Source organism: Tardiphaga robiniae (genome assembly GCF_013359755.1).
GTDB classification, from domain to species: Bacteria; Pseudomonadota; Alphaproteobacteria; order Rhizobiales; family Xanthobacteraceae; genus Tardiphaga; species Tardiphaga robiniae.
Genome location: NZ_JABMCJ010000094.1, coordinates 172,688 through 285,651, shown reverse-complemented (window position 1 = coordinate 285,651; position 112,964 = coordinate 172,688). Strand labels below are relative to the sequence as shown.

Annotated in this window: 109 protein-coding genes and 1 pseudogene (2 of these 110 running past the window's edge); 54 read left to right on the top strand and 56 right to left on the bottom strand. The window is 61.4% G+C overall.

The features are described from left to right. The 4 genes from HP556_RS27610 to HP556_RS27595 all read left to right on the top strand — a co-directional run. Positions 1–754 carry the 3' portion of a S41 family peptidase gene (locus tag HP556_RS27610; protein ID WP_120287632.1) on the top strand. 623 nt of this gene lie to the left of the window's left edge, so only the last 754 of its 1,377 coding nucleotides appear in the window; its start codon lies beyond the left edge, outside the window; the stop codon is at positions 752–754. A 145-nt stretch (positions 755–899) separates the two neighbouring features. Beyond that, positions 900–2,105, top strand: a complete 1,206-nt coding sequence (locus HP556_RS27605) for a divergent polysaccharide deacetylase family protein (protein WP_175369297.1) — start codon at positions 900–902, stop codon at positions 2,103–2,105. Positions 2,106–2,210: 105 nt separating this feature from the next. Next, positions 2,211–2,714 carry an RNA pyrophosphohydrolase gene (locus HP556_RS27600; protein ID WP_068730156.1) on the top strand — a complete coding sequence of 168 codons (504 nt, stop codon included), beginning with the start codon at positions 2,211–2,213 and terminating at the stop codon, positions 2,712–2,714. 7 nt (positions 2,715–2,721) lie between these two features. Further along, positions 2,722–3,216, top strand: coding sequence for an RNA pyrophosphohydrolase (locus tag HP556_RS27595; protein ID WP_175369296.1), 495 nt, complete (start codon positions 2,722–2,724; stop codon positions 3,214–3,216). 43 nt (positions 3,217–3,259) lie between these two features. On the opposite strand, the gene HP556_RS27590 is transcribed toward HP556_RS27595, so the two are convergent. The 5 genes from HP556_RS27590 to HP556_RS27570 form a co-directional block, all read right to left on the bottom strand. Then, positions 3,260–3,667, bottom strand: coding sequence for a F0F1 ATP synthase subunit epsilon (locus HP556_RS27590; RefSeq protein ID WP_093757757.1), 408 nt, complete (start codon positions 3,665–3,667; stop codon positions 3,260–3,262). Positions 3,668–3,826: 159 nt separating this feature from the next. Further along, the gene (atpD, locus tag HP556_RS27585; RefSeq protein ID WP_089263243.1) at positions 3,827–5,269 is read right to left on the bottom strand and encodes a F0F1 ATP synthase subunit beta; all 1,443 of its coding nucleotides are present in this window, start codon (positions 5,267–5,269) and stop codon (positions 3,827–3,829) included. A gap of 76 nt (positions 5,270–5,345) precedes the next feature. Continuing rightward, positions 5,346–6,221 (bottom strand): F0F1 ATP synthase subunit gamma, encoded by an 876-nt coding sequence (locus HP556_RS27580; RefSeq protein ID WP_175369295.1) that lies wholly within the window; start codon positions 6,219–6,221, stop codon positions 5,346–5,348. 121 nt (positions 6,222–6,342) lie between these two features. Continuing rightward, entirely contained in the window at positions 6,343–7,878 is a 1,536-nt protein-coding gene (atpA, locus tag HP556_RS27575) for a F0F1 ATP synthase subunit alpha (protein ID WP_175369294.1), read from the bottom strand. Further along, the gene (locus tag HP556_RS27570; protein WP_089263247.1) at positions 7,878–8,438 is read right to left on the bottom strand and encodes a F0F1 ATP synthase subunit delta; all 561 of its coding nucleotides are present in this window, start codon (positions 8,436–8,438) and stop codon (positions 7,878–7,880) included. Before HP556_RS27570 ends, atpA begins: the two co-directional genes overlap by 1 nt. Positions 8,439–9,132: 694 nt before the next feature. Between HP556_RS27570 and HP556_RS27565 the strand changes: the two genes are divergently transcribed. After that, positions 9,133–9,624, top strand: a complete 492-nt coding sequence (locus tag HP556_RS27565) for a septal ring lytic transglycosylase RlpA family protein (protein ID WP_175369293.1) — start codon at positions 9,133–9,135, stop codon at positions 9,622–9,624. A gap of 191 nt (positions 9,625–9,815) precedes the next feature. Here HP556_RS27565 and HP556_RS27560 read toward each other — a convergent pair whose 3' ends face one another. Then, on the bottom strand, positions 9,816–12,014 hold the full coding sequence (locus tag HP556_RS27560; RefSeq protein WP_175369292.1) for a primosomal protein N': 2,199 nt from the start codon (positions 12,012–12,014) through the stop codon (positions 9,816–9,818). 145 nt (positions 12,015–12,159) lie between these two features. Between HP556_RS27560 and HP556_RS27555 the strand changes: the two genes are divergently transcribed. From HP556_RS27555 to HP556_RS27545, 3 genes are all read left to right on the top strand, one after another. Continuing rightward, on the top strand, positions 12,160–12,792 hold the full coding sequence (locus HP556_RS27555; protein WP_246297922.1) for a carboxymuconolactone decarboxylase family protein: 633 nt from the start codon (positions 12,160–12,162) through the stop codon (positions 12,790–12,792). 84 nt (positions 12,793–12,876) lie between these two features. After that, on the top strand, positions 12,877–13,860 hold the full coding sequence (locus HP556_RS27550; protein WP_175369291.1) for a tyrosine recombinase XerC: 984 nt from the start codon (positions 12,877–12,879) through the stop codon (positions 13,858–13,860). A 103-nt stretch (positions 13,861–13,963) separates the two neighbouring features. After that, positions 13,964–14,554 carry a DUF4337 domain-containing protein gene (locus tag HP556_RS27545; protein ID WP_175369290.1) on the top strand — a complete coding sequence of 197 codons (591 nt, stop codon included), beginning with the start codon at positions 13,964–13,966 and terminating at the stop codon, positions 14,552–14,554. A 4-nt stretch (positions 14,555–14,558) separates the two neighbouring features. Here the strand turns inward: HP556_RS27545 and HP556_RS27540 are convergent, their stop codons facing one another. From HP556_RS27540 to HP556_RS27505, 8 genes are all read right to left on the bottom strand, one after another. Beyond that, positions 14,559–15,452: an alpha/beta fold hydrolase gene (locus HP556_RS27540; protein WP_246297945.1), complete on the bottom strand. Its 894-nt coding sequence runs from the start codon at positions 15,450–15,452 to the stop codon at positions 14,559–14,561. A 27-nt stretch (positions 15,453–15,479) separates the two neighbouring features. Next, positions 15,480–16,010 carry a hypothetical protein gene (locus HP556_RS27535; RefSeq protein WP_089263684.1) on the bottom strand — a complete coding sequence of 177 codons (531 nt, stop codon included), beginning with the start codon at positions 16,008–16,010 and terminating at the stop codon, positions 15,480–15,482. Between the two features lie 38 nt (positions 16,011–16,048). Continuing rightward, positions 16,049–17,452: a dihydrolipoyl dehydrogenase gene (gene lpdA / locus HP556_RS27530; RefSeq protein ID WP_175369289.1), complete on the bottom strand. Its 1,404-nt coding sequence runs from the start codon at positions 17,450–17,452 to the stop codon at positions 16,049–16,051. Positions 17,453–17,497: 45 nt separating this feature from the next. After that, complete coding sequence (locus HP556_RS27525; RefSeq protein ID WP_175369288.1) at positions 17,498–18,244, bottom strand: SDR family oxidoreductase; 747 nt, start codon at positions 18,242–18,244, stop codon at positions 17,498–17,500. Beyond that, positions 18,241–18,672, bottom strand: coding sequence for a VOC family protein (locus tag HP556_RS27520; protein WP_120287625.1), 432 nt, complete (start codon positions 18,670–18,672; stop codon positions 18,241–18,243). The genes HP556_RS27525 and HP556_RS27520 overlap by 4 nt, the downstream gene beginning before the upstream one ends. Positions 18,673–18,684: 12 nt before the next feature. Next, positions 18,685–19,923, bottom strand: coding sequence for a 2-oxoglutarate dehydrogenase complex dihydrolipoyllysine-residue succinyltransferase (gene odhB / locus HP556_RS27515; protein WP_175369287.1), 1,239 nt, complete (start codon positions 19,921–19,923; stop codon positions 18,685–18,687). 116 nt (positions 19,924–20,039) lie between these two features. Next, positions 20,040–22,997 (bottom strand): 2-oxoglutarate dehydrogenase E1 component, encoded by a 2,958-nt coding sequence (locus HP556_RS27510; protein ID WP_093757752.1) that lies wholly within the window; start codon positions 22,995–22,997, stop codon positions 20,040–20,042. Between the two features lie 174 nt (positions 22,998–23,171). Further along, positions 23,172–23,855 (bottom strand): TetR/AcrR family transcriptional regulator, encoded by a 684-nt coding sequence (locus HP556_RS27505; protein ID WP_175369286.1) that lies wholly within the window; start codon positions 23,853–23,855, stop codon positions 23,172–23,174. A 237-nt stretch (positions 23,856–24,092) separates the two neighbouring features. Here HP556_RS27505 and HP556_RS27500 point away from each other — a divergent pair, with 237 nt between their 5' ends. The 4 genes from HP556_RS27500 to HP556_RS27485 all read left to right on the top strand — a co-directional run bounded on the left by HP556_RS27500 (position 24,093) and on the right by HP556_RS27485 (position 27,802). Continuing rightward, the gene (locus HP556_RS27500) at positions 24,093–24,635 is read left to right on the top strand and encodes an OsmC family protein (protein ID WP_175369285.1); all 543 of its coding nucleotides are present in this window, start codon (positions 24,093–24,095) and stop codon (positions 24,633–24,635) included. A 67-nt stretch (positions 24,636–24,702) separates the two neighbouring features. After that, positions 24,703–25,842, top strand: a complete 1,140-nt coding sequence (locus tag HP556_RS27495; RefSeq protein WP_175369284.1) for an acyl-CoA dehydrogenase family protein — start codon at positions 24,703–24,705, stop codon at positions 25,840–25,842. Between the two features lie 125 nt (positions 25,843–25,967). Further along, positions 25,968–26,846 carry a sulfurtransferase gene (locus HP556_RS27490; protein ID WP_175369283.1) on the top strand — a complete coding sequence of 293 codons (879 nt, stop codon included), beginning with the start codon at positions 25,968–25,970 and terminating at the stop codon, positions 26,844–26,846. Positions 26,847–27,316: 470 nt separating this feature from the next. Next, positions 27,317–27,802: a hypothetical protein gene (locus HP556_RS27485; protein WP_175369282.1), complete on the top strand. Its 486-nt coding sequence runs from the start codon at positions 27,317–27,319 to the stop codon at positions 27,800–27,802. A gap of 584 nt (positions 27,803–28,386) precedes the next feature. On the opposite strand, the gene sucD is transcribed toward HP556_RS27485, so the two are convergent. From sucD to HP556_RS27455, 6 genes are all read right to left on the bottom strand, one after another. Next, positions 28,387–29,271 carry a succinate--CoA ligase subunit alpha gene (gene sucD, locus HP556_RS27480; protein ID WP_093757749.1) on the bottom strand — a complete coding sequence of 295 codons (885 nt, stop codon included), beginning with the start codon at positions 29,269–29,271 and terminating at the stop codon, positions 28,387–28,389. Positions 29,272–29,275: 4 nt separating this feature from the next. After that, positions 29,276–30,472 carry an ADP-forming succinate--CoA ligase subunit beta gene (gene sucC, locus HP556_RS27475; RefSeq protein WP_089263274.1) on the bottom strand — a complete coding sequence of 399 codons (1,197 nt, stop codon included), beginning with the start codon at positions 30,470–30,472 and terminating at the stop codon, positions 29,276–29,278. A 206-nt stretch (positions 30,473–30,678) separates the two neighbouring features. Beyond that, a complete protein-coding gene (gene mdh, locus HP556_RS27470) occupies positions 30,679–31,644 on the bottom strand; it encodes a malate dehydrogenase (protein WP_175369281.1) in 966 nt (321 codons plus the stop codon). A gap of 207 nt (positions 31,645–31,851) precedes the next feature. After that, the gene (gene zapE, locus HP556_RS27465; protein ID WP_175369280.1) at positions 31,852–33,036 is read right to left on the bottom strand and encodes a cell division protein ZapE; all 1,185 of its coding nucleotides are present in this window, start codon (positions 33,034–33,036) and stop codon (positions 31,852–31,854) included. A gap of 65 nt (positions 33,037–33,101) precedes the next feature. Then, entirely contained in the window at positions 33,102–33,638 is a 537-nt protein-coding gene (gene thpR, locus HP556_RS27460; RefSeq protein WP_089263280.1) for an RNA 2',3'-cyclic phosphodiesterase, read from the bottom strand. A 227-nt stretch (positions 33,639–33,865) separates the two neighbouring features. Continuing rightward, a complete protein-coding gene (locus HP556_RS27455) occupies positions 33,866–34,573 on the bottom strand; it encodes an arylesterase (protein WP_175369279.1) in 708 nt (235 codons plus the stop codon). On the opposite strand from HP556_RS27455, the gene HP556_RS27450 reads away from it, so the two are divergent. From HP556_RS27450 to HP556_RS27435, 4 genes are all read left to right on the top strand, one after another. Further along, positions 34,572–35,312 (top strand): ABC transporter ATP-binding protein, encoded by a 741-nt coding sequence (locus HP556_RS27450; RefSeq protein WP_089263284.1) that lies wholly within the window; start codon positions 34,572–34,574, stop codon positions 35,310–35,312. The two genes, HP556_RS27455 and HP556_RS27450, sit on opposite strands and share 2 nt — an antisense overlap. A 4-nt stretch (positions 35,313–35,316) precedes the next feature. Next, entirely contained in the window at positions 35,317–37,884 is a 2,568-nt protein-coding gene (locus HP556_RS27445; protein ID WP_175369278.1) for an ABC transporter permease, read from the top strand. Between the two features lie 312 nt (positions 37,885–38,196). After that, a complete protein-coding gene (locus tag HP556_RS27440) occupies positions 38,197–38,985 on the top strand; it encodes a Bax inhibitor-1/YccA family protein (RefSeq protein ID WP_089263288.1) in 789 nt (262 codons plus the stop codon). A gap of 82 nt (positions 38,986–39,067) precedes the next feature. Continuing rightward, a complete protein-coding gene (locus tag HP556_RS27435) occupies positions 39,068–39,592 on the top strand; it encodes a GNAT family N-acetyltransferase (protein WP_089263290.1) in 525 nt (174 codons plus the stop codon). A 15-nt stretch (positions 39,593–39,607) separates the two neighbouring features. Here HP556_RS27435 and HP556_RS27430 read toward each other — a convergent pair whose 3' ends face one another. The 3 genes from HP556_RS27430 to acnA form a co-directional block, all read right to left on the bottom strand. Beyond that, entirely contained in the window at positions 39,608–39,982 is a 375-nt protein-coding gene (locus tag HP556_RS27430) for a DUF2794 domain-containing protein (RefSeq protein ID WP_175369277.1), read from the bottom strand. A 436-nt stretch (positions 39,983–40,418) separates the two neighbouring features. Next, positions 40,419–41,171, bottom strand: coding sequence for a DUF1223 domain-containing protein (locus HP556_RS27425; RefSeq protein WP_175369276.1), 753 nt, complete (start codon positions 41,169–41,171; stop codon positions 40,419–40,421). Between the two features lie 167 nt (positions 41,172–41,338). Further along, entirely contained in the window at positions 41,339–44,059 is a 2,721-nt protein-coding gene (acnA, locus tag HP556_RS27420; RefSeq protein ID WP_175369275.1) for an aconitate hydratase AcnA, read from the bottom strand. Between the two features lie 230 nt (positions 44,060–44,289). Here acnA and ccmA point away from each other — a divergent pair, with 230 nt between their 5' ends. The 5 genes from ccmA to HP556_RS27395 all read left to right on the top strand — a co-directional run bounded on the left by ccmA (position 44,290) and on the right by HP556_RS27395 (position 47,172). After that, positions 44,290–44,892, top strand: coding sequence for a heme ABC exporter ATP-binding protein CcmA (ccmA, locus tag HP556_RS27415; RefSeq protein WP_175369274.1), 603 nt, complete (start codon positions 44,290–44,292; stop codon positions 44,890–44,892). After that, positions 44,889–45,557, top strand: coding sequence for a heme exporter protein CcmB (gene ccmB, locus HP556_RS27410; RefSeq protein ID WP_175369273.1), 669 nt, complete (start codon positions 44,889–44,891; stop codon positions 45,555–45,557). The genes ccmA and ccmB overlap by 4 nt, the downstream gene beginning before the upstream one ends. A 123-nt stretch (positions 45,558–45,680) precedes the next feature. After that, positions 45,681–46,418 (top strand): heme ABC transporter permease, encoded by a 738-nt coding sequence (locus tag HP556_RS27405; RefSeq protein ID WP_175369272.1) that lies wholly within the window; start codon positions 45,681–45,683, stop codon positions 46,416–46,418. Continuing rightward, the gene (gene ccmD, locus HP556_RS27400; RefSeq protein ID WP_175369271.1) at positions 46,418–46,597 is read left to right on the top strand and encodes a heme exporter protein CcmD; all 180 of its coding nucleotides are present in this window, start codon (positions 46,418–46,420) and stop codon (positions 46,595–46,597) included. The genes HP556_RS27405 and ccmD overlap by 1 nt, the downstream gene beginning before the upstream one ends. Further along, positions 46,594–47,172: a DsbE family thiol:disulfide interchange protein gene (locus HP556_RS27395; protein WP_175369270.1), complete on the top strand. Its 579-nt coding sequence runs from the start codon at positions 46,594–46,596 to the stop codon at positions 47,170–47,172. Before ccmD ends, HP556_RS27395 begins: the two co-directional genes overlap by 4 nt. Positions 47,173–47,175: 3 nt before the next feature. Here HP556_RS27395 and HP556_RS27390 read toward each other — a convergent pair whose 3' ends face one another. After that, positions 47,176–47,571, bottom strand: coding sequence for a nuclear transport factor 2 family protein (locus tag HP556_RS27390; RefSeq protein ID WP_175369269.1), 396 nt, complete (start codon positions 47,569–47,571; stop codon positions 47,176–47,178). A 136-nt stretch (positions 47,572–47,707) separates the two neighbouring features. On the opposite strand from HP556_RS27390, the gene HP556_RS27385 reads away from it, so the two are divergent. Together HP556_RS27385 and HP556_RS27380 are read left to right on the top strand one after the other, a co-directional pair. Then, positions 47,708–48,205 carry an Lrp/AsnC family transcriptional regulator gene (locus tag HP556_RS27385; protein ID WP_175369610.1) on the top strand — a complete coding sequence of 166 codons (498 nt, stop codon included), beginning with the start codon at positions 47,708–47,710 and terminating at the stop codon, positions 48,203–48,205. Between the two features lie 101 nt (positions 48,206–48,306). Beyond that, positions 48,307–48,678: a ComEA family DNA-binding protein gene (locus HP556_RS27380; RefSeq protein ID WP_089263307.1), complete on the top strand. Its 372-nt coding sequence runs from the start codon at positions 48,307–48,309 to the stop codon at positions 48,676–48,678. A 75-nt stretch (positions 48,679–48,753) separates the two neighbouring features. Here HP556_RS27380 and HP556_RS27375 read toward each other — a convergent pair whose 3' ends face one another. Next, positions 48,754–49,659 (bottom strand): LysR substrate-binding domain-containing protein, encoded by a 906-nt coding sequence (locus HP556_RS27375; RefSeq protein ID WP_093757738.1) that lies wholly within the window; start codon positions 49,657–49,659, stop codon positions 48,754–48,756. 237 nt (positions 49,660–49,896) lie between these two features. Here HP556_RS27375 and katG point away from each other — a divergent pair, with 237 nt between their 5' ends. Further along, positions 49,897–52,101 carry a catalase/peroxidase HPI gene (gene katG / locus HP556_RS27370; protein ID WP_175369268.1) on the top strand — a complete coding sequence of 735 codons (2,205 nt, stop codon included), beginning with the start codon at positions 49,897–49,899 and terminating at the stop codon, positions 52,099–52,101. A 220-nt stretch (positions 52,102–52,321) separates the two neighbouring features. Beyond that, positions 52,322–52,927 carry a glutathione S-transferase family protein gene (locus HP556_RS27365; protein WP_089263313.1) on the top strand — a complete coding sequence of 202 codons (606 nt, stop codon included), beginning with the start codon at positions 52,322–52,324 and terminating at the stop codon, positions 52,925–52,927. Positions 52,928–52,933: 6 nt separating this feature from the next. Here HP556_RS27365 and fabI read toward each other — a convergent pair whose 3' ends face one another. From fabI to fabA, 3 genes are all read right to left on the bottom strand, one after another. Further along, the gene (gene fabI / locus HP556_RS27360; protein ID WP_120287609.1) at positions 52,934–53,740 is read right to left on the bottom strand and encodes an enoyl-ACP reductase FabI; all 807 of its coding nucleotides are present in this window, start codon (positions 53,738–53,740) and stop codon (positions 52,934–52,936) included. Positions 53,741–53,744: 4 nt separating this feature from the next. Next, positions 53,745–54,971, bottom strand: a complete 1,227-nt coding sequence (gene fabB, locus HP556_RS27355; protein WP_068730055.1) for a beta-ketoacyl-ACP synthase I — start codon at positions 54,969–54,971, stop codon at positions 53,745–53,747. A gap of 82 nt (positions 54,972–55,053) precedes the next feature. Beyond that, on the bottom strand, positions 55,054–55,593 hold the full coding sequence (fabA, locus tag HP556_RS27350; protein WP_210269351.1) for a bifunctional 3-hydroxydecanoyl-ACP dehydratase/trans-2-decenoyl-ACP isomerase: 540 nt from the start codon (positions 55,591–55,593) through the stop codon (positions 55,054–55,056). A 308-nt stretch (positions 55,594–55,901) separates the two neighbouring features. Here fabA and irrA point away from each other — a divergent pair, with 308 nt between their 5' ends. Beyond that, positions 55,902–56,390, top strand: a complete 489-nt coding sequence (gene irrA / locus HP556_RS27345) for an iron response transcriptional regulator IrrA (RefSeq protein WP_089263317.1) — start codon at positions 55,902–55,904, stop codon at positions 56,388–56,390. Between the two features lie 22 nt (positions 56,391–56,412). Here the strand turns inward: irrA and HP556_RS27340 are convergent, their stop codons facing one another. After that, positions 56,413–57,159 (bottom strand): SGNH/GDSL hydrolase family protein, encoded by a 747-nt coding sequence (locus HP556_RS27340; RefSeq protein WP_175369267.1) that lies wholly within the window; start codon positions 57,157–57,159, stop codon positions 56,413–56,415. A 47-nt stretch (positions 57,160–57,206) separates the two neighbouring features. Then, complete coding sequence (locus HP556_RS27335; protein WP_068730049.1) at positions 57,207–57,734, bottom strand: SH3 domain-containing protein; 528 nt, start codon at positions 57,732–57,734, stop codon at positions 57,207–57,209. A 224-nt stretch (positions 57,735–57,958) separates the two neighbouring features. Between HP556_RS27335 and HP556_RS27330 the strand changes: the two genes are divergently transcribed. Further along, entirely contained in the window at positions 57,959–58,960 is a 1,002-nt protein-coding gene (locus HP556_RS27330) for a 2-hydroxyacid dehydrogenase (RefSeq protein ID WP_120287607.1), read from the top strand. Between the two features lie 28 nt (positions 58,961–58,988). On the opposite strand, the gene trmB is transcribed toward HP556_RS27330, so the two are convergent. The 11 genes from trmB to tsaB all read right to left on the bottom strand — a co-directional run bounded on the left by trmB (position 58,989) and on the right by tsaB (position 68,791). Further along, the gene (trmB, locus tag HP556_RS27325; RefSeq protein WP_175369609.1) at positions 58,989–59,747 is read right to left on the bottom strand and encodes a tRNA (guanosine(46)-N7)-methyltransferase TrmB; all 759 of its coding nucleotides are present in this window, start codon (positions 59,745–59,747) and stop codon (positions 58,989–58,991) included. Between the two features lie 78 nt (positions 59,748–59,825). Continuing rightward, positions 59,826–60,242: a helix-turn-helix domain-containing protein gene (locus tag HP556_RS27320; protein ID WP_068730045.1), complete on the bottom strand. Its 417-nt coding sequence runs from the start codon at positions 60,240–60,242 to the stop codon at positions 59,826–59,828. A 273-nt stretch (positions 60,243–60,515) separates the two neighbouring features. Then, the gene (gene lnt / locus HP556_RS27315; RefSeq protein WP_175369266.1) at positions 60,516–62,123 is read right to left on the bottom strand and encodes an apolipoprotein N-acyltransferase; all 1,608 of its coding nucleotides are present in this window, start codon (positions 62,121–62,123) and stop codon (positions 60,516–60,518) included. Beyond that, positions 62,120–63,235, bottom strand: a complete 1,116-nt coding sequence (locus tag HP556_RS27310; RefSeq protein WP_175369265.1) for a hemolysin family protein — start codon at positions 63,233–63,235, stop codon at positions 62,120–62,122. Before HP556_RS27310 ends, lnt begins: the two co-directional genes overlap by 4 nt. A 1-nt stretch (position 63,236) precedes the next feature. Further along, on the bottom strand, positions 63,237–63,749 hold the full coding sequence (ybeY, locus tag HP556_RS27305) for an rRNA maturation RNase YbeY (protein ID WP_093757733.1): 513 nt from the start codon (positions 63,747–63,749) through the stop codon (positions 63,237–63,239). A gap of 65 nt (positions 63,750–63,814) precedes the next feature. Next, positions 63,815–64,870 carry a PhoH family protein gene (locus HP556_RS27300; protein WP_068730036.1) on the bottom strand — a complete coding sequence of 352 codons (1,056 nt, stop codon included), beginning with the start codon at positions 64,868–64,870 and terminating at the stop codon, positions 63,815–63,817. 4 nt (positions 64,871–64,874) lie between these two features. Continuing rightward, positions 64,875–66,293, bottom strand: coding sequence for a tRNA (N6-isopentenyl adenosine(37)-C2)-methylthiotransferase MiaB (miaB, locus tag HP556_RS27295; protein ID WP_175369264.1), 1,419 nt, complete (start codon positions 66,291–66,293; stop codon positions 64,875–64,877). A gap of 104 nt (positions 66,294–66,397) precedes the next feature. Further along, positions 66,398–67,102, bottom strand: a complete 705-nt coding sequence (locus HP556_RS27290; RefSeq protein ID WP_175369263.1) for an HAD-IA family hydrolase — start codon at positions 67,100–67,102, stop codon at positions 66,398–66,400. A gap of 13 nt (positions 67,103–67,115) precedes the next feature. Further along, positions 67,116–67,568 carry a Fur family transcriptional regulator gene (locus HP556_RS27285; RefSeq protein WP_068730031.1) on the bottom strand — a complete coding sequence of 151 codons (453 nt, stop codon included), beginning with the start codon at positions 67,566–67,568 and terminating at the stop codon, positions 67,116–67,118. Positions 67,569–67,610: 42 nt separating this feature from the next. Beyond that, positions 67,611–68,096 (bottom strand): ribosomal protein S18-alanine N-acetyltransferase, encoded by a 486-nt coding sequence (rimI, locus tag HP556_RS27280; protein ID WP_175369608.1) that lies wholly within the window; start codon positions 68,094–68,096, stop codon positions 67,611–67,613. Further along, positions 68,096–68,791: a tRNA (adenosine(37)-N6)-threonylcarbamoyltransferase complex dimerization subunit type 1 TsaB gene (gene tsaB / locus HP556_RS27275; RefSeq protein WP_175369262.1), complete on the bottom strand. Its 696-nt coding sequence runs from the start codon at positions 68,789–68,791 to the stop codon at positions 68,096–68,098. The genes rimI and tsaB overlap by 1 nt, the downstream gene beginning before the upstream one ends. A 375-nt stretch (positions 68,792–69,166) precedes the next feature. On the opposite strand from tsaB, the gene HP556_RS27270 reads away from it, so the two are divergent. Continuing rightward, a complete protein-coding gene (locus HP556_RS27270; RefSeq protein WP_175369261.1) occupies positions 69,167–70,846 on the top strand; it encodes a methyl-accepting chemotaxis protein in 1,680 nt (559 codons plus the stop codon). Positions 70,847–70,920: 74 nt separating this feature from the next. On the opposite strand, the gene HP556_RS27265 is transcribed toward HP556_RS27270, so the two are convergent. The 4 genes from HP556_RS27265 to murJ all read right to left on the bottom strand — a co-directional run bounded on the left by HP556_RS27265 (position 70,921) and on the right by murJ (position 74,972). Further along, positions 70,921–71,490, bottom strand: coding sequence for a NifU family protein (locus HP556_RS27265; protein ID WP_175369260.1), 570 nt, complete (start codon positions 71,488–71,490; stop codon positions 70,921–70,923). Between the two features lie 136 nt (positions 71,491–71,626). Then, complete coding sequence (locus tag HP556_RS27260) at positions 71,627–72,121, bottom strand: universal stress protein (protein WP_089263331.1); 495 nt, start codon at positions 72,119–72,121, stop codon at positions 71,627–71,629. 156 nt (positions 72,122–72,277) lie between these two features. Next, entirely contained in the window at positions 72,278–73,330 is a 1,053-nt protein-coding gene (gene trpS / locus HP556_RS27255) for a tryptophan--tRNA ligase (protein ID WP_093757729.1), read from the bottom strand. A gap of 88 nt (positions 73,331–73,418) precedes the next feature. Then, positions 73,419–74,972, bottom strand: coding sequence for a murein biosynthesis integral membrane protein MurJ (gene murJ, locus HP556_RS27250; protein WP_175369259.1), 1,554 nt, complete (start codon positions 74,970–74,972; stop codon positions 73,419–73,421). 155 nt (positions 74,973–75,127) lie between these two features. Between murJ and HP556_RS27245 the strand changes: the two genes are divergently transcribed. Beyond that, complete coding sequence (locus HP556_RS27245) at positions 75,128–76,129, top strand: adenosine kinase (protein ID WP_175369258.1); 1,002 nt, start codon at positions 75,128–75,130, stop codon at positions 76,127–76,129. A gap of 161 nt (positions 76,130–76,290) precedes the next feature. On the opposite strand, the gene HP556_RS27240 is transcribed toward HP556_RS27245, so the two are convergent. Continuing rightward, positions 76,291–77,475 carry a serine hydrolase domain-containing protein gene (locus tag HP556_RS27240; RefSeq protein WP_175369257.1) on the bottom strand — a complete coding sequence of 395 codons (1,185 nt, stop codon included), beginning with the start codon at positions 77,473–77,475 and terminating at the stop codon, positions 76,291–76,293. A gap of 273 nt (positions 77,476–77,748) precedes the next feature. Here HP556_RS27240 and HP556_RS27235 point away from each other — a divergent pair, with 273 nt between their 5' ends. Further along, on the top strand, positions 77,749–78,078 hold the full coding sequence (locus HP556_RS27235) for a hypothetical protein (RefSeq protein ID WP_093757725.1): 330 nt from the start codon (positions 77,749–77,751) through the stop codon (positions 78,076–78,078). 154 nt (positions 78,079–78,232) lie between these two features. After that, on the top strand, positions 78,233–79,723 hold the full coding sequence (locus tag HP556_RS27230) for an NAD-dependent succinate-semialdehyde dehydrogenase (protein WP_175369256.1): 1,491 nt from the start codon (positions 78,233–78,235) through the stop codon (positions 79,721–79,723). A 113-nt stretch (positions 79,724–79,836) separates the two neighbouring features. On the opposite strand, the gene HP556_RS27225 is transcribed toward HP556_RS27230, so the two are convergent. After that, the gene (locus HP556_RS27225; RefSeq protein ID WP_089263345.1) at positions 79,837–80,049 is read right to left on the bottom strand and encodes a hypothetical protein; all 213 of its coding nucleotides are present in this window, start codon (positions 80,047–80,049) and stop codon (positions 79,837–79,839) included. A 277-nt stretch (positions 80,050–80,326) separates the two neighbouring features. Between HP556_RS27225 and HP556_RS27220 the strand changes: the two genes are divergently transcribed. The 4 genes from HP556_RS27220 (at position 80,327) to HP556_RS27205 (ending at position 85,932) form a co-directional block, all read left to right on the top strand. Continuing rightward, positions 80,327–80,683 (top strand): hypothetical protein, encoded by a 357-nt coding sequence (locus tag HP556_RS27220; RefSeq protein WP_089263347.1) that lies wholly within the window; start codon positions 80,327–80,329, stop codon positions 80,681–80,683. A 58-nt stretch (positions 80,684–80,741) separates the two neighbouring features. Further along, complete coding sequence (locus HP556_RS30615; RefSeq protein WP_175369255.1) at positions 80,742–81,092, top strand: hypothetical protein; 351 nt, start codon at positions 80,742–80,744, stop codon at positions 81,090–81,092. Between the two features lie 533 nt (positions 81,093–81,625). Beyond that, the gene (locus HP556_RS27210; RefSeq protein WP_175369254.1) at positions 81,626–82,756 is read left to right on the top strand and encodes an efflux RND transporter periplasmic adaptor subunit; all 1,131 of its coding nucleotides are present in this window, start codon (positions 81,626–81,628) and stop codon (positions 82,754–82,756) included. 8 nt (positions 82,757–82,764) lie between these two features. Further along, positions 82,765–85,932, top strand: a complete 3,168-nt coding sequence (locus HP556_RS27205; RefSeq protein ID WP_175369253.1) for an efflux RND transporter permease subunit — start codon at positions 82,765–82,767, stop codon at positions 85,930–85,932. A 42-nt stretch (positions 85,933–85,974) separates the two neighbouring features. On the opposite strand, the gene HP556_RS27200 is transcribed toward HP556_RS27205, so the two are convergent. The 5 genes from HP556_RS27200 to HP556_RS27180 all read right to left on the bottom strand — a co-directional run bounded on the left by HP556_RS27200 (position 85,975) and on the right by HP556_RS27180 (position 91,937). After that, complete coding sequence (locus tag HP556_RS27200) at positions 85,975–88,167, bottom strand: SLC26A/SulP transporter family protein (protein WP_175369252.1); 2,193 nt, start codon at positions 88,165–88,167, stop codon at positions 85,975–85,977. Positions 88,168–88,342: 175 nt separating this feature from the next. Beyond that, the gene (locus HP556_RS27195) at positions 88,343–89,260 is read right to left on the bottom strand and encodes a phosphoribosylaminoimidazolesuccinocarboxamide synthase (protein WP_175369251.1); all 918 of its coding nucleotides are present in this window, start codon (positions 89,258–89,260) and stop codon (positions 88,343–88,345) included. A 66-nt stretch (positions 89,261–89,326) separates the two neighbouring features. Further along, positions 89,327–90,244 (bottom strand): pirin family protein, encoded by a 918-nt coding sequence (locus tag HP556_RS27190; protein WP_175369250.1) that lies wholly within the window; start codon positions 90,242–90,244, stop codon positions 89,327–89,329. Positions 90,245–90,348: 104 nt separating this feature from the next. Then, complete coding sequence (locus HP556_RS27185; RefSeq protein WP_175369249.1) at positions 90,349–90,951, bottom strand: 3-keto-disaccharide hydrolase; 603 nt, start codon at positions 90,949–90,951, stop codon at positions 90,349–90,351. Between the two features lie 65 nt (positions 90,952–91,016). Further along, a complete protein-coding gene (locus HP556_RS27180; protein ID WP_175369248.1) occupies positions 91,017–91,937 on the bottom strand; it encodes a LysR family transcriptional regulator in 921 nt (306 codons plus the stop codon). Between the two features lie 72 nt (positions 91,938–92,009). Here HP556_RS27180 and HP556_RS30535 point away from each other — a divergent pair. Then, positions 92,010–92,285 (top strand): annotated as a pseudogene (locus tag HP556_RS30535) (YjiS-like domain-containing protein); the annotation flags it as partial. 96 nt (positions 92,286–92,381) lie between these two features. Next, positions 92,382–92,669, top strand: coding sequence for a DUF1330 domain-containing protein (locus HP556_RS30345; protein ID WP_246297943.1), 288 nt, complete (start codon positions 92,382–92,384; stop codon positions 92,667–92,669). Positions 92,670–92,675: 6 nt separating this feature from the next. Here the strand turns inward: HP556_RS30345 and HP556_RS27170 are convergent, their stop codons facing one another. Next, the gene (locus tag HP556_RS27170; protein WP_175369246.1) at positions 92,676–94,040 is read right to left on the bottom strand and encodes an MmgE/PrpD family protein; all 1,365 of its coding nucleotides are present in this window, start codon (positions 94,038–94,040) and stop codon (positions 92,676–92,678) included. A 129-nt stretch (positions 94,041–94,169) separates the two neighbouring features. On the opposite strand from HP556_RS27170, the gene HP556_RS27165 reads away from it, so the two are divergent. After that, entirely contained in the window at positions 94,170–95,309 is a 1,140-nt protein-coding gene (locus HP556_RS27165; protein ID WP_175369245.1) for an FUSC family protein, read from the top strand. Here the strand turns inward: HP556_RS27165 and HP556_RS27160 are convergent. Continuing rightward, positions 95,293–95,835, bottom strand: a complete 543-nt coding sequence (locus HP556_RS27160) for a hypothetical protein (protein ID WP_210269350.1) — start codon at positions 95,833–95,835, stop codon at positions 95,293–95,295. The genes HP556_RS27165 and HP556_RS27160 overlap by 17 nt on opposite strands. 7 nt (positions 95,836–95,842) lie before the next feature. Further along, positions 95,843–96,316 (bottom strand): DUF2867 domain-containing protein, encoded by a 474-nt coding sequence (locus HP556_RS27155; protein WP_175369243.1) that lies wholly within the window; start codon positions 96,314–96,316, stop codon positions 95,843–95,845. 158 nt (positions 96,317–96,474) lie between these two features. Between HP556_RS27155 and HP556_RS27150 the strand changes: the two genes are divergently transcribed. The 10 genes from HP556_RS27150 (at position 96,475) to ccoS (ending at position 105,072) form a co-directional block, all read left to right on the top strand. Next, positions 96,475–97,434, top strand: a complete 960-nt coding sequence (locus HP556_RS27150; RefSeq protein WP_175369242.1) for a tripartite tricarboxylate transporter substrate-binding protein — start codon at positions 96,475–96,477, stop codon at positions 97,432–97,434. A 93-nt stretch (positions 97,435–97,527) separates the two neighbouring features. Continuing rightward, the gene (locus HP556_RS27145; protein ID WP_068729987.1) at positions 97,528–97,902 is read left to right on the top strand and encodes a nuclear transport factor 2 family protein; all 375 of its coding nucleotides are present in this window, start codon (positions 97,528–97,530) and stop codon (positions 97,900–97,902) included. A gap of 241 nt (positions 97,903–98,143) precedes the next feature. Then, positions 98,144–99,802 carry a cytochrome-c oxidase, cbb3-type subunit I gene (gene ccoN, locus HP556_RS27140; protein WP_175369241.1) on the top strand — a complete coding sequence of 553 codons (1,659 nt, stop codon included), beginning with the start codon at positions 98,144–98,146 and terminating at the stop codon, positions 99,800–99,802. 2 nt (positions 99,803–99,804) lie between these two features. After that, entirely contained in the window at positions 99,805–100,545 is a 741-nt protein-coding gene (gene ccoO / locus HP556_RS27135) for a cytochrome-c oxidase, cbb3-type subunit II (protein WP_170849621.1), read from the top strand. A gap of 2 nt (positions 100,546–100,547) precedes the next feature. Then, complete coding sequence (locus HP556_RS27130; RefSeq protein ID WP_210269349.1) at positions 100,548–100,733, top strand: cbb3-type cytochrome oxidase subunit 3; 186 nt, start codon at positions 100,548–100,550, stop codon at positions 100,731–100,733. Then, positions 100,724–101,605, top strand: a complete 882-nt coding sequence (gene ccoP, locus HP556_RS27125) for a cytochrome-c oxidase, cbb3-type subunit III (RefSeq protein WP_175369239.1) — start codon at positions 100,724–100,726, stop codon at positions 101,603–101,605. The genes HP556_RS27130 and ccoP overlap by 10 nt, the downstream gene beginning before the upstream one ends. Then, entirely contained in the window at positions 101,602–101,817 is a 216-nt protein-coding gene (locus HP556_RS27120; protein WP_246297921.1) for a hypothetical protein, read from the top strand. Before ccoP ends, HP556_RS27120 begins: the two co-directional genes overlap by 4 nt. Before the next feature lie 16 nt (positions 101,818–101,833). Beyond that, complete coding sequence (locus HP556_RS27115) at positions 101,834–102,640, top strand: DUF2189 domain-containing protein (protein WP_175369238.1); 807 nt, start codon at positions 101,834–101,836, stop codon at positions 102,638–102,640. Between the two features lie 15 nt (positions 102,641–102,655). Next, the gene (locus HP556_RS27110; protein WP_175369237.1) at positions 102,656–104,920 is read left to right on the top strand and encodes a cation-translocating P-type ATPase; all 2,265 of its coding nucleotides are present in this window, start codon (positions 102,656–102,658) and stop codon (positions 104,918–104,920) included. After that, positions 104,917–105,072: a cbb3-type cytochrome oxidase assembly protein CcoS gene (gene ccoS, locus HP556_RS27105; RefSeq protein ID WP_089263381.1), complete on the top strand. Its 156-nt coding sequence runs from the start codon at positions 104,917–104,919 to the stop codon at positions 105,070–105,072. The genes HP556_RS27110 and ccoS overlap by 4 nt, the downstream gene beginning before the upstream one ends. A gap of 101 nt (positions 105,073–105,173) precedes the next feature. Here ccoS and HP556_RS27100 read toward each other — a convergent pair whose 3' ends face one another. Beyond that, positions 105,174–106,508, bottom strand: coding sequence for an MFS transporter (locus tag HP556_RS27100; RefSeq protein WP_089263383.1), 1,335 nt, complete (start codon positions 106,506–106,508; stop codon positions 105,174–105,176). A 178-nt stretch (positions 106,509–106,686) separates the two neighbouring features. Here HP556_RS27100 and cyoA point away from each other — a divergent pair, with 178 nt between their 5' ends. The 6 genes from cyoA to HP556_RS27070 form a co-directional block, all read left to right on the top strand. Continuing rightward, a complete protein-coding gene (gene cyoA, locus HP556_RS27095; RefSeq protein WP_175369606.1) occupies positions 106,687–107,853 on the top strand; it encodes a ubiquinol oxidase subunit II in 1,167 nt (388 codons plus the stop codon). Between the two features lie 14 nt (positions 107,854–107,867). After that, positions 107,868–109,892, top strand: a complete 2,025-nt coding sequence (gene cyoB / locus HP556_RS27090) for a cytochrome o ubiquinol oxidase subunit I (protein ID WP_175369236.1) — start codon at positions 107,868–107,870, stop codon at positions 109,890–109,892. Then, positions 109,889–110,521, top strand: a complete 633-nt coding sequence (cyoC, locus tag HP556_RS27085; RefSeq protein WP_089263389.1) for a cytochrome o ubiquinol oxidase subunit III — start codon at positions 109,889–109,891, stop codon at positions 110,519–110,521. The genes cyoB and cyoC overlap by 4 nt, the downstream gene beginning before the upstream one ends. Beyond that, a complete protein-coding gene (gene cyoD, locus HP556_RS27080; protein ID WP_093757703.1) occupies positions 110,518–110,907 on the top strand; it encodes a cytochrome o ubiquinol oxidase subunit IV in 390 nt (129 codons plus the stop codon). The genes cyoC and cyoD overlap by 4 nt, the downstream gene beginning before the upstream one ends. Beyond that, the gene (locus tag HP556_RS27075) at positions 110,907–111,728 is read left to right on the top strand and encodes an SURF1 family protein (protein ID WP_175369235.1); all 822 of its coding nucleotides are present in this window, start codon (positions 110,907–110,909) and stop codon (positions 111,726–111,728) included. Before cyoD ends, HP556_RS27075 begins: the two co-directional genes overlap by 1 nt. Positions 111,729–111,812: 84 nt before the next feature. Further along, positions 111,813–112,964, top strand: partial view of an ATP-binding protein gene (locus tag HP556_RS27070; protein ID WP_420878717.1) — the 5' portion only. The gene runs 222 nt beyond the window's last position; 1,152 of the gene's 1,374 nt are visible here — the first part of the coding sequence; the start codon lies at positions 111,813–111,815; its stop codon lies off the right edge, out of view.

The window sequence follows — 112,964 nt, the reverse complement described above, 5'->3', positions numbered from 1 at the left end:
CACGACCTTCAACGAGCAGACCACCGAAGGCCTGAAGCGCGAGATCGCGGCCCAGACCGCGGCGATCGGTGCTGACAAGGTCAAGGGTTACATCATCGACCTCCGCAACAATCCCGGCGGTCTGCTTGAAGAAGCCGTCACCGTTTCCGACGCGTTCCTCGAGCGTGGCGAGATCGTCTCGACCCGCGGTCGTAACGCTGAAGAAACCCAGCGCCGCACGGCGCATGCTGGCGATCTGACCAAGGGCAAGCCGGTGGTCGTGCTGATCAATGGCGGTTCGGCTTCGGCATCGGAAATCGTCGCTGGCGCGCTGCAGGATCACAAGCGTGCGACTACGATCGGTACGCGCTCGTTTGGTAAGGGCTCGGTGCAGACCATCATCCCGCTGGGCTCCGGCAACGGTGCGCTGCGTCTGACCACGGCGCGTTACTTCACGCCGTCGGGTAAGTCGATCCAGGCCAAGGGTATCGTCCCGGACATCGAGATCGTGCAGGATGTGCCGGATGAGCTGAAGTCCCGCGACATCAAGGGCGAGGCTTCGCTCCGTGGCCATCTGAAGAACGATGGCGACGAGAAGACCGGTTCGCAGTCCTATGTGCCGCCGGATGCCAAGAATGACAAGGCGCTGAAGGCCGCTGCCGATTTGCTCCATGGCATCAAGGTGACGTCGAACGCAATCATCACGCCGCCGCCGGGAGCCGCTGCTGCTGCGGACAAGCCAGCAGACGATAAGGCGGCCGCCAAGCCGAACTGATCGGCGAATACGCATCAATTCTGCGGAAAGGGCGGCCTTCGGGTCGCCCTTTTTGTTGCAATCCTTCCAGGTGATCCCGCGCCCTTCCGGCTGCCGTGGCCACGACCGGGCGTGTTATTGTCCGGTCGGCTGATTCGGGAGATTCATGGCAGTGTCGGCGGACGATCTAAGCGCCCCGCTTGGACAGAAATCGAAACGTAAGCGTCAGTTCCGGCTGCCTTTTTCCGGAACGCAGGCGCTTGCCACGATTCTCGCCCTGCTGCTGCTCGGCTTTCTCGGTGTTGCCATCTTCAATAACAACCCGATGGGTGGCGAGCCGGTTGCGCGTGTCGCGATCAAGGCGCCCTCCGCGACCGAGGACAAGGCTGCTGCGAAGCCTCCGGTCGAGGTCAAGCACGGTACGCCCGAGACGGCCAAGGCGCCTGAGGCTCCCGGTCAGAAGACCATCACCATCATCGACGGCTCCAGTGGCGCTCGTAAGGATGTCGTGGTGTCCAGCGAGGGCTCGGACAGCGCTGCGGTCGATGCACCGCCGCCGGTTATGACGGGTATCGATCAGAAACTGTTGGAGAAATCTCGCCACGGTATGGTGCCGATCGCCACCGGCGCGCTGAAGTCCGTGACGGCCTATGCCGCCGGTTCCGAGGCCGAGCGCGCCAGGGCGATGAAGATGCCGAGCATTTCCATCGTCATTGGCGGCCTCGGCGTCGGTGCAGCCAAGACCACCGATGCCATCATGAAGCTGCCGCCGGCCGTGACGCTGGGCTTCACGCCCTATGGCTCGGATCCCGGCAAACTGGTCGAGCGCGCCCGTGCGCAGCGCCACGAGGTGCTGCTGCAGCTGCCGATGGAGCCGTTCGACTATCCTGACAACGATCCCGGCCCGCAGACGCTGTTGTCCTCGGCTACGGCCGAGCAGAACCTCGATCGCATGATGTGGCATATGAGCCGCTTCCAGGGCTATGTCGGCGTGGCCAATTTCATGGGCGCGCGCTTCATCGCCACGGATACGGCCATGCAGCCGATTGCACGCGAGGCCAGCAAGCGCGGGCTTGCATTGTTCGACGATGGCTCGACGCCGCGCAGCGTTGCCGCCGCAGCCGCCGAAGGGCAGGGCATGCCCTTCGCACGCTCCGATGTTGCCATCGACGCGGTGCCGACCTCCGCAGACATCGACAAGGCGCTAGCGCGGCTCGAGGGGCTGGCCAAGGAGCGGGGTGTGGCTGTCGGCGTCGCTTCGGCGCTGCCGATCTCGATCGAACGTATCAGCGCCTGGGCGAAAACCCTTGAAAGCCGCGGGGTCATGCTGGTGCCATTGACAACCGCGATGCTGAAATCAAAATCAAGCTAGCGTCTTTGGGCTAGGGTGAATTCGGCACGGCCGAATCGCTGCGATTCAGCAAGGTCGAATCGCTGCGTAAAGAGTGCTCGAACGGACGCGAGAGGCATTGACGGAATGGCGCGCTACGAAGACCTGCCCTATCGAACTTGCGTCGGAATGATGCTGATCAACCCGCAAGGGCTCGTCTTTATCGGCCGACGTGCCGGCGGTATCGAGCACGTCGATGACATGCATGTCTGGCAGATGCCGCAGGGCGGCGTCGATCCCGGTGAGGACACCTGGGAGGCAGCCAAGCGCGAGCTCTATGAAGAAACCAGTGTCCAATCGGTCGAGAAGCTCGGCGAAGTGCCGGACTGGTTGATCTATGACATTCCCCGCACGGTGGCCGGGCGGGCCTGGAAGGGTCGCTATCGCGGCCAGCGGCAGAAATGGTTCGCCGTACGCTTCACCGGCGATGACAAGGAAATCAACGTCACGCACCCCCCGGGTGGCCACAAGGCCGAGTTCATCAATTGGCGCTGGGAGCCGATGAAGAACCTTCCGGAGCTGATCGTGCCGTTCAAGCGCCCCGTCTATGAGCGGGTGGTGAAGGAATTTGCCGGTCTGGCGGACGGCTAGTACTGGAATGACGGACAACCGGCCCTATCGCCCCAATGTGGGCGTCGCACTGTTCAATGCCGACGGCAAAGTTCTGATCGGCCGCCGCTTCAAGGATGACGGGCCGGAGATCATTCTGCCGGGCCTGGAATGGCAGATGCCTCAGGGTGGTATCGATTCCGATGAAGATCCTCGCGTCGCCGTGATGCGCGAATTATGGGAAGAGACTGGCGTCAGCCATGCCGACTATCTCGGCGAGACCGGCTGGATGACCTACGACTTCATCCCGTTCGAGAATCCCGGCCATCGCTTTGCGCAGTTCCGCGGGCAACGGCAGAAGTGGTTTGCGCTGAAATTCACCGGGGATGATGCCGAAGTCGATCCGCTCACGCCGCGCAACGGTCAACCGCCTGAATTCGACGCCTGGCGCTGGGAGCGGCTGGATCGCGTCGCGGATCTCGTGGTGCCGTTCCGGCGGGAGGTCTATCGCGCCGTGGCCGAGAGTTTTGCGAAATTTGTCTGAGGCGAAGCCCTGACGAAACGAAGCGCTACCCGGGCTATAGCGCTTAGTGCATCGCCGTCGAGGTGATGTGCTGCTGGATGACCTTGAAGTGGTCGAGGCGCTCGATGGCACGGTCCAGAGCGGAGCCTTCCTTCTCGGCCAGCTTCTCTTCCATCTCCGCGATGTCCTTGGCGAAAGCTTCGCGGTCAAGCTCGGCGATCGACGTCGCGACGTCAGCAAGAACCGTCAAGCCCTTGTCCGAGACTTCGGCAAGGCCGCCGAGCACAATGATCTTCTCATGCTTGCCACCGTTGGTGACAGTCATGATGCCCGGACGCAACGCAATCACCACAGGTGCGTGGCCGGCCATCACGCCGACATCACCCTCGGCGCCCGGGATATCGACCTGCTCGACTTCGCCTGTGAAAGCGAGCTTTTCCGGTGAGACGAGATCGAAGTGGAACGTGGCCATGTCGTTATCCGCTGACTGCTCCCTCCCCCCTTGCGGGGGAGGGTTGGGGAGGGGGGTAACCAAGGGCGAAGGCGCTTGTGGCACACCCACCCCGGCGCAAATGCGCCGACCCTCCCCGCCTAGCGAAGCTTTGCTTCGCGCGGGGGGAGGGTAAGAACTTTATGCCGCTTCAGCAGCCAGCTTCTTGCCCTTCTCGACGGCTTCTTCGATCGCGCCGACCATATAGAAGGCGGCTTCCGGCAGATGATCGTACTTGCCTTCGCAGATCGCGCGGAAACCCTTGATGGTGTCGGCGAGCTCGACGAACTTGCCCGGCGAACCCGTGAAGATTTCAGCGACGAAGAACGGCTGCGACAGGAAGCGCTCGATCTTGCGGGCGCGGGCCACGGCCAGCTTGTCCTCTTCCGACAGTTCGTCCATGCCGAGAATGGCGATGATGTCCTGCAGCGACTTGTACTTCTGCAGCACCTGCTGAACCATACGCGCGGTCTCGTAGTGCTCCTGGCCGACGATCAGCGGGGACAGCATGCGCGAGGTGGAGTCGAGCGGATCCACTGCGGGGTAGATGCCCTTTTCCGAAATCGCACGGTTGAGCACGGTCGTCGCGTCCAAATGGGCGAACGAGGTAGCAGGCGCCGGATCGGTCAAGTCGTCGGCCGGAACGTAGATGGCCTGCACCGAGGTGATCGAACCCTTATGCGTGGTGGTGATACGCTCCTGCAGCGCGCCCATGTCAGTCGCGAGCGTTGGCTGATAACCCACCGCCGAAGGAATACGGCCGAGCAGCGCCGACACTTCCGAACCTGCCTGGGTGAAGCGGAAGATGTTGTCGATAAAGAACAGCACGTCCTGGCCCTGATCGCGGAAGTGCTCGGCGACGGTCAGACCGGACAGAGCAACGCGCATGCGGGCGCCCGGAGGCTCGTTCATCTGGCCGAACACGAGAGCGCACTTCGACTTCACGGCCGGATCCGGATTGTGCGGATCGGCGTTCACCTTGGACTCGATGAACTCGTGATAGAGATCGTTACCTTCGCGGGTACGCTCGCCGACGCCGGCGAACACCGAGTTGCCGCCGTGCGCCTTCGCGACGTTGTTGATCAGTTCCTGAATGAGAACCGTCTTGCCGACGCCGGCGCCGCCGAACAGGCCGATCTTGCCGCCCTTGGCGTAAGGCGCGAGCAGATCGACGACCTTGATGCCGGTGACGAGAATTTCAGCCTCGGTGGACTGTTCGGTATACATCGGCGCTTCCTGATGGATGGCGCGGTTGCCTTCAGAAGCGATCGGACCGCCTTCATCGATCGGCTCCCCGATCACGTTCATGATACGGCCAAGGGTGCCGACGCCAACTGGAACCTGGATCGGCGAGCCAGTGTCGGTGACTTCCTGACCACGGACCAGACCTTCGGTGGTGTCCATCGCGATGGTGCGGACCGTCGATTCGCCGAGATGCTGGGCGACTTCGAGAACCAGGCGGTTGCCACCGTTCTTGGTTTCGATCGCGTTCAGAATTGCGGGCAGGTAGCCTTCGAACTGCACGTCGACGACGGCGCCGATGACCTGGGTGATACGTCCGGTCTGGTTGGCGGATGCGGCCATGAAAACTTCTCCATAAACTTCAAGGACTCGGAAGTCCGAAACTTGAACGGCGGCCCATGAGGCCGGAAGGTTGTTGTTAGATCGCCTCGGCGCCGGAGATGATTTCGATCAGCTCCTTCGTAATCATCGCCTGGCGGGTGCGGTTGTAGATCAATGTCTGCTTGCGGATCATGTCGCCGGCGTTGCGCGTAGCGTTGTCCATCGAGCTCATCTGCGCGCCGTAGAACGAAGCGTTGTTCTCGAGCAGAGCGCGGAAGATCTGCACCGCAAGATTGCGCGGCAGCAGGCCGTCGAGGATCTCATCTTCGGCGGGCTCGTAGTCGTAGCTCGGCGTTGGGCCGGCATCGGCTTTAGGCGCCTCGACCACCAGGGGAATGATCTGCTGGGCGGTCGGGATTTGCGCGATCACCGACTTGAAGCGCGAATAGAACAGCGTGCAGACGTCGAATTCGCCAGTGTTGAAGAGTTCGAGAACCTTCTTGGCGATGTCGTTGGCATTGACGAAGCCAAGCTGACGCACCGAACGCAATTCGAGATGACCGACGATCTGCTTGTCGAAGTTACGGCGCAGTTGCTCGTAGCCCTTGCGGCCAACGCAGAAGAATTTGACCGTCTTGCCCTGGTTCATCAGCGCCAGTGCGCGTTCGCGCGCCAGACGGACGATCGAGGAATTGAAAGCGCCGCACAGGCCACGCTCGCCGGTGCAGACCAGCAGCAGATTAACCTGATCCTTGCCGGTGCCGACGAGCAGCGCCGGGCCGGAGCCTGCCGTTGTAGCGCCGGCAATGCTGGCGATCACGGTATCCATCTTCTCGGCGTAAGGACGTGCAGCTTCGGCAGCGGTCTGCGCACGACGCAGCTTCGACGCTGCGACCATCTGCATCGCCTTGGTGATCTTCTGCGTCGCCTTGGTCGAAGCGATGCGGACGCGCATGTCTTTAAGTGAGGCCATTCTCAGTCCACCCCGGCGATCTGGCCGTTTGGCCGATCGCGAACCTCTCGTTCGAAACGCCCGACCTCGTGCCGGACATCAACGCGAATGGCCGGCAGGAGCCGGCCATTCATTGACAGTATTAAGCAGCGTAGGTCTTCGCGAAGCCTTCGACGACGGCCTTGAGCTGGGCGGCGACGTCATCCTTGAGATCGCGGCTGTCGCGGATCGCGTTGAGGATATCGACGTTCTTGCCGCGCAGCAGCGACAGAAGACCGTCTTCGAAGCCCCGAACCTTGGCGATCGGCAGAGTGTCGAGATAGCCGTTGGTGCCGGCCCAGATCACGCAAACCTGCTCTTCCATCTTCAGCGGCGAGAACTGCGGTTGCTTCAGGAGTTCGGTCAGACGTGCGCCGCGGTTCAGCAGGCGCTGGGTCGAAGCGTCGAGGTCCGAGCCGAACTGCGCAAAGGCCGCCATTTCGCGGTACTGCGCGAGCTCACCCTTGATCTTGCCGGCGACCTTCTTCATCGCCTTGGTCTGCGCGGCGGAGCCGACGCGCGACACCGACAGACCGACGTTCACGGCAGGACGGATGCCCTGGAAGAACAGATCGGTTTCAAGGAAGATCTGACCGTCAGTGATCGAAATCACGTTGGTCGGAATGTAGGCGGACACGTCGTTGGCCTGGGTTTCGATGACCGGCAGCGCCGTCAGCGAACCATTGCCCTGGGAATCGTTGAGTTTCGCAGCGCGTTCGAGCAAACGCGAGTGAAGATAGAACACGTCGCCCGGATAAGCTTCGCGGCCCGGCGGACGACGCAGCAGCAGCGACATCTGACGGTAAGCAACAGCCTGCTTCGAGAGATCGTCATAGACGATGACGGCGTGCATGCCGTTGTCGCGGAAGAATTCGCCGATCGTGCAGCCGGTGAACGGCGCGATGTACTGCATCGGAGCCGGATCTGAAGCGGTCGCGGCGACGACGACGGAGTATTCCATCGCGCCCTGCTCTTCGAGCACCTTCACGAATTGGGCGACGGTCGAACGCTTTTGACCAACGGCGACGTACACGCAGTACAGCTTCTGGCTCTCGGGAGCGCCAGCAACGTTCAGCGACTTCTGGTTCAGAATGGTGTCGAGCGCGATTGCGGTCTTGCCGGTCTGACGGTCACCGATGATCAGCTCGCGCTGGCCACGGCCGACCGGGATCAGAGCGTCGACCGACTTCAGGCCGGTTGCCATCGGCTCGTTGACCGACTTGCGCGGAATGATGCCCGGTGCCTTGACGTCGACGCGCATACGCTTGTCGGCCTGGATCGGACCCTTGCCATCGATCGGATTGCCGAGCGCGTCGACCACGCGGCCGAGCAGACCCTTACCAACCGGCGCGTCCACGATCGAACGGGTGCGCTTAACAGTCTGGCCTTCCTTAATTTCGCGGTCAGCGCCGAAAATAACGACACCGACGTTGTCGGTTTCGAGGTTCAGCGCCATACCGCGGGTGCCGTTCTCGAATTCGACCATTTCGCCGGCCTGGACGTTGTCGAGGCCGTAGACGCGGGCAATGCCGTCGCCGACGGACAACACCTGTCCGACTTCGGAAACTTCAGCTTCCTGGCCGAAATTCTTGATCTGGTCTTTGAGGATCGCGGAAATTTCTGCGGCGCGGATGTCCATCAGCCTGCCTCTTTCATCGAGTGCTTGATCGAGTTGAGTTTGGTGCGAAGCGAGCTGTCCACCATGCGGCTGCCGAGCTTGACGACAAGCCCGCCGATGATGGACGGATCGACTTTCACGTTGAGCGCGACGTCCTTGCCCGTCACTGACTTCAGCGCGGTCTTGAGAGCGTCGAGATTCTTGTCACTGAGCGGCTCGGCGACGGTGACGTCAGCCGTAGCTTCGCCCTTAAACTTGGCGACCAGCGCATTGAAGCCGCGCGCCACGTCACCAATGGCGAACAGGCGGCGGTTGGCGGTGAGGACCTTGAGGAAGTTGGCGGTGATGCCGGTAATTCCGGCTTTCTCCAGAACCGAAGCGAGGGCCTTGCCCTGAATCTCGGCAGAGAACACCGGGCTGCGAACCAGTCGCGCCAAGTCGGCGCTGTCGGCCAGCATCGCTGCGAATTTGTCGAGATCGGCCTTCACCGCATCGACGGACTTTTCGTCACGCGCCAGCTCAAACAGAGCCGTTGCATAACGACCGGACATTCCCGAAACCGACGGATCTTGTGTTGCCACGAATTGCGCTCTTCAGGCTGTCAAACTCGCAAGGGAATAACTATCGCCTGAATGTGGCGCCTAGCGATCCAAGTCCTTGGAATTCAAGCGGGACTTCGATTTTGAGGTCACAACAAAATGTCGTGACCCGTTCAAATCGCGGCTTTGCTAACATAGCCCGCGCGCTGGTGCAACGCGACGAAAGCGTTTGATGATGCCTTGTCGCAGGCCCTCGCAAAGAATCATTTCAGGGAGATGTGACGCGCCAATCGGGTCGCTGACGGAGTGTTTCATCGTCCATCTCCGAGGCGGAATTTCTTATTCCGCATGACGGTACACGGTGCCGATTCTTTTGAATCACGCAACGTCGAGTACGGTGAGCCGGCAATTGAAATCGCGGCGGGCAGCGCGGCGTGCGCGTTTCATGTCACCGTTTCGGGCTTCTTAACATTTACTTACCGAATGCTATCCATGCACGGCGATCACTTAGCTATTCAGTATAGTTATGTAATGTGCAGTATACTTAATAGTTAAAAATTCATTAAAGCGGCTCATTAGGCATGTTCTGTTCCATCACAAGATATTTCATCTGGTCATGGAACGATTGCGTTGCCTATTTTACGCCTCATTACGTCGTCAAACGCTCAGCCAGTGAAATTGGGACGGGGGTCCACTTGCCACATTTGTGGCAATACTGTCTGAGGGACAACAACTTATGCTGCGTTACGGAAAATCGACGCTGGGTGCTATCGCCCGGCCGCGTACGGCAATCGCTGTCATGACTGCCGCTCTTGTTCTCGGGGGAACGGTTTCTGAGGCTTCGGCCAAATCCCGGCACCATCGCCATCACCACAAGCACCATCACGTCGCCAAGGCTTCGCCGTCGCTGTTCGATGCCAATGCGTCGATCGCGCCGACCACCGGCGGCCGTAGCTTCTCGGGTGTTGCGTCCTATTACGGCAATGAGTCCGGCAGCCGCACTGCGTCGGGTCAGCGCTTCAATCAGAATGCGATGACCGCCGCGCATCGTTCGCTGCCGTTCGGCACCAAGCTGCGCGTTACCCATGGCGGTCGCAGCGTTGTCGTCACCGTCAACGATCGCGGCCCGTTCATCCGTGGCCGGGTGCTCGACCTGTCCAAGGGCGCAGCGAGCGCGATCGGTCTGACCGGCCGTGGTGTCGGCCGAGTCGTTGCGGAAGTCATGTAAGCAAGACAAGCGCGTCGCGTCCCTGATCTTCCAAGTTCAGTAGCGTTGTGTGTGTATTGAGTAGAGTAAGCGTTGAGTAAAAGAGCCTGCTGTCATCAAAAGACAGCAGGCTTTTTTTTGTTTTTGCGTTGTCAGTTCACACCGTCATTCCAGGTTCGCTCGCAACAGTGAGCCTTCCGGAATGACGAAGCTCAAAGAAAGCTCTGCGGATCGACATCGACTTCGAGCTTTAGGTTGCCTGTAGGCTTTGGGCCGTGCGCCAGCCAGTCGCGGAGATAATGCGACAGGTCGACATTGCGCGCCGACTTCACCAGCAGTCGGAAGCGATAGCGACCTTTGATCACGGCGAGCGGTGCTTCGGCGGGGCCGAGCACCATGATGCGCTCGTCGATCGGTGCTACGGCGGCGAGCTTGCGCGCATAGCCCTCCGTGGTTGGCCGGTCCCCGCCTGAGATGATCAGGCTCGCCAGTCGACCGAAGGGTGGATAGCCCGCGCGCTCGCGGGCCTCGATCTCGCTGGCGTAAAACGCTTCGCGGTCGTTTGCGATCAGCGCCTTCATCACCGGATGTTCCGGCTGATGGGTCTGCAGATAGCCGACGCCGCGGCCCTGTTCACGTCCGGCGCGGCCGATGACCTGATTGAGCATCTGATAGGTGCGTTCCGCGGCGCGCGGATCGCCATTGCCGAGGCCCAGATCGGCGTCGATGACGCCAACCAGATTGAGCCGCGGGAAGTTATGGCCCTTGGCCACGAGTTGCGTGCCGATGATGACATCGACACGGCCCTCTGCGATCTCGGCCAGCTCCGTGCGCATCGCATCGATCGACGTAATAAGATCGCTCGACAGCACCATGGTGCGCGCGTCCGGGAACAGGCTCGCCGCTTCCTCCTGCAAGCGCTCGACGCCTGGGCCAACGGCGACCAGCGATTCTTCGGCCTGGCAATGCGGGCACTGATGCGGGCGATGCATCGAGAAACCGCAGTGGTGGCACACCAACCGCTGCCGAAAGCGATGATCGACCAACCACGCATCGCAGATCGTGCAGGCAAACCGGTGTCCGCAGCCGCGGCACAGCGTCAGCGGCGCATAGCCGCGGCGATTGAGGAACAGCAGCGCCTGTTCCTTGCGCTCGATGGCGATCTGGATCTTTTCGGCGAGGCGCGGCGCAATGAAGCGGCCGCGCATCGGCCCTTCGCGGCGCAGGTCGATGGCCTCGATATGCGGCATGTGCTGACCGCCGAAGCGTGAGGGCAACGCGATGCGCTGATAGCGTCCCTTGCGCGCGTTGACCTCGGACTCGACCGACGGTGTCGCCGAGGCCAGCACGATGGGAATTTTGGCGATCGACGCCCGCACCACTGCCATGTCGCGGGCGTGGTAATGCGCGCCTTCGTCCTGCTTGTAGGCCTGGTCATGCTCTTCATCGACGATGATCAGGCCGAGTTTCGCATAGGGCAGAAACAGTGCCGAGCGCGCGCCGACGATGACATGGGCCTCGCCATTGGCGATCGACGCCCAGTTGCGTGCGCGGGTGCGCGGTGTCAGTTCGGAATGCCACTCCAGCGGTCGCACGCCGAAGCGTTTTGAGAAGCGCTCGAGGAATTGCCCCGTCAGCGCTATTTCGGGCATCAGGATCAGCACCTGTTCGCCGCGCTTGATCACCTCGGCAACCGCCTCGAAATAGACCTCGGTCTTGCCGGAGCCGGTGACGCCGTCGAGCAAAGCGGCGTGAAAATCCCCCTTGGCGGCGAAGGTCCGCATCGCCTCGGCCGCGACGGCCTGATCGTCTGAAAAGTCCGGTTCGGCGAAGGTGGGATCAGGCGCCGGCGGCGGCAGCGCGCGGGGCATGGCTTCAATAGCAAGCGTGCCTTCATCGACGAGGCCGTCGATTACGCCTGCGCTGACGCCGGCCTCCTTGGCTGCCTCAGACTTTGCGTGCAGCAGGCCGTCCGACAGGATCTCGATCAGCCGTGCGCGTGCCGAGGTCATGCGCTTGGGCACTTCGCCGACCAGGCGGACGCCCATGCGCACGCGCTCTGGGCCGAGATGCTCGCCCATCCGCAGCGTCATCTTCATGACCATGCCGCGTGCGGACAGAGTGTAATTCGCCACCCAGTCGACCAGGCTGCGCAATTCCTGCTTCAGCGGGGGGACATCGAATTTCTCGCCAACCTCTTTCAGGCGGTTGTGCAGCCGCGGATCGGGATTGGTATTTTCCGCCCAAACCACGCCGATCACCTCGCGGGCGCCGAGTGGCACGCTGACAACATCGCCGGGCCGCAGATCGAGGCCACGAGGCACGCGATAGGAATAAGCCTGGTTCAGCGCGACCGGCACCAGCACGTCAACGACGCCAGACGATGTTTTGGTGCGCGCAGCTTCGTCCATCGGCGGAATCAGACTCGAAATGGGGTATCCGCTAACCTAAGCTCGCGGTGCGGGCCGGACCAGTGCCGGCTGTGTGGCCCGGTCTTATGACCGATGTGCCGCCACGACAATGAAGCAAGAACAATAAGTCAAAGGGAGAGTTACTATGGGCCACAGGCTCGCTGGGGCAATCGCCTCATTCGTCATGTTTTCTGCCGTCGTGATACCTGCGCTGGCGCAGGACCGGATGCCGCCGATCCCAGCCGACAAATACACCGAATCGCAGAAGAAAGCCGCCGAGGAGTTCGCCGGCGGCCGGGGCTACGAGGTCCGTGGCCCCTTCGTGCCGCTGATTCGCAGCCCGGAAGTCATGCTGCGCGCCAAGGCGATGGGCGATCATCTCAGGTTCAAGAGCGCACTGGCGCCGCGGCTCAGCGAAATGATCATCCTGATCACCGCACGCGAATGGACCCAGCAATATGAGTGGGTTGCGCATCATGACATCGCGATCAAGGCCGGCCTGCGCAACGACATCGCCGATGCGATTGCCGATGGCCGGCGTCCTGTTGGCATGGCCGAGGACGAAGAGGCCGCCTACGACATGTCGATCGAGATCCAGCGCACCAAACGCGTGAGTGATCCGACCTGGAACAAGGCCGTCGCCAAATTCGGCGAGCAGGGCGTCATCGATCTGCTCGGGATCAATGGCTATTACACCTTCCTGGCCATGGCCATGAATGCAGCGCGAACAGGCCTCCCGGCCGGTGTCGCGGAGCCCCTGAAGCGGTTCCCGGATTGACGATGCCGGCGGTTCACCAAAGTGAAACGAGCAGGGTGTGATAATCTCTGCCCGTTCGCGTACCGCGAACTGCAAGGCATTCCGATGGCCAAGCTTTCCGATAAAAAACCAAACGCACCCGCACCTATCGATCTCATTTGCGCCGATGCTGATGTCTCGCTGCAAATGACGCGCTGGCTGTCGCATTTGCGTGCCGAGCGACGGCTGTCGCCGAAGACGCTGGAGGCTTATGCGCGGGACGTCCGGCAGTTTCTGACATTTCTCGCCGAACACTGGGGCGCGCTCGTCTCGCTGCCGCGTTTCGCCAAGCTGGAGACCAGCGATGTCCGTGCCTTCATGGCGGCGCGGCGCGGCGATGATATCGGCGGCCGCTCGCTGATGCGCGCGCTGGCCGGTCTACGGTCATTCGGTCGTTTTCTAGAGCGCGAAGGCAAGGGCAATGTCGGTGCGTTGTCCGCGGTTCGCGCGCCGAAAATCGGCAAGAGCCTGCCGAAACCGTTGCAGATGGTCTCGGCCAAGCGCCTCGCCGATGCGGATGAGCGCGCGGGCGAAAATCGCGATCCGTGGATCTGGGCGCGCGATGCCGCGGTGATGGCGCTACTCTACGGGTCCGGCTTGCGTATCTCCGAAGCACTTGGCCTGAAGCGCCGCGACGTGCCGGCAGCCGGCGCGGGCGATGTGCTGATCGTCAACGGCAAGGGTAACAAGACCCGTATGGTGCCGGTGCTGCATAATGTGCTGGAGCTCATCGCCGACTACGCCGCGCAGTGTCCGCATCCGCTCCCTGCCGATGGCCCGATGTTCGTCGGCGCGCGCGGCGGCCCGCTCAGCCCTCGGATCATCCAGTTGACCATGGAGCGGATGCGTGGCGCGCTCGGCCTGCCCGACAGCGCCACGCCGCACGCGCTGCGCCATTCCTTTGCCACCCATCTGCTGACCCGCGGTGGTGACCTCCGCGCGATCCAGGAATTGCTCGGCCACGCCTCGCTGTCGACCACACAGATCTATACCGGCATCGACACCGAGCGGCTGTTCGAAGTCTACAAGACCGCACACCCGCGAGCGTAGGGCCAGGCAAACCCCAGCTGTAGTAGAAGTGTCATGAGCTGCCCCTTGCGAAGTCGCCGCGGTTCGGTCAAATCGACGCATCGACCAACCGGAGGGGATTACGATGGGTGCGCACGAAAGTATGGAGCACGCGGAGCATGCCGAGCATGCGTCCGGCTCGAACAAGAATATTGCACTGCTGATTGCCGTGATCGCGCTGTTTCTGGCGTTCTCGGAAACCCTCGGCAAGGGTGCGCAAACCGAATCTATCAGCAAGAACGTCGAGGCATCCAATCTCTGGGCGTTCTTCCAGGCCAAAAGCATCCGCCGCACCGTCGTTCAGGCGACGTCGGACCAGGCCAGGCTCAGCCTCGGCCTGATGGGTGACGATGCCGCCAAGGCCGCACTATCCAAGCAGATCGACGACTGGAAGAAGACCGCGGATCGTTATCGCTCCGAGCCGGAGACCGGCGAAGGCTCCGAACAGCTCGCCGCCCGTGCCAAGGAAGCCGAGCATGCGCGCGACCTCGCAATGGCGCGTTATCATCACTATGAAGTGGCCTCCGCCGCATTCCAGATCGGCATCGTGCTGGCGTCGGCCACGATCATCACCGGCATGATCGCGCTGGCCTGGGTATCAGGTGCACTGGCGATTGCCGGCGTCGCCTTTACCGCGGTCGGCCTGTTCGCGCCGCATGCGGTTCATCTCATGTAATGACTTAAGCCGAAGCGGTCCGGCATAGCTGCAGGACCGCTTCGGCAAAGGCCTTGGGCGCTTCCTGCGGTACATTGTGGCCAACGCCCGCGATGACGCGGCGCTCATAAGGGCCCGTAAAATACTGGCCGTGATTCTCGGAATTCTTTACGGGTCCAATGCCGTCGTCAGCGCCGTGCAGAACGATAGTCGGGACATCGATCTTCGGCTGCGCCGCAAGCTGGGTCTCCAGAAAAGCATAATTCGGATCGCCGGCGACGCTGCCGGTACGGTGCATATAAGAGTGCACGACCACATCGACGAAGTCATCGTTGTCGAAGGCCGACGCCGAGCGCTCGAATGTGGCATCATCGAATGCCCAGCTGGGCGACCACATCTTCCAGAGCAGTTTGGCTAGTGCGTCGCGGTTCTGGATCAGGCCGTTGCGGCCACGTTCGGTATGGAAATAATACTGATACCACTGTCGCGCTTCCTGCTCGGGAGCGGATGGTCGCGCCGCATTCGTCAGGTCCTGGATGTTGTAGCCGGTGCAACTGACGAGGCCGTGCACGCGTTCGGGCCATAGCGCAGAGACGACGCAGGCCGCGCGGCCGCCCCAGTCATAGCCGGCAACCAGGGCCTTGCCGATACGCAGCGCGTCCATCAGCTCCAGCAGATCCTGTCCGAGCGCAGCCTGTTGCCCCGAGCGGATGGTCGCGCTGGAAAGAAACCGCGTTGGCCCATAGCCACGCAGATAGGGCACGATGGTGCGGAAGCCAGCGGCGTTGATGATGTCGACCGCGTCGTCATAGCCTCTGATGTCATAGGGAAAACCATGCATCAGCAGAACGGGCAAGCCACCATCCGGTCCGCTATGTTCATAAGCAATATCGAGAAGGGGAGTTTGGATGCGTGCCAGTTCAGCCAAGTTGCTCTCCCGTTCGATCTACCGCGCCGAATGCGCCCGATGACGCAGCCGCTGTACCAGCCGCATCCAACGCGACGATGAATTGGAGCGGAACATCGCCATCGTCGCCTTGATTCTTGCAGTCACAGGCGCGACCAATTCGCCGGCCCGGCGGCGGATGTCGAGAACGAATTCGTAGAGCTTCCGAAACCAGTTCATCTGCAACAGCTTCGGCCGTGTCACATCGAAGATGAACGCAGCGACGCCGACGCCGAGAAACTTGCTGAACACGATGAGCGCGAAAGCGCTGATCCAATACTGATGCATGAGCAGCCAGGCGCCGGCCAATTTCAATGGAAATAGCAGGATCGCCGGAATAACAAACACGGCCAGCGTCAACATCGGCGACAGCCGCGCGATCCGCGCGGCCAGCCATTCCTTGAATGCGCGCAGCGGAATCGCTGCAACGATGCGCGCGACGACCGGTTCGAGATGATCCCACAGCCACGCTTCGATCAGGAAGATCAAAGCGAGGAAGAACCATAGCGGCTGCAGCACGCGTCGCATCATGGCGTTCGTCTCCCAGCCGGCGTCGCGCCGGCCGTGACTCACATATGGATAGCGCGCTTGGCTACTGCAAATGCAGCTTCCTTCACCGCCTCGGAGCGGGTCGGATGGGCATGGCAGGTGCGGGCCAGATCTTCGGCGGAACCGCCAAATTCCATCAGCACGCAGGCCTCGTGGATCATTTCGCCGACTTCGCGGCCGATCATATGTACGCCGAGCACGCGATCGGTCTTCGCATCTGCGAGAATCTTCACGAAACCATCGGTGGTCTGGTTGACCTTGGAGCGGCCATTGGCCGTGAACGGGAACTTGCCGACATTGTAAGCGATACCGGCAGCCTTGAGCTCTTCCTCGGTCTTGCCGACGGCGGCGACTTCCGGCGTGGTGTAGACGACGCCCGGGATCACGTCATAGTTCACATGACCGGCCTGGCCGGCGAGAAGCTCGGCGCAGGCAACGCCTTCGTCTTCCGCTTTGTGCGCCAGCATCGGGCCCGCGACGACGTCGCCGATAGCGTAGACGCCCTTCACATTGCTCGAGAAGTGATGGTCGATCTTGACGCGGCCGCGCTCATCGAGCTCGACACCTGCTTCCTTGAGGCCAAGCGCTTCGGTATAAGCGACGCGGCCGATCGCCACGAGAATCACATCGGCTTCGAGTGCTTCAGCAGCGCCGCCTGCAGCTGGCTCGATCTGCGCCTTCAGTTTCTTACCGGACGTATCGACGCCGGTGACCTTGGCGCCGAGCTTGAAGGTCATGCCCTGCTTCTCGAGCATGCGCTGGAACTGCTTAGCGACTTCGCCATCCATGCCGGGCAGGATACGGTCGAGGAATTCCACGACGGTGACTTCGGCGCCGAGGCGGCGCCACACCGAGCCGAGTTCGAGGCCGATCACGCCGGCGCCGACCACGATCATCTTCTCCGGCACCTTGTCGAGAGACAGCGCGCCGGTCGACGACACGATGCGCTTCTCGTCGATCTCGATGCTCTTCAGTTTGGCGACATCAGAACCAGTAGCGATGACGATGTTCTTCGTCTCCAGCGTCTGGGCCTTGCCGTCAGCGCCGGTGACTTCGACCTTGCCGGTGCCGAGCACACGACCGGTGCCCATCACGACGTCGATCTTGTTCTTCTTCATCAGGAACTCGACACCCTTGACGTTGCCGTCGATGCCCTGCTGCTTGAAGTTCATCAGCGCTGGAAGATCGAGTGTCGGGGCGGACACCTTGATGCCCATCTTGGCGAAGGAGTGGCCGGCTTCCTCAAAAAGCTCTGACGAATAGAGTAAAGCCTTCGAGGGCATGCAGCCGATGTTCAGGCAGGTGCCGCCCAGCGTGCTGTTCTTCTCGACGACGGCGACCTTCATGCCGAGCTGCGCCGCGCGAATCGCGCAGACATAACCGCCGGGTCCGGTGCCGATAACAACGAGGTCGTAAGAAGCCATGATGCAGTCCTGTATTGTCTTCAGATGATATGGGGTGTCAGAGCCTCAGCGGCCACCGGACACGTCGATAATGGTGGATGTGACGTAGGAAGCCTCGTCCGACAGCAACCAGACGATGGCATTGGCAACTTCATCCGCAGTGCCGACGCGCTTCATCGGTACGTTGACGGAAAGACGATGCGCGCGGTCCGGCTCGCCGCCTGACGCGTGGATATCAGTATCGATCAAACCGGGCCGAATGCCGGCGACGCGAATGCCTTCGGCTGCGACTTCGTGTCCCAATCCGATGGTGAAGGAATCGATCGCGCCCTTTGAGGCGGCATAGTCGACATAGGTGTTCGGCGCACCCAGTTTGGCGGCTACCGATGACAGATTGACGATAACGCCACCCTTGCCGCCGTGTTTGGTCGACATGCGCTTCACGGCCTCGCGGGCGCAAAGAATGCTGCCGGTGACATTCACCGTCATCATGTTAGCGATGCGTTCGGCAGTCATCTGATCGACGCGGATGGAAGGGCCGACAATACCAGCATTGTTGACCAGCGCGCCGAGTGGCCCGAACGCGTCAGCCGCCTTGAACAGCGCGAGAATGTCAGCCTCGGAGCCGACATTGCATTTTACGGCGATGGCCTTGCCGTTGGTCGCTTCGATCTTCGAAACGACCTCGTTGGCGGCGGCTTCGTTGCTGGCATAGCCGACGACGACCTTGAAGCCACGTGAGGCCGCCAGCAGCGCGGTGGAACGACCGATGCCGCGGCTTCCGCCGGTAATGATCACGACGTTGTCGCTCATGCGTCGCTCCCGGTGAGTGCGGCGTTGAAGGACCAGATGTGTCCGAACGGATCGCGAATGGTGCCGTAGCGGGCCCCCCAGAAAACATCCTGAGGCGCCATCACGACTTCTGCTCCCGATGTTTCCGCGCGGGCGATCGCGGCGTCGACATCTTCAGGCTTGGGCAGATTGATATTGATCGTCATGCCGGCGCCGCCGCGGGTCTGCGGCGACAGGATGTGGCCACCAAACTCGGGAAATTCGTCATGCAGCATAACTTCGCTGCCGAACATTTCGAGGTTGGCGTGCATAACCCGCTTGCCGTCGTCGGCCATTGCGTGGAACGAGCACTTCGCGCCAAGCGCCTTCTCATAGAAGGCAATGGCTTCAAGCCCACCCTTGACGCAAAGGTGGGCCTGAATTGGCGGAGGGTTCGGTCCGAACGCCATGGCGACCTCGGGTTAGAGATCCAGAACGAGACGGGCCGGATCTTCCAGGCTTTCCTTGACGCGAACGAGGAATGTCACGGCTTCCTTGCCGTCGATCACGCGGTGATCGTAGGACACCGCCAGATACATCATCGGGCGGATCTCGATCTTGCCGCCGACCACGACCGGACGTTCCTGGATCTTGTGCATGCCGAGGATGGCCGACTGCGGCGCATTCAGGATCGGCGTCGACATCAGCGAACCGTAGATGCCGCCATTGGTGATGGTGAATGTGCCACCCTGCATTTCGTCGATCTTGAGCTGGCCGTCACGGGCGCGCTTGCCGAAATCCGCGATGGTTTTTTCGATGTCGGAGATCGACTTGGTATCGCAGTCGCGCACCACGGGAACGACGAGGCCCTTGTCAGTGCCGACGGCAACGCCGACGTGATAATAGTTCTTGTAGATCAGGTCGGAGCCATCGATCTCGGCATTCACGGCCGGAATATCCTTCAACGCCTGCACGCAGGCCTTGGTGAAGAAGCCCATGAAGCCGAGCTTGGTGCCGTGCTTCTTCTCGAACACATCCTTGTACTGCGAGCGCAGCGCCATCACGTTGGTCATGTCGACCTCGTTGAAGGTCGTCAGCATCGCGGCGGTGTTCTGCACGTCCTTGAGGCGACGCGCGATGGTCTGACGCAGGCGCGTCATTTTTACGCGCTCTTCGCGGGCAGCATCGTCAGCGGGTGACGGTGCACGTACCTGCACGGCGGCGGCAGACTGATTGATCGGTGTCGGTGCCGACGCAGCCTTCTCGATCGCGGCGAGCATGTCGCCCTTGGTCACGCGGCCATCCTTGCCCGAGCCGGGGACGGTGGCGGCATCGATGCCGCTCTCGACCGAGATCTTGCGGACTGACGGCGCCAGCGGCGCATCGACGGGGGCGGACTTCTGAGCGGGAGCAGGCGCAGCAGCGGCAGCGGCCGGAGCCGGGGCAGCGGGCTTCGCGGGAGCTGCGGCTGGCTTGGCGCCGCCGGCACCATCGGTGATCTGGCCGAGCAGTGCGCCGACGGCAACGGTCTCGCCGTCCTTGGCAACGATCTCGCCGAGGACTCCGGCGGAGGGCGCCGGGACTTCGATGGTGACCTTGTCGGTCTCGAGTTCGACCAACGGCTCGTCAACGGCGACGGCATCGCCGGCCTTCTTGAACCAGCGGCCGATGGTGGCTTCCGTCACGGATTCGCCGAGCGTGGGAACGCGAATTTCAGTCATTGTCTATTTCCTCTTGTGGCGTGGCGACCCGCTCGGTCATTCCTGCCTGAACTTGAAATCAATGGGGATATGCGAACGCCCCGCGGGTGCGGGGCATTCGCCAACAGAATGGAGGCTTAGCCGAGCGCTTCGTCGAGGAAGGCCTTGAGCTGGGCGAGATGCTTGGACATCAGGCCGGTGGCGGTCGCTGCCGAAGCAGCGCGGCCGGCATAACGCGGACGCTTGTGGGTGGCGTTGATCTGGTTGAGCACCCATTCAAGATACGGTTCGATGAAGTGCCAGCCGCCCATGTTGCGCGGCTCTTCCTGACACCAGACGAATTCCGCACCCTTGAAGCGGGTCAACTCCTGCACCAGCGTCTTCAGCGGCACCGGATAGAGCTGCTCGATGCGCATCAGGTAGACGTCGTCGATGCCGCGCTTCTCGCGCTCCTCGTAGAGGTCATAATAGACCTTGCCGGAGCACAGCACGACGCGACGGATCTTGTTGTCGGCGGTGAGCTTGATCTTCTCGTCCGGCAGCTTCTCCGCATCGTCGAACAACACGCGATGGAACGATGTGTCGGCACCGAGTTCGCTCAGCTTCGACACCGCACGCTTGTGGCGCAGCAGCGACTTCGGCGTCATGACGATCAGCGGCTTGCGAATCTCACGCTTCAACTGACGACGCAGCATGTGGAAGTAGTTGGCCGGAGTAGTCGGATAGACCACCTGCATGTTGTCTTCGGCGCACATCTGGAGGAAACGCTCAAGGCGTGCGGAGGAATGCTCCGGGCCCTGGCCTTCATAGCCATGCGGCAGCAGGCAGACGAGGCCCGACATACGCAGCCACTTGCGTTCACCCGAGGAGATGAACTGGTCGAACAGCACCTGTGCGCCGTTGGCGAAGTCGCCGAACTGCGCTTCCCAGATGGTCAGCGCCTTCGGCTCGGCCAGCGAGTAGCCGTATTCGAATCCGAGCACGGCTTCTTCGGACAGCAGCGAGTTGATGACCTCGTAGTGACCCTGGTCGGGCTTGAGGTGGTTGAACGGCGTGTAGCGGCTTTCGTCTTCCTGGTCGAACAGCACCGAATGGCGCTGCGAGAAGGTGCCGCGCTCCGAGTCCTGGCCGGACAGCCGGACATGGTGGCCTTCTTCCATCAGGGTACAGAATGCCAGCGCCTCGCCGGTCGCCCAGTCGATGCCTTCGCCACTGTCGATCGCCTTGGCGCGGGTGTCGAGGAAACGCTGCACCGTGCGGTGAACGCGGAAACCATCGGGCACCTTGGTGATCTTGGCGCCGATCTCCTTCAGCGTCTTGACGTCGACGCCGGTCACGCCGCGACGGGGATCTTCCTCCTGGTCGGCATATTTGAAGCCGGCCCACTTGCCGTCGAGCCAGTCAGCCTTGTTCGGCTTGTAGCCGGCGCCGGCTTCGAGCTCGGCATCAAGACGGGCGCGCCAGTCGGCCTTCGCCTTGTCGACTTCGCCTTCGGTCATCACGCCATCGGCGATGATGCGCTTGGCATAGATATCCAGCGTCGACTGATGCGCGCCGATCTTCTTGTACATCACCGGCTGGGTGAACGCCGGCTCGTCGCCTTCGTTATGGCCGTGGCGGCGATAGCAGAACATGTCGATGACGACAGGCTTGTGGAACTTCTGCCGGAACTCGATCGCGATCTTGGCGGCGAACACCACCGCTTCCGGATCGTCGCCGTTCACATGGAAGATCGGAGCATCGATCATCTTCGCAACGTCGGACGGATAGGGCGACGAACGGGAGTAACGCGGATAGGTGGTGAAGCCGATCTGGTTGTTGACGATGAAGTGGATCGAACCGCCGGTGCGATAGCCCTTCAGGTCCGACAGCGCAAAGCATTCCGCAACCACACCCTGACCTGCGAAGGCCGCATCGCCATGCATCAGCAGCGGCAGCACTGAAATACGCTGGTCCGGTGGATCACCATTCTGGTCCTGCTTGGCGCGGACCTTTCCGAGCACCACGGGATCGACGATTTCAAGATGCGACGGGTTCGCCGTCAGCGATAGGTGGATATTGTTGTTGTCGAACTCGCGATCCGACGAGGCGCCGAGGTGATACTTGACGTCACCCGAGCCTTCGACCTCGTCCGGATTGGCCGAACCGCCCTTGAATTCATGGAACAGCGCGCGGTGCGGCTTGCCCATCACCTGGGTCAACACGTTGAGGCGACCGCGATGTGGCATGCCGACGACGATGTCACGGACACCCAGGCTGCCGCCGCGCTTGATGATCTGTTCCAGCGCCGGGATCAGTGATTCGCCGCCGTCGAGGCCGAAGCGCTTGGTACCGGTGAACTTGACGTCGCAAAACTTCTCGAAGCCGTCGGCTTCGACCAGCTTCTGGAGGATGGCGCGGCGGCCTTCCGGCGTGAAGCTGATTTCCTTGTCCGGGCCTTCGATACGTTCCTGGATCCACGCCTTCTGCGCGCGGTTGGAAATGTGCATGAACTCGACGCCGAGGGTCTGGCAGTAGGTGCGCTGCAGGATCGCAACGATCTCGCGCAGCGTGCCGTATTCGAGGCCGATGACGTTATCGAGGAAGATCTTGCGGTCGTAGTCGGCATCGGTGAAGCCGTAGGAGCGCGGATCGAGCTCCTCGTGATCCTTCTGGCCTTCGATGCCCAGCGGATCGAGATTGGCGTGGAAATGGCCGCGCATGCGGAAGGCGCGGATCAGCATCAAGGCGCGTACCGAATCGCGGGTCGCCTGATTGATGTCGCCGGTCGGGGCGGCAGCACCGGGCTGCGCGGTCTTGGCGGCGAGCTTGGCACCCATCACCTTCTCGACCTGGGCCCAGTTGCCGTCCATGGCGGAGGTCAGGTCGTCCTTCGGCGTCAGCGGCCAGTTGGCCTTCTCCCAGGACGGGCCTTCGGCGTTCTTCTGAACGTCGGCGGGCGAGTCCTTCAGGCTCTTGAAGAACTCCTGCCACTCGGCATCGACCGAGGAGGGGTCCTTTTCGTAACGGGCATAGAGTTCGTCGATGTAAGTGGCGTTTGCGCCTTGCAGAAATGAGGAGAGTGCAAAGGCGGCGTTCGCATCCTGGCGAGACATGATGGCGTCCTGATTTGGTATCGCGCGGAAATTTTAGCGAGGGCTGATCCGGTTGCCGGACCATCCTAAAGTCGAGCGAGCTTCTACCCTATTTAATCCGAATGTGCGCCCTGAAAAGCACGAAGAACTGAATATATCGTCAATTCTTTGTGCGCGAGATTTTGTCCGCTGATTTCAGTCGACGACACTGAGGTCTTCCTTAGCCAAAGCGGCAGCGCCTCCTTGCAGTCCGGCGCGCCGGGTGCGGCGGATTTTGGGCGGCCCGCAAGCCTCGTCGAGCAGGGCATTGGCGGCCATGCCGGCGGCGTCTGCCACGGTCGGATCGCGGGTCACCATGGCGGCGACGATGGCGCCGTCCATCAAGAGGCCGATCTGGTGCGCGAGAAAGTCCGGCTTCTTGGCGCCGGCGGCCTCGGCCAGTCCGGAGATGTGCTTGAGAATGAATGATTTGTGCCGGATCGTGATGTCGCGCAGCCGGGTCTCGTCCTTGGCGTGCTCGCCGACTGCATTGATGAAAACACAGCCATAATAGGTCTCTTCGGCAAACCAGCCCTTCAGCGCGGGGAAAATCGAATCCAGTTTTTCACGCGGAGTTCTGGCGCGTTCCACGGCGGCAATGAACCAGCCGCGCCAGGTCTCGCTCTCCGCCCTGAGCACGGCGTCGACCAGATCGTCCTTGGATTTGAAGTTCTTGTAGAGCGTGGTTTTGGCCGTTCCGGCCTCGCTGACGATGGCGTCGATGCCGGTGGCATTGATGCCATTTTTGCAGAACAGCCTTGTCGCTGCGACCATCAGCCGCTCGCGCGGCGTCACCTGCGGAATACTGCTGTCGACGGCCTGCGGCATCGCATCGGTCATGCCCTGTCATATGTCATGCGGCGCGCGACGTGCAAGCGATCATCGGTTCCTGACCAATATTCGAGCCGGTAAGCGCCGATTTGGCGCGTTAAACGGCAATCCAGCCGCTGCACGTTTCTTCACCAAACGCCCAACTCGCTGATATCGCGACGTTTTCTCCATTGGCGGTCGCTGGCACGCTTTCTGCAGAGATACAGAACGTTCTGTATCTTTGATCTTTCCAAGGGAGAAAACCATATGACCGCTGTTGCTGCCAAAACCGCCCTGACCGGCTGCCTCGCGCCGATCGACAAAGGCGGACTCGAACAGCTGATCGCCAACGGCAAAGCCAATCCCAATGTCATCAAGACACTGAAGTGCAAGACGGTGGCCGAGGGCAAATTCCGCCACGCCAACTACATCCGCAATCTGCCGCCCTATATCGTCGATGAGCCGCCGGCCCTGCTCGGCGACGACACCGCGCCGAATCCGTCAGAGGCGTCATTGGCGGCGCTTGGCTCCTGCATCGCCGTCGGCCTGCACGCAAATGCCGTGCATCGCGGCTGGACCGTCAACAAACTCGAACTGCAGCTCGAAGGCGATCTCAATATCACAGCTGTCTGGGGCACCGGCGATATCGGCGAGAAGCCGGTCGGTTTTACCGATGTGCGCATCAAGGTCGACATGGAATGCGAAGGCGTTCCCCAGGCCGAGATCGATGCGCTGATCACCCACGTCAAGAAATGGTCGCCCGTCGCCAACACGTTTACGCGCCCGGTCAATCTCGAAGTCTCTGCCTGAATGTGAGTTAGCGCGGCCGCAGCGATGCGGCCGCAGTCTCTCTTCCTTGTGCGTGACGGAGATCGACATGACCACGACGGCAGTGCTGCGGAAATCTGACGATATTGAAGGGGCCGGCGACACACCGTCGCTCGTTGAACGAATAGCTGTCGTCGCGCGCACCGATCTTTCACCAATAGTTTTGGAGATCGATGAAGGCACAATCTATCCAGATCGGGCGCTACGTCATCTCGGCGATGTCGGTGCCTGGTCGGCACACGCGGATCTCGGCGAGACGATCGCGGGCATCACCACCATCGGCGAGACTTGCGGCTCCACGGCCTTCATGGCGTGGTGCCAGAACACGCTGGTCTGGTACATCCTCAACTCCGACAACGCCGCACTGAAGGCGAAGTATCTGAGCGATGCCGCGAGGGGCAAGCTGCTTGGCGGCACCGGCCTATCCAATCCGATGAAGAGCTTCTTTGGCATCGAGAAGCTCAAGCTGAAAGGTCGCCGCACCAACGGCGGTTACATCGTGCGCGGTGCTCTGCCATGGGTATCGAATCTTGGCCCCGACCATATGTTCGGCACCATCTTCGAACTCGATGACGGCTCCGGCGAGAAGGTGATGTTCCTCGCCGACTGCGCCGACGAGAATCTCTCGCTGACGCCGTGCAAGCCGTTCCTCGCGATGGATGGCACCGGCACCTACGCCGTGCAATTTCGCGACGTCTTCATTCCAGACGATCAGGTGCTCGCGGCGCCGGCGATGCCTTTCGTGAAGAGAATTCGCGCCGGGTTCATCCTGATGCAGATGGGCATGGGCCTCGGGCTGGTGCGCGATTGCGTTGCTATCATGGAGAGCGTCAAGCCGTCGCTCGCCCACGTCAATTACTTCCTGCCGCAGCAGCCCGAGGATTTCGCCGGGCTTCTCGCGAAAATGGAGGCCGAGACGATGATGCTCGCCGCCACACCCTTTGACACGAGCAATGCCTATTGGCGCAGCGTCGTCGAACTGCGTCTGCGCGCCGGCGACGCCGCCGTCGCCGCAGCCCATGCAGCGATGCTGCATTGTGGCGCGCGCGGCTATCTCAAATCGCACCGCGCCCAGCGCCGACTGCGCGAAGCCTATTTTGTGGCGATCGTCACCCCCGCCACCAAGCAGCTCAGAAAAATGCTCGCAGACAATGCGCGCGAATATCAGGGAGACCAGGGCGGGGCGTGATCCCGATCATGCAAATGATCCCGATCACGCGAACGGACAGTGAATTGACTTAAGTCACGGCGAAACGACAGGCGATCCAGCACAAACGACTCAACAACGACGGTTCAACACAATGGAGGCTTTCAATGGCTGAAGTTCTCATTTCCGCAGACGACCTCGTCACGTTCATGAAGTCAGAACCTTGTGTCATCATCGACACGCGCAATCCCGACGCCTATGCGGCCGGGCATATCCCCGGCGCCGTCAATCTCCATGAAATCTTTACGTTCCTCGCTACCTCGACGCCCGAAGGCATGGACGAGCTGAAGAAGAAGTTCGCTGCGGCCTTCGGCGGTGCCGGCCTGTCCGGCAGCGAGACTGCGGTGATCTACGAACAGTCGATGAATTCGGGATTCGGCCAGTCCTGCCGCGGCTACTTTCTGCTGGAGTTTCTCGGCTATCCCAAGATCAAGGTTCTGCATGGCGGCTTTGAAGCCTGGACCATGAAGGGCCTGCCGACCACCACGGATGTTCCGACGCCGACAGCAGCGTCCTTCGCCATCAAGCCGGAAGCCGGCTCGATCCTGATCGATGCGGGCACCATGCAGGGCGCGCTCGGCAATCCGTCGATCGCCATTCTCGACGTGCGCGATGTCGACGAGTGGATCGGCGAGAGTTCGTCGCCCTATGGCAAGGACTTCTGCCCGCGCATGGGCCGCATTCCCGGCGCCGTCTGGATCGAGTGGTACCGCATGATGAAACCGACATCAGACGGTCCGCGCTTCAAGTCGAAGAACGAGATCCTTGCCGAATGCGCCACTGTCGGGATCACGCCGTCGACCACTGTCTATCTTTACTGCTTCAAGGGCGCACGCGCGTCGAACACGTTTCTCGCACTAAAGAATGCCGGCGTCGCCGATGTCCGGATGTATTTCGGCTCGTGGAACGAATGGAGCCGCGATACGAAGTATCCAATCGAGGAAGGTTTGCCGCTGGTTGGCGAGAAGCAGGCGCAGGCGGCGTAGAACTCCAGTGTCGTCGCCCGGCCTGGCGCGCAATTGCGCGCTTTGACCGGGCGATCCAGTCAGAGTGTCAAAACAAAAGGCCCGCTCTCACGAGCGGGCCTTTGCTTTTTCGATCCGAGGCAGTCAGGCATCCGCCCTTCACCACGCACTACTCAAGCATGCGAAATATCCCACAACTTAGTCATCGACCGTTGTCACCATAGTAGGCGTGTGATTCGCCGGCCAAGAGGCATGCGCTGAGTCAAATTGACTCATGATGTTGAACGAAGGATCGCAGCATGCGTCGACGACGGCGTGGCGTATCGACAGTTCGGGGTGGGCTACGGGGGAAACCCGGCTGCTGTCCCCATGAGGTGACGCCTCGAAATTGTGACCCTTAAAACTATTCTGGCCGGAGTGACGCCTGATTTCGTTGATTGCTGGCGATCGCGTCACTAATAGTTTGCGAGAGTCCATCTATAAGAATCGCAATGAAAAATCTGAAATACGTCGCAGTTCTATGTCTAATGATGATCAGTGCAGCCTCTGCAAAAGAGGCCGAATGGAGGGCTTATGGATTTCATCCAAATGCTCCGATCAATGAAGCCATTGCGACAATGAAGACGGTTTGCGCCGCTAGCCCGACCGCTCGTAGACAGCCAGGCACGACAATCGATATTCACTCTTGCAAAATGTTCGATCAGGCCTCGCTTGAGGTGTGGTCCATCTGCGGAGAACTTATTCACCTATCCATCCGCAAGACACTTCCTGACGGCAAGGAGGCCATGCGCTCTGTCTTTCGTGACTGTGGCCCACCATTGGCTCTTCAAAATATAAACGAACGAAGTGTCGCGCTGGTCTGCACTCAAGCAGGCGGCTCCGTTGAAATCGGATTTGCTGAGAGCAGCGAAAGGGTCATTCTCACGAGGTCTTATTCGGGTGACATCGGCTCGGCGAATAAGGCCTGCCGCGATTGATAGCGCAATCTGTCGTTGTCCCGGCAATCAGCGCGAGGCGGCGAGGCTTTAAGCTTTCTTCCGGGCAGTCTTGACGAGTGATTTCTTGGCCGGTGCGGGGCGCTTCTTCGCAATGGGCCGTCGGACGTGGTGGTTGCTAAAACCTGTTACAGTTGGAGCAGCGAGACTATCGCTGAGGAAGATGACTTCAGGTCCTTCAGATTTTTCACCGGCACTGTAATTCAAAAGGTAGGTGATAGGGTCGAAGGTGGAATAAGCAGAGCGGATTTCTGGAACGTCATCATAAGAGACTACCCAATTGGTTCGACGCTTCTTCCGAAGGGCGTCAGCGATCTCCTTATGGTCCTCTGGACGCGCGTTCGATCAACTCATCGGGCGCTCGTAAGTCTGCGTAACGTGTCTGGTAAACATCTTGCGGAATGATCTAGAAAAGCTTATATTTTTCAAGTAGTTAAATTCCGCCATCGCAATCCTTTCCTGGACACCAGTCGTTTCCCTACCCAGTTGATATCAAGCGTCCCGAAAGCAAAAGGCCCACTCTCACGAGCGGGCCTTTCTTATTTCTCATCCCTGTCGAGCTAACCTTAGCCCTTCAGCACATCCACCAGCGTGGTGCCGAGGCGTGCCGGCGACGGCGAGACGCGGATGCCGGCGGCTTCCATGGCTGCGATCTTCGACTGGGCGTCGCCCTTGCCGCCCGAGACGATGGCGCCGGCATGGCCCATGCGACGGCCGGGAGGTGCGGTGACGCCGCCGATGAAGCCGACCATCGGCTTCTTGCGGCCGCGCTTGGCTTCGTCCTTGATGAACTGTGCCGCGTCCTCTTCCGCCGAACCGCCGATTTCGCCGATCATGATGATCGAGGTGGTCTTGGGGTCGGCCAGGAACATCTCGAGCACGTCGATGAATTCGGTGCCCTTGACCGGATCGCCGCCGATGCCGACCGCCGAGCTCTGGCCGAGGCCAGCCTGGGTGGTCTGGAACACGGCTTCATAGGTCAGCGTGCCGGAGCGCGACAGGATGCCGACGCTGCCGGGCTTGAAGATGTTGGCCGGCATGATGCCGATCTTCGACTCACCAGCGGTGACGACGCCCGGGCAGTTCGGCCCGATGAGGCGCGACTTGGAGCCGGACAGCGAACGCTTCACGCGCACCATGTCGAGCACCGGAATGCCCTCGGTGATGCAGACGATCAGCGGGATTTCCGCGTCGATGGCTTCGCAGATCGCGTCTGCTGCGCCCGGCGGCGGCACATAGATCACCGACGCATCGGCGCCGGTCTTGTCGCGGGCTTCGGCCACGGTGTCGAACACCGGCAGGCCGATATGCGTCGAGCCACCTTTGCCCGGCGAAGTGCCGCCGACCATCTTGGTGCCGTAGGCAATCGCCTGTTCGGAGTGGAAGGTGCCGTTCTTGCCGGTAAAGCCCTGGCAGATGACCTTGGTATTCTTGTCGATCAGGACGGACATCGGCTTACTTTCCCTTCACGGCGTTGACGATCTTCTGAGCGGCGTCGTCGAGATCGTCGGCGGGCAGAACGTTGAGACCGGATTCACGGATGATCTTCTTGCCTTCCTCGACATTGGTACCTTCGAGGCGGACAACCAGTGGCACCTGGAGGCCGACAGCCTTCACTGCGGCAACCACGCCGGCAGCGATGACATCGCACTTCATGATGCCACCGAAGATGTTGACCAGGATGCCCTTCACGTTCGGATCGGCAGTGATGATCTTGAACGCTGCGGTCACCTTCTCCTCGGAAGCGCCGCCACCGACGTCGAGGAAGTTGGCCGGGCTTTCGCCATAGAGCTTGATGATGTCGAGCGTAGCCATTGCGAGGCCGGCGCCGTTGACCATGCAGCCGATGGTGCCGTCGAGCGCGATGTAAGCGAGGTCATATTTCGACGCCTCGATTTCCTTGGCGTCTTCTTCGGTCGTGTCGCGCAGCGCGACGATTTCCGGGTGACGATACAGCGCGTTCGAGTCGAACGACATCTTGGCATCGAGGCACTTCAGCTCGCCCTGCTTGGAGATAATCAGCGGATTGATCTCCAGCATGTCCATGTCCTTGGCGATGAATGCGGTGTAGAGCTGCGACACCAGCTTCTCGGCCTGCTTGGCGAGATCGCCCTTGAGGCCCAGCGCCTGAGCCACGGTGCGGCCGTGGTGGCCCATCACGCCGGTGGCCGGATCGACCGAGAAGGTCACGATCTTGTCCGGGGTGTTATGCGCGACTTCCTCGATGTTCATGCCGCCTTCGGTCGAGACGACGAAAGCAACGCGCGAGGTTTCACGGTCGACGAGCAGCGAGAGGTAGAATTCCTTTTCGATGTCCGAGCCGTCTTCCAGATAGATCCGGTTGACCTGCTTGCCCGCGGGGCCGGTCTGTTCGGTCACGAGGGTCGCGCCGAGCATTTCCTTGACGAACTGCTTGGTCTCGTCGATCGACTTGGCGAGGCGGACGCCGCCCTTGTCGCCGGCCGATGCTTCCTTGAACTTGCCCTTGCCGCGGCCGCCGGCGTGGATCTGGCTCTTCACCACCCACAACGGACCGCCGAGCTGCTTGGCGGCAGCTTCCGCTTCCTCGGCCTTGAGGATGGGCACGCCTTTGGAAACGGGCACGCCGAATTCCTTCAGCACGGCCTTCGCCTGATATTCATGGATATTCATAAGTTGCTCCCGAACCCCGGATGGTGAACTTGGAATTCACGTCATTTTCTTTGAACTGGCATACCGTATACCAAGCATGCTGCAAGTCAAAGCCGACGATAATTCCGCGTGACGGACGAATTGGCTGAGGGGTTCGTTGCAGTGTTTGCCAACGTCGTCAAATGCAAAACCGGCACCCAGAGGGTGCCGGTGAAGTGAGCTTGATCTTAGCCGAGCAGGTCGGGTGCGATCTTCTTGCAGGCGTCCATCAGGCCGACCACCGAAGCTACCGACTTGTCGAAGCCTTCCTTGTCCTTGCCGAGGAGTTCGATCTCGACGATGCGCTCGACACCCTTGGCGCCGATGACAACGGGAACGCCGACATACATGTCCTTGACGCCGTATTCACCGTTCAGGTGAACGGCGCAGGGCAGAACGCGCTTCTTGTCCTTGAGATAGCTCTCAGCCATCGCGATGGCCGACGCGGCCGGAGCGTAGAAGGCCGAACCGGTCTTGAGCAGGTTGACGATCTCGGCGCCGCCATTGCGGGTGCGGTCGACGATTTCGTCGATGCGGGCCTGCGAGGTCCAGCCCATCTTCACGAGGTCGGGCAGCGGGATGCCGGCAACGGTCGAATACTTGACCAGCGGAACCATGGTGTCGCCGTGGCCACCGAGCACGAAAGCGGTGACGTCTTCAACCGACACATTGAATTCATCGGCCAGGAAGTAGCGAAAGCGCGCCGAGTCCAGCACGCCGGCCATGCCGACGACCTTGTTCGCCGGCAGGCCGCAGGCCTTCTGCAGCGCCCAGACCATCGCGTCGAGCGGGTTGGTGATGCAGATGACGAAGGCGTTCGGGGCGTACTTCTTGATGCCTGCGCCAACCTGCTCCATCACCTTGAGGTTGATCGAGAGCAAGTCGTCGCGGCTCATGCCCGGCTTGCGCGGCACGCCGGCGGTGACGATGATGACGTCCGAACTTTCGATCGCCTCATAGGAGTTGGCGCCGGTCAGCTTGGCGTCGAAGCCGTCAACCGGCGAGGATTGCGCGAGATCGAGCGATTTGCCCTGCGGCACACCTTCCGCAATGTCGAACATCACGACGTCGCCGAGTTCTTTCAGGCCGACGAGGTGAGCAAGTGTTCCGCCGATCTGACCAGAACCAATCAATGCGATTTTGTTACGCGCCATGGGAAATCTATCCTTTAAGCCCGAAGGGGTAGGGAGGGAGCAGGAAATGCTGACAGGCTGGTTATCCCTTTCGCGGACACCGTTCAAGTCGGAGCCTGCCCAATTGTCGAGCGCCGGCCTGCAATGCAAATTATTATGAGTGAACTGGAAATTGGAATCGCTCGTGAAAGTACCGATTCCGCTTTGATATCGATCTGATCGCGCGCGTCAGGTTTCGACCAGGCCCGTGGTGGCGCCTGACGCCGTGGAATCGCTGCGGCCATGGGGCAGGGCCAGATATGTTTCTGAACCCATCTCGAACAGCCGCGACGCGGTCCGCGCGAATTCCATTGCCTCGAAACCTTCGCTGGCCTGATACAGCGCGTGCGGTTCGCCGGCCGCCGAGGCCATCAGCTTCACGGCATTGTCATAGAGCGTGTCGATGAGTGTGATGAAGCGTTTGGCGGCGTTGCGGTCGCCGTAGTCCATCATCGGAATATGTTCGATGAACAGCGTGTGATAGTCGTGCGCCAGTTTCAGATAGTCTGACGCGCCAAGCGGCTTCTCGCAGAGGTCGCCAAATGAAAACCGGGCCACGCCCTGCGCTTCCAGGGGAACACGCAGCGTGCGGCCCTTGATCGAGATATCACGCGACCTTGCCGGTGCGCCGCCCGTGAGCTTTGCCCAGGCCTTGTCGAGCGCGGCCTTTGCTGCATCATCGTCCGGCACCAGCCAGCTCTTTACGCCGGCCAGCTTTTCCAATCGATAGTCTGTGCGCGAATCCAGTTTGCGCACTTCCATATGATCTTCGATCTGTTTGATGAACGGCAAAAACAGCGCGCGGTTGAGGCCGCCTTTGTAAAGATTGACGGGTTCGACATTGGACGTCGCGAAGACGACGGTGCCGAGTTCGAACAGCCGTGCGAATAGTCGGCCGAGGATCATCGCATCGGCGATATCGGTGACGTGAAATTCGTCGAAGCAGAGGAGCCAGGCTTCGTCGAAGATCGAATTCGCCGTCAGCGCGATGACATCGCCGTCGGGGAGCTCGCCGCTCGCGATTTTCTGGCGAAAATTATAGATGCGCTCATGGGTGTCGGCCATGAACTCATGGAAATGAGCGCGACGCTTGTGCGTGACCGCGCTGGCTTCGAAGAACAGGTCCATCAGCATGGTCTTGCCGCGGCCGACCTCGCCATGGACGTAGAGACCGCGCGGCGGTTGCATATCCTTGTCGCCGAACAGGCGTCCAAAGAAGCCCTGCTTGCGCGGTGGCTTATAAGTGGACAGCGCAACGTCGAGCGCCACGATGGCCTCGACGGCGCCGGCCTGCGCCGGGTCAGCCTCGATGGCGCCGGAGGCTACGAGGGCTTGATATTGTTCGCGGAAGGATTGCGGAGGGCTGGACGACATGGGGCCCTAACGGCCCCATACGCCCGGAAAATGCAAGATGCGAATTGGTCGAAGCGGATATGCGCTCATGCGCAGAGCGCGTAGGAATCCTCGACCAGATAAGGGCCGCCGCCCGTGGATGCCCGCGACGAGAACAACACGAAGCGCGAGGCGGTGAAGATCTTCGTCGGGAAGTAGCCCCGCACCGAAAGATAGTCGGCGACGTCGCGGTCGCAGGAATCGCGCAGCCGGGCCAGCGTGACATGCGGCGTGAATTTGCGGCCCTCGGGCTCGAGCCCGCAGCGGCGCACCAGCCGTTCCAGTTCGGATTGCAGTTCAAGCAGCGGACGGCTCGGCTCGACCGCAGCGACGACAGCGCGGGGTTTCTTGCCGCCGAAGCTCGAAAGGCCACGCACCGCGACCTCGAAGGGTCTGCGCTCCACGCGTGACATCAGATCGGCGATTTCGTTGGCGGAAACGCCATCGATATCGCCGATGAAGCGAAGCGTGACATGATAATTTTCGGGATCGATCCAGCGTGCGCCTGGCAGGCCGCCACGCAAATTGGCCAATGTCTGGCCGATCTCGGCTGGTATCTCCAGTCCGGCGAACAAACGCGGCATAGTCAGCTCCTCTTTGCCGGGGCGCGATTTTCGCCGAAAGGTGCTGACTACGGTGTGCTTACGCACGCCCGCACCCCTCGGCGAAAATCATGCCCGAACAAACGAGCCGGTGACGAATCACCGATGTCTTTTTTTACCCGACTTCTGTGACTCTGCGAAGCAGATGCCGCGCTCGGTGCATGAAGGTTCCGTGAAAAACCGTCATTAAGGTTGAGGCTGCCTGTTTCTCAACTGCGTTGCCCAGCGATCGTGCCGACAAATGCCTCGACGCTGGGCAGGATGTTTTTCACGACGATGTCGACGCCATCCGCTGTCGGATGCATCGCGTCGGCCTGGTTGAGTTTACTGTCACCGGCGACGCCTTCGAGAAAGAACGAATAGAGCGGCACGCCAAATTGCTTGGCGAGATCCGGATAGATCGAATTGAACTTTTCCGCATAGTCGGCGCCGTAGTTCGGCGGTGCCACCATGCCGCAGAGAAGCACGGCGATGTTGCGGGCCTTCAGCCGCGTCAGAATCTCGGTGAGCGCCGCACGCGGGACCTTCGGATCGGTGCCGCGCAGCGCGTCGTTGGCGCCGAGTTCGACGATCACGCCCTGCGTCCCCTCGGGCACCGACCAGTCGAGCCGCCCGAGGCCGCCCGAGGCGGTATCCCCGGATACACCCGCATTGATCATCTCGACCTCTATCCCCTTGTCCTTCAGGGCCTTTTGTAGCCGGACCGGAAACGCGGCTGCCGCCGGCAGGCCATAACCTGCGCTCAGGGAGTCCCCCAGCACGACCAGTTTGACGGGCTTGGCCGTGCCGGTGGCGGCCGTCTGCGCCGTAGCGGTGGGGATCGGAAGTGCGACCGTCAGCCCGGCGACGACCAGCCACATAAACGTGCGCAGCAGCCCCTCGACCGCCGCAAACGAAGTGCCATATGAAGCTCGCATGGATACTTTCATTGAAGCCTCATCATCGGCCGGCGTTTCGCCGGACACCATTTCAATCTCTAACATCAACCTCTCGCTCGGCACCGGCGCCGCGCGTGTGCATATCCTCAAGGATATCAGCCTGCGCGTCGGATCGGGTGAAGCGATCGGGCTGATTGGCCCGTCGGGCTCCGGCAAGTCCACGCTGCTGATGGTGATGGCGGGGCTGGAGCGTCCTGACTCCGGTCAGGTGGTGGTCAATGGCACCTCTTTCAATGATCTCGATGAGGACGGATTGGCGCGGTTTCGTGGCCGTCATGTCGGCATCGTCTTCCAGTCCTTTCACCTGATCCCGACCATGACGGCGCTGGAGAATGTCGCGGTACCGCTGGAGCTGGCAGGTCATCCCGACCCAGCCGGCCGTGCGGCGCGCGAGCTGGAAGCGGTCGGTCTCGGCGCCCGTCTGCATCACTATCCGACCCAGCTTTCCGGTGGCGAGCAGCAGCGCGTCGCGCTGGCGCGCGCATTGGCGCCGGATCCTGCGATCCTGGTCGCCGACGAGCCGACCGGCAATCTCGACGAATCCACCGGCGGCCAGATCGTCGATCTCTTGTTCGCGCAGCACGCGCAGCGCGGCATGACGCTGGTGCTGGTGACTCACGACAATACGCTGGCGCATCGCTGCGACCGCGTGGTGCGATTACGTTCCGGCCGGATCGATGGGCCCGCCACCGAGCGCAACTGGGTCGAGACGGCCTGATCCGATGACCATCACCGAGACCATTCCTAACAGCCGAGGCCCGTCGCTGGCGTTGCGTTACGCTTTCCGCGAGATGCGCAGCGGCCTGCGCGGCTTCTACGTTTTCATCGCCTGCATCGCGCTGGGCGTCATGGCCATCGCAGGCGTTGGCTCGGTCGCGGCAAGTTTGGGCGAGGGCGTGGCGCGCGAAGGCCGTACGCTGCTCGGCGGCGACGTGGCATTCTCGCTGATGCAGCGTGAGGCCAAGCCGGAAGAACTCGCCTTCTTGCGCGCACGCGGTGCGGTGTCGGTTGCCGCAACGCTGCGCGGCATGGCGCGCGCGCCGGACGGCAATCTTGCGCTTGTTGAGATCAAGGCCGTCGATGGCAGCTATCCCTTGCTCGGCAAGGCGACCCTGGCGCCGGACATGCCGATGAGCGATCTGCTCGCCGAACGTGACGGGGCCTATGGCGCCGCGACGGATACGACATTGATGGCCCGGCTAGGCCTCAAGGTTGGTGACCGCCTCACGGTCGGTCATGCGACGTTCGAGCTTCGCAGCGAAATTTCAGCGGAGCCCGACAAACTCGCTGGCGGTGTCGGGTTCGCGCCGCGTTTCCTCACCAGTGAGGACGCTCTGCGCGCCACCAAGCTTCTGCAGCCCGGCAGTCTGGTGCGCTGGATCTATCGTGTTCGCCTGCCGGACACCGTTTCCGGCGATCGCGCTGCCAAGGCGCTGGCTGACGATGCGCGTGCCCAATTGCCGCAAGCCGGCTGGGAAATCCGTTCGCGCGACAACGCGTCGCCGCAGCTTGAGCGTACCATCACGCGATTCACCCAGTTCCTGACATTGGTCGGCCTCGCGTCCCTGCTGGTCGGCGGCGTCGGCGTCGCCAATGCCGTGAAGAGCCATATTGATCGCCGCCGCGATGTCATCGCGTCGTTGAAAGCGCTTGGCGCGACTGGCCGCGACGTATTCGCGATCTACCTCACCCAGGTACTGGTGCTGGCGGTGATCGGCTCGCTGATCGGTATGGTGGTCGGTGCGTCCTTGCCGTTTGCCATTGTCGGCCTGTTCGGCAAGCTGCTGCCGCTGCCGGTGGTGCCGGCGCTTCATCTCGGTGAGCTGGCATTGTCGTTGCTGTACGGGCTGCTGACGGCGCTGGCCTTCGGCCTATGGCCCTTGGCGCGCGTACACGACGTGCCGGTTGCGGCGCTGTTTCGTGATGCGGCACTGACGGAATCGCACCGGCCGAAGCTGCGCTATATGCTCTGGATGGCACTCGTGGTCGGGCTACTGATCGCGGTGGTGGTCGGGCTCGCTTACGACAAACGTGTCGCTGCCGTATTTGTGGTGTCGTCGATGGTCGTGTTCGCCTTGCTGCGCGGTATCGCCGGCGCATTGATGGCTTTTGCGCGCAAATTACCGCGGCCGAGCATGACCATGCTGCGGCTGGCTATTGCCAATATCTACCGGCCGGGCGCGCTGACGCCGTCGGTGGTGATGTCGCTCGGGCTCGGCCTGACCGTGCTGGTGACCGTCACCCAGATCGACGGCAATCTGCGCCGGCAGTTCATGGCAGCGCTGCCGGAGAAGGCGCCGTCGTTCTATTTCATCGACATTCCCTCCACCGAGGCCGACCGCTTCAGCGCGTTTCTCAGGGAGAAGCAGCCGCAGTCGACCGTCGAGGATGTGCCGATGCTGCGCGGCCGGATCGTCGCCGCGCGCGGCGTCAAGGCAGAAGACCTCAAGCCGTCATCCGATGCCGAATGGGTACTGCAGAGCGACCGCGGCCTCAGTTACACCAACGAGGTTCCGCGTGGCTCCAAGCTGGTCGAGGGCGAATGGTGGGCGCCCGACTATAGCGGCCCGCCACTGGTGTCGTTCGAGAAGAAGCTGGCCGACGGGCTCGGGCTCAAACTGGGCGACGAGGTCACCGTCAACGTGCTCGGCCGCGATATCACCGCCAGGATAGGCAATATGCGGTCCGTCGACTGGCAGAGCCTCGGCATCAATTTCGTCCTGGTGTTCTCGCCCAATACCTTCCGCGGTGCGCCGCATACCCATATTGCCACGCTGACCGAACCGAAGTCCGATCCGTCCCAGGACGCCGGTCTGGTCAAGGCGGTGGCCGACGCATTCCCGATGATCACCACCGTGCGGGTCCGGGAAGCGCTCGACACTGTGGGATCGGTTGTCACAAATCTCGTGCTGGCGATCCGCGGTACCAGCGCGGTGACGCTGCTCTCGGCCATCCTCGTGCTCGGTGGCGCGCTGGCCGCCGGTCACCGGCATCGCGTCTATGACGCCGTGATTCTCAAGACCCTCGGCGCAACGCGTGCGCGGCTTTTGGGTGCCTATGCCCTCGAATATCTGATGATCGGCTTGGCCACGGCGGTGTTTGGGGTCATCGCCGGCTCGGTGGCGGCGTGGCTGATCGTCACGCGCCTGATGACGCTGAGCTTTGTCTGGCAGGCTGGCAGCGCGGCTGGCGTCGTGCTGGCGGCGCTAATTGTCACAGTGGGTTTGGGCCTGGTGGGTACGTTGGTAGCCTTGAACCAGAAGCCTGCCACCGTGTTACGGAATTTGTGATCTGTTTTGACACGAAGCAGCCTTTGCACGGGCTGATTCGTGCAAAATGACTGAGAAATCGCCAAGCTTGCGTCAGGCTGAAAGTTTACCCGGTTGCCTGAATGCAAATTGGAGCGACATTCCGCCACGCGTGGAAGCTTGCAGCGAATGTGTTAGTTTACCACATACCCTATGGGTCAGGCATCGAGCGCAGATGACATCGATTTTTTATGAAATCGAGTTTAGTGTCAGGAAGCGCAGATATCTGGGATATAATTCGAACCGGCGACGCGAACCCTTTGCGATCAGCCGGACAACATCGAGGTTTCGACCATGTCGGATCTAGACCGTAACTATGCTTCCCCCTTCGGCCGGGCCGGCGCGCGCGATGCCGCTGCCGTGGACGCCGGACTGCGCTCCTACATGCTGCGCATCTACAACTACATGACGATCGGTCTGGCCATCACCGGCCTGGCTGCTCTCGGCGTGTACATGGCCGCCGTTACTACCGACCCGTCGGGCGCCGCTGCCCGGATCGGCAGCTCCTACCTGACGCCGTTCGGCTACGCGATGTTCGTGAGCCCGCTGAAATGGGTGTTCATCCTAGCGCCGCTGGTGATGGTGTTCGCCATCTCGTTCGGCATCAACCGGCTGAAGCCGGCTACTGCGCAGTTGCTGTTCTGGGCCTTCGCGGCTCTGATGGGCATCTCGCTGTCGTCGATCTTCCTGGTGTACACGCACACGTCGATCGTGCGGGTGTTCTTCATCACCGCTGCCTCGTTCGGTGCGCTGAGCCTTTACGGCTACACCACCAAGCGTGACATGACGGGCATGGGCTCGTTCCTGCTGATGGGCCTGTTCGGCATCATCATCGCGAGCGTCGTGAACATCTTCGTCGCTTCGTCGATGCTGCAGTTCATCGTGTCGGTCGTCGGTGTGCTGATCTTCGCGGGCCTCACTGCCTACGATACCCAGCGGTTGAAGAACGACTACATCTACGGTTACGCCTCGCAGGGCGGCGATATCGCCGAGCGTGCGGCGATCACCGGTGCCCTGTCGCTCTACTTGAACTTCATCAACCTGTTCACGCTGCTGCTGCAGCTGCTCGGACAGCGCGAATAAGCTCAGAGCATAGAGAAGATCTTAGCCCCGGCCGAAAGGCCGGGGCTTTTCTTTTGGGCGGAGCAAAAATAGTCTCAGCGCCATGTCCGATATTGAAATCAGGCCCGCCACGGCGGCAGATCTGCCCGCGATCACCGCGATCTATGCCGAGGCGGTGCAGTTCGGCACGGCCACGTTCGAACTGATCCCACCAGATTTGGCCGAGATGACGCGGCGTTTCGAGGGGATGGTGAGCGGGGGCTATCCGTATCTCGCGGCTGTGCTGGAAGGCCGGGTTGTCGGCTATGCCTATGCCAGCGCGCATCGCCCGCGACCGGCCTATCGCTTTACCGTCGAGAATTCGATTTATCTCGATCCGAAAGCCCAACGGCGAGGCGTTGGCGGCAAACTTCTCGCGCGGCTGATCGCCGAATGCGAGAGCCGCGGCTACCGCCAGATGGTCGCCGTGATCGGTGACAGCGCGAATGCCGGCTCCATCGCGGTTCATCGCAATGCCGGATTTCAGATGGTTGGGGTGCATACCGATGTCGGGTTCAAGTTCGATCGCTGGCTTGATACCGTTTCGATGCAGCTCGCACTTGGCGACGGCGCCCGCACGCTTCCCTGACGCTCAGCGAATCGATTACACCACCGCCAGCTTGCGATCGATCACCAGGAGCACGCGGTCGAGTTCCTGGCCGCGGCGCAGAATCATGCCGCTGGCCGAAATCACGCTATACATGCCCTGCTTGCGCGCCAGTCGCGGATCTTTCTCGATGCGATAGAGCGGCACTTCCGACGAGCGGCGGAACACCGAGAACACCGCGCGGTCGCGCAGAAAGTCGATGGCGTAATCGCGCCACTCGCCGTCTGAGACCATACGGCCGTACAGATTGAGGATGCGGCTGAGCTCAAGGCGATTGAAGCTGACGACGGGCGCGGTGGCGGGTGATGCGGCGGCTTGGCCCGTCGCCGCGCGATTCTCGGTGGGCTCAGTATCTCCCGGAATCACATTCATGCAGCGCCTCCTGTCATATCGTCGACATGATCGCGCCGACCGCGGTCCTCTGCAAGGGCCGATCCGCAGGGCTGATGGTAGAAATTTCCCGTCACGGGAACGTCAGGTGAATCTTATTGCCGCCAAATTTTGGCCCATCGGGCGCCCTTCTGGATTGCGACAAGAAGATACTGCGTCGGGTCCGGTTCTTCCGGTCTCGGATTCCTCAGCCCCCAGCCCCCCGCGGTCGTTGGGATCGGACCCTGCGCAGGAAGTTAATCCCCACTGGGCCAACGCAAGTTGGTCCTTTTCTTTTTGGTGGATGCTTTTGCGAGACCATCAAACGTCATTGCGATAGGCGAAGCGACGAAGCAATCCAGTCTTCGCCGAGGGCTCACAATGGTGCGGGCATGCCACGCGTAAGCGCAGCAGCAGCCGAAGTTATCAATCTGAAGACTTACTGCAGCGACGTATAGGCCGCGCCGCGCATCGCGCCGGGCTTGTCGCGTGTGCCGTCTTGCACATAGACGACGGCGGCATCGACACCATCCCTGGAGATGTTCTCCAGCGGCAGCGTCCAGTTGGCGGCGTTGCCGGTCCAGTCACCGACCTTCAGCCAGTTCCGGACGACATTGTAGTAGGTCAGTTGCTTGCCGCGATTCTCGCCGCGCCCGACCGTGATCGGCACTGCCTTCGACACGGAACAGATCCAGACTTCGCCATGCGCCGTATCCGGCGCATTGCTCGATGCGGCAACGGACACGTTGACGTGTTTGCCGGAAACCGACATCGACACCGGCACCGTCATCACGGTGCCTTTCTTGGTTTCGCTGATCGCGCCCTGGATACGATCGGCATCGCTGCCGATCACCTGAGTGGCGCCGTTGACGACGACTTGCGGCGTGTAGACGTCGCGATCGCCGCGCATCTGTGAATAGGCCTTCTGCCGCGCGCTGAAACGCGAGTCGGCCAGCGTGTCCTTCCAGCCCAGGTAGTCCCAGTAGTCGATCGGCATGCTCAATGTGATCACCGACGGGTCTTTGGCGAGGTCGCCGATGATCTTGTCTGCAGGCGGGCAGGACGAGCAACCTTGCGAGGTAAACAGCTCCACCACGGCCCTAGGCTGGGCCAGCGCGCTACCGCTTGCTGCAATGGCGGCGCACACGCTGAGCGCGCCGGTCCACTGCGATATGCCGCCAAAGGATTTCATGAGGTTTTGCCACGCTCGAGGTGAGACACATAACAGACGGTGTCGCACATTGGTGTCGCTAACACGTTCATGCCCTCAAACGCCAGAAGGCGGCCCTTCATAGGCCGCCTTCTGTTCACTAGCCACTCACTTCGCGGTGAGGCACTACGTCACACCACGTATGGGCGTCAGGCTGCAAGCTGACGCAGCACGTAATGCAGGATGCCGCCATTGCGGTAATATTCGAGCTCGTCCAGCGTATCGATGCGGCAGAGCAGCGTCTCCTTGTGGAGTGAGCCATCGGCCGACACGATTTCCGCCACCATCTGCTGGCGCGGCTTGATGTCGCCGGTCAGGCCGCGGATCGTGACCTTCTCGTCGCCCTTGAGGCCGAGTTTCTTCCACGATGAGCCGTTCTCGAAGGTTAGCGGCAGAATGCCCATGCCGACCAGATTGGATCGATGAATACGTTCGAAGCTTTCGGTAATCACGGCGCGAACGCCGAGCAGACGGGTGCCCTTCGCAGCCCAGTCGCGCGACGAACCGTTGCCGTATTCGGCACCGCCGAACACGACCAGCGGCACTTGTTCGGCCTGATACTTCATCGCGGCGTCGTAGATCGACATGGCTTCGCCATCGGGCCAGTGCTTGGTCATGCCGCCTTCCGGCACGTTGCCGTCAGCACCCTGCATCATGAAGTTCTTGATGCGGATATTGGCAAAGGTGCCGCGCATCATCACTTCGTGGTTGCCGCGGCGCGTGCCGTACTGGTTGAAGTCGGCCGGGCGCACCTGGTGCTCCGACAGATACTTGCCCGCGGGTGAGGTGAGCTTGATCGAACCGGCAGGCGAGATGTGGTCGGTAGTGATCTTGTCGCCGAACAGAGCCAGGATGCGCGCATCGATGATGTCGGTGGTCGGCTCCGGTTCCTTCTTCATGCCTTCGAAGTAGGGTGGGTTCTGCACATAGGTCGAACCCATGTTCCACTTGTAGGTCTCGCTCTCGACCGTCTTGATCTTGCGCCAGTTGGCATCGCCGTCGAACACGTTTGCGTACTTCTTCTTGAAGATCGTCGACGTCACGTACTTCTTGATGAAGGCGTTGATATCCTTCGTGGTCGGCCAGATGTCTTTCAGGAACACCGGCTTGCCATCTTTACCTTCGCCGATCGGCTCGATCGCGAGATTCTTGGTCACCGTACCGGCAAGTGCGTGCGCGACGACCAGCGGCGGCGAGGCGAGATAGTTTGCCTGCACGTCCGGCGAGACGCGACCCTCGAAGTTACGGTTGCCCGAAAGAACCGCTGCGGCAACGATGCCGTTGTCGTTGATCGACTTCGAAATCTCCGGCGGCAGCGGGCCGGAATTGCCGATACAGGTGGTGCAGCCGAAGCCGACGAGATTGAAGCCGATCTTGTCGAGATCGAGCTGCAAGCCGGAATTGGCGAGATATTCAGCGACGACCTGCGAGCCCGGCGCCAGCGAGGTCTTCACCCACGGCTTGGTCTTGAGGCCCTTGGCCACGGCGTTACGTGCCAGCAGGCCGGCGGCGATCAGCACGCTCGGATTCGAGGTATTGGTGCAGGAGGTGATGGCAGCGATCACCACGTCGCCATGGCCGACATCGAAATTCTTGCCCTCGACGGGGAAGCGCGCGTTGTGGTTATCCGGCTTCTTGTATTCGGTGGTTAGCGCGGCAGAGAAGCCTTCGGCGATGGCGGGCAGTGCGACGCGGCCTTCCGGACGCTTCGGGCCGGCCATCGAGGGTACGACGTCGCCGAGATCGAGCTTCAGCGTTTCGGTGAACACCGGATCGGGCGACTTGGCGGTGCGGTACAGGCCCTGCGCCTTGGCATAAGCGGCAACCAGTGCGACACGCGCCGATTTGCGGCCCGAAGTTTTCAGATAGTCGATGGTGGCGGCATCGACCGGGAAGAAGCCGCAGGTCGCGCCATATTCCGGCGCCATATTTCCGATTGTCGCCTTGTCAGCGACCGACATGGCGTCGAGGCCGGGGCCGTAGAATTCCACGAACTTGCCGACGACGCCCTGCTTGCGCAGCATCTGGGTGACGGTGAGCACGAGGTCGGTGGCGGTGACGCCTTCCTTGAGTGCGCCCGACAGCTTGAAGCCGACCACGTCGGGCAGCAGCATCGACTGCGGCTGGCCTAGCATCGCGGCTTCCGCCTCGATGCCGCCGACGCCCCAGCCGAGCACGGCGAGGCCGTTGACCATGGTGGTGTGCGAGTCGGTGCCGACCAGCGTGTCCGGATAGGCGACCTCGAAGGTGCCGGTCTTCTTGCCGACCGTCATCTTCTGCTTCTTCGTCCAGACGGTCTGGGCGAGATATTCGAGATTGACCTGGTGGCAGATGCCGGTGCCGGGCGGCACGACGGAGAAATTCGAGAACGCGCTCTGGCCCCACTTCAGGAACTCGTAGCGCTCCTTGTTCTGCTTGTACTCTTCGGCGACGTTCTTGCCGAACGCCTTGTTGTCACCGAAGAAGTTCACGATCACCGAGTGGTCGATGACCAGATCGACCGGGACCAGCGGGTTGATCTTCTTGGGATCGCCCTTCAGCGCCTGCATCGCATTACGCATGGCAGCGAGATCGACCACCGCCGGGACGCCGGTGAAGTCCTGCATCAGCACGCGCGCAGGGCGGAACGAGATTTCGTGCTCAAGCTTGCGCTTCTTCAGCCATTTCGAGAAAGCAACGATGTCTTCCTTCTTGACGCTGCGGCCGTCCTCGTTGCGCAGCAGGTTTTCCAGCAGGACCTTCATCGAATAGGGCAGCTTCGAAATGCCTGTCAGACCATTTTTCTCAGCGAGCGGCAGGCTGTAGTACACGTAAGTTTTAGCGCCCACCTTGAGGGTTTTTTGGCACTTGAAACTGTCGAGCGAGGTCATGTGAAGGGGTCCCAATTCAGTTGACCGATACCCGGAAAAGGGTATCGAGACACCGTCGGCGGAGAAGGCCGGTTTGCTTGCAGGCGCCGATTGTGTGCTGCATCAAGTTCCGACTTATAGAATCTTTCTAGAACCGCTGCCATATCGACAATCGTTTGCAGCCCTGCGAAATGATGCAACAACGCCGCGGCGACCTCTGAGCCAAATCAGATGGTCATGGAAGGGTTAAGATGCGGCTCTCGGGGCGCAATTTACGATGCCTGCGGGGCGGCCGCGAAGTCTTCGCCGGGCTCGATTTCGATGCCACGGCAGGCAAGGCAGTGGCGGTCATTGGCCCTAACGGGGCAGGCAAAACCTCATTGCTGCGGTTGATCGCAGGCCTGCTGGCGCCGGCCGAGGGCTCCATCGCTCTCGAGGGCGGCGACGGCGAAATGACCGTTGCCGAACTGGCCCATTACCTGGGCCACCGCGACGCCATGAAGCCGGCTTTGACGGTGACGGAAAACCTGACCTTCTGGGCCGACTTCCTCGGTGGCACGCCGGCCGATCCAGCCACGTGCATTGCAGCAGTAGGTCTCTCCCATGCCGCAGCATTGCCCGCGGGTTTCTTGTCGGCCGGCCAGCGTCGCCGGCTGTCGATTGCGCGTCTGCTGACCGTCCGCCGGCCGATCTGGCTGCTCGACGAACCGACCGCAGCGCTGGATCTCGCCAGCCAGCGAGTGTTTGCGGGGCTGATGACGGATCATCTCGCATCGGGCGGACTGGTTATTGCCGCGACCCATGGTCCGCTCGGCATTCCCGCCCGGGAGTTGCGCATCGGGGGCGAGGCGTGAGTGCCCTTGGCGCGTTGATTCGCCGTGACATCCGTATTGCCGTCCGGGTCGGCGGCGGGGCGCTGATCGGTGTGCTGTTCTTTCTGACGGTTGTCGTGCTGATGCCTTTCGCGCTGGGGCCGGATCTGGCGCTGCTGGCACGACTGGGGCCGGCGATTCTATGGCTCGGGGCGCTGCTCGCGAGCCTGCTGACGCTGGACCGGTTGTTTACTGCCGATCACGACGATGGCTCGCTGGATCTCATTCTGATGAGCCGGACGCCACTGGAACTCGCCTGCGCTGCCAAGGCTCTCGCACATTGGTTGGCCGCGGGCGTGCCGCTGATCGCCGCGACGCCAGTGCTGGGGCTGCTGCTCAATCTCGACGGGCCGGCGACGCTGGCGGTCGCCCTGACGCTGTTGGCGGGCACGCCGGCGCTGACCTTCACCGGCATGATTGGCGCCGCGCTGGCGGTGACGCTGCAGCGCGGCGGGCTCTTGCTGGCGGTGCTGGTGTTGCCGTTGTCGATCCCGGTGCTGATTTTCGGCGTTGCGGCCTCCAATGCGGCCATCGCCGGACAGTTGTCATTCTCGACGCCATTCTCGATCCTCTGCGCGCTATCGCTGGCGAGCCTCGTGATCGGGCCTTTCGCGGCGGCGGCGAGCCTGCGGCATGGACTGGATTGAGACAGTTGGATGGATCACGACAGGCTGAGACACTGGATTGACCTGGGTCAACTCGTCGCGAGCCGTGTTGAACGAGAATAAGTTGCATTGATCGCGGACAGAGCCGCGACTATTGGAAATGCCATGACGCTGACCGAACTCGCCAATCCAACCCGGTTCCTGTCGCTCGCCACCCGCATCCTGCCGTGGCTGGCGATGGCGACGGGCATTCTGCTTGCGATCGGCTTGTATCAGTCGGCCATGGCCCCCGATGACTATCAGCAGGGCGCCACCGTCAAGATCATGTTCATCCATGTGCCGAACGCCTGGCTATCGATGTTCGTCTGGGGCGTCATGAGTGTGGCATCGCTGGGCACGCTGGTGTGGCGGCATCCGCTCGCCGATGTTGCAGCCAAGGCGGCGGCGCCGATCGGCGCGGCCTTCACCTTTCTCGCATTGGTCACGGGATCGCTGTGGGGCCGGCCGATGTGGGGCACCTATTGGGAATGGGACGCGCGACTGACTTCGGTGCTCATTCTGTTTCTGATGTATCTCGGCCTGATCGCGCTGTGGCGTGCCGTTGAAGACCCGTCGCGGGCGGCGCGCGCCGCGGCGGTGCTGACCTTGGTCGGCGCCATCAATATTCCGATCATCAAGTTCTCGGTCGATTGGTGGAATACGCTGCATCAGCCTGCGTCGGTGATGAAGATGGGCGGCTCGTCGCTCGACAAGTCGTTTCTGATCCCACTGCTGGTGATGGCGGTGGCATTCTCGCTGCTGTTCATCACACTGCATCTCGCGGCCATGCGTAACGAGATCCTGCGGCGCCGCCTGCGTGCGCTGCAGATGCTGCAGGCCTCAAAGCCGGTGGCACTCCCGTGATGGCGCTTGGTCCCTACGCATCTTTCATCGTCACGTCCTACGCGCTGGTCGCAGCGGTGGTGCTGATCCTCATCGTGTGGATCGCCATCGATCATCGTCGCGTCCGCGCGCGGCTGCATGAGTTGGAATCCTCCGGCGCGGCGCGGCGCTCGGGTCGTGGTGCGACGGATCTCACATGACCACGCAAGCCACTCCGAAGCGCCGCTGGATGCTCGCGCTGCCTCTGCTGATCTTTGCCGCGCTCGCGGCGCTGTTCTGGTTTCGGCTCGGAGCCGACCCCGCGAAACTGCCCTCGGCATTGATCGGCCGCGCCGCCCCGCAGACGGCGTTGCCCGCGCTGGATGGCCTCACCGATAGCGGCGCGCCGGTGCCGGGCCTCGATCCCGCGGCCTTTAAGGGCAAGGTCAGTCTCGTCAATGTCTGGGCGTCGTGGTGCGTGCCGTGCCACGAGGAGGCACCGCTGCTGACAGAACTCGGCAAGGACAAACGGCTGCAACTGGTCGGCATCAACTACAAGGACGCACCGGACAACGCGCGCCGCTTTCTCGGTCGTTACGGCAATCCGTTCGGCATCGTCGGCGTCGACGGCAACGGCCGCGCCGCGATCGAATGGGGCGTCTATGGCGTGCCCGAAACCTTCATCGTCGGCCGCGACGGCCGCATCGCCTACAAGATGGTCGGTGGCATCACGCAGGAAAATTACGAGCGCGTGCTGAAAGTCGAGATCGACAAGGCACTGCAGGCAGGGTCCTGACGCCTATTGATCGGTCGCCTCGAGCCGCCGGGCAATATGAAACGACTTCGCGGTCACCAGCCAGGCATCGCCGATGTGATGATAGGACAGGTAGTCGCAATACCAGAGCGTATCGATCCGGACGAGAACCTTGACCAGCGCCTGGGTCGGTGCGGCGAAGTCCACCAGCAACACCGCCTGTTCGCGCGGCGCGCCCTTGCTCTTTGGCGATGGTGTAGAGGCCAGCATCGCCTTGTAGTCTGCGGCCGGCAGCAAACGTAGGCTGCCGTCGCGCAGTCCATGCAGTTGTGCACTTCCGGCAAATACCTGATCGAAATGCGAGACGTCGTTATCGAACATCAGGTCGAAGTAGCATTCGACGGCATCGAGCAGTGATTGCGTTATCAGTCGGTCGGGCATCGGGATGCTCTTTCTTTGGGAGAGTGAGTCCGACGATGACACTTGACCCCTGCGCATGTCCTTGCGAACTTGGCTAATATCGAGCGCACTCGCGCAACGAATGGTCCTTTACTGACCTTAGATTGGTGGATCAGAAATCCAGTTGGACGATATTGATCGCCGAATTATCACGGAGCTTCAGGCCGACGGCCGCCTGAGTAACATCGAACTGGCCGATCGGGTCGGGTTGTCGCCGTCGCCGTGCTTGCGGCGGGTCAAGAACCTGGAGCGAGCGAGATACATCGATGGATACCGTGCGGCGTTGCGGCGTGAGCGCGTTGGATTGGGGTTTACGGCCTTCGTCGGTGTGAAGATCGACGGGCAGGCCAACAAGCGTGCAATCGCTTTCGAGAAGGCCGTCGTGGAGATGCCCGAGGTGGTCGCGTGCCATCTCGTATCGGGTGAGTCCGACTACTTCCTTGAAGTCGTCGTGCCCGAACTGGCCGACTATCAACGTTTTCTTGTCGGCAAGCTTCTCAACCTGTCCATCGTGCGCGAGGTGCGGAGCAATATCGCGATTCAAACGCTGAAGGCGGGCGCGCAGCTCCCGCTCGAACACTTGAAACCAGTCGCTCCCGAAGTAGGCGCGAAATAAACTTCAGCTTTTATCTGCGGTTCATTTTCGCGCCATGGCGGCGCCATGAATCCGCAGCTAGCTTGATGGCGTTACTTAACCGTCCTTGGAGGGACACCACGATGCGCCATTTCAAATTTGCTACTTTGACCGCTGCCGCTCTCACTCTGGGTCTGCTCGCATCCGCGCCGTCGATGGCGCAGTCGCCGCAGCCTGCTGCTCCCGCCGGCAAGATGGCTCCGGCCGCCACATCCAAGATGGCGCCTGCCAGCGAATCGAAGATGGCTCCGGCACCGAAGGCTGAATTGCTTGATCTCAACTCGGCGAGTGTCGAGGCGCTCGAGGCTCTGCCCGGCATCGGCAAGGCCTATTCGGCGGCCATCGTCAAAGGCCGTCCGTATAAGGGCAAGGACGAACTCGTGCAGAAGAAGATCGTGCCCGAGAAGACCTATGACGGCATCAAGGACAAGGTCATCGCCAAGCAGAAGAGCTAGGCGCGATCGCTTCGCTCGTCCGGAAACGCATCGGCGCAGCCGCGCCGGTGCGTTTTCTTTTGCGGTCCATCACGATCAGCCGATAACGCTGTCCTTCACCACATCGCCCAATGCGGCGAAGTCCGCCTTGCGCGGAGACGTCCGGCGAAAGGCGAGGCCGATGGTGCGGCCGGGCTGCGGATTCTCCAACCGCAGGAATTTGACGCGCTGGTCGCGTTGTTCGACATCGGCGGCGATCTGCGGGATCAACGTCACGCCATAGCCGCTGGCGACCATCTGCATCACCGTGGAGAGGCTGGACGCAGCGAAGGCCATGCCGTTGCCGCCAGACTGATGGCCGCGCGCTGCGGTGGCGCAGAAGGCCAGAGCCTGATCGCGCAGGCAGTGGCCGTCCTCCAGCAGGATCAATCGACTCTGGTCGATCTCCATCGCCTTGATGCGTTTGTCGGCCGGGCGGGGATCGTCTGCCGGCACCGCGAGCAGGAACAGATCGTCGAACAATTTGGCCGTATCGATCTCAGGCTCACCAAGCGGCAGCGCCAGCATCGCGGCATCGAGTGCGCCTGACTTGATATCGTCGACCAGTTGCCTGGTTTGCGTCTCGCGCAGCTCCAGCCGCAATTCCGGAAACTGTTTCTGTAGCACCGGCAGGATCCGCGGCAGCAGATACGGCGCCAGCGACGGGATCACGCCGAGCGTCAGCCGCCCGGTTAAGAGTCCGCCGCGATGCCGCGCAAAGTCCACCAAGTCGCGCGAGGCCGCCAGCACGTCCTCGCCGCGCCGCGCCACTTCGCGCCCGACATCGGTCAGCATCACCTCGCCGGGCCGGCGCTCCACCACCTTGACGCCCAGCGTCCGTTCGAGATCGCGTATCTGCATCGACAGCGCAGGCTGGGTGACGTTGCAGGCCTCGGCCGCGCGGCCGAAATGGCCGTGTTTGGCGAGCGCGGCGAGATAGCGGAGCTGGCGGAGCGTAATCATGGACCATCAGATAAACTGATCCAGAGTCGAAGACAATTCGACTGGACCTGATCTAAGAATTCTTCCAATCTCTCGTCACGAAGTCTGACTAGGGTAAGCGCCAAGCTTGCCGAGGAATTCGGCAGATAATTGAAATTAGACAGCTTTTGGGAAATTTGAGCGGGTTTTTGAAGGCGATCCGGCATGTCGGTGTTGCCTGGGACCGCTCATATTCCAAACAGCCAGAAGGAGAGACTGATGGACACGACGAATGAGAATGGCGCCGGCAAGTGCCCCGTTGCGCATACCCCCGCTGCCCGGGCCAATCGTGACTGGTGGCCGAACAAGCTAGACTTGTCGATTCTCCACCAGCACTCGTCGCTGTCCGATCCGATGGGCGATGCGTTCAACTACGCGGAGGAATTCAAGAAGCTCGATTACGAGGCGTTGAAAAACGACCTGCGCAAGCTGATGACCGATTCGCAGGACTGGTGGCCGGCTGATTTCGGACATTACGGTCCGCAGTTCATCCGCATGTCGTGGCACGCCGCTGGTACCTATCGGCTCAGCGATGGCCGTGGCGGTGGCGGTCGCGGTCAGCAGCGTTTTGCTCCGCTCAATTCCTGGCCGGACAACGTCAACATCGACAAGTCACGCCGCCTCCTGTGGCCGATCAAGCAGAAATACGGCAACAAGATCTCGTGGGCCGACCTGCTGATCCTGACCGGCAACGTGGCGCTGGAGACCATGGGTTTTCGCACCTTCGGTTTCGCGGCCGGTCGTGCCGACGTCTGGGAGCCTGATCAGGACGTGAATTGGGGTCCCGAATCCACGTGGCTGTCCCACCGGTCGCTCGACAAGTTCGAAGCTCCGCTCAGTGCCACGGAAATGGGCCTGATCTACGTGAATCCGGAAGGTCCGGGTGCCAGCGGCGATCCGGTAGCGGCCGCCAGCTTCATCCGCGAGACCTTCAAGCGCATGGCGATGAACGACGAGGAAACCGTGGCGCTGATCGCCGGCGGTCACACCTTCGGTAAGACCCATGGCGCTGCGCCTGAGTCCCACAAGGGTCCGGAGCCTGAAGCTGCCGGCCTGGAAGCGCAGGGCCTGGGCTGGAAGAGCAACTACGGTACTGGATCCGGTGCAGACGCCGTTGGTAGCGGCATTGAGGTCACCTGGACGCAGACGCCGGCGCAGTGGAGCAACTTCTTCTTCGAGAACCTGTTCAAGTATGAATGGGTGCAGACCCGCAGCCCCGGTGGGGCCATCCAGTGGGAGGCCAAGGACGCCGAGGAAGTGATCCCCGACGCGCATGATCCATCGAAGAAGCACAAGCCGACCATGCTCACGACGGATCTGTCCCTGCGTCTGGACCCGGCCTATGAGAAAATCTCACGCCGCTTCCTGCAGAATCCGCAGGCCTTCGCTGAAGCTTTTGCTCGGGCCTGGTTCAAGCTGACTCATCGCGACATGGGTCCGCGCGTGCGTTATCTCGGTCCGGAAGTGCCCAAGGAAGAGTTGATCTGGCAGGATCCGATCCCTGCGGTTGACTATCCGGTGATCGACGACACCGACGTCTCTGCGCTCAAGGCCAAGCTGCTGGCATCGGGCCTGACCGTGTCCGAATTGGTCAGCACGGCCTGGGCTTCGGCCTCCACCTTCCGTGGTGGCGACAAGCGTGGCGGTGCCAACGGCGCGCGTATCCGTCTGGCCCCCCAGAAGGACTGGGAGGTCAACCAGCCGGCTCAGCTAGCCAAGGTGTTGCAGGTGCTCGATGGAATCCGGAAGGAGTTCAACGCGGCGCAATCTGGTGACAAGCAGGTTTCGCTTGCCGACCTGATCGTCCTCGGCGGCAGCGCGGCGGTCGAGAAAGCCGCGAAGGATGCTGGCCTGGATGTGACCGTTCCGTTCTCTCCGGGGCGCGGCGACGCCTCGCAGGCGCAAACCGATGTGGAATCCTTCGAGGTGATGGAACCGGTCGCGGACGGCTTCCGTAACTACCTCAAGGCCACGTCGGCCGTACCGGCCGAAGTATCTTTGGTGGATCGCGCGCAATTGCTGACGCTGACTGCTCCGGAAATGACGGTTCTCGTCGGCGGCTTGCGAGTACTTGGTGCGAATTCCGGGCAGTCCGTGCGCGGTGTCTTCACCAAGACACCGGAGACGTTGACCAACGACTTCTTCATCAACCTGCTCGACATGAGCACGGAGTGGAAGGCGGTCGATGGCTCGAACAATGTGTACGAGGGACGTGATCGCAAGAGCGGCGAAGTCAGGTGGACCGGTACACGCGCCGATCTGGTCTTCGGTTCGCACTCGCAGCTGCGTGCCTTCGCGGAGGTCTATGCAAGCGCCGACGCCAAGCAGAAGTTCGTGAAGGACTTCGTCAAGGCTTGGGTGAAGGTGATGAACGCGGATCGTTTCGATCTTGTCGAGAAGCCGATACTGCAGGCGGCTGAGTAACCTCGGCCCGCCATCGTGAATATGAAAGCCCCTGCGACTATGTCGCGGGGGCTTTTTCTTGTCGCGCCGCGTCATACTCAACTGTCATCACTGACACTGCCGGTTACTGGATCCCGCTTTCGCGGCGATGAGAGTTTCGAAGAGTCTGAGCGCTCTGTGTCTTGCAGCTTTCTCCGAATCCCCGCACAAATGGCAAAATGTTTCTCCGGAGGATCTCCAGATGATGAAACTCTACTGGTCGCCGCGCTCGCGCTCATTCACGGCGCTTTGGCTGATGGAGGAAACCGGCGTCGCCTATGAGCGCGTGCTGACCGATATCTCCACCGGTGCGCAGCGCACGCTGGAATTCCTCGCCGTCAATCCGATGGGCAAGGTGCCGGCTCTGCAGGATGGCGACGCCACCATGGCCGAGGCTGCGGCAATCTGCGCTTATGTGGCCGAGCGCTATCCCGAGGCGAAGCTGGCACCTCCACTCGGCGATTCTCATCGCGCGAAATATCTCTATTGGTTGTTCTTTGCGCCGGGCTGTATCGAACCGGCGATCGCACAGATCGCGACCAAGATGGAGCTGAATCCGGTGGCCGCGGGCTGGGGCGATGCGCAGCGCGTGTTCGATGTGCTCGAAGCCGCGCTTGATGAAGGTCCATGGATTCTTGGCGCACAATTCTCTGCCGCCGATATCGCCATCGGTTCAGGACTGAACTTTGCCGTGCGCAATTTCAAGATGGTGCCGTCGCGCCCGGCGTTCGAGCGCTATCTCGATCGTTGCAGCGCCCGTCCGGCCTTCCAGCGTGCGATGGAATTTGCGTCGGGGGAAAAGACGTAAGGCGAATTACTCGCCTGCCTCTGCCTTCAACGCATCCGGATGCGGCATCGAGATGATGTTGTAGCCGGAGTCGACGAAATGCGTTTCGCCGGTCACGCCGCCGGAAAGATCCGACAGCAGATACAGCGCAGTGCCGCCGAGTTCTTCCAGTGTTACGCCACGGCCGAGCGGCGAATGTTTCTGCTGGAATGCGAACATCGCGCGGGAATCGCCGATGCCCGAGCCGGCCAGTGTACGTACCGGGCCAGCCGACACAGCGTTGACGCGAATGCCCTGGCGGCCAAAGTCAGATGCGAGATAACGCACCGAGGCTTCGAGAGCGGCCTTGGCAACGCCCATGACATTGTAGTTCGGCATCACGCGGGTCGATCCGCCAAAAGTTAGCGTGATCATGGCGCTGCCGGGCTTCATGATTTCCGACGCGCGCTTGGCGATTTCGGTGAAGGAGAAGCAGGAGATCACCATGGTGCGCGAGAAGTTCGCACGCGTGGTGTCGGCGTAGCGGCCCTTGAGTTCGTTCTTGTCGGAGAAACCGATGGCGTGGACCAGGAAATCCAGGCTGCCCCATTTCTCCTTGATCGCAGAGAACGTAGCATCGACGCTGGCGATGTCCTCGACGTCGCAGGGCAGGATCAGATCCGCATTGAGCGATTCCGCCAGCGGCTTGACGCGCTTGCCAAGCGCATCGCCTTGATAGGTGAAAGCCAGTTCGGCACCCTGCGCATGCAGGGCCTTGGCGATTCCCCACGCGATCGAATGATCATTGGCGACGCCCATGATCAATCCGCGCTTGCCCTGCATCAGTGATGGCATCGCGTTATGCGTCCATCCGCTTGAAGACCAGCGTGGCGTTGGTGCCGCCGAAGCCGAAGGAGTTCGACAGCACGGTGCCGACCTTCACATTGTCGATGCGCTTGCGCACGATCGGCATGTCGGCGAACACCGGATCGAGTTCGGTGATGTTGCCGCTCTCGCAGATAAACCCGTTCTGCATCATCAGCAGCGAGTAGATTGCTTCCTGCACGCCGGTGGCGCCTAGCGAGTGGCCGGTGAGAGCCTTGGTCGCCGAGATTGGCGGGCATTTCTCGCCAGTGCCGAACACGTTGCGGATCGCCTGCATTTCCGGCGGGTCGCCGGCTGGCGTCGAGGTCGCATGCGGGTTGATGTAGTCGATCTTGATGCCGCCGGTGGTGGCCAGCGCCATCTTCATGCAACGCTCTGCGCCTTCGCCGGACGGGGCGACCATGTCGTAACCGTCCGAGGTGGCGCCGTAGCCGATGATTTCGCCATAGATCTTGGCGCCGCGTGCTTTCGCATGCTCGAGTTCTTCGACCACGACCACGCCGGCGCCGCCGGCGATGACGAAGCCGTCACGGCTGACGTCATAGGGACGCGAGGCCGTCGATGGGGTGTCGTTATACTTCGAGGACATTGCGCCCATGGCGTCGAACAGCACCGAGAGCGACCAGTCGAGCTCTTCGCAGCCGCCGGCGAATACGACGTCCTGCTTGCCCCACTGGATCATCTCATAGGCATTGCCGATGCAGTGGTTCGAGGTCGCGCAGGCCGAAGAGATCGAATAGTTCACGCCCTTGATCTTGAACCAGGTCGCGAGCGTGGCGGATGCCGTCGAGGACATCGCCTTCGGCACCGCGAACGGACCAACGCGCTTCGGACCCTTCGTTCGCGTGATGTCCGCGGCTTCGACGATAGTGCGTGCGGAAGGTCCGCCCGAGCCCATGATGATGCCGGTGCGCTCGTTCGAGATGTCCGACTCTTCGAGACCGGAGTCCTGGATCGCCTGTTCCATGGCGATGTGATTCCATGCGGCGCCTTCGCCGAGGAAGCGCATCGCGCGGCGGTCGATCACATCGGCCGGATTGATGGTCGGTGCGCCTTGCACCTGCGAACGGAAACCGAGCTCTGCGTATTTGTCGGCGCGTGTGATGCCCGACTTTGCCTCATGGAGGCTCGCAAGCACTTCCTGAGTGTTGTTTCCGATAGATGAGACAATGCCCATCCCCGTGACGACAACCCGCCTCATGATCGCCTCGCCCTTTGAATTACGTTGTTGTGGAACTGGCGGTCGCCCCCTCGGAGACCGCCGTTGAATGGCACCCGGTAGATCACGTTCCCGGCTGCAATGCGGCAGGTGCTTCCTGCTTGAACAGGCCGACCTTCAGGTCCTTGGCGCGATAGATAATCTCGCCATCGGCCGAAAGCGAGCCGTCGGCAATCCCCAACCACAATTTTGAACGCATCACGCGCTTGATATCGATGGTGTACACGACCTTTTTGACGTTCGGGAGAACCTGGCCGGAAAACTTCAGCTCGCTGAGCCCGAGCGCGCGACCGGGGCCGATGCCGCCCGACCAGCCCAGAAAGAACCCGACCATCTGCCACATGGCGTCCAGGCCGAGGCAGCCCGGCATGACCGGATCGCCCTTGAAGTGGCAGGCAAAGAACCAGAGGTCCGAATTGACGTCGAGTTCAGCGCGCACGAGACCCTTGCCGAATTCGCCGCCATCAGCCGTGATCTCGGTGATGCGGTCGAACATCAGCATCGGCGGCAGCGGCAATTGAGCATTGCCTGGTCCGAACAGCTCGCCGCGGCCGCAGGCCAGCAGGTCTTCATATGCGTAGCTGTTGCGTTGTTCCTGGATCATGCCGGCTTTCTGGGTCCATCGATGGTGGTAGCTACCCCGGGTGGAGTCGCCACATATAGAATTGTTCCAAATGACACGGGAACTTGCCCCGGTTGGGCGCTCTCTATCATAGGCTTATGGGGCGGCAAAGCGGCGGATCGCCTGCTTTTGGCGGGTTATTGACCATGTTGCGATGCACTGCGGAAGCATCCCTTCTGATGCATGGCTCCTAGTTGCGAAAACCTTGCATCTGAGGCCCCGCCTTTCTATAATAGAAGGCTAATTCAGTGTTCTTTTTGAGCGTGAACGGCAGGATTACTGACGTGGATATGAGCGACAGCGTTTCAGTTCTGGATGACGCAGCTGCGGTTGCGGAAATCAATCACGGCCGCCAGCCGGCTTTGACTGGTTGCCCGTGGCATGACGTCAATGAGATGCTGCAATCAGTCGGCTTGCGCCCCACTCGTCAGCGCATGGCGCTGGGCTGGCTGCTGTTCGGCAAGGGCGCGCGTCATCTCACTGCGGAAATGCTGTACGAGGAAGCGACTCTCGCCAAGGTGCCGGTGTCGCTGGCGACCGTTTACAACACGCTCAATCAGCTCACGGATTCCGGCCTGCTTCGTCAGGTCAGCGTCGATGGTACGAAGACCTATTTCGATACCAATGTGACCTCGCATCACCACTACTATCTCGAGAACAACCACGAGCTGGTCGATATTCCGGACCAGAACCTCGTGCTGACCAAGATGCCGGAAGTCCCCGAGGGCTTCGAGATCAGCCGCATCGACATGGTCGTTCGTCTGCGCAAAAAGCGCTAACGGCTTTATCCAAATTCTGAAGTTATTTGCGCCGCCGAACCGTTTTCGGCGGCGTTTGCTCGCCAGCTGCAGTCGTCGCCACGATCGCGCGGGCAAGGGAGCGGCCGGTGCATTCGTAGCCGGCTGCGGAATTGTGTAGTCCGTCCCAGGCCGTCAGCGCACTTATGGAGAGCCCTGCGTCCACTGCACGGCGCATCAGCTCGAAGCGCGAGAACAGCGGCACGCGTTCCTGCTGGGCGGCGTCAGCTATGCTCGCCTGCATCTTGGAATATTGCGATGCGAGAATGACGGGCGCGTATTGCTGATCCATCAGGATCACGTCGGCGCCGTCAGCCTTCAGCAGGCGGATGCCCTCGACGATCCTGCCGGTCAGGCTGTCAGCGCTTTGCAGCCAGGTCACGTCATTGGTGCCGATCTGCCAGATCACCAGATCCGGGCGATGCGCCAGCACATCGCGGTCGAAGCGGGCGATATTGCCCGGGATCGTGTCGGCGTTCCGCCCACTATTGATGACCTCCAGCCGCAGTCCCGGCTTCAGGTGTTGCAGCTCGCTCTGCAGCATGCCGGGATAGGTTTTGGCGGGGTCGGATTGCCACAGGCCGAGCGTCGAGGACGAGCCCATGGCGACGATCTTGAGCGGGCCACCGGTTTTGAGCGCAGCCACGGTGCGCGGAAGGGTCGCATCACCAGACAGCCGCTGATCCACAGCCAGACACGTCTCAGTGGCGGATTGCGCACGAGCCGGGCCGGACCATGACAGCGCTGCCATGGCGACCACTGCGCCGGCGCAGGTCAAGCTCCCGATGCGGGATGTGCTCAGTTCACCTTCTCGTCGGCGTAGACGCCCCATAGCCGTTGCTGTTCGATCCAGCCATCAAAGCCGTTGCCGATCACCCGGCACCAGCCATTGTTGCAGCGCTTTACCTGCGCCACGACACCCGCCTGTAACCGCGCTGCGACGGCGCTGGTCGCATCCGGATTGTCGTAGATCGAGGCGAGTTCGTCCTTGGATTTCATGGTCACGACCGCGGTGCGGCGGCCGGACAGCAGCGAGTGATAGACCCAGCCCTCGGCGCCCTCGGAATCGCGGACGCGGCGCCAGTTCTCGTATTCGGCGGTGATCTCCACCGGCAGGCCGGAGCGAGTATAGACCCAGGCGACATCGTTGTCCTTGGTGGGGCCGGCGCGGACATTAACGTGATCCGACTTGAGGCTGACGTAGCGCGGCACCGGCAGGCCGCTGGCGCCCAGCGGCGTGTCCTTGGCAGCGAGAGCCGGATCGATTGCTGCCGCGATCAGAGTACCCATCGCCAACATCGCACACGCAAATCGCCGGAACGCCATCAACCCCACCTCAACCCAATCCAAAGAACGCAAGTGCCGCCGCGCCGCACGCGCCTGTTGGGTTCTTGTTTTGGCTTGGTCTTCTGCTAGAGAGGACCGAAGGCCAAGGCACCAAAAAGGGTGTCGGGGAACCCGAGGAAACGGTGAATTCGCGGCTGCGGCAGTTTCGAACAACCGGGTTAATGCGGACTGAACGGATTAGCCAAAGCGCGAGTGAGCAGGACATGTCGGTCAAGAAAAAGCCTCTCGTCATCGTCACGCGCAAGCTGCCGGACTCGATCGAGACCCGCATGCGCGAACTGTTCGATGCGCACATCAATCTCGACGACACGCCTCTGACGCCCGAGCAACTCGCTGAAGCGACCCGCACCGCCGACGTGCTGGTGCCGACGGTCACCGACGAAATCACCAAAGAGCTGCTCGAGCACCCCGACTGCAAGCTCCGGCTGATCGCCAATTTTGGTAACGGCGTCGACAATATTGACGTCACCGCGGCCCACGCCCGCGGCATCACCGTCACCAATACGCCGAAGGTGCTCACTGAAGACACCGCCGATATGACCATGTCGATGATCCTCGCAGTGCCGCGCCGGCTGATCGAGGGTGCCTCGATCCTGACCGAAGGCAAGGACTGGCAGGGCTGGTCGCCGACCTGGATGCTGGGCAAGCGGCTTGGCGGCAAGCGGCTCGGTATCATCGGCATGGGCCGCATCGGCCAGGCCGTCGCGCGCCGCGCCCGCGCTTTCGGGCTACAGATCCACTATCACAACCGCAAACCCGTCGCGCCGAAGATCGCCGAAGAACTCGGTGCGACTTATTGGGACTCGCTCGACCAGATGCTGGCGCGCATGGACATCATCTCGGTGAACTGTCCGCATACGCCGGCAACGTTCCACCTGTTGTCAGCACGTCGTCTCAAGCTGATCCGCAAGGACGCCTATATCGTCAATACCGCGCGGGGCGAGGTGATCGACGAAGAGACGATGATCAAGCTGATCGAGTCGGGCGACATTGCCGGTGCCGCGCTCGACGTGTTCGAACATGAGCCCGCGGTGAGTCCGAAACTGGTGCGGCTCGCGCGCGCCGGCAAAGTGGTATTGTTGCCGCATATGGGCTCGGCGACGATCGAAGGCCGTGTCGAGATGGGCGAGAAAGTCATCATCAACATCCGTGCCTTCCTCGACAATCATAAGCCGCCGGATCGTGTGCTTCCGAACATGCTGTGAGGCGAAGCGCTTACGCTCGCCGCTTATCTTACGAGATCAGCTTGAAGATGAGATAGGCCGCGATGCGGCCCTCGCGGGTGGCTTTGCGTCCGTAGCGCGTCATGGTGTAGTTCGGCCATGGCAGGCGCCAGTCATCGGCGCGCTCTGCGGTCCAGATGAAATCCGGCGATCGCGACACATGCCAGAGTGTCCACGCGACGTAATCCGGAATGTCATGCACGAAACGAAATTCGCCTGACGGCTTCAGCACGCGCGCCATCGCAGCCAGTGTTGCGTCCTGTACGAAGCGGCGCTTCCAGTGACGCTTCTTCGGCCACGGATCCGGATGGATCAGGTCGATGCGTGACAGCGATTGCGCCGGTGCCCATGTGAGAAGTTCAGCGGCGTCGCCGGCGACGAGGCGGATATTGCCGATATTCTGCGCCTCGATCTGCGTCAGAATCTTCGCCATGCCGTTGATGTAGGGCTCGCAGCCGATGAAGCCGATGTCAGGATGCGCCAGCGCTTCCGCGACCAGATGCTCGCCGCCGCCGAAGCCGATCTCCAGACGCACGGTCTCGACCTCAGTGCCGAACAGCGTGCGGATATCGTCAGGTGCCGCGTGTGCGATGTCGACGGTGAGCGCCGGCAGCAGCGTCGCCATCAGGTCGGCTTGATGGTCGCGCAGCTTGTGGCCCTTGCGGCGTCCGAAGAACGAGCCGGTGTAATGGCCGCTCTCGGCAGGCGTGGACGCACCCGCATCAGCGGGGGCATCGTGATCGTTATGATTGGAATTGGCTGTGGTCATCGCGCGCGAGTGATACAGCCGAAACGCCATCGGCGCCATCAGGCGCGATGACGAATTTCCGTTGAAACTACCGTGATTTTAGCGCTGATCCGGGGCTTCGCGCGAAGCGATCTGTTCGACCAGGTCGACGATGCTGCGGCGGAGCTTGGCATCGGTGATGCGCGTGAAGGCGCGGGTCAGAGCGAGGCCTTCGGAGGTGGCGAGGAAGTCGGAGACATAGGCAGGCGAGGACGCTTCAGCGAAGCCTTCGCCGTTATGGATCGCGCCGGGGCCGCCTTCGAACAGGAACGAGACGGGGACCTGCAGAATTTCCGAAATCTGCTGCAGCCGGCTGGCGCCGACGCGGTTGGTGCCCTTCTCGTATTTCTGAACTTGCTGAAACGTCAGACCGAGGGCTTCGCCCAGCTTTTCCTGACTCATGCCGAGCATAATGCGCCGCATGCGCACACGGCTGCCGACATATTTGTCAACAGGATTGGGCGCTTTCGTCGACATCTCAATTACTCCTGGATCACATCAAGGGAGACGGATCATGCGTGGCAATCCGTCATTTAGGGCGGCTTCGGTTGTAACCAAAGGTATCCTAGTGGATTATAACAACCGCGCAAATTTTCCTAAGCGGAAAATTTAAGCCACTGCACCTTTATTTCTCAATAGGTGAGAAATAAAGCTTACAAAGCTAGCTTAAAAAGCAATCACATCGAGAGGGTTGTTCGGTAGGCGGCGAAAGCTAGCTTGCAAGCTATATCAAATGCTTCAAGTATCAAGCTAGTGGTGTACCGGCGTACGCCGCCGAACGGCGAAAATGATCGCGAGCGCGACAAACATCGCGGCGGGAATATCGCCGATTTTCGAGTAGACCGTCGGCGAAATGGCCGCTGGTAATCCCGAATCCAGCACGCCTTCGACACCGAGATCGAGCCGCGCGATCAGGCGGCCGACGGGGTCGACCACGACGGAAATGCCGGTGTTCGCAGCGCGAACCAGCGGCAGGCCTTCCTCGATGGCGCGGACGCGGCTTTGCTGCAGGTGCTGATAGGGGCCCGTGGAAATCCCGAACCAGCCATCATTGGTGAGATTGACGATCCAGCCCGGCCGATCGTTGCGCGTGGTGATATCGTCCGGGAAAACCGCCTCGTAGCAGATCAGCGGCAGCATGCGCGGCGCGCCGGGAATGTCCATTGGCTTCCGGCGCGTGCCGGGAATGAAGCCGCCATGGACTTTGGTCAATTGCTGGAAGCCGATCTTCTCCATGAAGCTCTGGAACGGCAGATACTCGCCGAACGGCACCAGATGAAGTTTGTCGTAGGTCGACAGGATGCTGCCGTCATGGTCGATCACGTAAATGGAATTATAGGCCTGCGTGATGCGCGCGCCGAGTGGCGCATCCGGCGGGCGCACGGCTCCGGTGACCAGCACGGTGCCTTTCGGCAGCAGATTGGCGATCTGCGCCATCGCATCGGGTTCGCGCGACAGGAAGAACGGGAATGCGGATTCCGGCCAGATCAGGATATTGGCTGCACCGACGCCTGAATTCTGCGGACCGGTCGCGCGGTCCGATAGCGCAAGATATCTGCTCATGACATCCGCCTTGGCGGAATAGTTGAAGCGCGTGTCTTGCGACAGGTTCGGCTGCATGATGCGCAGCTTCACATTGGCGACGAGCTGCGTCGGGGTGCGCGATAGCCGGGCCATGCCATAGGTGCCCATCACGACGAGCAGCACCAGCGCAAGCGCCGGCGCTAGCCACGGCCGCTGCGTGCGCGAGCGTCCGTCGATCAGAACCGCAGGCGATGCAAAGATCGCTACGGTGATAAATGTCAGTCCCCAGAGGCCGACCAGCGATGCGCTCTGCGCCAGCGCGAGCGGTTCGGTGAGTGCATAGCCGAACGCATTCCAGGGAAAGCCCGTCAGCACATGGCCGCGCAGCCATTCGCCGATCGTCAGGCTGGCGGCGAGCGCGAAGATGCGGCTGGCATCCTTGGTCCAGAGCAGACGCGCCAGTGCGAAACCGATCGCGGTGAACAGCGCGAGATAGGCGGGCAGGCCGCAGATCGCGGCGGGCAACAGCCATGCGAAGGTCTGCGCGTCGACGAGAAAAGCGTAGCCGATCCAGTATAGGCCCGGCACGAAATAGCCGAAGCCGAACCACCAGCCGGCCATGGCGGCGGCGGGAATGCCGCGCATCTTGCTGGCGGCGGCGCCATCGATCAGCCAGACGACGACGGGGAACGTGATGAACAGCACCGGCCAGGCGTTGAACGGCGCCATTGCCAGCGACGATACCGCGCCGGCCAGTAGCGCGATGCCTGCGCGCTTCCAACCCCATGCGAGAATGATGCTGAGTGCGATCGAGCGCAGGCTACGTGATGTCACGGCGTTCCCGCGCTGTCGCCTGATGGAGGCGTATTCACATTGTCATTGGACGGTGCTGCGCCGGTGTCCGACGTCGTATCGCGGCGGCGCGGCTCGCGGGCGCGCGGCGCAGGCCGCTCCTTGCGGGGGCCGACGCGCAATCGCTTGACGCGGCGCGGATCGGCATCGAGCACTTCGATCTCGAAATTACCAGGGCCGGAAATCACTTCGCCGCGCACGGGCAGCCGTCCGACATGGGTGACGAGATAGCCGCCGAGTGTCTCGACTTCCTCGCCGTCTTCGCCGGTCTCGAATTCTTCGCCGATCATGGCGCGCACGTCATCTAGGCTGGCGCGTGCATCGGCGATGAAGCTGTCGCCCTGCCTGACAATGGATGGCGGCTCGTCGCTGTCGTGTTCGTCATCGATCTCGCCGACGATCTGCTCGACGATGTCCTCGATAGAGACGAGGCCGTCGGTGCCGCCATATTCGTCGACAACGAGTGCGAGATGGATGCGTGCTGCCTGCATCTGCGCGAGCAGATCGATGGCGCGCATCGATGGCGGCACGTAGAGCAGCTTGCGTATGATGCCGGTGTCAACGACGGTCTGCGCCAGATCGACCGAACGCAGGTCGAGGCCCGCGGGAAACACTTTCTTCTTCTTGGCTGTCGACGGCACGACGTTGCGCGCCTTCACGGTCATGTATGCCAGCAGGTCGCGGATATGAACGATGCCGACGGGATCGTCGAGGGTTTCGTTGAATACGACCAGGCGCGAATGCGCCGCGCTCTCGAACAGGCCCATCAATTCGCCGAGCGAGATATCCTGCTTCACCGCGATAATATCGGCGCGATGCACCATGACGTCGGCGATGCGGCGCTCGTTGAGCCCCAAAATATTGCGCAACATCGTGCGCTCGATGGTGGAGAAGCCGGTCTCGTCCGGCGCGGAGGCGTCGAGCACGACTTGCAGGTCGGCACGCACCGAGCCCGGCTTCCAGCCGAACAGCGAGCGGATCGCGCGGGTCAGCCAGGTCTCCGACGTCGGGCGCATGACCTCGCCGTCGTGAACCACCGCAGGCAGATTGCTTGAGGTCTTCGAATGATCGCTTCTAGTGTCGCCGTCCGGCATCTCAGGTCACCCGATCCTGATCTGCATAGGGGTCCGGGATCCCGAGCGTTGCCAGGATCTCGCGCTCCAGCGCTTCCATCTCTTCGGCTTCGTCGTCCTTCTCATGATCGTAACCGACCAGATGCAGAAAACCGTGAATGGCGAGATGGCTGAGATGGTTGGCGAAGCTCTTCTCTTCTTCGTCAGCCTCGCGGCGCGTGGTCTCGTAGGCAATAGCGATGTCGCCGAGCATGCGCGGCATGTCATCGGGCTCGTCTGCGCCTTCGGGCGGCTGCAGCGCCGGGAATGACAGGACGTTGGTCGGCTTGTCGATGCCACGCCAGTTCTGGTTCAGCGTGCGGATGCCGGCGTCGTCGGTGAGCATGATGGCGAGTTCGGCGTCGGCCGTATCGGTATCGACCATGGCGGCGGCAGCTTCGATGGCGCGGTGAATCACGGCGTCGGCATCGGCCTCCGCAGACCAGCAATCGGCGACAACAAGAACCTCTGTCGCGGGAGATGAATAGGTCGGCATCGGTATCGAACTTCTTTCGCGAACGGACCCGATTCCGGGTCCGCCGTCAGCGTATGAGTGTGTCATCAGGTCTTTGTAGCGACCGCCTTCTGCGGCGTTCCTTCGTAGGCGGCGACGATGCGGGCCACGAGTTCGTGGCGGACCACGTCTTCGCCGGTGAATTTCACCTGCGAGATGCCTTGCACGCCGTCGAGCAGACGCGCGGCCTCGGCGAGACCCGAGGTCTGGCCGTTGGGCAAGTCGACCTGCGAGGGGTCTCCGGTGATGATCATGCGGCTGTTCTCGCCCAGACGCGTCAGAAACATCTTCATCTGCATTGAGGTGGTGTTCTGCGCTTCGTCGAGAATGATTGCGGCATTGGTCAGCGTGCGACCGCGCATGAAGGCAAGCGGCGCGATTTCGATTTCGCCGGTCTGCAGTGCGCGCTCGACAATGCGCCCGTCCATCAGGTCATAGAGTGCGTCATAGATCGGGCGCAGATACGGATCGACCTTCTCGCGCATGTCACCGGGTAGAAAGCCGAGCCTTTCGCCTGCTTCCACCGCGGGACGCGACAGGATGATGCGATCGACCTCCTTGCGCTCGAACAGCATCGCTGCCTGGGCGACTGCGAGCCAGGTCTTGCCGGTACCGGCGGGGCCGATGCCAAATACCAGCTCGTTGCTTCTCAGCGCGCGGATATAGGCGTCTTGCGTCGCGGTGCGGGCACGCACCGGGCGCTTGCGCAGATTGATGGTGTCGAAATTCGAGGCGGCTGCTTTCGACCCCTTGGGATCGAACGGAAACAGCGTGCCTTGCGCCAGCGTCGCGCGGATCGTGCCTTCGACATCGCCAGGGGCAAGGTCATGGCCCTGCACTGCCTGCGCATAGAGCGTTTCGAGCACACGGCGGGCGGCGTCGCAGGCGTCGCGGGTGCCGGTGAGGGTGATGTGGTTGCCGCGGGAATCGACGACGACATTCAGCCGGCGTTCGATGATCGCGAGGTTCTGGCCATAAGGCCCGACCAGCGAAGAGGCCGCCCGGTTGTCATCAAAGTCGATGACGACCTGCGTCTCGGCCTGCGGTGGAGTATCGAGTTTGCGAACAGCGAGCGTAGACGAATCCGATGCGCTTTTGGCCAAGAATTCAGGCTCCCGTGACGGTGTGAGAACGGACTGGCTGCAACACTGGTGGTACTGGAGAACTAGCAACTGGAGGTGATGTGAGGCTGCCGAGCAGGCTGTAGCGCTCGAGGCTCTCAATGGTGACCGGAAGCACCTGGCCGATGATGTCGTCAGAAGCCATCACATGGGCCGGCTGCAGGTAAGCGGTGCGACCGACGATCTGGCCGGGATTGCGCGCGGGGCGTTCGAACAGCACATCCACAGTGCGTCCAATCGTGGCCGCGTTGAAGGCCGATTGCTGGCTGTCGATCAGGTTCTGAAGCCTCACCAATCGCTCGTCCATGTCAGCCTGTGACACCGTCTCCTGCAAATCCGCGGCCGGCGTTCCCGGACGCGGTGAATACTTGAACGAATAAGCGCCAGCGTATCCGATTTGTGTGACGAGCGCGAGCGTGGCTGCAAAATCTTCCTCGGTCTCGCCGGGGAAGCCCACGATGAAATCAGAAGTAAAAGCAATGTCTTGCCGCGCGTCGCGAAAACGGTCGATGACGCGGCGATAATCTTCGGCTGTATGTTTCCGGTTCATGGCCGCCAGAATCCGGTCGGAACCGGATTGGACGGGCAGATGCACGAAGGGCATCAGCTCCGGCAAATCGCGATGCGCCGCGATCAGCGTGTCCTCGACATCGCGGGGATGGCTGGTCGAATAGCGCAGCCGGGCGATACCGGGAATCTCGGCGAGGCGATAGAGCAGCGTGCCCAGCGCCCACGGGCGGCCGTCGGGGCCCTCGCCGTGATAGCCGTTGACGTTCTGGCCGATCAGGGTGATCTCGCGCACGCCGTTGTCGGCGAGCCGCTGCACGTCGTCGATGATCTTTGCCACGGGGCGGGAGACTTCGGAGCCGCGGGTATAGGGCACCACACAGAAGGTGCAGAACTTGTCGCAGCCTTCCTGCACGGTCACGAAAGAGGAAATGCCGCGGGCGCGAATCGCTGCCGGTTTCGGCGGCGGCAGGAAGCCGAACTTGTCCTCGACCGGAAATTCGGTGTCGAGCGCGCGGCCGCCGGCTTTCGCCTGTTTCAGCAGCGCCGGCAGGTTGTGATAGCTCTGCGGCCCGACCACGACATCGACAACGGGGGCGCGGCGAATGATTTCGTTGCCTTCGGCCTGCGCGACGCAGCCGGCGACGACCACGTTCATCTTGCGTCCGGCCTGCGCGGCTTCTGCCTTGGCCACGCGCAGCTTGCCGAGCTCCGAATAGACCTTCTCGGACGCCTTCTCGCGGATGTGGCAGGTGTTGAGGATCACCAGATCCGCGTCGTCGACATTGGCCGTCTCGACGAAGCCTTCCGGCGCCAGCGTGTCCACCATGCGCTGGGCATCGTAGACGTTCATCTGGCAGCCGTAGGATTTAATATGCAGCTTACGCGGCGCGGTCATGGAACCTGTAATGGGCTGGAAATGCGCTTGCTGCGCAGCACTCAATTATAGGCTAACGTCCGGAAAATCCAGCATTTCTGCAAAATATAAGTGCTCGCAATGGCTTAGGCGAGGCCGACGGGCTCGCCAGCCAGTGCGCCCCTGGCCACCAGGCCAGGGAGCTGCCGCATATCGTCGAATACGAGATGGGCTCCAGCGGCCGTCAGGGCTGCGGCGGTGGTCGGGCTGCAGTGGCCGCCGCCGTGATAGCCGAATACGGTCATGCCGGCTGCGATGCCCGCCGTAACGCCGGGAATGCTGTCCTCGATCACCACGCAGCGCTCCGGCACGGCATTCATCTGCGCGGCGGCGAACAAAAACAGATCGGGCTGCGGCTTGCCGCGCTCGACCTGCAGAGCGGAAAACAGATGCGGATCGAAACGGTCGAGCAGCCCGGTCGTAGTGAGGCTGCTGCGAATGCGTGTCGGTGTGCCCGAGGACGCCACGCAAACCGGGTGTGACAATATTGCCAGCGTCTCTGCGATATGCGGGATCGGCTGCAATTTTGCGCCGAATACCTCGTCGATCGTGGCTCTCAGCGTCGCGGTGTAGTCATCGGGTAGCACGCGGCCGAGCTCGGTCTCGACTTCCAGGCGCGCCTCGCGCGCGGACCGGCCGAGGAAACGCTCATGCACCTGATCGGCGGTGATGGGATAACCGAACTGCGTCAGGACATCTGCGTGGACGACGCAGGCGAGGGACTCACTGTCGACGAGCACGCCGTCACAATCGAAGATGACGAGATCGAAGCGCGAAGAAACTGAACTCACTTGGTTGATTCGCTCACTTGGTGGTTTTGTCCTCGTCGAGCGGTACGCAGTACAGCTCCAGCCGGTGATCGACCAGCTTGTAACCGAGCTTCGCGGCGACTTCAGCCTGCAATTTCTCGATTTCTTCAGACGTGAATTCGATAACGGTGCCGTCACGCAAGTTGATCAGATGATCGTGATGGCTGTCACGCATCGTCTCGTAGCGCGCGCGGCCTTCGCGAAAATCATGACGCTCGATGATGCCGGCGTCTTCGAACAGCTTCACAGTGCGATACACCGTCGAGATCGAGATCTTGTCATCCACCGCAACGCAGCGGCGATACAGTTCCTCGACATCGGGATGATCGTCGGCTTCCGCCAGAACGCGCGCAATCACGCGGCGCTGCTCCGTCATGCGCATGCCGGTCGCGGCGCAGCGCGCCTCGATACCAGCAGACTTCATCGCAGATGATTTCAGTGCAGTCATGATCCGGATCCCATCGTGGCTTCTTTTGCCACTCCGCAGGCGTCAGGACAAGTCGCGCCGCATCACCAGAGCATTCAATTCCGCTCCATCCGCTTCCTTGTAATAGCGTTCGCGGCGTCCCGCGACTGCGAAGCCGGTTCTGTCATAAAGCCGCCGCGCCGGTTGATTGTTTTCCTCAACTTCGAGGAACACGGTACGCACGCCGCGACCGGCCAGATGGCCGAGATGGGTGAGGAACAGGTCGCGCGACAGGCCGCGGCCGCGATGAGCGGGCGACACCGCAATGGAGAGAATCTCGGCTTCGTCGGCGGCGATTCGTGAGACGGCGAAGCCGATGAGGCGGCCGCGCAGTTTCAGCCGATGCACGAGGGTGTTTTGTTCGCGCAGCATCTGCTCGAATTCCCCGGCACCCCAGCCGCGATGGAAGGACGCGGCATGCAACTGCGCGAGTTGTCGCGCGTCGCGCAACGTCGCGGGCTCGACCACAGCATTGCCGCGGCCGAACAGGCGCAGCCACCAGGCCGGCATCATGATGCGGCTAGTGCAGCCTGCTGCATCAGGCTGCTTTGCGGCTTGGCATCGGGTGCGCGCAGATAATAGGGACGCGCCAGCGCGGTCTCCGGATTCACGGCGGCACCGAGCCATGCCACCCATGAGATTTCGGGAGCAGGTTGCATATCGACGCGCAGCGGCGCCGGTGCATCGGACGGCCAGCGCGCGGCCAGGATCTCTGCGGCATTGCCGACCAGATACGGTGCGCCGAACTGCGCGGCCTCAAGGGCCTCGTGGATGGGGATGACGCCCGGCCGCACCAACGAGGTGCCGTTGCCGCTGACGACCTGGAAATAGACATGGTCATGCCGCGCATCGATGGCGGCGATGACAGGCGCATCCATGTTCTCACTGACGACGGGTGCCGCATAGGCCGTCAGTGTGGTGATGCCGACCACGGGCTTGCTGGCCGCGAGGCCGATGCCGCGTGCCGCCGACAGGCCAACGCGCAGCCCGGTAAAGCTGCCGGGGCCGGTGGTGACGGCAATGCGGTCGAGGTCGGCGAAGGCGATGCCAGAGCCTGCCATGACGCGCCCGAGCAAGGGCATCAGTGCCTCGGCATGACCGCGCTTCATCGGCATGGACTCATGCGCAATGAGCTTGCTGGTGCGGGTGTCGAGGATGGCTGCGGCGCAGGCATCGAGGGCGGTATCAATGGCAAGGATCAACATAAAAGAGACGCTACCACGGCTTGCGAGGGTTTGCGCCTGCCACTCGCAGAATATCGCTCCACGCGCAATGGTGCTGTGATTCGCTTTGCTGCCGGAGAGGGCGGCAGCTTTGGCGTGCATCCACTACTCGCTTTCTCATAAAGATATTTCACAAGATACGATAGCGAGACCACGAAAGTTCCCGTGAGCGAAATGGGCTCGTGGAACAGCTTCAGTTTCACTCTGGTTAAAAGCTTCACTTAATAAATTCTTCGGAGATCGATGAGATAAGCATACCGTTTGGAAGCGACATTTCGCGGATGCGTGTGGCTTTCATGCGGGCTGAAATTATTCGTCTAATTTTTGGATACGATTATATTTATGGGAGGCGATCCGATGCTGCATTGGTTGAGCAGTTCAGAGGCGCGCGAGGGGCGGGCCCTGGCGGCAGCGATCAAAAAATCGCAAGCCGTGATCGAGTTCAGCGCTGACGGCACGATCCTCGGAGCCAATCCAAACTTTCTGTCCGCCCTTGGATATACGCTGGAAGAAATCGTCGGCAAGAACCACAGCATGTTCGTGACGCCGGAAATGAAGAGCAGCGCGGAATATCGCGCGTTCTGGAATAACCTCAATCGCGGCGAGTACCAGGCCGGCGAGTTCAAGCGTCTCGGCAAAGGTGGCAAGGAGGTCTGGATCCAGGGTTCCTACAACCCGATCCTGGGGAATGATGGCAAGCCCCTGAAAATCGTCAAGTTTGCCATGGATACAACTGCAGTGAAAATCCGCAGCATGGACGATGCCGGCAAGATCGCAGCCATCGGTCGTTCGCAGGCTGTCATCGAGTTCAAGCTCGATGGGACGATTGTCACGGCCAATGACTTATTCTTGAATGTCATGGGTTACAATCTCGCGGAAATCGAAGGCAAACATCACAGCATGTTTGTCGATCCTGCAACTCGCGACGGCGCGGCCTATCGCGAATTCTGGGCCAGCCTCAATCGTGGTGAATATCAGGCCGCCGAATACAAGCGGATCGGCAAGAACGGCAAAGAGGTCTGGATTCTCGCGACCTACAATCCAATCCTTGATGAGACAGGCCGGCCAATCAAGGTAGTCAAGTTCGCGTCAGACGTTACCGAACAGAAGCTGCGCACGGCGAATTTCTCAGGTCAGATCGAGGCCATCGGCAAGTCGCAGGCCGTGATCGAATTTAGCATGGATGGCATCGTTCTCAGCGCCAACGAGAATTTTCTGGGCGTGCTCGGCTACGCGCTCTCGGAAATACAGGGCAAGCACCACAGTATGTTCGTTGTGCCGAATGAGCGCGACGGTGCGGACTATCGCGAATTCTGGGCGGCGCTCAAGCGGGGTAACTATCAGGCGGCGGAGTACCAGCGGATCGGTAAGGGCGGCAAACAAGTCTGGATACAGGCTTCGTACAATCCGATCCTCGACCTCAATGGCAAGCCCTACAAGGTCGTGAAGTATGCCACCGACACCACGGCGCAGGTGATCGCGCGCATGAAGAGCGAACGCGTGCGGGCGATGATGGAATCGGTCGCCGCCGGCGCCGAGGAACTGAACGCGTCGGTGCGCGAAATCTCTGAAGCGATGATGAAATCAAAGACCACGGCGATGTCTGCCGTGGGCAAGGTCGAGTTGGCGGACGATCAAGCGCAGCGTCTCAGCACGGCAGCGCAGGCGATGAGCGGGATCGTCGAGCTGATTGGCAACATCACCGGACAAATCAACTTGTTGGCGCTGAATGCCACCATCGAATCGGCGCGTGCCGGCGAAGCCGGTCGTGGCTTTGCGGTCGTTGCATCGGAGGTAAAAAATCTGGCCAACCAGGCCAAGCAGGCGACCGATAAGATCGCCAGCGAGATCGGCAGCCTCAATGGCATTTCGAGCGATGTGGTCGATGCGCTGAACGCGATCAAGCAGGAGATCCAGAACGTCAGCGAATATGTCACCGCAACGGCGGCCGCCGTCGAAGAGCAGAGCACGGTGACGAACGAAATGTCATCGAGCATGCAGCGGGCCGCAGAAGAAGCCGCAAGTATCGGCCGCTAAACGAAGGCTGGTTCCAGAAACGAAAATGCCCGGGATTGTCCCGGGCATTTTTATGTGTCGCGGTGCGACCGAACTTACATCGGGCGGACTTCGACAACGTCCGGCACGAAGTGCTTCAGCAGGTTCTGGATGCCGTGCTGCAGGGTCGCTGTCGATGACGGGCAGCCGGCGCACGACCCCTTCATGTTCAGATAGACGATGCCGTCCTTGAAGCCGCGGAAAGTAATGTCGCCGCCGTCATTGGCCACGGCGGGGCGCACGCGGGTCTCGATCAGGTCCTTGATCGTATCGACCGTCTCGGCGTCTTCCTCATTGAAGAATTCTGCCTCGTCGTCGGAGATCACGTCGCCCTTCACGCTGCCGTCGGCCATCAGCGGCGTGCCGGACATGTAGTGCTCCATGATGGCGCCGAGGATCGCCGGCTTGAGGTGCTGCCAGTCGCTGTCGTCCTTGGTCACGGTGACGAAGTCGGAGCCGTAGAACACGCTGGTGACGCCCTTCACGGCGAACAGCTTTTCGGCCAGCGGCGAACGCGTTGCGGCTTCCGGTGAGGTGAATTCCATGGTGCCGCTGTCGAGCACGTCGCGGCCGGGAATGAACTTCAGCGTGGCGGGATTGGGGGTAGCTTCGGTCTGGATGAACATCGGTCTCTCCTGCGTCGCCGGTTCAAGGCCGGCGCGTGAGTATCCCCTAGCAGATGGCGACGAAAAACGCACGATCAAGGCGCGAAATCGCCGAATTTGGCCTATTTCGCAGTCCCTTAGCCGTCCGAAAGGGTGGTTACGACAGGGCGTCGATGTCGAGGTCGCTCAGGGCGCCCGACACGATGACGACCGGCACCGGAAACGAGCCGACCAGCTTGGCCATCATGGTGACGATCGGGCCGGGGCCTTCCGCGCCGGCTGAGGCAGCCAGCACCAGCATGGAAATGTCGACGTCCTTGTCGATTACGTCGAGGATTTGCTCGGTGGGATCACCCTCGCGGATCACGCGTTCAGGGGTGATGGCGGCGATGCCATTGGCGCGGCCCGAGGCGCGGTCCAGCGCGGCATTGGCGCCTTCTTCGGCTTCGGCCTTCATGACGTCGGCAACGCCGAGCCATTGCTGGTTGCGATCTTCAGTGTCGATAATGCGCAGCATTACCACGCCGCCACCGACACGAATGGCCCAGCGACTGGCGTAATATACTGCGCGATCCCATTCCTCGCTGTCATCGACGACCACGAGGCATTTCGGCTTGTGGCCGCTTTCATAACTACGTCGCTGGGTGCTCATGCATGTCCCGATGCTGTGGCGTGTCTGATGCGCCAGAATGTGAGCGGCTTGGCAATCGTGTCATGCTGCCACGGCGCAGCGGCGTTCGACAAGCGCGACGCAAGGATGACTTGCGTCGCGTCGATTGTGGCAGAGAAAAGGAATGCGATAGCGAATTTACCGCTTGTGGACGAAGCCGATGATGTCCTTCACGGACTTGATGGTTTCGGCGGCAATGACGCCGGCGCGTTCGCCGCCATCGGCCAGAACCTGATCGACATAGGTCAGATCGGATGTCGTCAGCCGCTTCATCTCGCCGGCGATAGGTGACAGTTTTTCGACAGCGAGATCGACAAGGCTCGATTTGAAGCCCGAAAACTGCGCGCCGCCGAATTCTGTGAGAATGTCAGCCTTCGACCGATTGGACAGTGCCGCATAGATGCCGACGAGATTATCGGCCTCGGGACGCGGCTCCAGGCCCTTCTCTTCCGACGGCAATGGTTCCGGATCGGTCTTCGCCTTGCGGATCTTCTGCGCGATCGTGTCTGCATCGTCCGTGAGGTTGATGCGCGAATTGTCTGACGCGTCCGACTTCGACATCTTCTTGGTGCCGTCGCGCAGGCTCATCACCCGAGTCGCCGGTCCGGTGATGACAGGCTCCGGCATCGGGAAGTAAGGGCCGTCATGCCCTTGCGCTGCGATGGATTCGGAGAAGTCGTTGTTGAACTTCTGCGAGATGTCGCGGCACAGTTCGAGATGCTGCTTCTGGTCCTCGCCGACCGGAACGTGCGTGGCGCGATACAGCAGAATGTCCGCAGCCATCAGCACCGGATAGTCGTAGAGACCCACAGACGCGTTTTCGCGGTCCTTGCCGGCCTTTTCCTTGAACTGGGTCATGCGATTCAGCCAGCCGAGGCGAGCGACGCAATTGAAAATCCAGGCCAGCTCGGCGTGGCCGGAGACCTGGCTCTGGTTGAAGATGATCTGCTTCTTTGGATCGATGCCCGAGGCGATGAAGGCCGCAGTCACTTCACGGGTGTTGCGGCGCAATTCATCGGGCCCGCCCCAAACGGAGATCGGCACGGTGACGGCATGCATATCGACCACGCAGTAGATGCAATTATGCGTCTCCTGCAGTTTGACGAAATTCACGATCGCGCCGAGATAGTTGCCGAGGTGCAGATTGCCCGTCGGCTGGACGCCCGAAAAAACCCGTTGAGTAAAAGCCATCGTCTAGTTCCTGTGCGCCCGTGGTGGAATGCGGGCCAAGGGGCGTGACTTGCCATAGGCGCCAGGCGGCGTCCATTGCCAATCTGCCCTAGCCGGCCGCCGGTGATCGCTTGAGGGCGCCGCGGACCTCGGCCCAGCGCACGGCCCCCGTCAGCGTCAGTAACGCGGCGTAGATTGCCAGCCCGCCAACGATCAGGAGGCCGAGCAAGCTCGCTCGTACCAGACCGTGGGCCTGCGCCGTCCAGGGCAAGGCAATATGCGCGGCGAGCCATAGCAGGCCGCCTATGGTCAGCGACGACAGGACAATGATCGGCAGTCGGCGTCTTGCATCATGGTCGGGGGAGAAGCCGAAAGCTGCTGCGCTCCGGACGATCAAAAAGATCGCGCTGCCCCACGCAGCCAGAGCGATCGCCGCTGCGATGCCGCTCGCACCGAATGGCCTATTCAAAACCAGTGCGAAGATGATTGCGATTACCAAACCGACGAGCGTCGCCAGCAGCGGCGTCGTCGTGTCCTCGCGTGCGAAGAAGGCCGGCGACAAGGCTTTCACGAGCACCTGAGCGGGCAAGCCCAGCGCCAACCATATCAGCGCACTTGCAGTCGAGACCGTGTCGCTCGCGCCGAACGCGCCGTGTTGAAACAGACACTGCACGATGAGATGGCTCAATATCATCAGTCCGAGCGTAGCCGGCAATGCGAGACCGATCGCGAGTTCAAGCCCGCGCGATTCCGCCTGCGTGATGGCGGCTTGATCGTCTGATCGCACGGCGCGCGTCAATGCGGGGACCAGCACAGTGCCCATGGCCGTGCCGACGATGCCGAGCGGCAGTTCAATCAGGCGGTTCGCGAAATACAGCCACGATACGGCAGCCGGAGTCGTCGATGCGATGATTGCGCCGGTGACGATGAGAAGCTGCGGCCCGGAATTGGCGACCATGCCAGGCAACGCCTTGCGGAAGAAGCCGCGCATCTCGCCATCGAGCGACAGCCGCAAAGGCGCCGCAAGATTGCCGCCAGATTTCCGCAAGACCAGCATCAGCAATTGTAGCAGCCCGGCAATGCCCACAGTGGCCGCCATGGCCATAGCGGCAGTGTCTGGCTCTTGCCGCCACACCAGCAGTAGGGCCATGACGGCGATCAGGGCGATGTTGAAGAGCAGCGGCGAAAATGCGGTCACCGCGAAGCGTTGTTGCGCGTTCAGCAGTCCCATCATGACAGTGACGGGGCCGGCAAAGGCCAGATAGGGCAGCATCAATCGCGCATTCTCGACGGCGAGCTGCAGCGTCGGCTGGCCGACGAAACCCGGGGCAAGCATTGCGATCACGAGCGGCATCGCAAAGCCGATCAGGATCGTCGCGACGATCAGCGCAACGCTAATGGTGCCGAGCACACGACCCGCAAAAGCTGTGGCTGCGACAGCGCCCTGCGTCGTCTGGATGCGCAGCCAAGCCGGAATCAGCGCCGCGTTCAGCGCGCCCTCGGTGAGCAGCCGCCGGATCACGTTGACGAGCTGAAATGCGACCAGAAAAGCATCCGCGATCGGGCCTGCACCGAGCAGCGCAGCCACCATTGCGTCGCGGGCAAAGCCCAACAATCGCGATGCCAAAGTGCCCGTGGAAACGGTCAGGATGGAACGGATCATAGAACCATCGTAAGGGGCTGTCCTTGCTGGCGCGGGGCAGAACGTGATAGTCGCTGCAGCCATCAAACCGGCCTTTACCGACAACTTGGGCGACCGCGAGACGAGTTGAAACGGATTTTCAACCTCATCGCAATTGCCGCAACGGGATATTCTTAATGACCTCAGCAAAATATGACGTGCTCGGAATCGGCAACGCGATTTTCGATGTGCTGGTGCAGGCCGATGACAAGTTCCTCGCCGCGCATGAGATGACCAAGGGCGGTATGGCGCTGATCGACGAAGCCCGCGCCACTGCGATCTACAAGGCGATGGGCCCTGCCACCGAAATGTCCGGCGGTTCGGCCGCCAATACCATCGTCGGCCTCGCCAGCCTCGGCGCCCGCGCGGCCTATGTCGGCAAGGTCAAGGATGACCAGATCGGCACGCTCTATACCCACGACATCCGTGCGGCCGGCGTTGCGTTCGACACCAAACCCGCCACCGGCGGTCCGGCCACCGGCTGTTCCTACATCCTGGTGACGCCCGATGGCGAGCGCACCATGAACACCTATCTCGGTGCCGCGCAGGATCTGATGCCCGACGATATCGATGCCGCTGCAGTCGCGGCCTCGTCGATCGTCTATCTCGAAGGTTATTTGTGGGACCCCGCCAGCGCCAAGGAAGCCTTCGTGAAGGCCTCGAAGATCGCCCATGACGCCAAGCGTCAGGTCGCATTGACGCTGTCGGACGCGTTCTGCGTTGGTCGTTATCGTGCCGAGTTTCTCGACCTGATGCGTTCGGGCACCGTCGATCTCATCTTCGCGAACGAGGCCGAGCTGACCTCGCTTTACGAAACCACGGATTTCGATGCGGCGCTCAAGCAGCTCGGCCAGGACACCAAGCTCGGCGTCGTCACCCGCAGCGAGAAGGGCTGTGTCGTGACATCGGGCGATGGCATCGTTGCGGTCCCTGCACACAAGATCGAGAAGCTCGTCGACACGACAGGCGCTGGCGATTTGTTCGCAGCGGGCTTCCTGTTCGGCCTGGTGCGCAACGCCGGGTATGAGAATGCCGGCAAGCTCGGCGCGATGGCCGCTGCCGAAGTCATCCAGCATATCGGCGCGCGTCCCCAGGTTTCGCTGAAGGACCTTGCGGGCAAGAACGGGTTGCCGGTTTAAGGCTGCATTTCTTGGGTTTTCTTCTCTGTCGTCATGCCCGGCAGCGTGAAGCGAGCTTCGCTAGATGTGCCGGGCATCCACGTCTTGGCAAGAGAGGAAAGTCGTGGATGGCCGGGTCAAGCCCGGCCATGACGTGGTGAGAGATCAGCGCATCGCGGCTCTCACGCCGCCTTCTTCGCGTCCAATCCCGCATACACCGCGCGTTCGAAATCCGAAAACACCTTCAAACAAGTCGAATCCGCAAACGGCAGCACCTGCATCATGATGACGCCGGTGATATCTCGCGCTGGATCTATCCAGTAGTAGGTGTTAGCGAGGCCGGCCCAGGCAAGGCTGCCAGCGCTGCGGCCTTCGGCTGACTGCGCCGTATTGATCATGAAGCTGAGCCCGTATTTCTTGTCGATGCCCGGAAGGAAGTCGACATTGTTACTGACGGTCGGTACCGCTGAAGCCATCGGCGTCATGTTGAGTTCGCCGATGTGGTTTTGGCTCATCAGCGCGACGGTCTCTGGCTTTAATATCCGATTGCCGTTGCCGGTCCCGTTATTCAGCATCATTTGCGTAAACTTGATGTAGTCGGGGGCGGTGCCATAGAGCCCCCCGCCACCGGCGAAGAATTCCGGATCCTGTTTGATCTCGAACGGGATCGGGGTCAGTGCACCGTCAACGCCGCGGCTGTGCATGGCAACAAGGCGCTTGCGCTGGTCGCCGCCAATCACGAAGGCGGTGTCGGTCATCCCAAGCGGCGCCAGCAAATGGTTTTGGAAATAGGCGTCAAGGCGTTCGTCGCTGACGGCCTCGACGACCTTGCCCACGAAGTCGATATTGGTGCCGTATTCCCAGCGGGTCCCGGGATCGCGCATGATCGGCACCTTCATGGCCGCGTTCAGTCCGGAGCGAAACGGCGGAATGCCGGTTGTCTCGAGATAGCGCACCATGTCGCCGTTCCACATGTCGTAGCAGAAACCGGCGGTGTGGGTCAGCAGATGCCGCAAGGTGATCGGTTGGCGCGGCGGACGTAGTTTCGGAGTGCCTTCGCTGTCGAAACCATCCAGCACCTGCGTCTCCGCGAGGTCCGGAAGCACGGTCGCCAGCGGTGCATCCAGCGTCAATTTGTCCTGCTCCACCAGCTGCATTGCTGCAGCAGCCGTAATCGCCTTGGTCATGGATGCGATCCAGAACACGCTGTCCGGCGTCATGGTGGTATCTTTGGATGCGTCACGCTTGCCCAGCGCCCCCTCGTAGATAACCTCGCTCCGCGTCGCAGCTACAGCCACGGCACCGGGAATGGCACCTCTTTCGCTGGCCTGCTGCAGAATCCGGTCAATCTCGACTTGAACTGACATCCGTTTCCTCTCCGGTTTTCTTGATCTTACCGATTTCCGGCGCGGACATTCAACTTGGGCGCGAGGTCGTGGGTCTCGCGGATGTGATTACATTTGCGCTGGTTTTAGCATTTGAGGGGAACCATATCAGGCTTGGGAGCGAGTTTGATCGTGCCTTGGAACGAAATTGGCGCCGCTGTGTTCAAAAAATGACGTGAACGTCAAAGCGCTTTCCGACACTAATCCGTAAGACCATGAGTACCTAATGCAGCGTGTCAGCTGCGGAGACCGACGATGATTGCGAACTGGACCGACTGGAAACATTATCCCCGCGCTTCCCGTGGCGAGAGCATCGAGGCCCCGATCGGTCCAGGAATTTTCGAAGTTCGCGTGGCGCAGACCGGCGCCCTGTTCGCTTTCGATGCCGCTGAAAATCTGGCGCAGGCGCTGGCGAAGATTTCGGCCCCGCCCAAATCGTTTATTTCCTGGTTCGGTCGCAGTGACGCAGCGATGCTGCCGGAGCTGGAATACCGCACCTTCTCCACGACCACCCGTGCCAACGCCCGCATCGCTTTCGAGCGAATGATCGATCGGCGCGAGACCTATATGCGCGGCGCGGCCTGATCGGGCTTGCGGCGTTCTGCGACTGTTGAATTCGGGCGTTAAATACCCCTGCGGGCGATAGCTGCCATTCGCCGCCAAGGGGCGCTTTCGGGCCTATACTCCTCTACAAGTCCGCGGCTATACGTTCGCGACACTTTCCGCAGGAGAACCGCCCATGTCACCGACCTCAGCCGCACGCCAGTCCACCGCCCCTTCGCTGCGCGATCGCCTCAAGGACCCCTCGCTGCTGCGCGACAAGTGCTACATCGACGGCGCCTGGGTCGGCACCGGCGAGACCTCGGTGACCAATCCGGTCAATGAGATTGAAATTGCCAAGGTGCCCAATATGGGCGCCAAGGAAACGACGCAGGCTGTCGAGGCCGCCGAAAAGGCGTTTCCGGCCTGGGCCAAGTTCACCGCCAAGCAGCGCTCCAACATCCTGCGCAAGTGGTTCGAGCTGATCATCGCCAACCGCGAGGATCTCGCGCTGATCCTGACCACCGAGCAGGGCAAGCCGCTGGCCGAAGCGCTGGGCGAGGTCGATATCGGCGCCGCCTATATCGAATTCTTCGCCGAGGAAGCCCGCCGCGTCTATGGCGAGACCATCCCGACCCAGCGTGCCGATGCCCGGCTCCTCGCCATCAAGCAGCCGATCGGCGTCTGCGGCGCCATCACGCCGTGGAATTTCCCGAACTCCATGATCACCCGCAAAGTGTCGCCGGCGCTGGCCGCCGGCTGCACCGTGGTGATCAAGCCTGCCAACGAGACGCCGCTGTCGGCGCTCGCGCTGGCTGAACTCGCCGAGCGTGCCGGCGTGCCGAAGGGTGTGCTGAACATCATCACCGGCGACGCATCGGCGATCGGCCTCGTGCTCTGCGAACATCCTGCGGTGCGCTTCGTCGGTTTCACCGGCTCCACCAATGTCGGCAAGATCCTCTACAGGCAGGCTTCGGTCGGCGTGAAGAAGCTCGGCCTCGAACTCGGCGGCAACGCACCCTTCGTGGTGTTCGACGATGCCGACATCGATGCCGCCGTGGAAGGCGCGATTGTCTCGAAATATCGCAACATGGGCCAGACCTGCGTCTGCGCCAACCGCCTCTATGCGCAGGATGGCATCTACGATCAGTTCGTCGAGAAGCTGTCGAAGAAGGTCGCGGCGATGAAGGTCGGCGACGGCACCGAACAGGGCATCACCCAGGGTCCGCTGATCAACGAGAAAGCCGTCGAGAAAGTCGAGCGCCACATCGCCGATGCGGTAAAGGGCGGCGCCAAGATCGTCACCGGCGGCAAGCGCCATGCGCTCGGCGGCACGTTCTTCGAGCCGACGGTGCTCGCCAATGTGAAATCGGATGCACTGGTCTCGCAGGAAGAAACCTTCGGCCCGCTGGCGCCGGTGTTCCGCTTCAAGGACGAAGCCGACGTCATCGCCATGTGCAACGCCTCGCCGTTCGGTCTGGCATCGTACTTCTATTCGCGTGATCTCGGCCGTGTCTGGCGTGTTGCGGAAGCGCTGGAGTCCGGCATGGTCGGCGTTAATACCGGCCTCATCACCACCGAAGTCGCTCCGTTCGGTGGTGTGAAGGAGTCGGGTTTGGGCCGCGAAGGCTCGCATCACGGCATGGAAGAATATGTTGAGATCAAATACATCATGATGTCAGGGATCTGAGGCGTCACCTCCGACCCAATTAAAATTCATTATGCGTCATGCCCGGCCAGCGCGAAGCAAGCTTCGCTAGATGTGCCGGGCATTTGCATTTGGGCTGGCCAAGCCAGCGTCGCTCAGTAGCAGCGACGTACGCGCACGCCATTGACCCAGACGGTGCGGCACGCGACCGCCACCGGGCGGCGCACCACCGCGGCGCCACGATAGCCGGCGCAGCCGGCACGGTAAACGCCGCGTGCGCAGACGACGGCGTTGGCGTCGGTGGCTTCAAACGTCATCGTCGTGCCGAATGCGAGAACGGCTGCAACCATCATTAAGAAAGTACGCATGGTGATCTCCCGGCTGTGTTGGTTGGCAAAACAAACGAAGAAAGGTTCGTGGGCTTCAGTAGGCGAAGTTAAAAAGCAAGCAAATGAGATGTGGCTTCACGCGCAAAGAGTAGTTCGCAGGAGACGAAAGGCTGCGTGGTCAATGAGAAATCTTGCGAAGCCGCCTTGCGTCTCGATCCGACAGAACGTTTATTCAATCTCCTAAATACAAATACTTGCCGACCAGAAACATGCGATGGGACGATTTCGCCCGGTGTTGATCTCAACAGGAGAAAGCATGTCGGATTTCAGAACCAGGTGGCTTACTTTTCACGGTCGACATATCGAGCCCGCCTCAAAGGAAATATTCAGTCACGTCGAAAAGATGGTGATTGGCACTTTGATCATCTCGGCCGGGGCGCATGTGTCGAGCAATGAGCCCCTGATCGTCCTGTTTGGATATTTGCGCCACGGTCTTGTCGGTCGCGGTGTCATGCTGTTCGGAATTGTTTTGTTGCTGCTGAATTTCCTCGATGGCCTCTACAAGCTCGCAAAGTTGGAATGGCACGTGGCGCTTCAGATCATCATGTCGCTCTGTTACGTCATTCTGTCTGTCCGGTTGATCCAGTTGATTTTGGCCTTCCGTGGAGAGTGATCCCGCCTATTGCCGGGCGCATCGTGTTCATCGTTGAGCGAATGGCGCAAGAACGCTGGTGCAAGCCGGCGAAAGTGATGCGCTGTTGCTGGCCAGGCATTGCACGATGCGGCCGCCACCAGGCGCTATGCCGCCGCAGAGCGATCTGATGTCGCCACCGCATGCTGATCTCATCACAAGCAATTCTTCGCGTGGCCGCATCGGCCGCAGCACGATGGCTGCAGGAGCAGCGGCGGCGGCAGGCGCAGCGGTTGTGGCTGCCGCAGCAGGTGGCGGGGCTGTGCTTTTCACTGCCGCCTTTGGTGCAGCAGTGGCGGGCGCGGGCTTGGTAGCCGGTGGTGTTGCTTCTGTCTTGGGCGCTGCAGCAGGCGTTGGCGCGGTGGCCTTCGGTGCCGCAGTTGGCGCCTGAACTGCGCGCACCGCGCCCGCACATCCCGCAGAAAGACTAGCCATGTTCTTTTGCAGGCATTGCAGCGACGCTTCTCCACCAAGAGGAACGCTTGAGCAATGCGCGATGTAATCCGAGCGACACTGCGTCTTGATCGCGTCACGCTGCGCCTGGCTCGGCGCTTGCGCAAAGGTGGGGCTCGCGATTGCGATTAGAATGATAGTAGCCATCGATACGCGATATCGCGCGGCCAAGCCGAACATGAAATTCATCGCTGAAATCCTCGTTGCTACCGCCCGGTTAGTCAGGGCAACTGCGTAAAATCTTCAAGAAGCGTGAGTTCTGAAAGGCATTCGCAAAACAACTTCGGTCCGACATCATTTTACGGTTTCGGTTTCACTACAAGTGGATTGTTGCTATTGATGCGGGCGGCTGTCGTTTTTGGCCAAGGCTTTTTTTGAGAGTCTTTTGATTGAGGCAGGACAATGCGATTTGTGCGCGCCTGTTCATCTGGACCGAAAACCCGCATTGAGCAGCTGCAGCATGTCACGGTCATGCGTGTTTCAAGCATCGCGCTGGCGAGTCTCTTTTTAAGTGCCTGCGAGCAAAACACTTTCGTGCAGCCACCGCCGCCGAAAGTTGAGGTGGCGGTCCCTGTGCAGCGCGGCATCACGCGCTTCCTCGAAGCGACAGGCAATACAGCACCGATCAAGAATGTCGATCTCGTGGCGCGCGTTCAGGGCGTTCTGCAGTCGATCAACTACCAGGACGGCTCCTTCGTCAAGCAAGGCACCACGCTGTTCACGATCGAGCCTGAGACATACCAGTTGAAGCTTGAACAGGCGCAGGCTGCGGAAGCCGGTGCGCAGGCGTCTGCAAAGCAGGCGGAATCGGATTTCAAGCGCCAGTCGGACCTCGTATCCCGGCAGGTTGTTGCGCAGTCAACGCTCGAGCAGTCGACGGCGACACGAGAAAATTCACAAGCCAATCTGCAGCAGGCGCAAGTCAACACTAAAATCGCGGCCGTCAATTACGGTTATACGAATGTCATTGCGCCATTTGACGGCATCGTCAGCGCACATCTGGTGTCGGTTGGCGAACTGGTTGGTGTCGCGTCGCCGACCCAGCTTGCGACGATCGTGCAGCTCGATCCGATTTATGTGAATTTCAACGTCAACGAACAGGACGTTCTGCGCATCCGGGATGAAGCCCGGCGACGCGGGCTGACGGTGAACGATCTCAGGCAGCTGCCGATCGAGATCGGACTGCAGACCGAGACTGGTTTTCCGCACAAGGGCCAGATCGACTACATCTCGCCGACCATCAACCAGTCGACGGGTACGCTGCCGGTGCGAGGTGTTTTGCCAAATCCGGATCGCATCCTGTTGCCGGGTTTTTATGTTCGCGTGCGCGTGCCTATCGACCAGCAGGACAACGCCCTGCTGGTGCCGGATGTATCGCTCGGCAGCGATCAGGCCGGGCGTTATGTGCTGGTCGTGAATGGCGACAATGTCATCGAGCAGCGCAAGGTCGTCACCGGCCCGCTGGAAGGTGAGCTTCGCGTAATTGAAAGCGGTCTGAAGCCGGATGATCGCATCGTCATTGCAGGCCTGCTGCGTGCCATTCCGGGGCAGAAGGTCGATCCGCAACTGAGAAAGATCGAAGCGCCGACCCCGACCAAATAGGACAGGCCATGATTTCGAAGTTCTTCATCGAGCGGCCGGTCCTGTCCAATGTCATCGCGTTGCTGATGATCCTGATCGGCGGCGTCTCGCTCTATGGCCTCGCAGTCGCACAATATCCGGACGTGGTGCCGCCGACCGTCCAGGTGACGACGCGCTATCCCGGCGCCAGCGCCAAGACCATCGTCGACACGGTGGCGCTGCCGATCGAGCAGCAGGTGAATGGCGTCGAGGATATGCTCTATATGCAGTCCTACAGCGCAGCGGATGGCACCTATTCACTCACGGTCACGTTCAAGATCGGCACCGATTTGAATTTTGCGCAGGTGCTGGTGCAGAACCGCGTATCGAGCGCGCTGTCGTCGCTGCCGACCGCCGTGCAGAATCAGGGCGTGACCGTTCAGAAGAAATCGACGGCGATCCTGTTGTTCGTGACACTGACGTCGCCGAAGGCGACCTATGACAGCCTGTTTCTGAGCAATTACGCCACGATCAACATCCGGGACGAGTTGTCGCGTCTGTCGGGGGTCGGCAATGTGACGGTGTTCGGCGCCGGCCAGTATTCGATGCGGATATGGCTGGATCCGAGCAAGCTGCAAGTGCGCGGGCTGATGCCGCAGGATATCATCCAGTCCATCCAGCAGCAGAGCCAGCAGGTTTCTGCGGGGCAGATCGGCATGCCGCCGACGCCCGCGGGGCGGGCCTTCCAGTACACACTGAATATCAACGGGCGGCTGGATGATCCCGGTGAATTCGAGGACATCATCGTCAAGACCGGCGACAATGGCGATGTCACCCGGGTCCGTGACGTCGGACGCGTCGAATTGGGTGCGCAGACCTACAGCCAGATCTTTTCGCTCAACCAGAAGCCGGCCGTCGGCATTGGCGTATTCCAGTCGCCGGGCGCCAATGCGCTCGAGGTGGAGAAGGCTGTCGAGAAGAAGATGGCGGCGCTGGCCATGCAATTTCCCGACGACATCAAATACGACACGCCGTTCGACACCACGAAATTCGTCCAGGCATCGATCAACGAGGTCTACAAGACGCTCCTCGAAGCAGGTTTGCTAGTGCTGGTGGTCATCCTGATCTTCCTGCAGGACTGGCGCGCGATGCTGGTGCCGGCGACCACTGTGCCGGTGACGATCATCGGCGCCTTCGCGGCGATGGCGGCGCTCGGTTTCACCATCAATCTGTCGACCCTGTTTGCCATTGTGCTGGCGATCGGTATTGTCGTCGACGATGCCATCGTGGTTGTCGAAGGCGCGGCGTACAATATCGAGCAGGGCATGTCCGGCCACGACGCGGCGATCAGCGCGATGGACAAGCTGTTCGCCCCGATCATCGGCATCACGCTGGTGCTGATCTCTGTGTTCTTGCCGGCGGCATTCCTGCCCGGGCTGACGGGGCGCATGTATGCGCAATTTGCACTGGTTATCGCGGCCACGGCGCTGCTCAGCGCCGTCAATGCGGCCACGCTGAAGCCGACACAATGCGCATTGTGGCTGCGCCGCCCGGTGCCGCCGGAGAAGCGCAATTTTTTCTATCGTGGGTTCAACAGGGTCTACGATCGGCTCGAACGGGCCTATGCCGCTCTGATCGGTCGCATGGTCGCGCACAGCAATCTCTCGGTTGTCCTAGCATTGATCCTGATCAGTATTGGCGGTTACGGCCTATCCCGGATTCCCACCGGCTTCATCCCGATCGAGGATCAAGGTTATCTGCTGGTCGCAGTCCAGTTGCCCGATGGTGCCGCGCTGGATCGGACTCAGCGTGTACTCGATCGGGTCAGTGAATTGGCCGCGAAGACGCCAGCGGTGGAACAGGTGGTTACCATCGCCGGCATCTCCGCGCTCGACAGCAGCTCCAGCCTGGCCAATGCCGGTGTCGCCTATCTGATCCTGAAAGAATGGAGCGAGCGCGGACCGGGACAGGATCTTCGTTCGTTGTTCGTTGGATTGAACGAGAGCCTGTCGGTGATTCCAGAGGCGCGCATTCTGGTGATCCCGCCGCCTCCCATTCAGGGCATCGGCAATGCGGCGGGCTTCGCCATGCAGATCGAACTGCGCGATGGCAACGCCGATTATAACAAGCTGCAAGCGATCACCGGCGCGATTGTAGCTAATGCAGAGACGCAGAGTGCTTTGCAGCGCGTCAGTTCGCCGTTCCGGTCGATGGTGCCGCAATTCGATATCGAGATCGACCGCATCAAGACCCAGACCCTACATGTCACGACGGATCAGGTGTTCTCGACCCTGTCGTCCTATCTGGGCTCGTCCTTCGTCAACCAGTTCAACAAGTTTGGCCGCACCTTTCAGGTCTACACACAGGCAGATGCCAAATTCCGGCTGACTGCCCGGGACATCGAGAACCTGATGGTCCGCAACCAGCAGGGCAACATGGTCCCGCTTGGCACCGTGGCGAAGATTACGCCTGCCGTGGGGCCGTCGCTGATCAGTCTCTACAATCTCTATCCGACGGCGACGGTGATCGGCCTGCCGGCACAGGGCTACAGCTCCGGGCAGTCCATGGCATTGATGGAGCAAATCGCGGCGAAGACGCTGCCTCCGGGAACGGGCTTCGAGTGGACGGCGATGTCGTATCAGGAAAAGATCGTCGGCAATCAGCTCTATTATGTGTTCGGTCTTGCGCTGCTGCTCGTCTATCTGGTGCTCGCCGGACAGTATGAAAGCTGGTACGCGCCGATTTCGGTGATCCTGGCCGTGCCGCTGTCACTGCTTGGCCCGATGGCGGTGCTCACCGCGCTGCGGATCGAGAACAATCTCTACACCCAGATCGGCATTATCCTTTTGATCGCGCTGTCAGCGAAGAACGCGATCCTGATCGTTGAGGTGGCGATCGAACTGCACGTGCATGATCGCAAGCCACTACTGGAGTCGGCGGTCGCAGCTGCACGTGCGCGATTCAGGCCGATTCTGATGACGTCCTTCGCCTTCATTCTCGGCGTGCTGCCGCTGGTGCTCGCGACCGGCGCCGGCGCCAACGCCCGCAAGTCGATCGGCATCACCGTATTCTCGGGCATGCTCGCCTCGACCTGCCTTGCCGTCCTGTTCGTTCCGACCTTTTTTGTCGTTGTCCAAAGGTGGGAGAACTGGCGCGCCAGCCGCAAGGCAACGAAACCTGCCAATTCGGCCGTCGGTGTCGGCGGCTCCAACTCGTAGACGATCGCGACGTCCGTTTCAGATGCGCTGTGTCGGCTATTCTTACCTTCGCAGCACGGCGATCATCCGGCTCGCAAAAGCCAGCCTCTCCGCCATCACAGACACGAAATAAGTCAGCAGTTTCTGGCTCAATGCCGGATGGTTCTGCTTGATGTCCTCGAAGGCGTCGGCGCGCAGCAGATACAGCACGCTGGCGATCTCTGCCTGGATGGTGGCGCTGCGCGGTGCATAGGCGACAAGGCCCATTTCGCCCACCGTCGTGTAACGCCCGAGGCTGCGCACCCGCGTCAGCTTGCCATCGCCCGCCGGCACCATGATGCCGAGTCGGCCGTCCAGAATGAAGTGCATGGAATCGGCAGCATCGCCAGCCTGAACGATGATCTCGCCGGCAACGACCTCGACGCGCTGGCAGCGTCGCATCAGTTCTTCGGAATCGTCGGCGGTGCGCAGGATCTTGGTGAACCAGTCGCGCAAGTTGGCTTCTTCTTCCGCGAGTCCACGATGTCTGACGATCACCTCGTTCTCGCACCACTCCAGCGCATGATCGAGTTCGCCCATAACCTTCACGGCGTCATCGATGAACAGGCTGGCGCGCAAATTGCGATTGGCTGAGGGATGAAGATTGGCGAGCACCAGCGTGGTGCCGTGGCCTTCGGCGATGCGCTTGATCTGGGCGAAGCTGTGGGCTGCCGACGAATCGATGCCCGTCACCAGCTTGAAGTCGAAGACGAGATAGCGGCACTCGGGATGACGGCGCAGCAGCGCCTTGACATGCAGATAGAGCCGGTTGGCCGAGCCGAAGAACAAATAGCTCTGCAGGTTAAGGCCCTGGATTTCGCGGCCGTGCGCCGCCAGCGTACGCTGATCCTCAAGTGATCGATCGAGCGAACTGCGATATTCCGAGCCATCGAAACCGTATTTGATCGAGGATACCCGCGATACGCTGAGCGCAAAGGTGGCGCAGCCGATCACGATGCCGATCAGCACTCCGGCTACGAACCCCCATGTGAGAATAATGATGATGATTGCCAGCAGGGACAGGTAGTCGAGCAGCGACAGCCGCTTGCGGGAGTCGACGATCCAGCGATGAAGTTGCTCCAGGCCGAGATACAGCAGCAGGCCACCGAGCACGAAGCGCGGCATATAGGCCAGGAGCGCGGGGTCGACGACGAGCATCAGCGCGGCTGCCGCAGCGACGGTGAGGCCCGAAAGCCGCCCCGTGGCACCGCTGTTGCGATTCAGGAGCGAACGGCTGATCGAGATGCAGCCGGCATAGCCACCGAGCGCGCCAGCCAGGATATTGGCCGCCCCGGTCGCATTGAGCTCGCGTTCGATATCGGCTTCCCGATGTGCGGCGACTTCAAGGCCCGTCGTATTGAACAGGGTGCTCACGGCCGTCACGAAGATCACAGCGATGAAATTGCCGATGAGTCCGGGCAGCGCTTGCCATGGGTAACCGTCGCTGAAGAACGCCCAGGGTAAGGTCAGGTTGGCCTTGGGCGGCGATGCGAAGGTCCAGCCCATAGCCTGGGCCTCGATCACGGACACGCCTGCGATCCGGAAGACGAGATGAGCCGTTATGACGCTCCCGAGAAGAATCATCGGCAGGCCCAGTGGCTTACGGGACCGATGCCAGGTCGCATAGATGGTCAGTGCCACGGCTGCCGCGGCCAGCAACTCGTAGATCGTCATCGGATTGGCGAGTTTTGTCAGGTTCGCCCATTGCAGCTTGTAGCCGGTGATCACCTGAATGGCGCCGGCGACGATCAGGCAGGCGGTGGCTCCGAGAAATCCACCGATTACCGGATAGGGCACATAGCGGATCGCGCGTCCCATGCGGGTAACGCCGAAGCCGCACAGCACGATGCCGGTGATGATCGTGGCCGAGGACAGGGTGATAAGTACCGGGCCGAGCAACGCAGACGGCGCATCGGCCGTAACGATGTGTTCGACTAGGGCTGCTGCCAAGATGGCGGTGACGGCTGCGGTGGAGCTCTCGGGGCCGGCGACCGCGAAGGGGAACGAACTGCCAAGGGCGATCACGGCGGCTATGACGCTTGCAGAGATGAAGGTCGCGGCGATGCCGTAGGGCAGCAGCGAGGCCAGCGGTCCGGTGAAGATCAGCACCGAATAGGACAAGCCGAAGCTGATGGTGAGGACGCTGGCAATCAGGCCGCCGAACACGTCGTTGCGCCAGGCGCGCAACACGTCCGGGCTGACAAGGGTGTCAGTCATGGGCGGCTAACCTTCGCAATAACGGCGATGAGGGGGGCGGGCCGGAAGTATGTCACGCGCGAACCTGTAGGAGCGCTGCGCGACAGGCGCAACCGCCGCCGTCTCTGGTAGACGACGGTGAGATGTACGGACAAGACTATTTTTATGACAGTCCGAGGGAAAGACAGTCAGTTTGTTAGTTGATGACCAGCTCCGTGCCGGTCAGGCGGCGATAAGCCTCTAAATAGCGCTTGCTGGTGGCGTCGATCACCTCAGGGGGCAGCGGCGGCGGCGGGGCTTCACCGTTCCAGCGGCCGGCGCGGCGCTCGATATCGAGATAGTCGCGCAGCGGCTGCTTGTCGAAGCTCGGCTGCGACTGGCCCGGTCTATAGACGTCAGCGGCCCAGAAACGGGAGCTGTCCGGGGTCATCACCTCGTCGATCAGGATGATGCGACCGTCGGCCTCCTTGCCGAATTCGAACTTGGTGTCGCCGATGATAATGCCGGCCTCGCGGGCGATCTCTTCACCCTGGGTGTAGACGGCGCGGGTCATGCTCTCGAGCGTGAAGGCATCCTCCTCGCCGATGATCTCGCGCATCCGGGCGATGGTGATGTTCTCGTCATGGCCGGTCTCGGCCTTGGTGGCCGGGCTGAACACCGGCTCAGGGAATTTCTGGCTTTCAAGCAGTCCGGCTTCCAGCTTCTCGCCGGCCAGCGTGCCGCTCGCGGCATATTCCTTCCAGGCCGAGCCCGAAATGTAGCCGCGGATCACGCACTCGATCGGGAACACGGTGGTGCGGCGGCACAGCATGGCTCGACCGGCCAAGGCGGCGCGGTGACCTGCTAGAGCCGGCACCTGCCCGATGATCTCGTCGGCGTCGGCGGAGATCATGTGATGCGGGACCACGCCGCCGAGCTGGTTGAACCACCAAGCGCTGATCTGGGTCAGTACCGCGCCCTTCATCGGGATGGTCTCGTTCATGACAACGTCGAAGGCGCTGATGCGGTCGGTGGTCAGCAGCAGCACGCGGTCGTCGCCGACGGCATAGATATCGCGCACCTTTCCGCGACCGATCTTGGGGAGGGGCAGGTCGCTGGTGGCCATCGTGGTCATGTCAGGGTCTTTCGAAAGCAGAGTCGTCCGGCGTCTGGCCGGCGGCGGTATGATGAAGGAGTAAGTCTATTCCGGCAGCGGGATGAATTCGTGTTCGTTGGGCACATGGGCGAAGCGGCCGGTTTTCCAGTCCTCTTTCGCCTGCTCGATGCGCTCCTTGCTGGAGGACACGAAATTCCACCACAGATGCCTCGGCCCTTCCAGCGCGTCGCCGCCGAGGAACATCATGCGGGTATTGCTGATAGCCTTGATGGTGATGGCATCGCCGGGCCGGAAAATCAGCAGTTGCGGCCCCTCATGGCGGTCGCCGGCGATCTCGATCTCGCCATCAACCACATAGACTGCACGTTCCTCATGGTCGGGATCGAGCGGCACGCTGGTGCCGGCCTCAACGGCCACTTCGGCATAGAACCATGGCGACACCATCGACACCGGCGACGCTTTGCCAAACGCCTTGCCGGCGATCACGCGTGCGGTGAAGCCCGTATCGGTGATGGTCGGCAGGCTGTCCGCGGCATAATGCTGGAACGACGGCGCGATTTCCTCGGAGCCTTTGGGCAATGCGATCCAGCTCTGCAGACCAAGCATCTTCTGGCCGTCGCGACGCTGCACATCCGGGGTGCGCTCGGAATGGGCGATGCCCTTTCCGGCGGTCATCAGATTCATGGCGCCCGGCTGGATCTCGCGGACATTGCCTTCGCTGTCGCGATGCATGATGGCGCCGTCGAACAGATAGGTCACCGTGGCCAGGCCAATATGCGGATGCGGCCGCACGTCCATGCCCTTGCCGGAGATGAACTGCATCGGGCCGAAATGGTCGAAGAAAATGAACGGGCCGACCATCTGCCGCTTGCCATGGGGCAGGGCACGGCGGACGAGAAAGCCGTCGCCGAGATCGCGGGTGCGCGGCACGATCACGAGCTCCAGCGCGTCGCAGGTCTGCGCGTCGCCGAGGATCGGATCTTCTGAAGGTTGCCAGCTCATGAGGGCTCCATAGGGTTGGGTCCATCATAGCAGCATTTGGCGGGGCGGGTAAAAGGGGCTCAGCCCGGATGGATCGCTCCGTCCGGACTGAGGAATGGCTGTGCTTACAGCGGTTTGATCTGGACCTTGCGGAATTTCACCACGCCGGAGCCGTATTGCAGGGCGATCGGGCCGGCGGCGTGCTTGGTGTCCTCGACATCGACGGTCTTTTCGCCGTTCAGGATGACCGTGAGCTTCGGGCCCTTCGCCGTGATCTCATAGGTGTTCCACTTGTCCGCCGCCTTGGGCATCGGATTGACCTTGGCCACATCGACGATGGCGCCGGTGCCATAGGACGGGTCGGGCCGCTTGTCGAAGATGTTGACCTCGTAGCAGGTCTTGCCGTCGATCACCTTCGGGTTATCGCAGCGGATGAAGATGCCGCTATTGGCTTCGGTATCGGTCCAGAACTCGGCCTTGATCTGGAAATCCTTGTAAGGCGTCTTGCTGACGAGATAAGCGAGATCCTTGCCGGACAGCAGCTTGTCGGCGGCGAGTGCCCCGTCCTTCATCTCCCAGTTGGCGTCGCCAACCTTGTCCCAGTCGCCCATCTTGGTGCTGTCGACCAGCGTGACCCAGCCGTCAGACTGGCTCATGGCAGGCTGGATTGTCGTAAGAGCCGCAACGCCGATAACGAATCCGGCCGCAATCGCTGTAACGCGCAACATAAAGGTCTCCTCCCGTTTGCTTTTTATTGGCGTGACGTTAGCCACGGGAGAATGCGGTTGTAAATCTACTTCACATTGTGCGGTGCGCTAACGCTTGATGCCTTGCGCTTAGCTGCAGGGCCGCGGGTGGTTCGTTCGTCCAGCAGCACTTTTTGCATCGCCTGGACGTTCGGCGAAGCCGCGCCCTTGCGCCAGATCAGCACGGTCTCGGCGTGGTTCTCGCCGCGCGGCAGGCGATGCACGGTGAGCCGCTTGCCCTCCGGGAATGTCGACAGCACGCTTTCCGGCAGCAGCGCGATGCCCATACCCGCGACTACGCAGCCGAGCATGGCGTGATAGGAGCCGAGTTCGATGGTGCGCTCGGGTATCTCGCCGCGCTTTGCATACCAGTCTTCCAGCCGCTTGCGATGCGGGCAGCCGTTCTCGAACACCAGTACCGCGCGCGGCGCGCTGTCCTTGCGGCCGATCGGCGGGTGGCGTGGCGACGACACGATCACCGGCTCCTCGTCGAACGCATGCATACGGTCGAACTGTGCGGCGGCAATCGGCTCGGCCACGAAGGCGGCATCGAGGTCGCCGGCGAGGATGCCCTTCGCGAGCGTCTCCGGATTGCCGATGCGCATTTCGAGCTGCACGTCGGGATAGCGGCGGTGAAATTCGTTGAGCGGTCCGGGCAAGCGCACCGCCGCGGTGCTCTCCATGGCGCCGAGGCGGAAGATGCCGCGCGGCTGCGGATCCTGCACCGCTTCGCGGGCCTCGTCGGCGAGGGCCAGCAGCCGGTCGGTATAGCCGAGCAGCGTTTGGCCTGCGGGCGTCAGATGCAACCGCTTGCCTTCGCGCACAAACAGCGTCGTGCCGAGATCGTCTTCGAGTTGACGCACCCGTGTCGTCACGTTGGACTGCACGCGATGCAGCCGCTCCGCGGCGCGCGTCACGCCGCCTTCGCGCACCACAGCGCGGAAGATGCGCAGCTCGGACAGATCCATGCATCTCTCCATGAGATCGAAATGATCTTGATTATTCATTTTATGGGATGAAAAGCGCCGAGTAAACCCGTCATGGCCAACGTCACTCATAAGCGGAAAGGGGCGGACATGATCGACGACAAACGCGAAACGTATGCGCACGACGTCCGTCGCCTGACGCCGCTGCAATGGACTGCGCTGAAGCGATCCATCATCCGCCGTGTCCATGCCGAGCGTGGCCGGATGTTGCGGTCGATCGCGATCGCTGCCGTCGCAGCCCTGCGCCGCGGCTGGCGCGGCCAGCGCGAGCGGCAACAGGCGCGCGACGAATTGCGCTCCATGAGCGACTACGAATTGCGCGATATCGGCGTGACACGCGCCGGCATAGATGCCGTGATCCGCGACGGCAATGACGATGCGACGCAGGATGCGCCACAACGATCATATCAAAACTGGAGAGCCATGATGTCGAAAGCCTACTGGATTGTCCGCGTCTCAGTGCGCGACGAGAGCCGTTATCCGGAATATCTCGCCGCGGCCAAGCCGGCGTTCGACAAGTTCGGTGCACGGTTCATCGTGCGCGGCGGCGCCTTCGAAACCATGGAAGGCGATGCCCGGGATCGCAATGTGGTGGTGGAATTCGCCGACCGCGCGACAGCAACCGCCTGCTATCGCAGCCCGGAATACGAAGCCGCCAGATCCATCCGGCAAAAATACGCCGAGGCCGATTTCATCATCATCGATGGCGCCTGATGTCCGTTACCGTCCCAGCGCCGTCGCCGTTGCCACGCGGTCAAAACTCTCAAGTGAGAGGATCGCATCCGCGAATTTCTCGGCGCGATTGTTCAGCACGGGACGGGCAAGCTGCAGGAATTTCTGCTGCATGGCGGCGGCATCGGGAAACGATGTCGGCTCGCCCGAGGGGTCGGCATAGATGCGCTCATGCACGCCGTCCTCGGTGGTGATGCTGACCCGTGCGCCGAACGGGTGGCGCTTGCCTTCGAGGCGTTCGTCCTGAACCACGTCGAAGCGGTCGGCCAGCGTGTTGATCGCGCTGTCGCCGAGGCGCTTGTAGTCGTCCCAGCCGAAGCTGCCCTGGTCGAGCGCCAGCGCGCCGGTGAAGAACATCGAGAACTGGCCGCCAACGATGGAGGTCGGATGGCGCTTGGTGGCGGCGTCGCCGGTCAGCGTGATGCCGTTGCGATGCAATCCAATCTCGACGCGCTTGACCTGCTCGGGCGTCAGATTGTGCTCGCGCCGCATCGCGACCAATGCGTCGATGGCCGCATGCGTATAGCGGCAGCTCGGATAGGGCTTGATGCCGATCTTCATGGTCTCATAGACCGAGCCGAGATCGGCCACGGCCTTCTCCGGATGCGCGTTATCGCTATAGCCAACCAGGAGGCCATGCTTGCCTTCGACGGATTCCGTCGCGCCGATGAAGTCGTTACGCGCCAGAGTCGCGGCGATCACGCCGTTCATAGCGGCGGCGCCGACCTGGTAGCGCTTGTTCCAGGCGCCGTTGACAAGGAATTGCAGCGAGCCCGCGGCCTGGCTACCCGACACGCCGAAGGCTGAAATCAGCTGATCCTTCGACAGCCCGAACAACTTGCCAGCTGCAGCCGCAGCACCATAGGTGCCGGCGGTGGCAGTGGGGTGGAAGCCCTTGGCATAATGCGAGGTCGGGTCGAGGGCGTTGCCCAGCCGGCAGCAGACTTCATAGCCGGCGACGATGGCTGTCAGCACCTCTTTGCCGGAGGCGCCGACCATTTCCCCGACGGCAAAGGCGGCGGGGACGACAGGGGCGCTCGGATGCAGCGACGAATCGGCATGGGTATCGTCGAAATCGAGCGAATGGCCGAGTGCGCCATTGAGCAGGGCGGCCACAGCCGGTGTCCAGGTCTTGCTGTCGCCGAACACGGTGGATTCGCCCTTGCCGTCCAGCGACAGGGCCTCCAGCATCTTCAGCAGTGAGGGGGTAGATTCGGCCTCGCTGCGGGCACGGATAGTGCTGCCGAGATAATCGAGGGTGAGGACCTTGGCGCGTTCCAGCACGTCCTGCGGAATGTCGTCGAATTTCAGGTCCGCGACATAAGCGGCAAGCGTTGCGGTCTCATTGGCCATTGTGTTTCCTCACTCTTGTTGAAATAGCCTTAGGCGGACCAAATCGGCGTTTCAAGCGGCCATGGCGACGCGTGGATCAGCCATGCTGAAACTGGTTCGTCAAAATCCGTTTCAGGGATCAATTCTGACATGTCCGCATCGAAGCGAATTCTCGGCTTCCTGAAACGGGTGGTTGCCTTCTTCCGGGCGCGCAAGGTCGAACTCGGCCTCGGCGTCCGGGTGACCACAGCGGCGCTTGCTGCGCTGATCATAGCCCTGACCGTCGGGCTGAAACTGCCGCTGTGGGCTGTGCTGACGGCGATCATTGTCACCCAGATGAGTGTCGGGCGGTCGCTGAAGGCCACGCGCGATTATCTGGTCGGGACCATCGGCGGCGCCATCTATGGCGGCGCGGTGGCGATTCTGATTCCGCATTCCAATGAAGGTGCGCTGCTCGCGGTGCTTGTGCTCTCCGTGGCGCCACTGGCCTTCATCGCGGCGATCAATCCGAGCCTCAATGTCGCGACCGTGACGGCCATCATCGTGCTGCTGCTGCCGATGATGAACCACAACACGCCGCTGGAATCCGCCATCGATCGTGTGCTCGAAGTCACGGTCGGTGCCGTCACAGGTCTTCTGGTGTCGTTCCTGGTGCTGCCGTCGCGGGCGCATAGCCAAGTCCGGGCCAGTTCGGCGGAAGCGCTCGATCTGATCGCAACGGCGTTGACCGAACTGCTGGCGTCATTGACGCGCGGGCGCGACAATGAGGCACTGCACCGGTTGCAGGACGGCATCGGCCATGCGCTCACCAATCTGAATGCGATCGGAGCCGAAGCCGAACGGGAGCGTGCCGCGCATTTGTCCCGCGGACCCGATACAGGTCCCTTGCTGCGTACGACGCTGCGGCTGCGGCATGACCTGGTCATGATCGGGCGGTCCACGGTGGTGCCGTTGCCATCCGCGTTGCAGGTCAGGCTGGCGGGTCCGCTGTCGCGGGTCAGCGATGCGATGACGACGTTTCTGCATTCGACCGCCGTAGCGCTGCGCAGCGGCACCGGCGCGCCGGCGATCTGGCCGGTGCAGATCGCACTACAGGCTTATGCAGGAGAGGTCGGTGCGCTTCGGCAAGAGGGGCTAACGCGCGGATTACCCGGCGATGTAGCCGAGCGCTTCTTCGCGATCGGCTTTTCGCTGGAACAGATGCGGCAGAATTTGAAGGATCTCGAACGTTGCGTCGCCGAATGGGCCGAGACGGATCCGGTGAGCAAGGAGCCTACTGACGCGATTTGAGCAATGCCAAGGCGTGGAGCTGCAGCTTTTCCGGGTCGCGCTCCCCGCGCGATGCTTCATCGAGAATACTGCTCGAGAGCAACTGCACGGCGTCCGATGAAATCCGCAGCGGCAATTCATCGAGGCAGCGATCCAGCGCTGTGGACATCGCAGCGACCGTCTCCGGGCCGAACGACTGGTTTCGTTGGTCGTCAGCTTGGGGCGCCAGATCGGGAGATGCGACGTCACGAATGCGGGCGGAAAGCCGCGCCGCCTCGGCGAGTACGCGGAGGTAAATCAATCCGGCCTCGCTGAGCGCCTTTTCATCGATCTGTCCTGACCGCGCCACGGCGACAATCCGCGCGGCAAGGCGGCGGCGGTTCTCGGGCGTATCCGCGGACTCGCCTTCATGCGTCACAAAGGGCTGCCAAGCGGCGTCAAACGCGTGCGCCAGCGTGACTTTCAGCTCGTCGTTCTGCGGATCGATCTCGGTAAATGGCATATGGGCTAACGGGCTGCGATGACCCAGGTTCCCCACGGCCGCCACGGCAAATTCAGCGCGTGACCTGCCGCAGCATGGAACGGACCACCATTCGGTGAAACGGCTTGATGACCGTCAGGTAGATACGTCCGAGCCAGTTATGCATCAGCACGACGGTCGTTGCCGTAACGCGCTGGCCGGTACCGTCCGCTGCGACATCGACCACGACGCGAAAATCGAGATGATTGTCATTGAAGCCTGCGACCAGACGCTGCGGCGTCTCGCTGAGCACAGGGAAAAAGCCGACCTTGTCGACATTGGCGTGACGCGCGGATTGCGCCGTCTTCAGCCCGAAGGGCGCAACGATCAGATCCCGCAGCCGCATCAAGGCGTCCACCCAGGGCGGAGAATGGCTGAGCATGCGGGTGGCGGCGTCGCGGGCGGTCAGGTCCGTCGTCTCGGTCGTGATACTGAAGGCGTCGGCGAATTGTGCGCCGGTCAGCAGGCTCTTGGTATCGATCGTTGGGTGAACCATGGAGATGGTCATAGGACCTCCGTAGACGTCAAGGAACGGCGCAGCACGCCGTCGGTTACGCCGCTCTGCAGCATAACATGTCTTTGCATCCGGCACCGGATACTCCCTAAGATCACGGAAAAATCAGGCAAAGATCTACTTAGACAAGACCTGGTCAGGGAGGATTTGGGATGGCTTGGTTCAGGCTTGCTCCGCTCTGTCTGGTGCTGATCGCGCCGCTGTGCGCATCCGCGCAGGATTATCCCACCCGCCCCATCACGCTCGTTGTGCCATTCGCTGCCGGCGGCAGTTCCGATGTCAATGCACGGCTGATTGCCGAACAGATGAGCCGGCATCTCGGTCAGCCCATCGTGATCGAAAATATCGGCGGTGCGGGCGGGGCCGTGGCGCTGGCTCGCGTCGCGCAGGCCCCGCCTGACGGCTACACCATCGTGCAGGGCAATAGCGGCACCAATACTGCGGTCTACCTGTTCACACCCGATGTGAAATTCGCGCCGTCGGATTTTGCGGGCATCGGCATGTTCAACAAGAGTTCGGCTATGGTTGCCATCCGGCGCAATTTTCCGGCCGACAATCTCGCGCAATTCATCGCGCATGCGAAACAGAATCCCGGCCGTCTCAATATCGGCCACTCCGGTGTGGGCTCGCAGAACTATCTGTTCTGCAAGGCTTTCGTTCAGGCTGCGGGCATCGATGTCACGCTGGTCGGCTATCGCGGCGGCGGTCCGGCCCTGAATGATCTGATAGGTGGGCAGATCGATGGCATCTGCGATTCCTCGGCGTCGGTGACGCCGGCCATCCAGAGCGGTCTCATTCGCGCGATTGCGCTGGCATCCAGAACGCGGCTGCCGCATCTGCCTGACGTTCCGACCGCCAGCGAGGCGGGGTTGCCGCAATTTGAAATATCCGGCTGGTATGCGCTGTTCGCGCCGAAGGGCACGCCTGCGCCGATCATCGGGAAGCTCAATGCCGCGATGCGCGCTGCCGTTGCCAATCCCGATTATCAGAAACGGCTCGACGATCTCGGCTCGATGCCCGCTGCAGATGCCGAAATGGCGCCGGCCTACCTCGCGGCCTTCGTGCCGCAGGAGATCGAACGTTTTCGAAAGATGCTGGGCGACAGCAAGTGATCTAAGGCCGAACCACCTATGCAACGGTATAGTATGGCCGTCATCGCTTTCGTGTTATAAGAGTTTCAGTGCGGCTGTCGGTGGGGGAATAACTTGGCTTACGATCGTTCGACCGTTGAAGCGGTGATCCAGCATTATTTCGACGGCCTCTACGAGGCTGATGCCGACAAGCTTGGCGCGATCTTTCATCCGACCGCGGATCTGCGCTGGGTCGAGAATGGCGAGCTGAAAGTGCTGACTATGCCGGACTGGATGGCCATGGTTCGTACGCGGACCTCGGGCAAGGTCGATGGCAAGACCCGCGATGACCTCATTGTCACCATTGATCGCTCCGACGACAAGACGGCCTTCATCAAGGTGCGTTGCCAGCTGCCGCCGCGTTACTTCACCGACTACCTGATCGCGATGAAGCTGGCCGATGGCTGGCAGATCGTCTCGAAATCCTATCGCTACGACGTGAAGGACTAACAGGCAAAGGCATCCTGTCTGCGCCTGTAAAAGAGACGCGCCAGGTTCGGTTGCGCGACATTGGTTGTAAGTATCAAAAATTGCGATTGATCCCGGTCGGAATCCGTTCGCGGGCTTGACCTAAGTCAATCGCTGTGGCGGCGGAGTGAGCTAGTCGTGATGGTGTGAGGATGCTCTGTGCCGATCGGGCGCTGCGCGTCCTGCCTGACGAGCGGCCGCGAGACGAGCAGGGGATGACCGGATGATCGCGCAATTGACCAAATCGGAGCGGCAGCTCGCGCTCATCATCCTGCTGGTTCTCACGATTTGCGGCCTCGCGATGGCGATCGCCGGCCGCCAGGACCCGCTCGGCGTCCATGGTGCGATTGTCATGCTGGCGGGGATCGCCGGCATCTTCGGTGTCATTTATGTCTATTACGAGCCAGAGCCGGACGAGGCCCGGCTGGCGCTATATTACGATGACCCTACCAAATTGGCGATCATCCTGGCGATGATCTGGGCCGTGATCGGCATGTTCATCGGCGACTGGGTTGCCTGGCAGCTGGTGTTTCCCAATCTGACGTTCGATGCCGGCTGGTCGAGCTTCGGCCGTATCCGTCCTGCGCATACCAGCGCGGTGATCTTCGGCTTCGGCGGCAATGGGCTGATTGGCACCTCACTCTATGTGCTCCAGCGCACCTCGCGCGCGCGGTTGCCGGATCAGATCAGCCCGTGGTTCGTGCTGCTCGGTTACAATCTGTTCTGCCTGCTCGCCGCCACCGGCTATCTGATGGGTGTCACCCAGTCGAAGGAATATGCCGAGCCGGAATGGTATGCCGACCTTCTGCTGGAAATCGTCTGGGTCGTCTATTTCGTCATCTATATGCGGACGCTGGCGCGGCGGAAGGAGCCACATATCTACGTCGCCAACTGGTACTACATGGCCTTCATCCTGGTGGTGGCGATTCTGCATACCGTCAATAATCTGGCGATGCCGGTCTCGTTCGGTCACGCCAAGAGCTATTCGGCCTTTTCCGGCGTGCAGGATGCGATGACCCAATGGTGGTACGGCCACAACGCCGTCGCTTTCTTTCTCACCTCCGGCTTCCTCGGCATGATGTATTACTATCTGCCGGTGCGGGCGGGGCGGCCGATCTATTCCTACCGGATGTCGATCATCTCGTTCTGGGGCATCACCTTCATGTATATGTGGGTGGGCTCCCATCACCTGCATTACACGGCGCTGCCGCAATGGGTGCAGACGCTCGGCATGACTTTCTCGCTGATGCTGCTGATTCCGTCCTGGGGCTCCGCCGGCAACGCTCTGCTGACGCTGAACGGCGCTTGGTACAAGGTGCGCGACGATGCGACGCTGCGTTTCATGATGGTGGCTGCGGTGTTCTACGGCCTCACCACGTTCGAGGGATCGTTCATGGCGATCCGTTCGGTGAATTCGCTGTCGCATTACACCGACTGGACCGTCGGCCACGTCCATGCCGGCGCGCTCGGCTGGGTGGCGATGATCACTTTCGGTTCGATCTATGCGTCGGTGCCGTGGCTGTGGAAGCGCGAGCGGATGTATTCGCCGGCGCTCGTCGAATGGCACTTCTGGCTCGCTGTCGCCGGCCTCTTCACATACGTCTTCGCGATGTGGAATTCAGGTATCATCCAGGGCTTGATGTGGCGCACCTATAACAGTAGCGGCACGCTCTCTTATTCCTTCATCGAGACAGTGATCGCGATGAAGCCCTATTACGTCGCGCGGGCGGTCGGCGGGTTCTTCTTCTTCGCTGGCGCCGTGATCGGTCTCTACAACATCGTCATGACCATCCGCACTGCTGGTCAGCCGGCCGATGAACGCGCCGCAGATCGTCCGGTGGCACAGCCCGCTGGCGTGCCTGCGCTGCAGCCGGGAGAATGACGATGGGTTTGTTCGGCCTGCACTACAAGCTCGAACGCAAGACGATGAGTCTTGCCATCGGCATCATCATTGCCGCCAGCATCGGCGGCCTCATCGAGATCGTGCCGCTGTTCACGATCCATCAGACCGTGGAAGATGCACCGGATATGCGCGTCTATACGCCGCTCGAAATCGCCGGCCGCAACATCTATATCCGCGAAGGCTGTTACGCCTGTCATTCGCAGATGATCCGCACATTGCGCGATGAAGTCGAGCGTTACGGGCCGTATTCGCTCGCGGTCGAATCCAAATACGATCATCCGATGCTGTGGGGCTCGAAGCGCACCGGACCGGATATAGCGCGTCTCGGCGGCAAATATTCCGACGAATGGCACGTCAAGCATCTGATCAATCCGCGCGACGTGGTGCCGGAATCCGTGATGCCGCCTTATGCCTATCTCACGCGCGCCAAGGCGCGGATCGACGATCTCGGCCTGCATCTGACCGCACTGCGCAAGGTCGGCGTGCCCTATACGGACGAGATGATCGCCAACGCGTCGAACGATGCCTATGGCCAGACCTCGCCAGATACGCCTTTCGCCGAAGGCGTCACCAAACGCTATGGCGAGGCGACCAATGTGCGCGCCTTCGATGGCCAGCCCGGCGAGCCGACCGAGATGGATGCGCTGGTCGCTTACTTGCAGATCTTGGGTAAGCTGACTGATGCGGCCCACAAGGCCAAAACGGCTGCGGCGGGAGAGTGACGATGGAGCACGAGGCCACCGTCTGGTTCGCGAAGTCCTTCGGGCTGTTCTATCTGATCGCCATGTCTGTTGGCGTGGTGGTCTATGCATATTGGCCGAAGAATAAGACGTCGTTCGACTTTGCGGCGCAGTCGATCCTCGACCCCTCTGTTGAGGACAAGCCGTACGAGGCGAAGCGATGGCAGTAGAGGAACGCGATCCCGTCTCCGGCTATCTCACCACCGGCCACGAGTGGAACGGCATCAAGGAACTGAACACGCCGGTGCCGCGTGCGGTGGTCTTCTTCCTCTGGGCGACCTTTCTCTATTCGGTCGTGTACTGGATCCTGATGCCAGCCTGGCCGCTGGGCGTGACCTATACCAAGGGCCTGCTCGGGATTGACCAGCGCAACATCGTTGCGGAACAGCTCAAGGATGCGGCCGCGGACCGCGCCAAGTGGAGCAAGCTGATCGAGACCGAAAGCTTCGAAGCTATCCAGGCCGATCCGAAGTTGATGAAGATCGTGCGGCAGACCGGCGCGACGTTGTTCGGCGATAATTGCGCTGCCTGTCATGGCCGCACCGCCGAGGGCGGCAACGGCTTTCCAACGCTGGTGTCGCAGGCCTTCCTGTGGGGCGGTACGCCCGATGCGATCGCCGAGACGATCCGCGTTGGCATCAATTCGCCGCATAAGGATTCGCGGACCTCGCAGATGCCGGCCTTCGGCCGTGACGGAATGCTGAAGCGCGAGCAGATCGACGATGTCGTCGACTATGTTCGCAGCCTGTCGAATCCCGCGGCGGCCAAGGCGATCGCGCCCGCGAAGCTCGCCAGCGGCAAGGCGATGTTCACCGACAATTGCGTCGCCTGCCACGGCGAGAACGCGACCGGCAATATCGAACTCGGTGCGCCGAACCTGCGCGACAATTTCTGGATCTATAGCGGCGACGCCCAATCGGTCTTCACGACTGTCTGGGGGGGCCGGCAAGGTCATATGCCGAGCTGGGATTCGCGGCTGTCGGCGCTCGATCGCAAGATCCTCGCGCTCTATCTCGTCAACCTCAGGGCTGCCGGGCCATGAATGTAGCAGCGATGAAGCACGTCAACGCGAAGGTCTGGATCTGGATGGCGGTTGCTGCCGCTCTGCTACTGGTGCTGATGGCTAATGCGCACATGGTCTATGTGGCGTTCTCGTCGCAGCCCGACTGTATCGATCACGTCAAGCGCGGCACCAGTGTCGCGGAAGCCGGCAAATTCAGTGCGGCATCCTCGTCATGCATGCCGCGTCGTTGAGATTGCGAGGTCGAAGATGAGTCTTCCTGCCGTTGCCCCTCCGCTGCCGCCCTCGGTGTCGTGGAATCGCCATGTCGCGCCATCCGTCGCCTTTGACTGGCTCAAAGCCGGCTGGCGCGATCTGACGATTATCCCGTCGGTGAGCCTCAGCTATGGCGTGCTGGTTTTCGCGGTCTCGGTTGTCCTGGTCGGCGGGTTGTTCGCGTTCGGCTGGGACTACATCCTGTTTCCGGCCTTTGCCGGCTTCATGGTGGTCGGGCCGGTACTCGCCATCGGACTCTATGAGAAGAGTCGCCGAATCGCTGCCCATGAGCGTGTCTCGCTGTTGCAGATGATTCTCGTCCGGCCGAAGTCGGGCGGGCAGCTGCTGTTCGCGGGCCTTTTGTTGTGCTCGCTGATGCTGGTCTGGATCCGCGCCGCGGTGATCATCTACGCGTTGTTTTTCGGCATGAACCCGTTTCCCGGCCTCGATGGCGTTGCGGCCATGCTGTTCACCACACCCATCGGGTGGGCGATGCTGATCGCCGGCACCGCGGTCGGCGGCATCTTTGCGGCATTCTCCTTCGCGATCAGCGTGTTCGCCATTCCCATGCTGCTCAACGAGCGCGTCGATGCGCTCACCGCCATGGGCACCAGCATGGGGATGGTCTGGGCTAATCTGCCGGTCATGCTGACCTGGGCGGGAATCGCGCTGGCTTTGTTCTTGATCAATGTCATGACCGGCCTGCTCGGTATGATCGTCGTGTTTCCCGTGCTCGGCCACGGGACATGGCACGCCTATGTGGCGATGAAGCCGGGTGTCGAGGTGCCCGGCCCGAACTGAGAAACGAGGTCTCCGATGAGTTGCTGTGGCTCAGGAGCAGAATTGGCCATACTGGCGGCGCCGGATCCGCGCGAAGTCCTGCTGATCAGCCGTACCATTGCCGGCGGTTTGAGGCAGACCGATCTCTCGGTGCCGGACGTTCACTGCGGCGCATGTATCCGCACGGTCGAACAAGCGCTTGGCGCGCTTGACGGCGTGACATGGGCGCGGGTGAATCTCTCGACCAAGCGCGTCACCATCAAATGGCGCGCCGATGTCGCACCGCCGCCTTTCATCGAAACGCTGCGCAATGTCGGCTATGAAGCGCATCTGTTCGAAGTCGATGGCGATGCCACGGATACGACGCTGTCAGAACTGATCCGTGCGCTCGCGGTATCGGGCTTTGCGGCCAGCAACATCATGTTGCTGTCGGTCTCGGTGTGGTCCGGCGCCGAGCCTGCGACGCGCGATCTGTTCCATGGCATCTCTGCATTGATCGCGCTGCCGACGCTGATCTATTCCGGCCGCGTGTTCTTTCGCTCGGCTTGGCAGGCGCTGCGTCACGGTCGCACCAATATGGATGTGCCAATCTCGCTCGGCGTGTTGCTGGCTTTCGGCATGAGCCTGTATGAGACCGCGATCCATGGTCCACATGCTTATTTCGATGCGGCGGTGTCGCTGCTGTTCTTCCTGCTGATCGGTCGCACGCTCGATCACATGATGCGCGAACGTGCGCGCGTCGCAGTCAAGGGGCTCGCGCGTCTGGCCGCGCGCGGCGCGCTGGTGCTGCAGAGTGATGGTGCGCAGACCTATCTGCCGGTCGGCGAAATCACCGTGGGTATGACCATCATGCTTGCCGCCGGCGAACGCGTGCCGGTCGATTCGCAGGTGACCAAGGGTCTGTCGGAACTCGACGTCTCGCTGGTATCAGGCGAGAGCGTGCCGCAGCCGGCACTGCCGGGGTCGGTGCTGCGCGCGGGTACGCTGAATCTCACAGGGCCTCTGATCATCACGGCGACAGCCTCGGCCAACGAGTCGTTCCTCGCGGAAATGCTGCGGATGATGGAAGCCGCAGAGCAGGGCCGTTCGGTCTATCGCCGCATCGCCGATCGTGCGGCTGGGCTCTATGCGCCGGTGGTGCATCTGACCGCGGCCATCACGCTGGCGGGCTGGATGTTTGTCGAAGGCGACTGGCACCATGCCATCACCATTGCGGTCGCAGTGCTGATCATCACCTGTCCCTGCGCACTTGGTCTTGCCGTGCCGATGGTGCAGGTCGTCGCCGCGCGGCGGCTGTTTGAGAGCGGCATCATGATCAAGGACGGCGGCGCGCTGGAGCGCCTCGCCGAGGTCGATACTGTGGTGTTCGACAAGACGGGCACACTGACGCTCGGCAATCCCCGCGTCGTCAATTCCGACAACGTCGATCCTGCGACCCTGGCACTGGCCGGCGCGATCGCCGCGCACTCACGTCATCCCTATTCGCGTGCACTCGCTGCTGCCGTTTCAACAACGACGACTCCGATTGCGCTCGATGATGTCTCCGAACATCCGGGCTGCGGCATGGAAGCGCGTCTCGGCGGCAGCGTGCTGCGCCTCGGGCGGCCGGAATGGGCTCTCACCGATACCAGCAGTATGGATCTCGATGGCTCTTCCGTCGTGTTGTCGCGCGATGGACAATGCGTGGCGGATTTCCGCTTCGAGGACCGGTTGCGTGCGGGTGCGGCTGAAACGGTCGGCGAGCTGAAGCGCGACGGACTGGCTGTCGAGGTTGTCTCGGGTGATCGCGAGACGCCGGTGCGGACACTCGCTGCAGGCATGGGCGTGCCATATTTCGCCGGCGTGCTGCCGGGCGGCAAGGCGGCGCATGTGGCAGAGCTGGCGTCCGTCGGCAAGAAGGTCCTGATGGTCGGCGACGGGCTCAATGACACGCCGGCGCTGATGGCCGCGCATGCGTCGATGGCGCCGGCGTCGGCCGCCGATGTCGGGCGCAACGCCGCCGATCTCGTCTTTCTGCGCGAGGATCTGTCGGCCGTGTCGCAGGCCATCGCGGTCTCGCGCGAGGCAGGGCATCTCGTGCGGCAGAATCTCGCACTGGCAGTCGGCTACAATCTCATTGCGGTGCCGATCGCGATCATGGGCCATGTCACGCCGCTGGTTGCGGCGATCGCGATGTCCGGTTCGTCCATCGTGGTTGTCGCGAATGCGCTGCGGCTGCGTGGTCGCGGTAAGTCCGACAAGTCTCAGGGCGCAGGCGCATCAACACCGCGGATGTCAGTCAGAATGGAGCCGGCGGAATGACGGACTATTTCTATCTGATTCCGATTGCCATCGGACTTGGCCTATGCGGCCTCGCGGCGTTCCTGTGGTCGCTGAAATCAGGCCAGTATGACGATCTGCAGGGCGCCGCCGAACGCATCCTGCATCAGGATGACGTGCCGCTCTCGCATTAGCGAAGTAGATGCCGGTTCACGTCAGGGAAACGAGCCAGAACAAAAAGAAAGAGCCCCGGTTCTGCTCAGAACCGGGGCTCTTTCTTTAGCGGCAGTGTTGCTTACGGCTGGATCGCCGAGGCGTCGCGGCTGGCGAACTGTCGGTTGATCGAGATCGCAAGCAGGGTCACGACCGCGCCCGACAGCAGATACACGCCCGACGAGGACAGACCGAAGCGGCTCGACATCACCAGCGCCACGAATGGTGCGAAGCCGGCGCCGAACAGCCAGGCAAGGTCGGTGGTGAGCGCCGAACCGGTGTAGCGGAAGCGCTTCGAGAAGCTCGAGGCGACCGAGCCCGACGACTGACCGAGCGACAGGCCGAGCAGGATGAAGCCGGTCACCATGAAGGCCAGTTCGCCGACGATGCCGCCGTCCAGCATCTGCGGTGCGAAGCCGCTGAATACCGCGATGGCAATCGCCGAACCGGTCAGCAGCGTGCGGCGGCCGACCTTGTCGGCGACATAGCCTGACACGATCATGGCGATGATGCCGAACACGGCGCCGATACATTCGACGATCAGGAAGCGGCCGGGTGCTTCGCGGGTGAACAGGAACACCCATGAGAGCGGGAATACTGTGACCATGTGGAACAGTGCGAAGCTCGCCAGCGGTGCGAAGGCGCCGATAACAACGGTGCGGCCCTGCTGGGCGATCGTCTCGGTGATCGAGGACGGCTCGAGTTCACGGGCTTCGAACAGTTCGGTGTAGCCGGGCGTCACCACCATGCGCAGGCGCGCAAACAGGGCGACGACGTTGATGGCGAAAGCAACGAAGAACGGATAGCGCCAGCCCCAGTCGAGAAAGTCGTCAGCGGACAGAGTGTCGACGAAGAAGGCGAACAGCGCGCTCGCCACCAGAAGGCCAATCGGCGCGCCGAGCTGCGGGATCATGGCGTACCAGCCCTTCTTGCCTTCCGGCGCATTGAGCGCCAGCAGCGAAGCAAGGCCGTCCCAGGTGCCACCCCAGGAAATACCCTGGCCAATACGTGCAGCAGCCAGCAGCCAGGCCGATGCGACGCCGATGGATTCGTGGCCGGGCAGGAAGGCGATGGCGACGGTGGCAACGCCGAGCAGGAACAGCGCGATGGTAAGTTTGGCGCCTTTGCCCTGGCTGCGATCGATGGCCGTGAAGATCATCGTGCCGATCGGGCGGGCGATGAATGCCAGCGAAAAGATCGCAAAGGAATAGAGAGTGCCGGTCAGCGGATCGAGATAGGGGAAGACGAGCTTCGGAAACACCAGCACCGAAGCGATCGCATAGACGAAGAAGTCAAAGAACTCGGAGGTCCGGCCGATGATGACGCCAATGGCGATCTCGCCCGGATTCACGGCGCCGTGGCCATCCGCGTGCAGAAGGCGTGCGTCCCGTTCAATCGTCGATGACGTCTGCGCCATTTTTTCTATCCGTCGGTGCTGTGTTGAAGGTCATGCAATCGACGCCCAAAGGGCGACGCGAGGTTGACGATTTGTCGCGAACCGCGTCTTCGGACCATTGGACAAATTGTCCAATGTTGCCCTGCAGCAAATACGCCTAACCGTGCGCGCGTACGGACATTATCGAATGGGTAACACCTTGAGCCGCCTACGGATACTCCTTTTGCTGCCCTTGGTTGCCTTGCTGGGCGGATGCAATTTCGTCGTGATGAATCCTGCGGGTGACATCGCAGTGCAGCAACGCGATCTCGTGGTCATTTCCACGGTGTTGATGCTGCTGATCATCGTGCCGGTGATGGCCCTGATCGTGTTCTTCGCCTGGAAGTACCGGCAGTCGAATGCTGACGCGAAATACGAACCGGACTGGGATCACTCGACCCATCTAGAGCTGGTCATCTGGTCGATGCCCCTCCTCATCATCATCTGTCTCGGCGCCGTGACCTGGTCCAGCACGCATCTGCTCGACCCGTATCGTCGGCTCGACCGGATTGCACCCGGGAACGCTGCGAGCCTTCTTGAACCGCTGCAGGTCGAAGTCGTCGCGCTCGACTGGAAGTGGCTGTTCTTCTACCCGGAATACGGCATTGCTACGGTCAATGAGCTGGCTGCGCCTGTGGATCGTCCAGTGCGCTTCAAGATCACTGCCTCGTCGGTGATGAACTCCTTCTATATCCCCGCGCTCGCCGGCCAGATCTATGCGATGCCCGGCATGGAAACCAAGCTGCACGCGGTCATCAATAAGGCCGGCGTTTATGACGGCTTCTCGGCGAACTATAGCGGCGCCGGCTTCTCCGGCATGCGCTTCAAGTTCCATGGCGTCGACCAGGCCGGCTTCGATGCCTGGATCGCCAAGGTTAAGGCGAGCAGCGAGACGCTGAGCCGCGAGGCCTATCTGGATCTCGAAAAGCCCAGCGAGAATGTGCCGGTTCGTCTCTATAAGGAAGTCGCGCCTGACCTCTACAAGGCGATCCTCAACATGTGCGCCCAGCCCGGTAAGATGTGCATGAGTGAGATGATGGCGATGGACGCGAAGGGTGGCCTCGGCCTCGCCAGCGCCCGCAACATCCTGCCGCTGAAATACAATATTTCGATGCTTGACGGCTCCAGCTCGACCAAGAACTACGTCGCCAGCGTCTGCACCCTCGCCGAGGCCGCACGCGAAGCAGCCGATCACCGCTCGACGACGACTCCACTTGACCCGACGCCGGTCACCGGTGCTGGTCTCGCGCGCCCGGGTGCCGCCCCCGCGCCATTCAATTTCACGCCTGCGCCGCCGCCTGCCGAGCGGCGCGCTTCCAACACCTGATCGGGTCGATCTAAATGTCTGATACAGCCGTAGTGGCAAATACCGGGCTTGCGAAGTTCATCTTCGGCCGCCTGACGCTCGAGTCGTTCCCCTATCATGAACCAATCCTGGTCGCGACTTTCGCGATGGTCGCGCTCGGCGGCATCGTGCTGCTCGCTGCGCTGACCTATTTCAAGCTCTGGGGTTATCTCTGGAAGGAGTGGTTCACCAGCGTGGACCACAAGAAGATCGGCATCATGTATATGGTGCTGGGCATCGTCATGCTGCTGCGCGGTTTCGCCGACGCGATCATGATGCGCGCCCAGCAGGCCATGGCCTTCAACGGCTCCGACGGCTTTCTGCCCGCCCATCACTACGATCAGGTGTTCACGGCGCATGGCGTGATCATGATCTTCTTCGTGGCGATGCCGCTGGTCACCGGTCTGATGAACTACATCGTGCCGCTGCAGATCGGAGCACGCGACGTGTCGTTCCCGTTCCTGAACAATTTCAGCTTCTGGATGACCACCGGTGGCGCCATCCTCGTCATGATGTCGCTGTTCGTCGGTGAATTCGCCAAGACCGGCTGGCTGGCTTATCCGCCGCTGTCGAATCTCGGCTACAGTCCGGATGTCGGCGTCGACTATTATATCTGGGCGCTGCAGGTTGCCGGTGTCGGCACGACGCTATCGGGCATCAACCTGATCGCGACCATTGTGAAGATGCGTGCGCCCGGCATGACCATGATGAAGATGCCGATCTTCACCTGGACTTCGCTCTGCACCAACGTCCTGATCGTGGCGTCCTTCCCGATCCTGACCGCCGTTCTCGCGCTGCTGTCGCTGGATCGCTATGTCGGCACCAACTTCTTCACGAACGATCTCGGCGGCAACCCGATGATGTATGTGAACCTGATCTGGATCTGGGGCCATCCGGAGGTTTACATCCTGATCCTGCCGCTGTTCGGCGTGTTCTCGGAAGTGACCTCGACCTTCTCGGGCAAGAAGCTGTTTGGCTACACCTCGATGGTCTACGCCACGCTGGTCATCACGATCTTGTCCTATCTGGTCTGGCTGCATCACTTCTTCACCATGGGCTCGGGCGCCAGCGTGAATTCCTTCTTTGGAATCACGACCATGATCATCTCGATCCCCACGGGCGCGAAGATATTCAACTGGCTGTTTACGATGTATCGCGGCCGCATCCGGTTCGAATTGCCGATGATGTGGACCATCGCCTTCATGCTGACCTTCGTGATCGGCGGCATGACCGGCGTGCTGCTTGCGGTGCCGCCGGCCGACTTCGTGCTGCATAATAGCCTGTTCCTGATCGCTCACTTCCACAACGTCATCATCGGCGGCGTGGTGTTCGGCATCTTTGCGGCCATCAACTTCTGGTTCCCGAAGGCCTTCGGTTTCAAGCTCGATCAGTTCTGGGGCAAGGTCTCGTTCTGGGGCTGGGTCCTCGGCTTCTACTTCGCCTTCATGCCGCTCTATGTGCTTGGTCTGATGGGCGTCACCCGCCGCTTGCGCACCTTCGACGATCCGTCGCTGCAGATCTGGTTCGTCATCGCCGCCTTCGGTGCGGTTCTGATCGCGATCGGCATCGGTGCTTTCCTCGTCCAGATCGCCGTCAGCATCTGGAATCGCGAGAAGCTGCGCGATACCACGGGCGATCCCTGGAACGGGCGCACGCTGGAATGGGCAACGTCGTCGCCGCCGCCGGATTACAACTTCGCTTTCACCCCGGTCATTCACGACAATGACTCGTGGTGGGACATGAAGCGCCGCGGTTATACGCGCCCGCTGGAGGGCTTCAGGCCGATCCATATGCCGAAGAACACCGGCACCGGCGTGATCCTCTCGATCTTGGCCACGGCGATGGGCTTCGCCCTGATCTGGTACATGTGGTGGCTCGCGGCCCTGAGCTTCGTTGCCATCGTCGGCGTCGCGATCTTCCATACCTTCAACTACAACCGTGACTTCCACATTCCGTTGGAGGACGTCATCCGTACCGAAGGCGAGCGTACGAAACTTCTCGCAGTGCAGGCCGCGTCATGAACGTACCGACCCAAACGATAAACGGCACTGAAGTGCCGGTCTTCTACGTCGTCGATGAACACGATCATCCGGCCGGATCCAGCACCATGCTGGGCTTCTGGCTCTACCTGATGAGCGATTGCCTCATTTTCGCGATGCTGTTTGCTACCTTCGGCGTGCTCGGCGGTAGCTATGCCGCGGGGCCGGGGCCGAAGGATCTGTTTGACCTCAAGCTTGTCGCGCTCAATACCGCGATGCTGCTGTTCTCGTCGATCACCTACGGCTTTGCGATGCTGGAGATGATGAAGGGCAGAGTGAAGTCGACCCAAATGTGGCTCGGCATCACCGGCCTGTTCGGTCTGGCCTTCCTGTGCATCGAACTCTATGAGTTCCATCACATGATCCACGAAGGTGCTGGCCCCTGGCGGAGCGCCTTCCTGTCGTCCTTCTTCACGCTGGTCGGCACCCACGGTCTGCACGTCACCTTCGGCATCATCTGGCTGGTCACGCTGATGGTGCAGGTCGCCCGTTTCGGCCTGATCGAGGCGAACCAGCGGCGGTTGATGTGCCTGAGCATGTTCTGGCATTTCCTCGACGTCGTCTGGATCGGCGTCTTCACCTTTGTTTATCTGCTGGGAGTGCTGCGATGAGCGCCGATGCACATGCCGCGCACGGACATGGTCACGATGACCACGGCCACGATGACGGCCGCGACCATGGTTCGTTCAAGTCGTATATGACTGGCTTCGTCCTCTCGGTCATCCTTACCGCCATTCCATTCTGGCTGGTGATGACGGGCGCGATCGAGAACAAGAACTGGACCATCGCGATCGTCGTTGCGTTCGCTGTGGTGCAGATCGTGGTTCACATGGTCTACTTCCTGCACATGAACACGACGTCGGATGCCGGCTGGACCATGATGGCGCTGATCTTCACGATCATCATCGTCGTGATTGCGCTGAGCGGTTCGCTCTGGGTGATGTACCACCTCAACGTCAACATGATGCCGGTTCACGACATGAGGAATATGCCCTGATGGCCACGGCGCGCGCCAACGACGGGATCGTCGTAGGCCGCCCGGCCAGACAGGAGTCGTCTGAATCGAAAACGGAATCCGGGCGGTCGCCACGTAGCGCGACAACCCTCACGGTGCTGGGCCTGCTGGCACTGCTCGGTATCGCGGGATTGACCGCCCTGGGCATCTGGCAGGTCGAACGCCGCGCCTGGAAACTGGATCTGATCGCACGTGTCGATCAGCGCAGCCACGCCGCGCCCGAAGCTGCACCCGGGCCTGCGGCGTGGCCTGCGATCAATCGCAATGACGATGAATATCGTCGCGTCAGCGTCACCGGCCGGTTCGTGCCGGGCGCCGATACTCCGGTGCAGGCTGTCTCGGATCTCGGCGCCGGTTTCTGGGTGCTGACGCCGCTGCGCGCCGAGGCCGGATACACTGTGCTGGTGAACCGGGGTTTCATCAGCGCGGATGAGCGCAAAGCCGACGCATTCGCGGCGCCTGCGACGCCGGTGTCGGTGATGGGCCTGTTGCGCATCACCGAGCCGAAAGGCGGGTTCCTGCGCTCCAATGATCCTGCCGCCCAGCGCTGGTATTCCCGCGACGTCGAGGCGATTGCCGCCAGCCAGAAGCTCGGCGCTGTCGCACCCTATTTCATCGATGCCAATGCCGCGCTGGACGCGCCGGGGCAGCCCCATGGTGGCCTGACCGTGATCGCCTTCCCGAACAACCACGTGGTCTATGCCATCAGCTGGTTCGGCCTCGCTTTAATGCTGGCCGGCGGTGCCCTGTTCGTCGCTCGCGACGAGTGGCGGATTCGGAAAAAATCACTACCTCGCGTATGACGTCTTGGATGATACGCCGGTCCGATCGAGCCCGGCCGATCAAGCTGACGGGGCGAGATGCCGGGTTTGGGAGCAGAGAGCAAGGTGGGCACACCGGACGTCACTGGCGTCAGTGCGGTTGCCGCGTCAACAGTCGACGCGACGGGTGTCACCACACCCGTTGCAGTCACGGCTCTGCCGCTCGACGAGACCACCAATATCAAGAACATCAATCTGCTGATCCAGTTGCGCTGGATCGCAGTGGTCGGGCAGGTTCTGACCATCGGCTTCGTGCATCTGGTGATGGGCATTTCGCTACCGCTGATGGCCATGGTCATGGTGCTGTGCGGCTCAGTATTCCTGAACGTCATCAGCCAGGAGTGGCTGCGCCAGCAGACCGACGCGCGTGACCGCGAACTGCTCCTGCTTTTGCTGCTCGACGTCGCGGCGCTGACCGCCCAGCTTTATTTGAGCGGCGGTGCCACAAATCCATTCATATCGCTCTATCTCCTGCAGGTTACGCTCGGGGCGATGTTGCTGAACGGCCGCTCGACCTGGGTCGTTGTTGTTGTTGCCTGTCTGTGCTTCGCCGGGCTGATTGTATTTCATCGCCCCCTCGATCTGCCGGACGCGCTGCGCAACGATCTGTTCCAGTTGCACATCATCGGTATGTTGATCTGCTTCGTACTCGACGCGGCGCTGATCGTCGTTTTCATGACGCGCATTGCAGAAAACTTGCGCGAGCGCGACGAGGGTCTGGCAGCGCTGCGTCAGCAGGCCGCGGAGGAAGATCATATCGTGCGCATGGGCCTGCTCGCCTCTGGTGCCGCGCATGAACTCGGTACGCCGCTGGCATCGCTGTCGGTGATCCTCAGTGACTGGCGCCGGATGCCGGAACTTGCAGGCAACCCGGAGCTGATGGAAGAGATCAGCGAGATGCAGGCCGATGTGCAGCGCTGCAAGTCGATCGTCACCGGCATTCTCATGTCGGCCGGCGATATGCGCGGCGAGGCGCCGGTTGTGACGACCGTCAATGGTTTCTTCGGCGAACTGGTCGAGGACTGGCGCGGTGCGCGCTCGATCAACACGCTGGTCTATGAGAATCGGTTCGGCGAGGACATGCCGATCGTGTCGGACTCGGCGTTGAAGCAGATGATCTTCAACGTGCTCGATAACGCCAACGAGGTATCGCCGCTCTGGGTTCGCCTCGCTATCGAGCGCGATGGCGATTCGCTGGTGCTGAAGGTCAGCGACATG

Bases quoted from the DNA above. Each gene is read 5' to 3' on its own strand.
- HP556_RS27600 (WP_068730156.1), top strand. From the start codon at position 2,211: ATGGCGCGCTACGAAGACCTGCCCTATCGAACTTGCGTCGGAATGATG.
- HP556_RS27555 (WP_246297922.1), top strand. From the start codon at position 12,160: ATGGGCCACAGGCTCGCTGGGGCAATCGCCTCATTCGTCATGTTTTCT.
- fabA (WP_210269351.1), bottom strand. From the start codon at position 55,593: ATGATCCAGGAACAACGCAACAGCTACGCATATGAAGACCTGCTGGCC.
- HP556_RS27435 (WP_089263290.1), top strand. From the start codon at position 39,068: ATGTCCGATATTGAAATCAGGCCCGCCACGGCGGCAGATCTGCCCGCG.
- HP556_RS27220 (WP_089263347.1), top strand. From the start codon at position 80,327: ATGTCGGATTTCAGAACCAGGTGGCTTACTTTTCACGGTCGACATATC.
- ccoO (WP_170849621.1), top strand. From the start codon at position 99,805: ATGGGTTTGTTCGGCCTGCACTACAAGCTCGAACGCAAGACGATGAGT.
- HP556_RS27380 (WP_089263307.1), top strand. From the start codon at position 48,307: ATGCGCCATTTCAAATTTGCTACTTTGACCGCTGCCGCTCTCACTCTG.
- HP556_RS27510 (WP_093757752.1), bottom strand. From the start codon at position 22,997: ATGTCTCGCCAGGATGCGAACGCCGCCTTTGCACTCTCCTCATTTCTG.
- HP556_RS27155 (WP_175369243.1), bottom strand. From the start codon at position 96,316: ATGACCATCTCCATGGTTCACCCAACGATCGATACCAAGAGCCTGCTG.
- fabI (WP_120287609.1), bottom strand. From the start codon at position 53,740: ATGCCATCACTGATGCAGGGCAAGCGCGGATTGATCATGGGCGTCGCC.
- cyoB (WP_175369236.1), top strand. From the start codon at position 107,868: ATGTCTGATACAGCCGTAGTGGCAAATACCGGGCTTGCGAAGTTCATC.
- HP556_RS27310 (WP_175369265.1), bottom strand. From the start codon at position 63,235: ATGCCGGACGGCGACACTAGAAGCGATCATTCGAAGACCTCAAGCAAT.
- HP556_RS27545 (WP_175369290.1), top strand. From the start codon at position 13,964: ATGGGTGCGCACGAAAGTATGGAGCACGCGGAGCATGCCGAGCATGCG.
- HP556_RS27265 (WP_175369260.1), bottom strand. From the start codon at position 71,490: ATGTTCATCCAGACCGAAGCTACCCCCAATCCCGCCACGCTGAAGTTC.
- HP556_RS27365 (WP_089263313.1), top strand. From the start codon at position 52,322: ATGATGAAACTCTACTGGTCGCCGCGCTCGCGCTCATTCACGGCGCTT.
- ccmD (WP_175369271.1), top strand. From the start codon at position 46,418: ATGGCGCTTGGTCCCTACGCATCTTTCATCGTCACGTCCTACGCGCTG.
- HP556_RS27130 (WP_210269349.1), top strand. From the start codon at position 100,548: ATGGAGCACGAGGCCACCGTCTGGTTCGCGAAGTCCTTCGGGCTGTTC.
- HP556_RS27390 (WP_175369269.1), bottom strand. From the start codon at position 47,571: ATGCCCGACCGACTGATAACGCAATCACTGCTCGATGCCGTCGAATGC.
- HP556_RS27490 (WP_175369283.1), top strand. From the start codon at position 25,968: ATGGCTGAAGTTCTCATTTCCGCAGACGACCTCGTCACGTTCATGAAG.
- HP556_RS27425 (WP_175369276.1), bottom strand. From the start codon at position 41,171: ATGAAATCCTTTGGCGGCATATCGCAGTGGACCGGCGCGCTCAGCGTG.
- HP556_RS27590 (WP_093757757.1), bottom strand. From the start codon at position 3,667: ATGGCCACGTTCCACTTCGATCTCGTCTCACCGGAAAAGCTCGCTTTC.
- HP556_RS27200 (WP_175369252.1), bottom strand. From the start codon at position 88,167: ATGACTGACACCCTTGTCAGCCCGGACGTGTTGCGCGCCTGGCGCAAC.
- HP556_RS27205 (WP_175369253.1), top strand. From the start codon at position 82,765: ATGATTTCGAAGTTCTTCATCGAGCGGCCGGTCCTGTCCAATGTCATC.
- HP556_RS27330 (WP_120287607.1), top strand. From the start codon at position 57,959: ATGTCGGTCAAGAAAAAGCCTCTCGTCATCGTCACGCGCAAGCTGCCG.
- HP556_RS27375 (WP_093757738.1), bottom strand. From the start codon at position 49,659: ATGATTACGCTCCGCCAGCTCCGCTATCTCGCCGCGCTCGCCAAACAC.
- HP556_RS27430 (WP_175369277.1), bottom strand. From the start codon at position 39,982: ATGAATGTGATTCCGGGAGATACTGAGCCCACCGAGAATCGCGCGGCG.
- HP556_RS27235 (WP_093757725.1), top strand. From the start codon at position 77,749: ATGATTGCGAACTGGACCGACTGGAAACATTATCCCCGCGCTTCCCGT.
- HP556_RS27170 (WP_175369246.1), bottom strand. From the start codon at position 94,040: ATGGCCAATGAGACCGCAACGCTTGCCGCTTATGTCGCGGACCTGAAA.
- HP556_RS30345 (WP_246297943.1), top strand. From the start codon at position 92,382: ATGTCGAAAGCCTACTGGATTGTCCGCGTCTCAGTGCGCGACGAGAGC.
- miaB (WP_175369264.1), bottom strand. From the start codon at position 66,293: ATGACCGCGCCGCGTAAGCTGCATATTAAATCCTACGGCTGCCAGATG.
- HP556_RS27505 (WP_175369286.1), bottom strand. From the start codon at position 23,855: ATGACCGATGCGATGCCGCAGGCCGTCGACAGCAGTATTCCGCAGGTG.
- cyoC (WP_089263389.1), top strand. From the start codon at position 109,889: ATGAACGTACCGACCCAAACGATAAACGGCACTGAAGTGCCGGTCTTC.
- HP556_RS27260 (WP_089263331.1), bottom strand. From the start codon at position 72,121: ATGAGCACCCAGCGACGTAGTTATGAAAGCGGCCACAAGCCGAAATGC.
- HP556_RS27185 (WP_175369249.1), bottom strand. From the start codon at position 90,951: ATGTTGCGCGTTACAGCGATTGCGGCCGGATTCGTTATCGGCGTTGCG.
- irrA (WP_089263317.1), top strand. From the start codon at position 55,902: ATGAGCGACAGCGTTTCAGTTCTGGATGACGCAGCTGCGGTTGCGGAA.
- ccoS (WP_089263381.1), top strand. From the start codon at position 104,917: ATGACGGACTATTTCTATCTGATTCCGATTGCCATCGGACTTGGCCTA.
- fabB (WP_068730055.1), bottom strand. From the start codon at position 54,971: ATGAGGCGGGTTGTCGTCACGGGGATGGGCATTGTCTCATCTATCGGA.
- murJ (WP_175369259.1), bottom strand. From the start codon at position 74,972: ATGATCCGTTCCATCCTGACCGTTTCCACGGGCACTTTGGCATCGCGA.
- HP556_RS27535 (WP_089263684.1), bottom strand. From the start codon at position 16,010: ATGATGCGACGCGTGCTGCAGCCGCTATGGTTCTTCCTCGCTTTGATC.
- HP556_RS27455 (WP_175369279.1), bottom strand. From the start codon at position 34,573: ATGCGAGCTTCATATGGCACTTCGTTTGCGGCGGTCGAGGGGCTGCTG.
- HP556_RS27565 (WP_175369293.1), top strand. From the start codon at position 9,133: ATGCTGCGTTACGGAAAATCGACGCTGGGTGCTATCGCCCGGCCGCGT.
- HP556_RS27195 (WP_175369251.1), bottom strand. From the start codon at position 89,260: ATGACCACGATGGCCACCAGCGACCTGCCCCTCCCCAAGATCGGTCGC.
- HP556_RS27245 (WP_175369258.1), top strand. From the start codon at position 75,128: ATGACCTCAGCAAAATATGACGTGCTCGGAATCGGCAACGCGATTTTC.
- HP556_RS27110 (WP_175369237.1), top strand. From the start codon at position 102,656: ATGAGTTGCTGTGGCTCAGGAGCAGAATTGGCCATACTGGCGGCGCCG.
- HP556_RS27180 (WP_175369248.1), bottom strand. From the start codon at position 91,937: ATGGATCTGTCCGAGCTGCGCATCTTCCGCGCTGTGGTGCGCGAAGGC.
- HP556_RS27225 (WP_089263345.1), bottom strand. From the start codon at position 80,049: ATGCGTACTTTCTTAATGATGGTTGCAGCCGTTCTCGCATTCGGCACG.
- thpR (WP_089263280.1), bottom strand. From the start codon at position 33,638: ATGCCGCGTTTGTTCGCCGGACTGGAGATACCAGCCGAGATCGGCCAG.
- HP556_RS27190 (WP_175369250.1), bottom strand. From the start codon at position 90,244: ATGAGCTGGCAACCTTCAGAAGATCCGATCCTCGGCGACGCGCAGACC.
- HP556_RS27115 (WP_175369238.1), top strand. From the start codon at position 101,834: ATGAGTCTTCCTGCCGTTGCCCCTCCGCTGCCGCCCTCGGTGTCGTGG.
- HP556_RS27595 (WP_175369296.1), top strand. From the start codon at position 2,722: ATGACGGACAACCGGCCCTATCGCCCCAATGTGGGCGTCGCACTGTTC.
- HP556_RS27120 (WP_246297921.1), top strand. From the start codon at position 101,602: ATGAATGTAGCAGCGATGAAGCACGTCAACGCGAAGGTCTGGATCTGG.
- HP556_RS27340 (WP_175369267.1), bottom strand. From the start codon at position 57,159: ATGGCAGCGCTGTCATGGTCCGGCCCGGCTCGTGCGCAATCCGCCACT.
- ccoP (WP_175369239.1), top strand. From the start codon at position 100,724: ATGGCAGTAGAGGAACGCGATCCCGTCTCCGGCTATCTCACCACCGGC.
- zapE (WP_175369280.1), bottom strand. From the start codon at position 33,036: ATGTCGTCCAGCCCTCCGCAATCCTTCCGCGAACAATATCAAGCCCTC.
- cyoD (WP_093757703.1), top strand. From the start codon at position 110,518: ATGAGCGCCGATGCACATGCCGCGCACGGACATGGTCACGATGACCAC.
- rimI (WP_175369608.1), bottom strand. From the start codon at position 68,096: ATGCCGGCCTGGTGGCTGCGCCTGTTCGGCCGCGGCAATGCTGTGGTC.
- sucC (WP_089263274.1), bottom strand. From the start codon at position 30,472: ATGAATATCCATGAATATCAGGCGAAGGCCGTGCTGAAGGAATTCGGC.
- HP556_RS27395 (WP_175369270.1), top strand. From the start codon at position 46,594: ATGACCACGCAAGCCACTCCGAAGCGCCGCTGGATGCTCGCGCTGCCT.
- HP556_RS27580 (WP_175369295.1), bottom strand. From the start codon at position 6,221: ATGGCCTCACTTAAAGACATGCGCGTCCGCATCGCTTCGACCAAGGCG.
- HP556_RS27270 (WP_175369261.1), top strand. From the start codon at position 69,167: ATGCTGCATTGGTTGAGCAGTTCAGAGGCGCGCGAGGGGCGGGCCCTG.
- HP556_RS27560 (WP_175369292.1), bottom strand. From the start codon at position 12,014: ATGGACGAAGCTGCGCGCACCAAAACATCGTCTGGCGTCGTTGACGTG.
- HP556_RS27485 (WP_175369282.1), top strand. From the start codon at position 27,317: ATGAAAAATCTGAAATACGTCGCAGTTCTATGTCTAATGATGATCAGT.
- HP556_RS27450 (WP_089263284.1), top strand. From the start codon at position 34,572: ATGGATACTTTCATTGAAGCCTCATCATCGGCCGGCGTTTCGCCGGAC.
- HP556_RS27520 (WP_120287625.1), bottom strand. From the start codon at position 18,672: ATGGCGTTCGGACCGAACCCTCCGCCAATTCAGGCCCACCTTTGCGTC.
- HP556_RS27440 (WP_089263288.1), top strand. From the start codon at position 38,197: ATGTCGGATCTAGACCGTAACTATGCTTCCCCCTTCGGCCGGGCCGGC.
- acnA (WP_175369275.1), bottom strand. From the start codon at position 44,059: ATGACCTCGCTCGACAGTTTCAAGTGCCAAAAAACCCTCAAGGTGGGC.
- katG (WP_175369268.1), top strand. From the start codon at position 49,897: ATGGACACGACGAATGAGAATGGCGCCGGCAAGTGCCCCGTTGCGCAT.
- HP556_RS27230 (WP_175369256.1), top strand. From the start codon at position 78,233: ATGTCACCGACCTCAGCCGCACGCCAGTCCACCGCCCCTTCGCTGCGC.
- HP556_RS27335 (WP_068730049.1), bottom strand. From the start codon at position 57,734: ATGGCGTTCCGGCGATTTGCGTGTGCGATGTTGGCGATGGGTACTCTG.
- sucD (WP_093757749.1), bottom strand. From the start codon at position 29,271: ATGTCCGTCCTGATCGACAAGAATACCAAGGTCATCTGCCAGGGCTTT.
- mdh (WP_175369281.1), bottom strand. From the start codon at position 31,644: ATGGCGCGTAACAAAATCGCATTGATTGGTTCTGGTCAGATCGGCGGA.
- HP556_RS27495 (WP_175369284.1), top strand. From the start codon at position 24,703: ATGACCACGACGGCAGTGCTGCGGAAATCTGACGATATTGAAGGGGCC.
- HP556_RS27405 (WP_175369272.1), top strand. From the start codon at position 45,681: ATGACGCTGACCGAACTCGCCAATCCAACCCGGTTCCTGTCGCTCGCC.
- atpA (WP_175369294.1), bottom strand. From the start codon at position 7,878: ATGGACATCCGCGCCGCAGAAATTTCCGCGATCCTCAAAGACCAGATC.
- atpD (WP_089263243.1), bottom strand. From the start codon at position 5,269: ATGGCCGCATCCGCCAACCAGACCGGACGTATCACCCAGGTCATCGGC.
- ccmA (WP_175369274.1), top strand. From the start codon at position 44,290: ATGCGGCTCTCGGGGCGCAATTTACGATGCCTGCGGGGCGGCCGCGAA.
- trpS (WP_093757729.1), bottom strand. From the start codon at position 73,330: ATGGCTTTTACTCAACGGGTTTTTTCGGGCGTCCAGCCGACGGGCAAT.
- HP556_RS27100 (WP_089263383.1), bottom strand. From the start codon at position 106,508: ATGGCGCAGACGTCATCGACGATTGAACGGGACGCACGCCTTCTGCAC.
- HP556_RS27605 (WP_175369297.1), top strand. From the start codon at position 900: ATGGCAGTGTCGGCGGACGATCTAAGCGCCCCGCTTGGACAGAAATCG.
- HP556_RS27150 (WP_175369242.1), top strand. From the start codon at position 96,475: ATGGCTTGGTTCAGGCTTGCTCCGCTCTGTCTGGTGCTGATCGCGCCG.
- tsaB (WP_175369262.1), bottom strand. From the start codon at position 68,791: ATGTTGATCCTTGCCATTGATACCGCCCTCGATGCCTGCGCCGCAGCC.
- HP556_RS27165 (WP_175369245.1), top strand. From the start codon at position 94,170: ATGTCCGCATCGAAGCGAATTCTCGGCTTCCTGAAACGGGTGGTTGCC.
- HP556_RS27525 (WP_175369288.1), bottom strand. From the start codon at position 18,244: ATGAGCGACAACGTCGTGATCATTACCGGCGGAAGCCGCGGCATCGGT.
- lpdA (WP_175369289.1), bottom strand. From the start codon at position 17,452: ATGGCTTCTTACGACCTCGTTGTTATCGGCACCGGACCCGGCGGTTAT.
- trmB (WP_175369609.1), bottom strand. From the start codon at position 59,747: ATGACCACAGCCAATTCCAATCATAACGATCACGATGCCCCCGCTGAT.
- HP556_RS27075 (WP_175369235.1), top strand. From the start codon at position 110,907: ATGGCCACGGCGCGCGCCAACGACGGGATCGTCGTAGGCCGCCCGGCC.
- ybeY (WP_093757733.1), bottom strand. From the start codon at position 63,749: ATGCCGACCTATTCATCTCCCGCGACAGAGGTTCTTGTTGTCGCCGAT.
- HP556_RS27210 (WP_175369254.1), top strand. From the start codon at position 81,626: ATGCGTGTTTCAAGCATCGCGCTGGCGAGTCTCTTTTTAAGTGCCTGC.
- HP556_RS27445 (WP_175369278.1), top strand. From the start codon at position 35,317: ATGACCATCACCGAGACCATTCCTAACAGCCGAGGCCCGTCGCTGGCG.
- odhB (WP_175369287.1), bottom strand. From the start codon at position 19,923: ATGACTGAAATTCGCGTTCCCACGCTCGGCGAATCCGTGACGGAAGCC.
- HP556_RS27320 (WP_068730045.1), bottom strand. From the start codon at position 60,242: ATGTCGACGAAAGCGCCCAATCCTGTTGACAAATATGTCGGCAGCCGT.
- HP556_RS27285 (WP_068730031.1), bottom strand. From the start codon at position 67,568: ATGACTGCACTGAAATCATCTGCGATGAAGTCTGCTGGTATCGAGGCG.
- ccoN (WP_175369241.1), top strand. From the start codon at position 98,144: ATGATCGCGCAATTGACCAAATCGGAGCGGCAGCTCGCGCTCATCATC.
- HP556_RS27240 (WP_175369257.1), bottom strand. From the start codon at position 77,475: ATGTCAGTTCAAGTCGAGATTGACCGGATTCTGCAGCAGGCCAGCGAA.
- HP556_RS27550 (WP_175369291.1), top strand. From the start codon at position 12,877: ATGGCCAAGCTTTCCGATAAAAAACCAAACGCACCCGCACCTATCGAT.
- HP556_RS27500 (WP_175369285.1), top strand. From the start codon at position 24,093: ATGACCGCTGTTGCTGCCAAAACCGCCCTGACCGGCTGCCTCGCGCCG.